General features: G+C 42.4%; 102 protein-coding genes. 44 read left to right on the top strand and 58 right to left on the bottom strand.

Annotated features, from left to right (window positions below):
* Positions 1-61 precede the first annotated feature (61 nt).
* Positions 62-517 carry an ISAs1 family transposase gene (locus N482_RS24300; protein WP_081227888.1) on the bottom strand — a complete coding sequence of 152 codons (456 nt, stop codon included), beginning with the start codon at positions 515-517 and terminating at the stop codon, positions 62-64.
* Positions 518-716: 199 nt separating this feature from the next.
* Here N482_RS24300 and N482_RS10975 point away from each other — a divergent pair, with 199 nt between their 5' ends.
* From N482_RS10975 to sdhD, 4 genes are all read left to right on the top strand, one after another.
* The gene (locus N482_RS10975) at positions 717-965 is read left to right on the top strand and encodes a hypothetical protein (RefSeq protein WP_063377081.1); all 249 of its coding nucleotides are present in this window, start codon (positions 717-719) and stop codon (positions 963-965) included.
* A 232-nt stretch (positions 966-1,197) separates the two neighbouring features.
* Positions 1,198-2,754: an AbgT family transporter gene (locus tag N482_RS10980; RefSeq protein WP_063377082.1), complete on the top strand. Its 1,557-nt coding sequence runs from the start codon at positions 1,198-1,200 to the stop codon at positions 2,752-2,754.
* Positions 2,755-2,939: 185 nt separating this feature from the next.
* Entirely contained in the window at positions 2,940-3,320 is a 381-nt protein-coding gene (gene sdhC / locus N482_RS10985) for a succinate dehydrogenase, cytochrome b556 subunit (protein ID WP_063377083.1), read from the top strand.
* Complete coding sequence (gene sdhD / locus N482_RS10990; RefSeq protein WP_063377084.1) at positions 3,311-3,649, top strand: succinate dehydrogenase, hydrophobic membrane anchor protein; 339 nt, start codon at positions 3,311-3,313, stop codon at positions 3,647-3,649. Before sdhC ends, sdhD begins: the two co-directional genes overlap by 10 nt.
* A gap of 11 nt (positions 3,650-3,660) precedes the next feature.
* Here the strand turns inward: sdhD and N482_RS24820 are convergent, their stop codons facing one another.
* Both N482_RS24820 and chrA read right to left on the bottom strand, forming a co-directional pair.
* On the bottom strand, positions 3,661-3,798 hold the full coding sequence (locus tag N482_RS24820; RefSeq protein ID WP_155730565.1) for a hypothetical protein: 138 nt from the start codon (positions 3,796-3,798) through the stop codon (positions 3,661-3,663).
* Between the two features lie 369 nt (positions 3,799-4,167).
* Positions 4,168-5,313 (bottom strand): chromate efflux transporter, encoded by a 1,146-nt coding sequence (chrA, locus tag N482_RS11000; RefSeq protein ID WP_063377086.1) that lies wholly within the window; start codon positions 5,311-5,313, stop codon positions 4,168-4,170.
* A gap of 112 nt (positions 5,314-5,425) precedes the next feature.
* Between chrA and N482_RS11005 the strand changes: the two genes are divergently transcribed.
* Positions 5,426-6,358, top strand: a complete 933-nt coding sequence (locus tag N482_RS11005; protein WP_063377087.1) for a LysR family transcriptional regulator — start codon at positions 5,426-5,428, stop codon at positions 6,356-6,358.
* A gap of 32 nt (positions 6,359-6,390) precedes the next feature.
* Here the strand turns inward: N482_RS11005 and N482_RS24305 are convergent, their stop codons facing one another.
* Together N482_RS24305 and N482_RS11015 are read right to left on the bottom strand one after the other, a co-directional pair.
* Complete coding sequence (locus N482_RS24305) at positions 6,391-7,143, bottom strand: spondin domain-containing protein (protein ID WP_081227890.1); 753 nt, start codon at positions 7,141-7,143, stop codon at positions 6,391-6,393.
* A 98-nt stretch (positions 7,144-7,241) separates the two neighbouring features.
* Positions 7,242-8,174 carry a LysR family transcriptional regulator gene (locus N482_RS11015; RefSeq protein WP_063377088.1) on the bottom strand — a complete coding sequence of 311 codons (933 nt, stop codon included), beginning with the start codon at positions 8,172-8,174 and terminating at the stop codon, positions 7,242-7,244.
* A gap of 112 nt (positions 8,175-8,286) precedes the next feature.
* Between N482_RS11015 and N482_RS11020 the strand changes: the two genes are divergently transcribed.
* From N482_RS11020 to nth, 3 genes are all read left to right on the top strand, one after another.
* On the top strand, positions 8,287-8,487 hold the full coding sequence (locus N482_RS11020; RefSeq protein ID WP_063377089.1) for a hypothetical protein: 201 nt from the start codon (positions 8,287-8,289) through the stop codon (positions 8,485-8,487).
* Positions 8,488-9,417, top strand: a complete 930-nt coding sequence (locus tag N482_RS11025) for a sodium-dependent bicarbonate transport family permease (RefSeq protein ID WP_063377090.1) — start codon at positions 8,488-8,490, stop codon at positions 9,415-9,417.
* 94 nt (positions 9,418-9,511) lie between these two features.
* Complete coding sequence (gene nth, locus N482_RS11030; protein ID WP_063377091.1) at positions 9,512-10,180, top strand: endonuclease III; 669 nt, start codon at positions 9,512-9,514, stop codon at positions 10,178-10,180.
* Between the two features lie 309 nt (positions 10,181-10,489).
* On the opposite strand, the gene N482_RS11035 is transcribed toward nth, so the two are convergent.
* Positions 10,490-11,194, bottom strand: coding sequence for a tellurite resistance TerB family protein (locus N482_RS11035; protein WP_063377092.1), 705 nt, complete (start codon positions 11,192-11,194; stop codon positions 10,490-10,492).
* A 202-nt stretch (positions 11,195-11,396) separates the two neighbouring features.
* Entirely contained in the window at positions 11,397-11,627 is a 231-nt protein-coding gene (locus N482_RS11040; RefSeq protein ID WP_063374763.1) for a helix-turn-helix domain-containing protein, read from the bottom strand.
* A gap of 265 nt (positions 11,628-11,892) precedes the next feature.
* Here N482_RS11040 and N482_RS11045 point away from each other — a divergent pair, with 265 nt between their 5' ends.
* Positions 11,893-12,462 (top strand): hypothetical protein, encoded by a 570-nt coding sequence (locus tag N482_RS11045; protein WP_063377093.1) that lies wholly within the window; start codon positions 11,893-11,895, stop codon positions 12,460-12,462.
* Positions 12,463-12,515: 53 nt separating this feature from the next.
* Here the strand turns inward: N482_RS11045 and N482_RS11050 are convergent, their stop codons facing one another.
* The gene (locus N482_RS11050) at positions 12,516-12,914 is read right to left on the bottom strand and encodes an ExbD/TolR family protein (protein WP_063377094.1); all 399 of its coding nucleotides are present in this window, start codon (positions 12,912-12,914) and stop codon (positions 12,516-12,518) included.
* Between the two features lie 293 nt (positions 12,915-13,207).
* On the opposite strand from N482_RS11050, the gene N482_RS11055 reads away from it, so the two are divergent.
* Positions 13,208-14,578, top strand: a complete 1,371-nt coding sequence (locus tag N482_RS11055; RefSeq protein ID WP_063377095.1) for a serine hydrolase domain-containing protein — start codon at positions 13,208-13,210, stop codon at positions 14,576-14,578.
* A gap of 54 nt (positions 14,579-14,632) precedes the next feature.
* On the opposite strand, the gene N482_RS11060 is transcribed toward N482_RS11055, so the two are convergent.
* Both N482_RS11060 and N482_RS11065 read right to left on the bottom strand, forming a co-directional pair.
* Positions 14,633-16,819, bottom strand: a complete 2,187-nt coding sequence (locus tag N482_RS11060; protein WP_063377096.1) for a DUF6359 domain-containing protein — start codon at positions 16,817-16,819, stop codon at positions 14,633-14,635.
* Between the two features lie 120 nt (positions 16,820-16,939).
* Entirely contained in the window at positions 16,940-19,081 is a 2,142-nt protein-coding gene (locus tag N482_RS11065; RefSeq protein WP_063377097.1) for a bifunctional 2',3'-cyclic-nucleotide 2'-phosphodiesterase/3'-nucleotidase, read from the bottom strand.
* Between the two features lie 320 nt (positions 19,082-19,401).
* On the opposite strand from N482_RS11065, the gene N482_RS11070 reads away from it, so the two are divergent.
* Positions 19,402-20,484: a hypothetical protein gene (locus N482_RS11070; RefSeq protein ID WP_063377098.1), complete on the top strand. Its 1,083-nt coding sequence runs from the start codon at positions 19,402-19,404 to the stop codon at positions 20,482-20,484.
* A gap of 29 nt (positions 20,485-20,513) precedes the next feature.
* Here the strand turns inward: N482_RS11070 and N482_RS11075 are convergent, their stop codons facing one another.
* Positions 20,514-21,608: a helix-turn-helix transcriptional regulator gene (locus N482_RS11075; protein ID WP_063377099.1), complete on the bottom strand. Its 1,095-nt coding sequence runs from the start codon at positions 21,606-21,608 to the stop codon at positions 20,514-20,516.
* A gap of 177 nt (positions 21,609-21,785) precedes the next feature.
* On the opposite strand from N482_RS11075, the gene N482_RS11080 reads away from it, so the two are divergent.
* On the top strand, positions 21,786-22,634 hold the full coding sequence (locus tag N482_RS11080) for a DUF2306 domain-containing protein (protein ID WP_063377100.1): 849 nt from the start codon (positions 21,786-21,788) through the stop codon (positions 22,632-22,634).
* A 48-nt stretch (positions 22,635-22,682) separates the two neighbouring features.
* Here the strand turns inward: N482_RS11080 and N482_RS11085 are convergent, their stop codons facing one another.
* Positions 22,683-23,378, bottom strand: coding sequence for a LipL32 family surface lipoprotein (locus N482_RS11085; protein ID WP_063377101.1), 696 nt, complete (start codon positions 23,376-23,378; stop codon positions 22,683-22,685).
* A gap of 135 nt (positions 23,379-23,513) precedes the next feature.
* Positions 23,514-23,855, bottom strand: coding sequence for a winged helix-turn-helix transcriptional regulator (locus N482_RS11090; protein WP_063377102.1), 342 nt, complete (start codon positions 23,853-23,855; stop codon positions 23,514-23,516).
* A gap of 105 nt (positions 23,856-23,960) precedes the next feature.
* Between N482_RS11090 and N482_RS11095 the strand changes: the two genes are divergently transcribed.
* From N482_RS11095 to N482_RS11120, 6 genes are all read left to right on the top strand, one after another.
* Positions 23,961-24,728 carry an SDR family NAD(P)-dependent oxidoreductase gene (locus N482_RS11095; RefSeq protein WP_063377103.1) on the top strand — a complete coding sequence of 256 codons (768 nt, stop codon included), beginning with the start codon at positions 23,961-23,963 and terminating at the stop codon, positions 24,726-24,728.
* A gap of 180 nt (positions 24,729-24,908) precedes the next feature.
* Complete coding sequence (locus tag N482_RS11100) at positions 24,909-26,024, top strand: saccharopine dehydrogenase family protein (protein ID WP_063377104.1); 1,116 nt, start codon at positions 24,909-24,911, stop codon at positions 26,022-26,024.
* The gene (locus N482_RS11105) at positions 26,021-26,497 is read left to right on the top strand and encodes a DUF2269 family protein (RefSeq protein WP_231100838.1); all 477 of its coding nucleotides are present in this window, start codon (positions 26,021-26,023) and stop codon (positions 26,495-26,497) included. The genes N482_RS11100 and N482_RS11105 overlap by 4 nt, the downstream gene beginning before the upstream one ends.
* A gap of 14 nt (positions 26,498-26,511) precedes the next feature.
* The gene (locus tag N482_RS11110) at positions 26,512-26,880 is read left to right on the top strand and encodes a DoxX-like family protein (RefSeq protein ID WP_063377105.1); all 369 of its coding nucleotides are present in this window, start codon (positions 26,512-26,514) and stop codon (positions 26,878-26,880) included.
* A 99-nt stretch (positions 26,881-26,979) separates the two neighbouring features.
* On the top strand, positions 26,980-27,981 hold the full coding sequence (locus N482_RS11115; RefSeq protein ID WP_063377106.1) for a tetratricopeptide repeat protein: 1,002 nt from the start codon (positions 26,980-26,982) through the stop codon (positions 27,979-27,981).
* Between the two features lie 510 nt (positions 27,982-28,491).
* Positions 28,492-28,881, top strand: coding sequence for a fibrinogen-like YCDxxxxGGGW domain-containing protein (locus tag N482_RS11120; RefSeq protein WP_063377107.1), 390 nt, complete (start codon positions 28,492-28,494; stop codon positions 28,879-28,881).
* A gap of 558 nt (positions 28,882-29,439) precedes the next feature.
* Here N482_RS11120 and N482_RS11125 read toward each other — a convergent pair.
* Positions 29,440-29,625 (bottom strand): hypothetical protein, encoded by a 186-nt coding sequence (locus tag N482_RS11125; RefSeq protein WP_063377108.1) that lies wholly within the window; start codon positions 29,623-29,625, stop codon positions 29,440-29,442.
* Positions 29,626-30,037: 412 nt separating this feature from the next.
* Between N482_RS11125 and N482_RS11130 the strand changes: the two genes are divergently transcribed.
* Entirely contained in the window at positions 30,038-32,101 is a 2,064-nt protein-coding gene (locus tag N482_RS11130) for a S9 family peptidase (protein WP_155730566.1), read from the top strand.
* A 38-nt stretch (positions 32,102-32,139) separates the two neighbouring features.
* Here the strand turns inward: N482_RS11130 and N482_RS11135 are convergent, their stop codons facing one another.
* From N482_RS11135 to N482_RS11160, 6 genes are all read right to left on the bottom strand, one after another.
* Positions 32,140-32,925, bottom strand: coding sequence for an ABC transporter permease (locus N482_RS11135; RefSeq protein ID WP_063377110.1), 786 nt, complete (start codon positions 32,923-32,925; stop codon positions 32,140-32,142).
* 163 nt (positions 32,926-33,088) lie between these two features.
* Positions 33,089-33,781: a hypothetical protein gene (locus tag N482_RS11140; RefSeq protein ID WP_155730567.1), complete on the bottom strand. Its 693-nt coding sequence runs from the start codon at positions 33,779-33,781 to the stop codon at positions 33,089-33,091.
* 118 nt (positions 33,782-33,899) lie between these two features.
* On the bottom strand, positions 33,900-34,052 hold the full coding sequence (locus tag N482_RS24825; RefSeq protein ID WP_155730568.1) for a hypothetical protein: 153 nt from the start codon (positions 34,050-34,052) through the stop codon (positions 33,900-33,902).
* Positions 34,053-34,217: 165 nt separating this feature from the next.
* Positions 34,218-34,985, bottom strand: a complete 768-nt coding sequence (locus tag N482_RS11145) for a lipoate--protein ligase family protein (RefSeq protein ID WP_081227891.1) — start codon at positions 34,983-34,985, stop codon at positions 34,218-34,220.
* A gap of 71 nt (positions 34,986-35,056) precedes the next feature.
* The gene (locus N482_RS11150; protein ID WP_063377112.1) at positions 35,057-35,974 is read right to left on the bottom strand and encodes a LysR family transcriptional regulator; all 918 of its coding nucleotides are present in this window, start codon (positions 35,972-35,974) and stop codon (positions 35,057-35,059) included.
* A 294-nt stretch (positions 35,975-36,268) separates the two neighbouring features.
* Positions 36,269-37,228, bottom strand: coding sequence for an alpha/beta fold hydrolase (locus N482_RS11160; protein ID WP_063377114.1), 960 nt, complete (start codon positions 37,226-37,228; stop codon positions 36,269-36,271).
* Between the two features lie 221 nt (positions 37,229-37,449).
* Here N482_RS11160 and N482_RS24310 point away from each other — a divergent pair, with 221 nt between their 5' ends.
* Both N482_RS24310 and N482_RS11165 read left to right on the top strand, forming a co-directional pair.
* The gene (locus tag N482_RS24310; protein ID WP_081227893.1) at positions 37,450-37,626 is read left to right on the top strand and encodes an alternative ribosome-rescue factor A; all 177 of its coding nucleotides are present in this window, start codon (positions 37,450-37,452) and stop codon (positions 37,624-37,626) included.
* Positions 37,627-37,711: 85 nt separating this feature from the next.
* The gene (locus N482_RS11165; RefSeq protein WP_063377115.1) at positions 37,712-38,146 is read left to right on the top strand and encodes a hypothetical protein; all 435 of its coding nucleotides are present in this window, start codon (positions 37,712-37,714) and stop codon (positions 38,144-38,146) included.
* A gap of 8 nt (positions 38,147-38,154) precedes the next feature.
* Here N482_RS11165 and N482_RS11170 read toward each other — a convergent pair whose 3' ends face one another.
* Positions 38,155-39,111 (bottom strand): bile acid:sodium symporter family protein, encoded by a 957-nt coding sequence (locus N482_RS11170; RefSeq protein ID WP_063377116.1) that lies wholly within the window; start codon positions 39,109-39,111, stop codon positions 38,155-38,157.
* 201 nt (positions 39,112-39,312) lie between these two features.
* On the opposite strand from N482_RS11170, the gene N482_RS11175 reads away from it, so the two are divergent.
* The gene (locus N482_RS11175; protein WP_063377117.1) at positions 39,313-40,722 is read left to right on the top strand and encodes an alanine/glycine:cation symporter family protein; all 1,410 of its coding nucleotides are present in this window, start codon (positions 39,313-39,315) and stop codon (positions 40,720-40,722) included.
* A 110-nt stretch (positions 40,723-40,832) separates the two neighbouring features.
* Complete coding sequence (locus N482_RS11180) at positions 40,833-41,249, top strand: hypothetical protein (protein WP_063377118.1); 417 nt, start codon at positions 40,833-40,835, stop codon at positions 41,247-41,249.
* A gap of 184 nt (positions 41,250-41,433) precedes the next feature.
* On the opposite strand, the gene N482_RS11185 is transcribed toward N482_RS11180, so the two are convergent.
* Complete coding sequence (locus N482_RS11185) at positions 41,434-42,480, bottom strand: PLP-dependent cysteine synthase family protein (protein ID WP_063377119.1); 1,047 nt, start codon at positions 42,478-42,480, stop codon at positions 41,434-41,436.
* 256 nt (positions 42,481-42,736) lie between these two features.
* Between N482_RS11185 and N482_RS11190 the strand changes: the two genes are divergently transcribed.
* A complete protein-coding gene (locus N482_RS11190; protein ID WP_063377120.1) occupies positions 42,737-44,518 on the top strand; it encodes an ABC transporter transmembrane domain-containing protein in 1,782 nt (593 codons plus the stop codon).
* 59 nt (positions 44,519-44,577) lie between these two features.
* Here N482_RS11190 and N482_RS11195 read toward each other — a convergent pair whose 3' ends face one another.
* Entirely contained in the window at positions 44,578-45,108 is a 531-nt protein-coding gene (locus tag N482_RS11195; protein ID WP_063377121.1) for a GrpB family protein, read from the bottom strand.
* Positions 45,109-45,293: 185 nt separating this feature from the next.
* Here N482_RS11195 and N482_RS11200 point away from each other — a divergent pair, with 185 nt between their 5' ends.
* Positions 45,294-45,764 (top strand): CreA family protein, encoded by a 471-nt coding sequence (locus tag N482_RS11200; RefSeq protein WP_063377122.1) that lies wholly within the window; start codon positions 45,294-45,296, stop codon positions 45,762-45,764.
* A 254-nt stretch (positions 45,765-46,018) separates the two neighbouring features.
* Here N482_RS11200 and N482_RS25630 read toward each other — a convergent pair whose 3' ends face one another.
* Positions 46,019-46,189 (bottom strand): hypothetical protein, encoded by a 171-nt coding sequence (locus N482_RS25630; protein WP_231100839.1) that lies wholly within the window; start codon positions 46,187-46,189, stop codon positions 46,019-46,021.
* Between the two features lie 101 nt (positions 46,190-46,290).
* Here N482_RS25630 and N482_RS25225 point away from each other — a divergent pair, with 101 nt between their 5' ends.
* Complete coding sequence (locus tag N482_RS25225; RefSeq protein ID WP_196765332.1) at positions 46,291-46,545, top strand: LysR family transcriptional regulator; 255 nt, start codon at positions 46,291-46,293, stop codon at positions 46,543-46,545.
* A 12-nt stretch (positions 46,546-46,557) separates the two neighbouring features.
* Positions 46,558-47,160 (top strand): LysR substrate-binding domain-containing protein, encoded by a 603-nt coding sequence (locus N482_RS11210; protein WP_196765333.1) that lies wholly within the window; start codon positions 46,558-46,560, stop codon positions 47,158-47,160.
* A gap of 37 nt (positions 47,161-47,197) precedes the next feature.
* On the opposite strand, the gene N482_RS11215 is transcribed toward N482_RS11210, so the two are convergent.
* Together N482_RS11215 and N482_RS11220 are read right to left on the bottom strand one after the other, a co-directional pair.
* Positions 47,198-49,294 carry an alpha-amylase family glycosyl hydrolase gene (locus N482_RS11215; RefSeq protein ID WP_063377123.1) on the bottom strand — a complete coding sequence of 699 codons (2,097 nt, stop codon included), beginning with the start codon at positions 49,292-49,294 and terminating at the stop codon, positions 47,198-47,200.
* Positions 49,295-49,441: 147 nt separating this feature from the next.
* Positions 49,442-50,956 (bottom strand): response regulator, encoded by a 1,515-nt coding sequence (locus N482_RS11220; protein ID WP_063377124.1) that lies wholly within the window; start codon positions 50,954-50,956, stop codon positions 49,442-49,444.
* 249 nt (positions 50,957-51,205) lie between these two features.
* Between N482_RS11220 and N482_RS11225 the strand changes: the two genes are divergently transcribed.
* The 3 genes from N482_RS11225 (at position 51,206) to N482_RS11235 (ending at position 59,595) form a co-directional block, all read left to right on the top strand.
* Positions 51,206-56,743: a two-component regulator propeller domain-containing protein gene (locus N482_RS11225; RefSeq protein ID WP_063377125.1), complete on the top strand. Its 5,538-nt coding sequence runs from the start codon at positions 51,206-51,208 to the stop codon at positions 56,741-56,743.
* A gap of 105 nt (positions 56,744-56,848) precedes the next feature.
* Positions 56,849-58,372, top strand: a complete 1,524-nt coding sequence (locus N482_RS11230; protein WP_063377126.1) for a winged helix-turn-helix domain-containing protein — start codon at positions 56,849-56,851, stop codon at positions 58,370-58,372.
* 98 nt (positions 58,373-58,470) lie between these two features.
* On the top strand, positions 58,471-59,595 hold the full coding sequence (locus tag N482_RS11235; RefSeq protein WP_063377127.1) for a hypothetical protein: 1,125 nt from the start codon (positions 58,471-58,473) through the stop codon (positions 59,593-59,595).
* Positions 59,596-59,723: 128 nt separating this feature from the next.
* Here the strand turns inward: N482_RS11235 and N482_RS11240 are convergent, their stop codons facing one another.
* The gene (locus N482_RS11240; RefSeq protein ID WP_063377128.1) at positions 59,724-60,962 is read right to left on the bottom strand and encodes a right-handed parallel beta-helix repeat-containing protein; all 1,239 of its coding nucleotides are present in this window, start codon (positions 60,960-60,962) and stop codon (positions 59,724-59,726) included.
* A gap of 177 nt (positions 60,963-61,139) precedes the next feature.
* Here N482_RS11240 and N482_RS11245 point away from each other — a divergent pair, with 177 nt between their 5' ends.
* Complete coding sequence (locus N482_RS11245) at positions 61,140-62,243, top strand: LamG-like jellyroll fold domain-containing protein (RefSeq protein WP_196765334.1); 1,104 nt, start codon at positions 61,140-61,142, stop codon at positions 62,241-62,243.
* Positions 62,244-62,282: 39 nt separating this feature from the next.
* On the opposite strand, the gene N482_RS11250 is transcribed toward N482_RS11245, so the two are convergent.
* Entirely contained in the window at positions 62,283-62,855 is a 573-nt protein-coding gene (locus N482_RS11250) for a hypothetical protein (protein ID WP_063377130.1), read from the bottom strand.
* Positions 62,856-62,974: 119 nt separating this feature from the next.
* Positions 62,975-65,023 carry a prolyl oligopeptidase family serine peptidase gene (locus tag N482_RS11255; RefSeq protein ID WP_063377131.1) on the bottom strand — a complete coding sequence of 683 codons (2,049 nt, stop codon included), beginning with the start codon at positions 65,021-65,023 and terminating at the stop codon, positions 62,975-62,977.
* Between the two features lie 393 nt (positions 65,024-65,416).
* Here N482_RS11255 and N482_RS24830 point away from each other — a divergent pair, with 393 nt between their 5' ends.
* The gene (locus N482_RS24830) at positions 65,417-65,560 is read left to right on the top strand and encodes a hypothetical protein (protein WP_155730569.1); all 144 of its coding nucleotides are present in this window, start codon (positions 65,417-65,419) and stop codon (positions 65,558-65,560) included.
* A gap of 104 nt (positions 65,561-65,664) precedes the next feature.
* Here the strand turns inward: N482_RS24830 and N482_RS11260 are convergent, their stop codons facing one another.
* Positions 65,665-66,111 (bottom strand): GNAT family N-acetyltransferase, encoded by a 447-nt coding sequence (locus N482_RS11260; RefSeq protein ID WP_063377132.1) that lies wholly within the window; start codon positions 66,109-66,111, stop codon positions 65,665-65,667.
* A gap of 17 nt (positions 66,112-66,128) precedes the next feature.
* The gene (locus N482_RS11265; RefSeq protein WP_063377133.1) at positions 66,129-66,743 is read right to left on the bottom strand and encodes a LysE family translocator; all 615 of its coding nucleotides are present in this window, start codon (positions 66,741-66,743) and stop codon (positions 66,129-66,131) included.
* Between the two features lie 96 nt (positions 66,744-66,839).
* Here N482_RS11265 and N482_RS11270 point away from each other — a divergent pair, with 96 nt between their 5' ends.
* Complete coding sequence (locus N482_RS11270) at positions 66,840-68,225, top strand: PLP-dependent aminotransferase family protein (protein ID WP_063377134.1); 1,386 nt, start codon at positions 66,840-66,842, stop codon at positions 68,223-68,225.
* A gap of 40 nt (positions 68,226-68,265) precedes the next feature.
* On the opposite strand, the gene N482_RS11275 is transcribed toward N482_RS11270, so the two are convergent.
* From N482_RS11275 to N482_RS11300, 6 genes are all read right to left on the bottom strand, one after another.
* The gene (locus N482_RS11275) at positions 68,266-68,622 is read right to left on the bottom strand and encodes a RidA family protein (RefSeq protein ID WP_063377135.1); all 357 of its coding nucleotides are present in this window, start codon (positions 68,620-68,622) and stop codon (positions 68,266-68,268) included.
* A 109-nt stretch (positions 68,623-68,731) separates the two neighbouring features.
* Positions 68,732-69,361, bottom strand: a complete 630-nt coding sequence (locus N482_RS11280) for a J domain-containing protein (protein WP_063377136.1) — start codon at positions 69,359-69,361, stop codon at positions 68,732-68,734.
* Positions 69,362-69,511: 150 nt separating this feature from the next.
* The gene (pbpC, locus tag N482_RS11285) at positions 69,512-71,701 is read right to left on the bottom strand and encodes a penicillin-binding protein 1C (RefSeq protein WP_231100840.1); all 2,190 of its coding nucleotides are present in this window, start codon (positions 71,699-71,701) and stop codon (positions 69,512-69,514) included.
* A gap of 69 nt (positions 71,702-71,770) precedes the next feature.
* On the bottom strand, positions 71,771-76,267 hold the full coding sequence (locus tag N482_RS11290) for an alpha-2-macroglobulin family protein (RefSeq protein ID WP_063377137.1): 4,497 nt from the start codon (positions 76,265-76,267) through the stop codon (positions 71,771-71,773).
* 184 nt (positions 76,268-76,451) lie between these two features.
* Positions 76,452-79,520, bottom strand: coding sequence for an efflux RND transporter permease subunit (locus N482_RS11295; RefSeq protein WP_063377138.1), 3,069 nt, complete (start codon positions 79,518-79,520; stop codon positions 76,452-76,454).
* A 2-nt stretch (positions 79,521-79,522) separates the two neighbouring features.
* Positions 79,523-80,584 carry an efflux RND transporter periplasmic adaptor subunit gene (locus N482_RS11300; protein ID WP_196765335.1) on the bottom strand — a complete coding sequence of 354 codons (1,062 nt, stop codon included), beginning with the start codon at positions 80,582-80,584 and terminating at the stop codon, positions 79,523-79,525.
* A 159-nt stretch (positions 80,585-80,743) separates the two neighbouring features.
* Between N482_RS11300 and N482_RS11305 the strand changes: the two genes are divergently transcribed.
* Positions 80,744-82,834, top strand: coding sequence for a winged helix-turn-helix domain-containing protein (locus tag N482_RS11305; RefSeq protein WP_063377140.1), 2,091 nt, complete (start codon positions 80,744-80,746; stop codon positions 82,832-82,834).
* Positions 82,835-82,840: 6 nt separating this feature from the next.
* On the opposite strand, the gene N482_RS11310 is transcribed toward N482_RS11305, so the two are convergent.
* The gene (locus N482_RS11310) at positions 82,841-83,716 is read right to left on the bottom strand and encodes an AraC family transcriptional regulator (RefSeq protein ID WP_063377141.1); all 876 of its coding nucleotides are present in this window, start codon (positions 83,714-83,716) and stop codon (positions 82,841-82,843) included.
* A 176-nt stretch (positions 83,717-83,892) separates the two neighbouring features.
* On the bottom strand, positions 83,893-84,846 hold the full coding sequence (locus tag N482_RS11315) for an alpha/beta hydrolase (RefSeq protein ID WP_063377142.1): 954 nt from the start codon (positions 84,844-84,846) through the stop codon (positions 83,893-83,895).
* Between the two features lie 186 nt (positions 84,847-85,032).
* Between N482_RS11315 and N482_RS11320 the strand changes: the two genes are divergently transcribed.
* Complete coding sequence (locus tag N482_RS11320) at positions 85,033-85,446, top strand: LysR family transcriptional regulator (protein WP_063377143.1); 414 nt, start codon at positions 85,033-85,035, stop codon at positions 85,444-85,446.
* Between the two features lie 3 nt (positions 85,447-85,449).
* On the top strand, positions 85,450-85,932 hold the full coding sequence (locus tag N482_RS11325) for a LysR family substrate-binding domain-containing protein (RefSeq protein WP_063377144.1): 483 nt from the start codon (positions 85,450-85,452) through the stop codon (positions 85,930-85,932).
* A gap of 29 nt (positions 85,933-85,961) precedes the next feature.
* On the opposite strand, the gene yacG is transcribed toward N482_RS11325, so the two are convergent.
* The 7 genes from yacG to nadC all read right to left on the bottom strand — a co-directional run bounded on the left by yacG (position 85,962) and on the right by nadC (position 92,463).
* A complete protein-coding gene (gene yacG, locus N482_RS11330; protein WP_063377145.1) occupies positions 85,962-86,201 on the bottom strand; it encodes a DNA gyrase inhibitor YacG in 240 nt (79 codons plus the stop codon).
* 75 nt (positions 86,202-86,276) lie between these two features.
* Positions 86,277-87,953 carry a type IV-A pilus assembly ATPase PilB gene (gene pilB / locus N482_RS11335; protein WP_063377146.1) on the bottom strand — a complete coding sequence of 559 codons (1,677 nt, stop codon included), beginning with the start codon at positions 87,951-87,953 and terminating at the stop codon, positions 86,277-86,279.
* 128 nt (positions 87,954-88,081) lie between these two features.
* Entirely contained in the window at positions 88,082-88,687 is a 606-nt protein-coding gene (coaE, locus tag N482_RS11340) for a dephospho-CoA kinase (protein ID WP_063377147.1), read from the bottom strand.
* Positions 88,688-88,689: 2 nt separating this feature from the next.
* Positions 88,690-89,571 (bottom strand): prepilin peptidase, encoded by an 882-nt coding sequence (locus N482_RS11345; RefSeq protein WP_063377148.1) that lies wholly within the window; start codon positions 89,569-89,571, stop codon positions 88,690-88,692.
* A 29-nt stretch (positions 89,572-89,600) separates the two neighbouring features.
* A complete protein-coding gene (locus N482_RS11350) occupies positions 89,601-90,836 on the bottom strand; it encodes a type II secretion system F family protein (RefSeq protein ID WP_063377149.1) in 1,236 nt (411 codons plus the stop codon).
* A 66-nt stretch (positions 90,837-90,902) separates the two neighbouring features.
* Complete coding sequence (locus N482_RS11355; protein ID WP_063377150.1) at positions 90,903-91,367, bottom strand: pilin; 465 nt, start codon at positions 91,365-91,367, stop codon at positions 90,903-90,905.
* A 256-nt stretch (positions 91,368-91,623) separates the two neighbouring features.
* Positions 91,624-92,463 (bottom strand): carboxylating nicotinate-nucleotide diphosphorylase, encoded by an 840-nt coding sequence (gene nadC, locus N482_RS11360; protein ID WP_063377151.1) that lies wholly within the window; start codon positions 92,461-92,463, stop codon positions 91,624-91,626.
* Between the two features lie 166 nt (positions 92,464-92,629).
* Here nadC and ampD point away from each other — a divergent pair, with 166 nt between their 5' ends.
* Both ampD and ampE read left to right on the top strand, forming a co-directional pair.
* On the top strand, positions 92,630-93,190 hold the full coding sequence (gene ampD, locus N482_RS11365; protein WP_063377152.1) for a 1,6-anhydro-N-acetylmuramyl-L-alanine amidase AmpD: 561 nt from the start codon (positions 92,630-92,632) through the stop codon (positions 93,188-93,190).
* A gap of 5 nt (positions 93,191-93,195) precedes the next feature.
* Positions 93,196-94,080 (top strand): beta-lactamase regulator AmpE, encoded by an 885-nt coding sequence (ampE, locus tag N482_RS11370; protein WP_063377153.1) that lies wholly within the window; start codon positions 93,196-93,198, stop codon positions 94,078-94,080.
* A gap of 37 nt (positions 94,081-94,117) precedes the next feature.
* Here ampE and N482_RS11375 read toward each other — a convergent pair whose 3' ends face one another.
* Positions 94,118-96,616 (bottom strand): PilZ domain-containing protein, encoded by a 2,499-nt coding sequence (locus N482_RS11375; protein WP_063377154.1) that lies wholly within the window; start codon positions 96,614-96,616, stop codon positions 94,118-94,120.
* A gap of 139 nt (positions 96,617-96,755) precedes the next feature.
* On the opposite strand from N482_RS11375, the gene radA reads away from it, so the two are divergent.
* On the top strand, positions 96,756-98,126 hold the full coding sequence (gene radA / locus N482_RS11380; RefSeq protein ID WP_063377155.1) for a DNA repair protein RadA: 1,371 nt from the start codon (positions 96,756-96,758) through the stop codon (positions 98,124-98,126).
* A gap of 9 nt (positions 98,127-98,135) precedes the next feature.
* Positions 98,136-99,062, top strand: a complete 927-nt coding sequence (locus N482_RS11385) for a hypothetical protein (RefSeq protein ID WP_063377156.1) — start codon at positions 98,136-98,138, stop codon at positions 99,060-99,062.
* 46 nt (positions 99,063-99,108) lie between these two features.
* Here N482_RS11385 and N482_RS11390 read toward each other — a convergent pair whose 3' ends face one another.
* Positions 99,109-100,443, bottom strand: coding sequence for a peptidoglycan DD-metalloendopeptidase family protein (locus N482_RS11390; RefSeq protein ID WP_063377157.1), 1,335 nt, complete (start codon positions 100,441-100,443; stop codon positions 99,109-99,111).
* A gap of 148 nt (positions 100,444-100,591) precedes the next feature.
* Between N482_RS11390 and tyrS the strand changes: the two genes are divergently transcribed.
* A complete protein-coding gene (gene tyrS / locus N482_RS11395) occupies positions 100,592-101,794 on the top strand; it encodes a tyrosine--tRNA ligase (RefSeq protein ID WP_063377158.1) in 1,203 nt (400 codons plus the stop codon).
* 34 nt (positions 101,795-101,828) lie between these two features.
* On the opposite strand, the gene N482_RS11400 is transcribed toward tyrS, so the two are convergent.
* From N482_RS11400 to folE2, 4 genes are all read right to left on the bottom strand, one after another.
* Complete coding sequence (locus N482_RS11400; protein WP_063377159.1) at positions 101,829-102,773, bottom strand: cobalamin biosynthesis protein CobD/CbiB; 945 nt, start codon at positions 102,771-102,773, stop codon at positions 101,829-101,831.
* On the bottom strand, positions 102,774-103,481 hold the full coding sequence (gene mtnN / locus N482_RS11405) for a 5'-methylthioadenosine/S-adenosylhomocysteine nucleosidase (protein WP_063377160.1): 708 nt from the start codon (positions 103,479-103,481) through the stop codon (positions 102,774-102,776). It abuts the gene before it with no gap.
* A gap of 141 nt (positions 103,482-103,622) precedes the next feature.
* Positions 103,623-104,213: a DUF2726 domain-containing protein gene (locus N482_RS11410; protein ID WP_063377161.1), complete on the bottom strand. Its 591-nt coding sequence runs from the start codon at positions 104,211-104,213 to the stop codon at positions 103,623-103,625.
* Positions 104,214-104,315: 102 nt separating this feature from the next.
* Positions 104,316-105,236 (bottom strand): GTP cyclohydrolase FolE2, encoded by a 921-nt coding sequence (gene folE2 / locus N482_RS11415; RefSeq protein ID WP_063377162.1) that lies wholly within the window; start codon positions 105,234-105,236, stop codon positions 104,316-104,318.
* A 260-nt stretch (positions 105,237-105,496) separates the two neighbouring features.
* On the opposite strand from folE2, the gene arcB reads away from it, so the two are divergent.
* Entirely contained in the window at positions 105,497-107,824 is a 2,328-nt protein-coding gene (gene arcB, locus N482_RS11420; RefSeq protein WP_063377163.1) for an aerobic respiration two-component sensor histidine kinase ArcB, read from the top strand.
* A gap of 7 nt (positions 107,825-107,831) precedes the next feature.
* Here arcB and arcA read toward each other — a convergent pair whose 3' ends face one another.
* The 5 genes from arcA to trmB form a co-directional block, all read right to left on the bottom strand.
* Positions 107,832-108,557 (bottom strand): two-component system response regulator ArcA, encoded by a 726-nt coding sequence (gene arcA / locus N482_RS11425; protein ID WP_063377164.1) that lies wholly within the window; start codon positions 108,555-108,557, stop codon positions 107,832-107,834.
* Positions 108,558-108,664: 107 nt separating this feature from the next.
* Complete coding sequence (locus N482_RS11430) at positions 108,665-109,192, bottom strand: YfiR family protein (protein ID WP_063377165.1); 528 nt, start codon at positions 109,190-109,192, stop codon at positions 108,665-108,667.
* Entirely contained in the window at positions 109,192-110,811 is a 1,620-nt protein-coding gene (locus N482_RS11435) for a sensor histidine kinase (protein WP_063377166.1), read from the bottom strand. Before N482_RS11435 ends, N482_RS11430 begins: the two co-directional genes overlap by 1 nt.
* Positions 110,812-110,957: 146 nt before the next feature.
* Positions 110,958-111,995 carry a methyltransferase gene (locus N482_RS11440; protein WP_063377167.1) on the bottom strand — a complete coding sequence of 346 codons (1,038 nt, stop codon included), beginning with the start codon at positions 111,993-111,995 and terminating at the stop codon, positions 110,958-110,960.
* A gap of 87 nt (positions 111,996-112,082) precedes the next feature.
* A complete protein-coding gene (trmB, locus tag N482_RS11445) occupies positions 112,083-112,808 on the bottom strand; it encodes a tRNA (guanosine(46)-N7)-methyltransferase TrmB (RefSeq protein ID WP_063377196.1) in 726 nt (241 codons plus the stop codon).
* Positions 112,809-112,934: 126 nt separating this feature from the next.
* Between trmB and mutY the strand changes: the two genes are divergently transcribed.
* Positions 112,935-113,993, top strand: coding sequence for an A/G-specific adenine glycosylase (mutY, locus tag N482_RS11450; RefSeq protein WP_063377168.1), 1,059 nt, complete (start codon positions 112,935-112,937; stop codon positions 113,991-113,993).
* A gap of 37 nt (positions 113,994-114,030) precedes the next feature.
* Positions 114,031-114,303: an oxidative damage protection protein gene (locus tag N482_RS11455; protein WP_046356858.1), complete on the top strand. Its 273-nt coding sequence runs from the start codon at positions 114,031-114,033 to the stop codon at positions 114,301-114,303.
* A 34-nt stretch (positions 114,304-114,337) separates the two neighbouring features.
* Here the strand turns inward: N482_RS11455 and ispB are convergent, their stop codons facing one another.
* On the bottom strand, positions 114,338-115,312 hold the full coding sequence (gene ispB, locus N482_RS11460) for an octaprenyl diphosphate synthase (protein WP_063377169.1): 975 nt from the start codon (positions 115,310-115,312) through the stop codon (positions 114,338-114,340).
* Positions 115,313-115,343: the final 31 nt, after the last annotated feature.

Raw genomic sequence — 115,343 nt, forward strand, 5'->3', positions numbered from 1 at the left:
GCGTCTATCGTAACGAAACAGCCTTTTATTTCTAACAGTGTCAAAATGCCTGGTAACGTATTCATTTAATTAGACTTTTATCAACGGGTGCTTGTCCTAAGACAACCGCATTTTCACACGTAAATACATTCACCATAAACAGTGCATCTCGTCTATCAGCTTGAGTAAACGAACCTTTTAATCGTCTCCCATCTAAGGCAATAACTTCACTATGAGTGAGCTTGCAACACGTTTTCATCCGAGATGAAAACGAATCTTGAAATTGTGCTATGTCTATGCGGCTCATTACTCGAGCAATGGTATCGTGGCGAGGAATGCCATTTTTAAACGGTACAAACTTTCTAAGCCAATCTAATCTATCGTGTCCAAAACCTTCAATATCTTCCCAATCTTGGCATCCTGAAGTGACAGCACTGACCGTTAATAATATGATATCAAAGAGCTTGTGGACTACTTTACCTTGTTGTCGAGGGTCATCAATTGATTCAAAGTACTTAAAAAGTTGTGGTTGAGAAATGAGGGTGTTACTTAAAAAAAGAGTATAAGATCATACTTTTAAGTCAAGGTAAAGTTTGCGATCTTGCCCTGACTTTTATCCTTGTAATGCTTCACCTCAATAGATTGCTAAACTTCTTCGCAATTGTTGACAGCTTTATTTATCCCCCATTTTAGAACTGGTATTCTATCCCCATTGCATACCCAAAGAGCCAAACAGTATGATTGACGACAAAGAAGAAATTAGCACCTTAGTAGAGTTAGAGTCACTTTTGACTTTAGTGGAAAATGGAGGATTGGGGTTGGAAAATGTAGCGGGCATTGCGCTTGCAATACATAATAGCAGTGGCAGGCCGTTTGTAGCGGTATTAGATGATAACCATCAGCTTTTGCTAGGGCGTTGGGTTACCCAGGAGGTTTTTGAAAATGGTAAAGACCTAGTAAGGGTTGGTCCTAAAAAGCACCATTAGTTTTTTCGCCTGTTGAGTTAAAAGCGCGGTTTCGTCGTTTTTAGCTCTGCTAATTTCAGTGATATTTGAAACTCATCGGTATCTTGCATTGTTATAGTATTTCATCTTGCCCTATTTTTACTCACCTCAAACCTTTCTCAATTGCCTATCTGATGGTTAAAATGACGTCTTTGTACTGATTTGACCGGTAGGTTGAAATAGTAAGAAGTTTATAAACATTAGGAAAATTCGCGTGTCGACAGCTGAAACGGTAAAACAGAATGAGAGTGGGGTTATCTCATTTATAGAAAAAGCCGGTAAGAAAATCCCTGATCCCATCATTATATTTATATGGTTCACCCTAGGTGCCTTTGCTTTAACGGCCTTCATCGGAGGCTTAACTTTTGAAACACAAGGAGCTGATGGGAACCCTGTGATCCATACGATTAAAAACATGACTGATCCTGCGCATGTAGTATGGTTTTTTGACAATGCCCTATTACAAAACTGGCTTGGATTTGGTAACGGTATACTCGGTGTGATCCTGATCGTTATGCTCGGTGTAGGGGTTGCTGAAAGCTCGGGCTTATTTAATGCGGTAATTAAGAAACTAGGAACTCGATTAAAAGACAAATACTTAGCACCAGCACTGATATTCTTGGGGATTATGAGCTCAATAGCGACAGATGCGGGTTATCTAATTTTAATCCCACTTGCCGGTTTACTCTATGCTGGGCTTGGCAAAAATCCATTGATTGGTATGGCTGCTGCATTTGCAGGGGTTTCTGCTGGGTTTAGTGCAAACTTACTCCCTGCAACACCAGTTGATGTTGTCATTGGTTTAAATGCACAGATCTTTGCTGAATCACAAGGCGTTCCGTTTACCGATGCGAATGGCAATGAATTAACGCCAGCAACTATGCATTATTACTTTATTTTTGTATCTACCTTTATGCTAGTCGGTATTGGCGCGTGGGTAACCAAAAAATTTGTAGAACCGCGACTGTCGAATATGTCCTACGAACTACCACAAGGCATGGACTTATCTGATTTTGCGGTTACAGAGCAAGAAAAGAAAGGTCTTAAAGCTGCATTGTGGGGGTTATTGCTATCATTGGGTTTGGTTTTATTACTCGCTATTGGGCCATTGGCTCCTTACGTTGATGAGTCTGGAAAAACTATCACACCTTACTTAAATAATGTCATTTTACTCATCACTTTAGTCTTCACGATCGTAGGTGCAGCGTTTGGTGTAGCAACAAGCAAGTTCAAAAGTCTACAGGATGTTGTACAAGCCATGGTCGCACAAATGAATACAATGGGTTATATCCTTGTATTGACATTCTTCTGTTACAACTTCTTAGGTATTTTGGGGTATTCAGGGTTAGGTACCTACATCACATATATTGGCGCGAGTGGTTTATCTGCGCTTGGTCTTCAACAATTTCCAATTCTACTGATTATTGGTTTTGTTATTACTACTGGATTGATAAACCTGTTTGTAGGCGGGTTAACATCAAAGTGGATGCTATTAGGACCTATTTTCGTCCCAATGTTATATCAGGTTAATCCAGCCATGACGCCAGATTTGGTTGCTGCGGCATATCGAGTAGCAGACTCATCTACTAATATCATTACGCCAATGATGACTTATGCAGGTGTTATTTTAGCGTTTATGCGCAAGTATAAGCCTGATCTAAGTTTTGGTGAGGTTATTGCTATGATGGTCCCATACTCAGTGGCATTTTTGATTTTCTGGACTTCACTTTTGGTTGGCTTTTTTGCCTTTAACATTCCGTTTGGCTTCTAATATCGAAGTATAAAAAGTGAAGGTAAACGCATCAATTAACTGCAAAAACGCCGCGTGACCTATGCGGCGTTACCTTTTTAAGCCCTTTTACTTTTTAAATCCAAGTTCACTTTATAGATGTGATAATTGTAAGTGGTAATGATTTGCGTTAGCATTTATTTAAATTAAACATCTAGGTATTCAACATGAGAAAAGAACGGCCAACTAATTTGGCAATTCAAACCATGGCATTACCCATTACTGCGTATGCTTCAATTTTGCACAGAGTAAGCGGCGTCATTGTGTGGGGCGCGGCTGTGGTTTTACTGCCATTGCTAATTTTTGCAATGCAATCAGCACAAAACTTCGACACGCTAAGTACTGTTTTTAATGAAATTTTTTTTGCGCAATTTGTAGTTTGGGGCTTGTTGACAGCGCTTGGCTATTATTGCTTGGGGACGCTTAAACATATTATTCAAGAGTTTGGATATTTCGAAGAGCTCGCCAGTGGCTGTATTATTTCTCGCGTTGCGATTGGTTTAGGTGTGTTACTGAGTATCGTTGTGGGAGTATTGATATGGCTATAATGAACATTGCGCGCTCGGGTACTAAACAGTGGGTTTTGCAGCGTATCAGTAACTCAATCATTGTGGCGTACAGCATATTGATTGTTGTGCTGTTGTTGTCTGAGCCTGTAAGCAGCCACCAAGCATTAGTGCATATGTTTACACCACTGTGGTTTAAAATTGTAACAACGCTCAGTGTGTGCGTGTTTGCTTTTAACGGGGTGATAGCCGGCTGGCAGATTGCCGGTGATTATGTTAAAGGCGGTGCCATCAACAAAGCCTTTAACTTAGTTTGTGTGTTGTTGAGCTTGTCTATGCTCTTAACCGTCACAAAACTCATCTGGCTATAATACAACAAATGTTAGTCGTACTGCTCTTCTTCTAGCGGGAAGAGCAGATCAAATAAAGGCGCGATTACACTCACTGCAATTAAAGCAGCAGATAAGGCCCAGAGATAGTTAAGCTCAGTATTTGTTTCAATTGCCCACGATACGCTCATACTAAGCCAAAACACATTAAACAGCATAATGTAAAAATTGGGCTTTAATGACTTGGCACAATGTTTACAGTGAACCGGTGCCCTATTTAGCAGTGGTGCTCGCTCACTCAATGTCAGCGGCTTATTACAACAAGGGCAAGGACGTGTGGCAAAATCTTTTAGCATAAACTAGACTGTAATGATAATTATTATCATTACAGTCTAGTTGTTTTATACTGCAATTGAAACCCTTAATTGACAGCGGACATACTTTTTATTGAACAAATGTTAGAAGTGCACTTATTGTATTTCTTGCTGGGTAATGTGGTGATGCTAATAAGGAAAGCTGCGCAGACTTCCGTGTCTTTGCTTGAATAATCTTAAAATAAATTAAATGAACCCCAATCCAAAGCCAGCGAGCATAAAGGTTAGGACAAGCCAGATTATAGGGAGCTTAAGCTGTTTCATTAGGAAAAATCCAACGAGTACAAGGGCGAGGTCCAGCGGTTGCAATACTGCGCTGATGAAGATCGGTTGATACAAAGCCGCAACCAATAGCCCAACAACCGCAGCGTTTACACCACTCAATGCGCCTGCAACCCGTGGCATTTTCGCCAGTGCTTGCCAGTTTTTTAGAACAGCTAAAAGGAGTAAGAAGCCTGGCAAGAATACGGCTAATGTCGCGACGAGGGCTCCAGTCAGTGGGTTACTGGGCATCAATTCGTAGCCGATGTAAGTTGCAAAGGTAAACATTGGACCCGGTACAGCTTGTGCTGCGGCATAGCCAGTTAAAAAAGCGTCTTGGCTAAGATTGTCGCCAACGATATTTTGCAGCAGTGGTAACACAACATGCCCACCACCAAACACTAAACTACCCGCTTGATAAAAATCGTTGAATAAACCAATGAGTGGTGAAAAAGAGGTGATGAAGGGCAAGCCCACCAGTAATACGGCAAACAAGACTAGAGGTACGTAACTTGGCTGAAAGCTTTGCGGTTCTGGTGTAGTGGTTGCTGGTTTTAGGTGTTGAGCGCCTACCATAGCCGCGAGGACTAGCACACCGATTTGAGTCATAATACTGGGGGCAGCAAGCAGCGCGATGGCGGTAACGACACATAATCCGGCTGTGAGTGTACCCTTACAAAAGTTTTTGTACATGCCCCAAGCAGCATCGGCAACGACGACAACGGCAAGTAGTTTCAGGCCGTGTACAACATTTTGAAATGCACTGGTATCGGTAACTTGGCTGGCAAGTACGGCAAGTCCTATCATGATGATCACTGAAGGCAGTGTAAAACCTAAAAAAGCCGCACACGCACCAGGTAATCCACCGCGTTTGTAGCCCAGTGCAAAACCTACTTGGCTGGACCCTGGACCCGGTAAAAACTGACTTAACGCGACAATTTGTCCGTATTCATTGTCATCTAACCATTTGAGTTTCTCAACAAAGGTTTGCCTAAAGTAACCTATGTGCGCAGCCGGTCCGCCAAAGCTTACCCAACCGAGCAAAAAAAATAGTTTGAATATTGAAAACATGATGAAGACTTTATTTTAAGTAATTTTTTAATCGTGCGTATAGGTTAAAAAATGGATTATAATTAATCAAATTAATAGTATTTATTAAAATTATGAATAAAATAGGATTGCGGTGAGTTTCTCAGATTTTCAGTGGCGAAACATAGATTTAAACTTGTTGGTAGCCTTTGCTTATTTATATCGGTATGAAAGTGTTAGCATTGCTGCAGAAAAAAGCTGTGTCAGTCAATCTGCGATGAGCCATAGTTTGGCACGTTTACGGCGCTTATTTGATGATGTGTTGTTTGAGCGTCAAGGGCATAAAATGGTCCCAACAGAGCATGCACATGTTCTCGCGCCAACGGTAAACCAAATACTTGACTCAGTAACCCATGATCTTTTAACGACTGCAACCTTTGAACCAAAGGAGTATCGGGGAGTTTGTCGGATTGGTTTAACTGATTATGCAGAAGTTATTTTTGCCCCGCTCATTTACGATGCAATTCGTCAACAGGCACCTTATGCTCAGGTGAGTTTTCTCAATGTTAATCGGAGCAACTACATCGCATTGGCAGAGCAAGAAAAGTTAGATGTCATCATCGGTAGCATGCCGGAGCTACATCATTCATTTCACCGAGCATGTCTTTATACGGAGCGCCACGTATGTGTAGCTGATCCCGAGATGATTGATGTTGAAAACGGGTTAAGTATTGAACAGTTTTCAAATATTGAGCATGCTTTGGTGAGCCCTGATGGCCAGCTTTCGACGCAAGTAGATAAAACGCTGAAAAATATTGGTTTATCTCGCAAAGTAACCGTCGCAACCCGTAACTTTTTAACCGTACAGTTTTTATTAAAGCAACGTCGTTTAATTGCGATTGTACCGCAGAAAATGGCCGAAATCGCATGTTATAACAATGGACTTAAGTACTTTTCACCACCTATAACAGTGGCTGATTTTGATATTTCTATGCTGTGGTTTAGTCGCAAAGAAAGAGAGGATAAAAACAACTGGCTACGACAATTGATACAAGACGCCATTACCTCACTGCCCAAAACGGAGTAAAGCCATGCTTATACACATGGCTTTACTCTCTGCTACTCCATCAGTTTGATCGTGATAAAGCCAATTGTGTCAGCACTTTGAAAATGGACCCCCTCCGCAAAATCGGTATCACTGCGGGCACTATTTAGTAAGGTGATTGTACCTTGTGGCTCGGTTGCTTGGTTTGCAGCAGAAAATGTTACGCCGCTGTCGCTGCCTGCATCATACACCTTTAGTTGGATTGTCTGTTCATTCAGCCACTGGCTATCATTAAATAATGAGAGACTGTTAATACCTATAAACCAATCAGGACTGGGGGCAACCATGGAGACTACGCTGAGCAATGGAAAGTCTTGACTGGCTTCAAAGGTCATACTCACACTCTGACTATTGCCGGATATGCCTGACTCGTCGATAAGATAATTTGAATAGCCCTGATTTTGAATATTGCTGATCTCTTCTTTCAGTGCGGCTTTAGATCCGGTTTCAGCCATACTCACAATACCGGCCGACGCGGACTCTCCGCGCTGAAATATACGCCCTTGGGCGTTATGCGTAAGCCCGATGACTGGTGAAAAGTGGGTGCCGCTAGGGTAGTTAGTCGGAAAAGTCTGTGCGTCCCAAGTGCGAGTAAATGTTAATTCATACGTGGCGTTATTTGATGCTGCTGGCGGCGTCGTTGGGGTTGTCGGTGTAGTAGTATTTTCGGAAGCCGTTGGTGTACTCGTGTCACTACTACTGCTACCTCCACAGCCAACTAACGTGAGTACAGCGCTGAGTGTTACTAATTTGAATACATCATTCATATCTAACCTCTAAAGGTAAGGGAGCCTGTGAAACACAGACCTAGCATAACGCAACTATCTTTCAAAATTTAGTATAAATTATACTCACTTTTTACAGGTTAAAGTTTTATCGCTTTTTGCATAATGTCTCTGCCCTCTGTTTCAACGTAGCTGAGAAATACGTTTGCAATGGGCGATTGCACTTTACGCTTGGTCCATGAAAACGACCATTTTGAACGAATTGGTAATGATTCTACGTTAATGACTTTTACGTCATGTATCTCACCAAAAGCGAGTGTATGTGAAGAGAGAATCGACACGCCAAGTTTTGATAAAACTGAGTGAATAATGGCTTCGTTACTGGCGATGGTCATTTTTATATTTGGTTTGACGTCCTGATTTTGAAAAAAGGCTTCCGTTGCGTAGCGCGTTCCTGAACCAGATTCACGAATTAAAAAATCTTCTTGGCAAAAGTCTGCGAGCGTTACACGTTGTTGTTTACTAAATGGATGAGAAGCTGGTGCAATTGCCACCAAATCGTTAGACATAAACTCAATGACTTCGAGGTCGAGACCTTCAGGAAGGTGACTGAAAACATAAAAATCATCTAAGCCTTGCTCTAGGCGTTCAATTACCTGTTGTCGATTTGCAACTGTAAATTGAATATCAATACCGGGATAACGCTCACAAAACGGGCCGAGTAAATGAGGTATAAAGTATTTTGCCGTGGTGACACTAGACAATCTCAATGTGCCTGACTTTAGCCCGCGCAGGTTTGACAAGTGCATGTCTAACTCTTCGCAGTGTTGCAATATTTGTTTGGCAGTTTCAACAGTAGCTAGACCTGCATCGGTGAACTTTAGCTGTTTGCCAATTTGTTGATAGAGAGGAAAGTCGATGGCTTCAGCAAGCTTTTTTAGCTGCATAGATACCGTGGGTTGAGTTAGAAAAAGCTTTTCTGCCGCAGCTTTTACACTGCCACCTTCATACAACGCGAGAAGGATTTCTAGTTGCCTAAATGTACCAATATGTGCGTGTAATCTGGATGCCATATGTATGCCTGTTTATATGATTAGATTATTATCTATGAATTGATTAGTTACTATCTATTTTTATCTATATTTTTATTTTTGTAAAATCCTCAAAAATAACGAGGAGAAGTGTATGACGCTTAAAAATCTGGCATTGCCTTTCATAACGAGTTTTTGTCTTTTAGCCTTTTCTTATTTCAGCGTGCAGATTGGTACCAGTGCTGTGGGTTTTACCGTTCTTGCTCTTTCTTTGTTAGTTGCAGCGGTTATACATAACTTCAAAGCTTCAACTGCTAGGCGATCTACATCTTATACAGCTGAGGTAAAGTCGTAAATGATAGACGCGGTAGTCGCATTTTTCGTGCTCGGTATTCTTGCTCAGTTACTGGGTGCCAAAGTCCCATTTACGGATGGGTTGTACAAATTTCTAAGCATGTTTTTGATGATAGCCATTGGCTTAAAGGGCGGGATAGCATTACAACAACATGTTAATTCTTCGTTATTACTCATGTCGGTTGCAGTCGTTGGGTTTGGTTTACTGTTACCGCTAGTCGCATACCCATTACTTAGATATTTTGGTCAATTGGACAAAGTTAATGCAGGTGCTATTGCTGCGCACTACGGCTCTGTAAGTGTAGCTACCTATGCAGTGGCTGTTGCATTGCTTGAGACCAGTAATATCGTGTATGAAGCGTACTTCCCTTTATTTGTTGTGTTACTTGAAATGCCGGCAATTGTGGTTGGCTTGGTGCTGGCTAAAGGCAACTTTAAAATTATCAATCGAGCGTTTGTTAAAAAAGAGCTGGTTGCAAATCAAAGCATTTTGTTAATGGTTGGCAGTTTAATAATTGGTTTTGCTGGTGGTGAAAGCGTACAAAAGCTGACGCCGTTTTTTGTTGAATTGTTCCCAGGCATTCTTGCCTTGTTTTTATTAAAAATGGGCTTGGTTGCCGGTGCACAATTAGGTGCGTTAAAAAAGAACAGCGTGTTTTTAATAAGCTTTGCAGTCCTTATGCCCATGATAGGAGGGCTGGCCGGTACTGGGTTGGCGCTACTATTAGGTTTTAGCGCAGGTGGTATTGCTTTAATGGCGGTCCTTGGCGCGAGTGCTTCGTACATCGCAGTGCCAGCTGCAATGAAAGAAGGTTTGCCAGAAGCGAATGCGGGTATGTCCATTACCGCTTCACTGGGTATAACGTTCCCGTTTAATGTGCTGATTAATGTCCCCTTCTTCATTGCGCTTGGGCAATTTGTTGGCGCATAGTCCACATTTTAATCTTTTATGTTTTTACTGACGTCCAATGGGCGTCAGTGTACATTATGCTGCATAGCATAAAGATATAAATAGGTAAGAAGCCGTGACGGAAAAGAATTTATTAAAAGCAGAGCGCGTCTCATATATTCTCGAAGAATTGCAAGCACGCTATCCAAACCCGCCTATACCACTCGACCATAACGACCCCTATACCTTATTGGTTGCCGTGCTGTTGTCTGCGCAGTGTACCGATGAGCGTGTGAATAAAGTGACGCCAGCTCTTTGGCAATTGGCCGATAACCCGTTTGATATGGCAAAACAATCTGTTGAAGATATTCAAAATATAATTCGCCCCTGCGGTTTATCGCCACAAAAATCTAAAGCTATTAAGACGCTTTCTGAAATTTTAGTAGCTGATTATGATGGTATTGTGCCAGAGGATATGGAAGCGCTTGAAACTTTGCCTGGGGTTGGGCATAAAACCGCGGGCGTTGTGATGGCACAGGCATTCGGTGTACCTTCATTTCCCGTTGATACGCATATTCACCGCCTAGCCCAGCGTTGGGGACTCACCAATGGCAGGAATGTGGGGCAAACGGAAAAGGATTTAAAACGTCTATTTCCTAAAGCGTGTTGGAATGATTTGCACTTGCAGATTATTTATTACGGGCGAGATTTTTGCACTGCAAGAGGGTGTGACGGTACGGTATGTCCTATTTGTACAACTTGCTATCCCAATCGCAAAAAGCCAAAGTTGGTTAAAAAGCCATAGTTGTTTGCTCAAGAGCTGTTTAGGGCATAGGGTCTAAAACAAATATGCCAAATGAGATGCAAGGTATTACAAGTTGAGCAACTGATCCCTTTTAAAAATTGGTTTGATGGTGAGCTGACTGGCAAAGTTCCCGCGTTTTGACGCGGTGGTTCCGCTTTTTACCCGAGTAATAAAAAGCACGTCGCACTATATTAAGTGGGTGAGCCAACCACACCGAGGCGTGTTTCTCTGATCACTTGGTTAAGTAAATGTGAGTAATAGAGAGCACGCCTTTTTCATCTGGTGTAGATTTGTCTGTTTAAGTAATTGCTAAATAGTATGCTGCAGGGCTGCAAGCTCTTGATGAATGGATTGTACCAGTTCCCTTGGTAAGCAAAGCTGGTGAGCAAGCGCCTGTAAATATTGCTGCGATACGCTTTGTTGTAAATCAATGGCACTGGCACTGGCTGTATATACTTCTATGCCTGTTTGTGCATCAGGAACTGCTTGGACAAGTTCGGTTAAACTCATAGGCTTTCTTAGCTCGTCAAACAGCATCGCTTTTTCAGTGACACTTAACGCCATAGTCTCGACTTGTGCAAATATTTTTTGTCGCTCTGTTTCGTCGATGTGGCCATCGGCATAGGCTGCCGCAATCATGGCACGCATTATAATTAACTGGCCAGAACCACCATCTTTTTCAGCAACTTCCTCAAAGCTTTGTTCGGGCATTTTGGCTGGTGCAAAGTCGAATGTGCTACTTGGTTTACTGCGCCCAGCTATGGCTTGGTCATAGGCTGCACTGTCTCTTTGTTGATTGGATGCCTGACTTTGTTCTGAATACTGTTTATATGCTTTCCACGCCAAGCCCCCTACGGCTGCCAATGCCCCATATTTTATGGCTTTTTTACCGGTTTTTTTCCCCTTTTTACTACCCAGCAACGAGGTCAATCCACCGCCAGCAACCCCACCTAAAAATCCATTTAATGCGCCAGATTTATTGAGGCTTCCTACGAGTTTTTGTAATTCTTTCATCGCTGTCTCCTTGTTTTTGGTTTTACTCAGAGTAGGTGAAATGAGATGCTTTGAAAACCACCATTTTGTTACAAATCGATTCAACCGCGGAATGGTTTCGCCGGCAAGTTTAGAGGTTGAGTGAAGAATATTGAGGCGCGTAGGCAAGTGTTCACATAATATTCATCACGATAAAATACGCCATGCTCCTATCCCATTACACTCATATTGGCGCGTCGCTAAGCAACTCTTTAATTGGAATTTGATAAAATAAAGCAAGCTGTCTTGCTGTGCGGTGGTAAACACGATATCCGCATTCTGCACGTTTTAAAGTGGCGATTGAAACACATAAAGCGCGCTCTTGACACGCACATGCGAGTTTCTCTTGGCTCAATCCTAAGTCCCGACGCAATTGTTTCAGTCTTTGACTGTTTAGCTGAACTCGGCCATCCATTTTTAACTCTCCTTACAAGGGGTAAGTAAGCCTAGCAATGACTCTAAAGCTTCGCCAATCACGCAAAATAAAAGTGTGTTTTTTAATGTGTACGGCACTGTCAGAAATGTTGCACAGTACGGCGTAAACCCGCACCAAGCATGATACCAAACTGATACTAACCTGATACCGATAAGTGCTGAGGAGGTGTCTACACTTGGAACCAAATTCAAGGCACGCTGATTACCAGTGTGCTGTTCACTTAAAGAGATAAAAGGAAAACGTTATGTCTCAAGCAAATCGTATGTTAGGTGGGTATGGTCCAGTGGTTTTAGCACAGGATTTTGATAAGGAATATATCAGCGCATTTGAGCATATCAATCAGCGAGAAGGTTTTGATATCAAGCCATTAGCAGGACAATCACAAGTCGTAAATGGCACAAACTATGCGTTTTACTGCTTTGTTTCACCTATTGTTGCACCAGGCATTCCGAAGGTTAACCGTCTAGAGCTGATTGTGATTAATCAGTTGGGGGATCAATACACTGAACTTAAGGATCATGTCTTTAGTGAACCTGTATTAGTGCCACCGATTGGTTCTTTTGATTCTGTTGCGCTTCGCAATGATTTTAGCGACGCAGAGCGTCAAACCGCAGAAAAAATTGAGTCTATGATTGGTGTTAAATATGACATTTTGGCAGCTCAGCAACAGGTTGTAGCAGGTCTGAACCTTGCGTTTTACACCCTTGTAGAACCGGTTACACCAAATGCTCAAGCATTTTTCGCTCGCCTTGATGTGTATGTCAATTTGCGTGGTGAAATTGAAAACGAAAACCTCGTACATATTCATCCATAATATGTGCGCCACGGTTTAGTTGACCCTAAACCGTGGCAGTCTAACTGCATTGCTTACAAGCTAGCCAAAGAAACTGGTGCGCTGGTTTGAGATTTTACGGCATCGAGTACCTGCACTAAGGTGTTGTGCTCACTTTGCGCATGGGCCTTCAACCCGATCAACGTGATGTGGCCTTTGGCTGCTACTCTGGCGATATTGATTGCGATTGTGTCCACATCGATTTGCCTTCCGTTTAGATAAATTTGATTCTTATCATCAATATTGATTTGTGGTGTCAGTGTCGGCGTGAGAGCTCGTGCGGCTTGATCTTGCTTACTTATATCCAATACAGGCTCTTTAGAAAAGCTCGCAGTAACGATAAAAAAGATAAGCAGAATAAAGACGATATCAAGCATCGGATTCATATCCACATTAGCACTAGGTTGCATCGTAAGTTGATGTTTTTTAATCATATGGGCACTCCTTAAGGATGGCTACGCGAATTTGTAGTTTTTGTATGGGTATAACGCAGCATGAACAAAAAAGGGGTGATTAAAATGCATTTAAATTGTAGAGAGCACGATTTTTGAATAGTGGATTTAGTATAAAAGTTCAAAACCAAACGTATTTCATACAAGTGTTTAGGCTTGTTACACAAGCACACAAATAGAAAGGGTTTGTAACAGTGTTGTACACTTTTTGACTGGGAAACTGAGGGGGGGCGTGATGGAATGATCTTAATATCAATTAAAGCAAGGAAAGAAAAATGAAAATGTCTCTTATTGCCGCAGTAGTATCAGCCACTATGTTGTTTGGTGCGCCTACGGTTTTTGCCAGCGATTCTAAGGCGCATAAAGCGCAATATCGTGCAGTACTTAAAAATGAACTTTCCAAGAAGCAGCCTGGTGCGGTCGCACTTATCAGTAAAGAAGGTGAGGTCATTTTTAAAAAGGCCATCGGCAGTGCAAACCTTGAATTAAATGTACCGCTTAAGGCTAAAAATGTTTTTAAAATAGGTTCCATTTCTAAGCAATTTACCGCCGCCGCAATCATGATTTTACAGGAGCGAGGTAAACTTTCAGTACACGATGATATCCATAAATATGTGCCGGATTTTCCAACCGAAGGGCACGTTATAACCATCGAGCAGCTGCTAACCCATACCTCAGGTCTTGCCAATTACACCGAAGACAGAGAATTGATGTTAAAAGAGATTCAGGCGCCTGCAACACTTGATGAGATCTTAGCTAGGTTTGCTGTTCACCCAATGAAGTTTCAACCCGGTGACGCGATGGCTTATTCAAATACCGGTTATGTGTTGCTAGGTAAAATTATCGAAGTAGCAAGTGATCAATCTTATGCGGACTTTATCGATGAACATATCTTTGACAAATTAGGTATGAAAAATAGCCACTATGCAGGTCGCCAAATTATCAAGCACCATGTATCAGGGTATGAACTGAGCGCCAAAGGGTATGTGAATGCCGGCTACATAGATATGATTTGGCCGCATGCAGCAGGCGCGTTGTCATCTAATGTATTCGATTTGAATATTTGGTACTCCGCGCTTGCGAACGGTGTATTGATCAGTGAGCAAAGCTATCAGCAGATGTTAGCACCGGTGACTTTGAACGATGGGAGCACATCAAATTATGGCTATGGTCTGGTTACGACCACCGTGGGAGAGTATCAGGCCATTGGTCATGCTGGTGGTATTCACGGATTTGTTTCGGATGCTGTGTATATTCCTGAGGAGTCGCTTTATGTTGCTGTACTTGCTAACTCAACAAATCGCAACCCACAGGTGTTGACGCAACGTCTGGCCGCAAAAGCGTTAGATTTGCAGAGCCCAAGCTATAAAGAAATCCAATTAACATCACAGCAGCTAAAAGCGTTTGAAGGCGCATATCAGTTTGAAAGTGGCGCTGTGCGTCGAATTGAATATCACGATGGAGATTTATATACACAAGAGGGGGATGGTTATATCGCTGAGCTATCGCCTGCTTCTTCAGATACGCTATTTTTCGACCAAAGCACCGCATATATGAAGTTTGTTACCAATGAACAAGGTGACATAGTCATGAACTTGTACGTGAATTTTTCTGAAACTCCACTTAAAGCAATAAAAAGTCGGTAACAGTTAACAGCCAAAAGGAACGAGGTTCCTTTTGGCTTTAGAAAGTATCACAGATTAATTTAACAGGGTTAAATTGCTCACATTGCGTACACCTGGGTGGCTCATATAGTCATTCTTAATTCCCTCGACACGAACGTGCTTACCAATCAGCTCAGGGTTAAGCAATGGACTAAACGTATCACGCTGAGATGACTCAAGTTTAATGTATAGCTTGTTACCAGCATTGTTTGGATCAGTTAACTCCAGCGCGTATTTGTTATTGATTGCAGCTGTGATTGTGCCGGTTACGACAACTGGTTGGCCGTTATTCATGGCCAATACATCAGACACAGATAGATCATTGCCTTGATCTGGGTTGCCATTACCATTGCCAGATGAAACGGTAATGCTAGACACTTGGCGAACGCCTGGTTGGTTCATGTAGTTATCTCGTACACCTTTGATAACTAACGTGGCATTTAATATATCAGGGTTTAGTTCTGGACTGAACTGCGCGCGCTGACTACTCTCAAGTTTAATATTGATCGTGAAACTAGGATCGTTCAAGTCTTCAAGTATTAGAGCGTAAATACTGTTTAGGCCTGATTTAACTCGCCCTGTAAGCTCGATTGATTCACCTTGCGCTGTTGCAAGTACTTGCTCAACGGACATATACGAAGGTGCAATTTGTAGATCTGTCACATAGCGGAGCCCAGGCTCACCCATGTAGCTATTGCGTGTACCTGTGACAATGATGTTTTGATTAAGAATTGCAGGGTTTAGCTGTGGGTTGAAGTCAGCTCTTTGGCTGCTCTCAAGCTTCACGTAAATGTGGGTTGTAGGGTTGCTGAGATCGCTCAACTCCAGTCCGTAGATCCCATTGATAGCCGCAGTTACTTTACCCACGACAACAACAGGGGTATTTTGTGCAGCAGCCAGTGCATCAGTCACTGAGATTGCATTGTCAGGTGTTGGAGTTGGGTCTGGGTCCGGATCTGGGTTAGTTTGGCCATCGCCATATGGCGCATTAAAAGAGTTGTTTTTATAAGTGTTCGTATCCCAAGCGTTGAAACCAGAGGCAGGGGTACCCCAAGGTTGACCATTATTAGGATCTGACATCTCCTGAGAGGCCATCGGAGTGGGTGTTACGAAGCCACTGTAGTGACCATTTTGACCGTCAAAATACTGATAGCTTTCTGGTGTCGCCAGCCAGTTAATAATATTCACGGCTAGTACGGAAGCATGGCCTGGGTCTGTCCATCCCGGATATGTTCTTTTGGTGTTACCATTGTCTTGGCGGCGATATTTAGGCGTTGCATCTTCAATCGGTGAAGAATCACCGATAAATGCTGCTTTTCCTGCGCCTGACTTTGCAATGGCGGCATAAGGACCTTCAGCTTTACCACCAAAATACAACCCTTGGTCTTTAGCATGACGCCATTTTACTGGCGAGTCTGTCTCAGAAAAATACACTAGGCCCTTAGCTTTTTGCGGGTCTACGATGGCTAACGTTGCGCCTGCGGCCATCAAAATAGGGTCTACACCTTGGGTGATCCCTTCAGTTTGCGAGCTAGGCTCCACACCACTTACACCCTGCTTGTAGTCAACACCATTAAAACGAAAACGAATACCGAAGTTCTCAACTAGCCAGCCAGCATTTGCTGCTTTTGGATTACGCCAATCACCATAGGCACCGCCCATGTTGTATTTGCTGAGATCTGAGCGGTTGTAGCCATTAAAAACTTCGGTGGCATCCCATGTATTGAGGTTACGGTCTGCATCGTAGTGATCGGCAATGAAGAAGATGCCCTTACCGCTTGCAATATATTGTTCTAGGGCAGCTTGCTCAGCAAGTGTGAATGGGCGATTGGTTTCAGCTAGTACGAATACATCTGAATCCTTAATCGCGTCATAAGTAATAATCGCCTCATTGGTATTGCTGCCATTAGTGCGATCATCGTAGAAACGAATACGGCCATCATTATTTAAATCTATACCACGGTATTCTTTAACGGTATAGCCCTCTTGAACTAGCGCATCAGCGAAATCTGAGAATGCGCCGTCGATTACCCAGTCAGCGTTACCTTCTACGCCGCCGTGTGAGACATCAAAGTAAACGCTCTTACCGTTATTATTGGCAGCAGATGGTACCTTTACTGGTGCTGTGTTATTCCAATCATATGCTGCGGCAAGTGCAAAGTTACTTTGAGCAAGCAGGCCTGCACCGAGCAACAATGATAAGGTCAGTTTGTTCACTGTCATTTTTCAATTCCCGTTGTAATGGTTTATTTTTGACTGCCAAATTCCTAGATAGCTGCCAATGGGTGGAATTGGTGTGCAAATTATGAGTTGCACACCAAAAATAGGTAGAGTCTAGTGTTATTAGTTTTGCGGTTGTGTCAGATTGAGCTTATAGAGCGCAAATCCGTCGTCGTTGGTTTCATTAAGCGGTTCGATATGTTCAAATTGCACACTGTATGCTTTGGCCTCATCACTGTTTGAGCTCGTGAATTGGATTTGTACATTATTGATTGGGGCAAATGTCCAGTTCATATCTGCTGATGGATCTAACCCGTTACCGTCATTTTGTTCACTTTGATAAGTGATATAATTGGCAACAACTTGGCGATTCTCATCTGGTGAGTCGACCACTATTTTTTCTGCGCCGATGCTTGGGAAGTTACCTCCACCAGAGGCGCGATAGTTATTGGTCACCACCAAAAACTGCTGATCTTCTGTAACTGGTTTTCCTTCATATTGTAAAGCGATGATACGTTGACCATCAGACACTTTTTCACCTTTGCTGGTGTAACGAGCAGGTTGAGTAATATCTATTTGATAAGTGACACCATCGATGACATCAAAGTTATAAGAAGGAAAGTCAGGGTTTATCAGAGACTGCATTTCTGCGCTTTGTGGGTCAATTTGATTAAATTGCCCAGCGGACATTTCTAACCACTCTTTCACCTGTGCACCGTTTAGCTTTAGCACTTTCAGAACGTTAGGATAAATATACAAGTCTGCAACATTTCGATATGCTATGTCACCTTTTGCGATGTAGGTGTAGTCGTCAGCACCTCCGCGACCAGCTCTAAATGGTGCGCCTGCGGATAATACGGGTAAGTCCGAAAGCTCTGTGCCTTGCACGATTCTCTGGGTGTACCAAGTTTGCGCATCGGTGACAATCTGAATGGAAGGGTCGTCATTAACGAGCGCAAAGAAGCTATTTACTTGACTAGTAACTTTGGCGAAAGGCTTGTTAACCCAAGTACGTGTTTCTTCATGGTCATCATGGGTAGCCGCTTCGATTGTGGCATCACTAGTCACCAAAGAAATAACATTTCTATCAGCGTCTTGTTCGAATATGGGTTTTAGAGTTGATTGAGAGTCAGTAACCTGCCAACCACCCTCTTTGTAAGTGAGCGTAAGATCTATGATACCTAAATGGTTACCCCAAAAACCTGGCATAACTGCGGCAACGCCATTGATGGTACCTTTTTCTAAATCAATGCCTTTATCTTCCATGCCTGCATAGCGTGAACTTGGAAAATTAGCGTGTGCGTGGCCGAACATAATGGCATCAATACCTTCAACTTTTGACAGGTGATAACTGGCATTCTCTTTTTTATCGGTATGTTCAGAGGTATCTAACCCTGAATGTGGAATAGCAACGATGATATCTGCGCCTTCTTCTTTCATTTTTGGCACATATTTATTAGCCATGGCAACGATGTCTTTCGCGATGACTTTATTTTCGAGATTAGCTTTATCCCACTGCATAATTTGAGGCGGTACAAATCCGATATAACCAACTTTAATTGTTTGCTCTTTACCCTCTATGTCTTTGAACGTTTTGTCTTGGATTAAATATGGGGCGAATAAAGGCACGTCATTGGTTTCGTCATCATCACCGTCATATTTGAATACATTGGCAGAAATATAAGGGAAGTTGGCATCATCAATGGCTTCGTGTAAAAACTCTAAGCCAAAGTTAAACTCGTGGTTTCCAATATTTGCCACGTCGTAGTCCAGCGTATTCATTGCTTTATAGATTGGGTGAACTTCACCATCCGCTAGGTTTTTGATTTTTGCAATATAATCACCAAGTGGGCTGCCTTGTATTAGATCGCCGTTATCTACCAATACCGAGTTTGTTGCTTCTTCACGCGCTGTGTGGATCAAAGCTGCTGTTTTGACCAAGCCCACCTTATCGTCTTGTTTATCAGAAAAGTAGTTAAAGTTAAGTATATTAGCGTGAAGATCTGTGGTCTCAAGCAAACGTAGTTGTAGCTCTGTACCGATCGCAGGGCTAGGCTCTGGTTCTGGTTCTGGTTCTGGTTCTGGTTCTGGTTCTGGTTCCGGCTCCGGCTCTGGTGGAGGCGTTGGTACTGGATCCGGTTTATCAGTTCCTTGTGTTGGCGCTGGTGGCTTTACTTCTACTTTATTGTCATCTGAATCAAAGCACCCGGACAGTAGTACTGATGTACCACATAAAATAGCCAGCGGCAGTAACTTGGTTTTCATAGTCCCTTCTCTTTTTTGATTTTTGAGCGACTACTATAGAAGGGAAAAAAGACAAATAAGCTAAGAAAAAATGGCAAGTTAGTTCCAAAAATATGACATTTTCTGAAGTGCTTATGAGCACTGGGGAGCGTGACAAAAAGGACACTATTTTATTTTTAATCTTGTCATTTATATAAATTTATTAATTTTAAATATGGGTGAAAATATGAATTTATTTATCTTTTTTTTGAGAGCTTGATGCTAAGCAGTGCAAAACATTGCTTTTGATTAAAACTTGGGTACATTTAATAGGTTGTAAGTCAGTATGTGCGGGTTAAGTTATGTCTTCATTTGAAGAGCGATTGAAACAAGTAGAAGAAAGGCTAAATAGGCAAGAGCTCTTGGCGGCGTCCTTGGGCAGCGTGATCGGGGCCGCTATTTCAATCGCTATTTGGTTTCAAGTTTATATGTTTAACCCCAAGCTAGGTGTATTGATGCTACCTGTTAGTGGGGTTGTCATTGGACTCTTCGTGCGCTTTTTTGGGCGAGGGTACCTCGAATGGTTTTCGACAATAGCTTGTATGGTTTATGCGATTACAACGTTGGTTGCATGGTATATGGAGATAATCATTGGCGGACACATTCCTTTAATTGTACTGGCGGGACTCTTTTTTGTCGGGGGAGGGGTGGCTAATTACTTTGCTAAATTAAGTATGCCAATTGTGTTGGAAGAAGCTTTTGAACGCCTAAAGTTGTCGGATAACTTTCCAGAAAAAGGTACTAATATCAAAGGTATTACTGCGGTAGTTTTTTCGAGTACTTTGGCCTTGGGTGTGACCTACGGTGTTACATTCATGTTTGTCATCTTTAATTATCAACTGCAAAGCGTGCAAGAAGCCTCTGTTGAACAGGGGCAGCAACAACGCATTGCACGTAAGGAGATTGAAGTGACAGAAGATGCGTTATCTCAATTCACAACGAGTCAAGCGCTACTCTACGCACATGCTTATTTTAGCGGTTATAAGTTTACTGAATTGGGGAGTTATACACGAGACTTCCCACGTTCAATGCACAAATCTCAAATGATTCTAGAGCATTTGATGAAGGCTCGTGGCGATAGACGTGCTCAATTTATTTTGGGCGTACTGTTACAGGGGAATAGAGGCGAGCGGCTTGTTAATTTGGCGGCTGAACAAGGCGATCATTATGCTGTCTTGTACAAGGCATTTTATGCAGGATGCAATGAAGACGCTAATACGGGGAATCAAATTTTAGATAATTTATATCCTGCCGTAAAAGAGTCTGCAATTAAGTCAGAAATAGAAAGTGTGCGCTCTTATGGCTATGAGCCAGTATGTGAGGAAATTGCGAAAGCGCATTTTCCGCATAGCTTCGTTCGAGGTTATATAGACCTATTAAGATAACCTTGAAGTGCGATAAGTACACTTTAGTTCTAAGTACATCGCTGGTGGAACAGGGAGCGTTGTCGATATTGGTTGGGTGTTGTGCCAGTATATGTTTTAAAAGCACGCGTAAAAGGTCCTACTGAAGCAAACCCACACTCCAAGCCAACCACCAAGACTGACCAATGATGTTTCTCTGGGTCGATTAATATCTGCTTAGCGCGCTCGACTCTGAGCGTATTTATCAGCTGATTAAAATTTTTTGCATGTAAATGGTTTTTTAGTGCTCTACTTATTTTGTATTCAGGCACATTCAATGCTCTGGCAATGTCAGCAACTTTAAGGTTGGTTTGCAAATAGTAGTTTTGCTCTATGAGCAGTGATTGGACTTGTTTACCAAGCTCGGTGTCATTCTCAAGGTGCATATTGTGCGATGTTTCATTGGACCTAGATTGTGAATTTGATTGTTCACTAACTGTTTTTTCGCGAGTCGCGTTGGTTTTATTGAAACGCCAAGATAAAAGAGGTTGAAGGCTGACCAAAACACATAAGGTAATGCCTGAAATGATACTGGCGAGGACTTCTGGGCTTGATGCGAAGATACCTTTCACACTTTTGCTAACCAGTACAGCACAACCAAAAGTCACCATAAACAAGACGCGTTGCTGTTGTTCAGCTTTTCTCACGTGTTTGAAGCCTCGTAAAGCCTCCCAAAACGAGAGAACTAAAATACACGAAGATAGCAAAATGGTTGCTTCGCGAAGCAGGTGGCTGAATATAGGAAGCCAAGCTGGGCTTATCGCCCATTGGTGTGTTGCAAACAGGTAGCCTTGCTGGATCATGATAAGCGCTGCAATGGTCAGTGCAACAGCAAGATGAAGTAAGCCAATCGGATTTTTTTCTCTAAATAAGGCACGTGAAAAGAGCCAAATACAATTACAAGTGGCGCAAGCAGCCATGCCAATCAGATATTGATAAGGCCCGATCGTATCACCTGTAAGCTGTTTTAATGCAACCATAGATACGGAGCCGCAAAAGATTGCAAATAGAATATGGGCACTGTGTTTATCACGTACGGTCAATTGCGCCAGTAATAAAGAGAGGCTAACAGCAAGCAGCGTGAAATGAACATAAACAGGTTGCATAGAGAATTCCGCACAAATTAGACCTGTTCTATGGTAGTGAAAAGCCTCCACTTGCTCAATTTAGCTTTGTAAGAAATCTTTACTAAAAAGAGTGTGCCGAATTTCAAATTCGGTGCGACGAATTGATTTTTTATTGGCACCTTAGCAATTAAATCAATAGATTATGAAGGGGCTAGTATGATTTCATTAACTGTAAACAAACTCAGAGGTTTATCTTTCAATGCAGATAATACCCTCAGCGGTGCAATTAAAACTTGGGTTGTTGTGGCTTTGGCTGGGCAGTGGGCTTTTGCAATGTATATTTTGAGTTTGTATGCTCTGCCTTTGATGTTAGGTGCGATTGAAAAGGCACAGGCGGTGTCTGCAACACAGGGGTTAAATAGCAATATCGATCTCAACTCAACGATGTTTTTTGCCCATGTGTTGCCAGCTATTCTGATGGCCATGAGTGGTTTATTTCAATTGATCCCAAATGTGAGGACGCGGTTTCCACGGTTTCATCGTTACAACGGGCGGATGTTTTTTACACTAGGGCTGGTAGGGGCATTTACTGGGTTGTATTTGACTTGGATAACTGGGCACAGGCTCAGCGATATTGGCTCAATAGGTGTGACAATAAATGGAATTTTGATCCCAATTGCGATTTACTTTGCTTGGCAAGCGGCTGTGAAAAAGCGCTTTACACAACACCAGCGCTTTGCCGTACATAGCTTTTTACTAGTCAATGGGGTGTGGACATTTCGTTTGTACCTGATGGGCTGGTACATAGTTAATCAAGGTATGAATGGCAATACGCAAACTTTAGATGGCCCTGCTGATATTGCGCTTTCATTTGCATCTTTCTTACTACCAATGGCAATCTATGAAGTTATTTTATGGGGCAAAAAACAACGCAAAGAAAGTATCAAGTGGGGCATTTCAGCGTTGGCTTGCTTTGGCACGATAATCACTGTCATTGGTGTGATTGCAGCTGGCATGATGATGTGGCTGCCTAGGATCAGCGATATTCTCAAAGCGTTATTCTAGCTTGCACATTTAATAAGGTGGCAATGTATCACTGCCACCAAGGTGTGCTTATAGTTTACCTGCGTTCACTAAGTTGTGTAGCTCTTCAAGCGAAGCTGCGATTTTCACACCAGGAATATTGGTGCCAATCGTTGCTTCAAATGAACCTTCAACCTGAGAGCGAAAAGACGTGAATGAAATACGGTATACGCCTCTCACTAGAGATTCTGTTGGGTTATTGAGGTTAGTGGTTTGTCTCAATAAAGAGTTGTAGTAAGACCCACTTGGATTTGCAGGTAACTCGCGTGTGTCGTCGTTGTAACCCAATGGTTGTAATACCTTACCACCTTGCACGATTTTACCGCTATCAATGATGTTCATACGGTCAAATACGATATAGGTATCAAAAAACTTGGCGTTGTTTTTTTCCATACCTAGCGCGAAATTGTTGTGTACAAAGTCTTTATCAGTAGGTTTAGTTTCAACCGGCGATTGCATTGAAATTCCAATTTCATCAACGGCAGCTGGTACCCAAGCGTACAAATAGTAAGTATCTTTACCTTTGTATTTGCCTTCAGGTTTTACACTTGCATCGACATAGCCATAGTAATTGACGTAATTTGCATAAGGTGCGCGTACTTCTAATGGGCCAACACCTTGAGAGATTGAACTTTTTAGGTGAGGGCCTGAAGAGGTGCTCATGCACGCAGTAAGAGTTGAGAGAGAAAGCACAGCTAAAACCTTTCCCGTAGTTTTAAGCGTCATTAAATGACTCCTTGTCATGATTAAAATTAAGGCAAGTCTAGCCGCAATTTATGTAATTGCAACATGTTTTAGGGGGGATTTTCTCTGATTTATAAAATGTTTAATAATTCATCTGGCGCAGCGTGGGTTATGTATTTAGTTAAGAGCATCAATGTGCTTTTGCAGTGTGTCTAATTGCATCAAAATAGCCAAAAATTGCTCACCTAACTCGGTTACTTGATATTCGACTCGAGGTGGCAACTCGTTAAAACTAACTTTTTTCAAAATCCCGAATTCCACATTACGCTTGAGGCATTGATTGAGCACCTTCGTGGTTAGTCCATCAACACAGCGCACCATTTCTCCAGGCCGATTGACTCCATCGTTGAGTAGTTGATATACGGTGAGTGACCATTTGCATCCATAAATGGTTTCGACCATTTTTGCACTTTGACTTGGTGCAATTTTTCGTGAAACTTTTTTTTCTTTTGTATTCATAATTATGTACCAAAAAGTACCTAGCTTACCAATTTGTACTTACTATTCAATAAGTTCTCTTACACCTAATATTATCACGAATCGACAAACACTTTAGGTTAACATATGAACTTTAAAAAATCAGGTCGCGCTTTAATTGTGGGTGGTTCCAGTGGCATGGGCTACGAAACAGCGAAAACTTTACTCAGCCACAATGTATCCGTCACGTTAATCGCAAACAACGAAGATAAACTAAAAAGTGCAGAGAAAACTTTAAAATCATTTGGTGATGTAACAAGCGTGCAGCTGGACCTCTACAACCGCCAAGCAGTTCAAGAATATGTCCAAAGCCTATTCCAGTGTCAGCTGGAAGTGAGCTATTTGGTAAACGCGGCAGGCTATTTCTCACCATTAGCATTTTTAGAGCACAGCGATGGAGATTTCGACCGTTACCATGAATTGAATCGAGCACTCTTTTTAATCACACAAGCGGTAGCTAAAAATATGGTCTCAGGCGGAGGCGGGAGTATTGTAAATATTGGTTCTATGTGGGCGAAACAGGCAATAAAAGCAACTCCCTCGTCGGCATATTCAATGGCGAAAGCCGGCTTACATGCGCTGACTCAACATTTAGCGATGGAGTTAGCTCCCCACAATATACGTGTCAATGCAGTCTCTCCTGCTGTTGTGAAAACACCCATCTATGGTGCTTTCATTGAACCTCATGAAATTGACTCAGCGTTAAATGGCTTCAATGATTTTCATCCGATAGGGCGCATAGGGGAGGCGCATGAAGTGGCTCAAACTATCGCTTATTTACTCAGTGATAGCACGCAATGGGTGACGGGCGCAAATTGGGATATTGACGGTGGCGTTATGGCTGGAAGAAATTAAAGTGCATCGGCCTTTGGTATTTTTATATCAAGGGCTACTTAACAATGACGTCCATTATTGGGGAAAGCGAATATGCGTGAGATTTAATAAATCTAAATCGAATAAAAGAGCTAGTAATTACATTGTATTTCAAGGATATTCTTAATTAGAAAAACGGAACTTGATGTAAGGAGCGGCGACGTGAAAACAGTGGTGATTCTAGGCGGCTATGGCAACTTTGGAAAAAGGGTTGCAGCAGCACTTGCTCAGGACGCAGAGGTTAACCTTGTCATAGCAGGGAGAAGCCAAGTTAACGCACAAGCGTGTGTAGACAAGTTAAAGTCTGCGGCCAAAGCGCAACTCAGTCTATGGCAGATAGATATCTTTGCCGCTAGTTTTAGTGAACAATTGCGCCAACGCGATCCATTTTTAGTGATTCATACAGGTGGACCTTTCCAAGGCCAAGGGCATAGTGTGCCTCAAGCTTGTATTGACGCTAACGCACATTACATAGATTTGGCTGATGACAGGCAGTTTGTTTGTGATATTCATCAGTTAGACACGCAGGCAAAAGCGCACAAAGTGCTCGCTGTCAGTGGTGCGAGCTCAGTACCAGGTTTATCTTCAGCTGTCATAGAGCATTACCAATCTCTGTTTAAAGAGATTAAATCCATTGATATTGCCATTGCATCAGGAAATAAAGCAGAGCGAGGATTGGCTACAATAGCGGCTATTCTGTCTTATACAGGGCACCCTTTCCAAGTATTTAAAGGAGGGCGGTGGCAGCCTGCTTATGGTTGGATGGACGCCAATATAAATGACTTTGGTGGTATTGCGAAAAAACGAGGCTTAGCCAATGTAGATGTCCCTGACTTGTTGATTTTTCCTGAGCGATATCGTGTGACTGATAGAGTCTCATTTCAAGCCGGATTAGAGTTGCCCTTATTACACTGGAGTATGGTTTTTATGGCGACATTGGCTAAGCGTGGTTTAGTCAAAAACTGGGCGCCTTACGCAAAGCTGATCAGTTCGATGAGCAATCTATTGCTGTCATTTGGCAGTGACATTGGCGCTATGGAAGTACGTATCTCAGGGTTAGCACAGGCGCGTAAAGATGTAATTTGGCGGCTGTATGCACCAGACGGCCAAGGGCCTTATATTCCCACATTGTCGGCCATTATCATTGCAAAAAAATTACTGGCAGGCGATATCAATAAGCGGGGAGCGACACCGTGTGTTGGGTTGTTTGAGTTAGCTGATTTTGATGCGTACTTTGAAGATTTGGGCATTTATGCGCAAGTAGAGGTAACGCCGTGATAGAACCCTATTTTTTTGCCAAACTAATTCACATATTGGCTGCGGTTGTCGTGACAGGAACCGGCGCAGGGATTGCTTTCTTTATGTTTATGGCAAACCGTTCTAACAACCCGCAAGCAATTTATATTACGACAAAGTTGGTTGTTTTGGGTGACTGGTTGTTTACAACCCCGGCGGTGATCACGCAAGTTGTCAGTGGCATGTACCTTATGCATTTACTCGGCTATTCATTTGATTCTGATTGGTTTTATGCAGTGGCTGGGTTATTTATCTTGATTGGGTTGTGCTGGTTACCCGTGCTTAAAATTCAGTATCGTTTACGCGACTTAGCGCAGCTTGATGCGAACAAAAACCAAGTATCGAAAGAGTTTAAATCTTTAATGCGGACATGGACACTATTAGGCATTCCAGCTTTCGCTGCAATTTTGATTATCTTTTGGCTGATGGTGTTTAAACCACTCTCAGTTGTTTAATTTGTGGGGTGTACATGAAGCCGCTTTATCACATGGCCTGTTATTCTTTGGCACTAGTGTGGATTTTTACTGGTTTAACCTCGATATTTTTTGCCCCTGAGGTTGGGTTTGATATTTTGGCACAAGCGCAGATAACCGGTATGCTTGCGCAAGTGGCGGTGTATGGTGGTGGTGGGCTTGATATCGTTTTGGGCTTGTGGCTGATGACGCGTTATGCACTTAAATATTGCTGTCTGATCCAAATCGTAACTATCTGTACCTACAGTATATTGTTGACATTTATCGATGCCTCATTTTGGCTGCACCCCTTTGGACCTGTGACAAAAAACTTGCCGATTGTGGTGTTAATTACTTGGCTATACCAAGTTGACAAGGAGGCTTAAGGGGTGAAGCAGTAGCTCAGAGTATTCTCATAAGCGGGTTTTGAATAATATGTGATTGCTATCTATAGTGTAATGGAGGTCATTTGTTGGAGAGGTAGTGTGCGATTAGCTGGGTTTATTTTGTTGCTTGGGCTAATTTGTAACAGTGCAACTGCCACCACAATTGATGAAAAAATTAAAGAAGCGGAAGACTACCTACGTATCGATCCATCTCGTTCGCTTACTATTCTTAATGCCATTCCACATATCCATGCAATGACAAACGCGCAACAAGTTCGGTGGCATATAGCTGCAATGCGGGCAGCCGTGCCGACTGGCAATAACAAACTGCTAATAGACTCTTTAGAGGTGGTATTTCACCATCACAAGCACCCTTATTTTATCGACAAATTGGTGTCTATTACGAGCGGTGCCGGTATTTGGCTACGTAAACACGATTACCTTCAGGACGCGCAACTAAGTTTTGAGTGTTCGTACAAACATGCCATAAATGAAAGGCAAAGGTTGACACTAACCAACAGCTTAGCTTTGTTGGCTCGGCAGCTAAATGATCTGGAAAAAGCAAAAGCGCTATATGTGAAAGCTAAAAAGATGGCGCGCTTAGCTGATAGAAAAAACCTGCTCGCTATTATCGAAAACAACCAAGGTATGATAGCCCTTGAAGAAGGTAACATTACATTGGCTGAGCAGCACTTTAGAGCTGCTCTTGCTGGGTATCAAAATGTGGATAAACGTTCTGGGCAAATATCCGCAGGGGTTAATTTATTGTTTGTGTTTGTGATTCAGCAGCAATGGATTAATTTTCAAAGATTATACCGACCAACAGAAATACTGGCGCAGGCCTTTCCTAATACGGCCAAGCAATCGCTATTACTGTGGCTAAACACGCGCTTTAGACATATGCAAGGTGATCCGCTTAGCGAACAAGAAAATAAGATGCTTTTATCTGCATATGACCAACTTGATGACGAGAGGGTTAGAGCGCTTGTAACACAACATCTTGCCGGTGCCATGGATGTGGAATTACCAAAAAGAATTACGTCAAAACCAGTTCGATTTAATCGACCTTGGTTTGAAAAAGTGAAGCAATGCGATTGGTAGTACTGCATTGTTTATCACTAAATTAAAAATTATAAGTGTATTATGTTAATGAATTTATAGGAGTTTATGTCATTGTTGTCGTCTTTGGAAATGATAAAAAGGACTATCATGAACCAATTAACCGCGCTAATTTTAGCAACGCTCTCAACGTCAACCCGCGCTTCTGACACCCAATAGGAACTGCTCACCGATACTCAGTCAAATGATGTACTGGATTCGAGTACTTCGCAATTACATAAGCTGACTTTAACAACATATGTCAATCAGTTTAATGCAGTTGATAATGTCCCCCCCGATACGACAGTTATTCACGGTGAATTTGAGCTTCCCAATACCTTTGAGCTGGGCTCGGGAGTTGCACAGCGTATTCAATTTACAATCGCTAATGAAGGCAGTCGAGTATACTTTTTAGGCCAAGGAAGCGCGCAACAAGGATACCGAGGTACTTGGTATGGTCCAAATAACGACGCTGGTGATTTTAGGCTCGACACTAAATCGGCTGAAGTATCTATGCTGGTAAACTGTGCGCAAATTCAAAGTGAAACCCCTGAAGCATTATCCGGTGTTTATACCATAGATCCAGACAGTGCGGGTGCCCATGAGCAATTTGAAGCCTATTGCGATATGGAAACAGACGAGGGTGGCTGGATTCTCATTGGTACTTATAGTAAATCAGAGCCTGGCGGAAAACAGTACGGTAGCGATTACTCCCCCCAACCTGATACAACGCCAACTAACCCAGCTGCTAGAGGAGTGTATCAAGGTTCTTTGGGAGGTTTCAGGGATATTAGGGAACAGGTTGCATGTGATTTTGCTAGTTGCAGAAATGCATATCAAACAGCGATGAGTGAAGCTGAGTTAGAAATGGTGCGTTACACATGGGGCTATTTAGATCAGTAAGAAAAGCAGAAAAATACACCTTTGCCAGATTGTCGCGCAACATATCAAGCAACAGGTACTAAGTTTACACACTGTTTGTTTAATATTGATAGAAACAGCACTAATATCGTCGGTTGGCAGCGTGATATTCATGCGGTAAAACACTCATGTTGGCTTGCGCACGGTGTATATAGACTCACTTCAACTGGTTCATCACGATGCAGTTACTTAGCTCGGGCAAACGGAACACGCTGGGGGTTATTGTGAGCTCGATAAATTGCAAACCTAGGTGCGGCCAATTGGTTTAATTACATTCGTTGATAGTGAATGGCAAAGCACTGCATTACAGTTGCTTTTGCCATTTCTAGATAACGTGTACGCTTTGATCTTTCGAGTTCAGTTTGCATGCTATTTCTCATCTAAAAATGCAGCATGGGTGATTTGTAAACCAAATAGATCCAATAAATACACGCCTTGTATATTGGCAATCACAAATTGAACTGAAGTTAATGCCGTACAGCGTGCACCGACATTACGAAGCGTGATACGTCTACAATGGTTGATAGAACTTATCTAAATCTACTGTCTACACCCTCTATGCGGAGTCGTAATACAGGGTCCATTGGTCCAGCATGGCATTTGCCCTGAGTGACACCAGTAATCTTTTGATGCGATAGCACCTCCGCCAACTTGGTTTGTTACCTCGTTATTGAGTGCCTTATTATTAAGCTGCTTAATGCCTTTTTTGTTTAACCTTAACTTCACTTGGAACTCCTTTTTGGTTGTTTTTTGTTCACTACCAGCTTTTCAAAATATGATAACGCTGTCAATTGTAAAGTAAGGTATAGCACTCATGACAAATGATATTGGATCCTTCCACTGTGTTGTGATGGTGATTATTTAACTTATTGTATTTGTGTGAAGAAATTGGTTTCAAACTACCGAAGCATATTGATTAATACGCAAAGCTGGGGGGGAGAACTATGAGCGCAGAACTGAACTAATAAATAATAAATTGCGATATTACAGGCAGTTGGTCGCATTAAGCTTTTATTTGTACAGTTTATTGAGGCATCTTTATGCCCATGAGCATAAAAAGGTGTGTACAGTTGTGTACTCAAGGTGACGCGTTTAGGGCGTTAATTGCGTTGACTATTACAATTCCACGAGTATGGATATGAGAAAATACAAAAACTTAAAAGTTGCAGTCTGTATGGCGAATTTGCTTACAGCTACGTCACTTATGGCAAACAGCAGTCAAAGATCGACGAATGATATTTGGCAATACGAAGATGTCTTTAATATCGAATATGCGGCTTCGCCCGAGGTGCATCCAAGTGGCTATAAAGTACTATATGAACGTCGTGCAATGGATATTATGTCTGATAGTGTTCGTTCTAACTTATGGGAGTTGGACTTAAAAAATAAAACACACAGCCCATTGTTATCCGGCAACAAGCAGTATCGAAGTGCACGATATTCACAAGATGGTACGCGTGTGGCTTATTTAACAAATGCCGAAGGTGATAATCAACTTTATGTGCGTTGGCTAGAGAGCGGCAATACAGCTCGAATTACGAATGTGACACAAGGTGTTCGCAATCTGAGTTGGTCACCGGATGGCAAATGGATTGCCTTTACGATGTTTAAGCCCAAAGCCCATAGCGGTATTTTTAAAGAGATGCCAAAAAAACCAAAAGGCGCACAGTGGGCAGGCAATGCGACCTATATTGATACGAAGCTGTACCGTAGAGATGGTGGTGGTTTTATTAAACATGGTTATGAACATATTTATGTGGTGCCATCTGAAGGCGGCACACCACGTCAATTAACGACGGGTGATTTTCATCACCGATCTCAGATGACATGGAGTGAAGACGGTAAGTCTATCTACTTTAGTGCGGACCGACATAAAGATTGGCAGGACAGGCCTAGAGAGTCGAATATATTCCGCATAGAAGTTGCGACTCAAAATGTTACTCAAATTACCAGCGAGATTGGTCCCGAGCATAGACCTAAGATCAATTACCAACGAAACAAAATCGCCTACCTTGGCTTTAAAGATAAAAAGCGTTCAAGCCAAAATTTTGATATTTACATGGTGGACTTAGATGGCAAAGATCCTGTTAACTTAACTGGATCTTTGGACCGCCCTATCAAATCTCATCAATGGGATAAAAAAGGTCGCGGTTTATATTTTAGCTACGACGATCACGGTCAGCAGTATATTGGCCATGTTACTTTGAAAGGAAAAGTGACGGAAAAAATTGCTTCGTTAGGGGGGCAATCTTTAGGTAGACCCTATACATCAGGCGACTTTGCTGTTGCAGGTAATGGCCGTCTAGTGGTCACCGCAGCCAATACACAGCGACCCGCTGATCTGGCTTTGGTAGACAAGAGACGCAGTGTTTCCATGCTCACGGAGCTTAATGAAGATCTCCTTGGCCATAAAAAGAGTGCGCAGGTAAAAGCAATAACGGTGAAGTCCTCTGTAGATGGGCGAGATATAGAGGCATGGTATGCGTTACCGCCAAATTTTGATAGCAGTAAGAAATACCCTTTGATTTTAGAGATCCACGGAGGTCCACATACCGCATATGGTCCAAACTTCAGTACTGAGGTACAACTCATGGCGGCCAAAGGTTATGTGGTAGTGTGGTCAAATCCAAGAGGAAGTACGTCATATGGTGAGGAGTTTGCCAATTTAATTCATCATGATTATCCATCAAAAGATTACAATGATTTAATGGATGTTGTTGATGGTATGGTGGCTAAAAAGTTCATTGATGACAATAATCTATTTGTGACTGGTGGTTCTGGAGGTGGGGTATTAACAGCTTGGATAATCGGTAATACGGACAGGTTTAAGGCTGCGGTTGTAGCAAAGCCTGTTATCAACTGGATCAGTTTTGTATTGACCGCCGATGCATATAATTTTTATGCAAAATACTGGATTCCGGGGATGCCCTGGGAAAAGACTGAACACTTGTGGAAACGTTCTCCATTGTCTTTGGTTGGTAATGTAAAAACGCCAACGATGCTGCTGACAGGTGAGTTGGATTATCGTACACCAATGAGTGAAACAGAGCAGTACTACCAAGCTTTGCAATTACGTAATATTGATACGGCGATGGTGCGTATCCCTAAAGCGGGTCATGGCATAGCGGCAAAACCAAGCAACCTTATTCAAAAGATTGGTAATATTATGGCGTGGTTCGAAAAGTATAGAGACCCATCATAAACCACTTCAACGGAGCGATAAGGCTCCGTTAATTGCTTTTAGGCCATAGTGACCTGTGGCCTACCTTCATGTGTTAGTGTTCTTCTAATGACCAAATACAAACAAAGCGACGTCGCCATGCTCATCATCACAAAAATGGCAATCATGATCATCAACTGATATTTGATGGCGACCATAGGAGATGCGCCTCCTAGTATTTGACCTGTCATCATACCCGGTATTGTTACCAACCCAGTGGTTGCCATTGTTGCTAACATGGGTGCTAAAGCGTGTTGTAGGGCATGTTGAACAAAAGGGCGCGTGGCTTCTGATGGAGAAGCCCCCAAAGACAAAGCCGCTTGATATTCTGGCCAGCGCTCTTTCAAAGAAGAAAAGAAGCTTTGTAAGCAGACGATATTGCTGGTCAGACTGTTGCCAAGCAGCATGCCTGCTAGCGGGATAGCGTACTGTGCGTGGTAATATGGTTCTGGCTTAATAACTGCCGTAATTAATATCATCAGCAGTGGAAATAATCCAGCGGCGAGGCTCATTGCGACCGGAAAAAACAGGGCTCTGAGAGGCAGCTTTGTTTTACTGACAATTGCTGAAGTCCCCACCACAACCATGATAATTAGCCAACCAAGATTAATCCAAATGTTATTCAATTGGAATAAAAAATCTAAGTATAAGCCTATCATAATCAGTTGCAGTGTCATGCGGCCTAAACCCACTAATGCGTCTTTGGCAAGACCTAACCGATAATGAAAGTTTATATAAAAAGGAATGAGTAATGTGAGGCTAAAAACGGCTAATTGCCACCATTGAATATCTATAACGCTTTGCATAATCGAAACTATCTTATTCTGTCCAACATGGGTTAATTAATTATTATTGACGCTGTGACTAAGCTAGCACTGGAGCATGACACTTTTATTGAAAAAAACAGTATGACAGGGTGACTAGTTGGCAGAGAAGGCAGGCGCTATCAAAGCTGCCCTCTCATTCAATTTATAATTGTTTTGTGCCCAAAAATTGGTAGTTGGAAAAGGTTGTCTGTGAGGTTTCTTCAATATCAACAAAGAAAGAGAAAGTCCCATTCATCTCCATATAGGTGTTTTTAGGTAAAACACTGTTGTTAATTGTCTGAAATTGCATGCTTAATTTAAAATGGCTGATATCTGCGAGTGCTATAGGGCTAAACGCCTCAGTATTAATGATGTTTACCTCTTCAATATTGGCTGTTGATTTATTAATTTTGACCGTTCCTATCAGTTTTCCTATCGCATCTTTACCAAGATCAGCAAGTTGGACGGGATAGGAAAATGTGATGGTTTGATCCGTCTCTTTATCTAATAATAGCGCCTTTGGGTTTATAAGCTCAGTAAGTTTGATGCTATATCCTTCATGTTCGCGGTGAGATGCAAAATTTTTTGCTTCTTTTTTAGTTGGTCTAATCCCATTAAGTTTAAGTAATTGCCAGCGTTCTCCACGTGGATTGTGTGGGACATACTGCGCGTAAACTTCGGTTTTTTCGCCTTCCTCAATTTCATTGTTGTGATAGGTGAAAGCCCACTTACTGCGTTCAGTTGCTTGGAATTTTGCAATTGCCTTTTCTACAAACTGTTGATATGTATCCTCAAGCGCCAACGTTGAGAAAGAAACAAATAAGCAGGTATATAATGCGTGTTTTATTGTCATCACAAGTGCTCCTTTTTATTTGAGTATTGGAACTAAGGCGTGAAATAGACGTGAAATGCCTAGTGATTAAAAGCCCATCTAAGAGTACTAAACAGGCTTTTTACATAGCTATGGGTGACTACTAGCAGGTTAGCCAAAGGCAAGCATCTATACCACCGGTTGAGATAGTTACAGGGTACTTATCCGCTGCGATTTGTCTTGTTAGCTGGTTAGGGAGACGCTGTTGATCAGAGTTTAGTGTTTTTAGTGCATTCGCTTTTAACTTCAACTTCATGATATTTTAATTGTTTTATTAGAAATATGTTGTTCACATTGATATCCGTACAACTCACCAATCAGACATCAGCAATATTGCTGTGAAGTTAAAAATTAGTATGTTTATTCTTAGTTTCTCAACGCCGTTGTGGTATGAAACTATCATTTTAGGCTATGTATTCAGTTATTTACTTCTGAAATCTTCAATGTTGAGCAGCAGTTCCTGTCGCAACACTTGGGTTAGCTTCCCCGCTGTATGTGAACCAGAGAGATGCCTGTCGACGCTCGTTGAGGCGGCTGGATCATACCGGTTGTCTGCCCCCGATAGCCTATAAAACTGATTAACAACCGCAGTTGTGTGTTGTGGGTCCGCTTCAACCATAATCATAGCTTGGGCAAGAACCCCCCGGTGCAGTCCATCATTATTGGCGGGTGATAATGCAATGCGTTGGGCGGTACCAGTGACTTTTAATGATTCTATATTTAAATTAAAGCGCCCATCACAGTAGGCTCCGGGTGTTTCGCCATATTCACTCTGTATGCCCAGACTATTGAGTGCGCTACGAATCGGTTCACACAAGGCAATGTAAATCTCATCCACATTGAGTGCTTGGGATTTAGTCTGCGCAAATATCAATGAGAAGTTTAAGATCCCTGGGCCGTGGGGGACAGCGGTACCACCACTGTCTCTAACTGCAACCGGCCAATCGAGTTGCGATAGTGTTTGGCATGCTTGTGCAAAAAAAGGGAGCTTGGCTTCTTTGCGGCTTACAATCAACGATTGAGGGCACTCCCATAACCGAATTGTTGCGGGCTGTTCTCCTTTGGCAACTTGTTTCAATAAGGCCGTATCCTGTGCAAGCGCATGGTCTGTATTTTGCGCAATTGGCTCATTGAGCACGTTCCAATGATGAGATTGATATAGACGTTTTGCGAGTTCTTTCTCTGTCATGAGGTATTACTTCCATTGGTTAACGTGTTACGCAACGTGATTTAGAGTAGACGTAAAAGCTTATTGTGTATTTAACCTTTATCTGCCAGTGCTAATTGCGATGTTGGCATCATCATACTCTGGTATCTAAGTTCACCTAAAAATGCCCTTGCTGCGGGCCCTAGGCTGTCTCCATCGACAAAGGTAAGATGCAATTGGGCTTTACGTGTGCGTCCGGTTTGTAAATCTAATGGAATTAGTTCTCCTTTATTTAGTGCTTGTTCTATGAGCGGTACGGGCAGCCAAGCAAAACCGAAGCCTTGTTTAATCATGTCAATAGATGTACGCATATGGCTTACAGTCCAACGCTGTGAAGCTTGCAACCAACCAGAATCATGACTTTTAGCGACAGCAGAGTCTCGTACGACTATTTGGCGGTGTGACTTAAGATCTTCTAGGGTGAGGTGCCGCGAGGTTTGATGCAGTGCATGCTCCGGACTGGCTACGGCGATAAAGTCAATCTGACACAACTCTTCGCTAAACAGCCCTTCTAGCGTGAATGCTGAAACAGCAATGTCTACAAGCGCGTTTTCGAGTTGCTCATTGGCGCCGTTGAGCACGGATTCAACCAATTCAATACGTAAAAATGGAAACTCACTCGAGACTTTATCAAGGACTTGATACAGCATATGCGAGGGAAATATTTCATCAATGGCAATGCGTAATTTTGTTTCTACCCCTTCGGCGAGGTTGGTACCGATTGTTTCGACTTTGGATGCTTCGTTTAGCAGGTATTCAACTCGGCGCAGCATTAATTCACCGGCTTCAGTTAATACTGTTTTTCGCCCTTCAATACGGAATAGTTTTACGCCTAATGCGGTTTCAATTTTATTAACTGAATTATGAATACTGGATTGGCTTTTGTGGATTTGCTGAGAAGCTTGATTGAAACCACCAAAATCAACAACCGCTTTAAACATTCTCCATTGCTCTAAGGTAACTTTGAGCATGATAATTCCTACCTTTTAATGTCTGATAAGCACGATAAAAATAAACTAATTAGAATGGTACACTATCATAAGCATAATCTTCATTCTCTATTTGAGAATAACACTGGGACAATACCGAGGTTAAATGGTCTGTATATCTTCGCGCTGAATTTTCAGCCTATTTTTTATTCATTTATAGTACGGGCGGTTGCGTTAAAGTTTAAGCTCCCAAGCATTGGAGCTCATCGGTTATAGGTGGGCTTTTCCTCTCGTTTTGGCGTGGTACTTGGTGGTTGAAAATAATCACTGTACATATTATAGCAACGGTCCTTTCCCCCAATCTGGCGTTTGTGCTTTTTGCGCTAACTTTTTAGCACGTTTTGCTTCACTTTTTTGGACATGCTTAGAGATCCATTTTATCAATTTGGGCGTGAGTTCAGGTGGAAAATTGTGACCCATTCCAGGTACGATTTTGAGTTTGGATTTGCGGATCTGCTGGGCTGTTTTTTCACCTTCCTGACTGGGTATTATGGGGTCTGCCGCACCGTGGATCACCAAAGTTGGAGCCTTAACCTTTGTCATAAGGTTTTGCCGGCTGCCGCTTGCAGCCATGGCGGCGAGCTGTCTTTGAAAACCATGGGGGTTATAGGCTCTATCTACAGTTTCAATTGCTTGGCGTTTTAGTGTGCGTTCATCCTGGGGGTATCCGGGGCTGCCAATCAATTGGTTGAGACGAATATTGTAGTTGATGGCGGCATCTCGATTGGCTGCACTTGGCCGCAACGGAGCTAACTGAACAAATACTTTTAAGTTTGAGTGTGTGAGCTTCAATGCAGAAGAGGTGGACATAATAGACGTTAAACTCAACACTTTTTTTTTCTGTTTGGCTGCAATGAGTTGCGCTATCATTCCGCCCATCGATGCGCCAACTAAATGGGCACGCTTAACTTTAAGTGCTTTCATGAGGGCTAGTGTATCTTCTGCCATTTCCTCTAGTGTATAAGGCGCTTTGGCACGGATAGGTAAACGCGTACTCAGCCATGATTTTATCAAGCTTGGTTTGCCATACTGTTCTAGCTGAGTTGATAGCCCTGCATCGCGATTGTCGAAACGTATTACTCTAAATCCAGCATCCGCCAAACCATAAAATAACTCGTCAGGCCATAGTGTCATTTGAGCACCAAGCCCCATAATCAAGATAATTGCAGGGGCCTTATTGTCACCTTCATCTTGATAGTTTATTGAAATACCGTCGTGAATTGAGACTGATGACATAGTTACACTTAAAGTCAGTCAACTTACTTAAAGCATTTTAGGCATAAAAGTTACAAAATGCCTGCACCTTTGAAAAAATGACTCCTGTATACATAATTTCTTTCATAAATTGGGCGTGCTCTAAACTGGCATTTCGGTTTCAACAGGATATTGCTTGCGCAGTGGGTAGTGAGCATGAATAATAATACAGCACATATAAATCAATTAAATATGGAAACATAATGAGTAAAAAAACACCGCATGCGCATCAGCGCGGAGAGATAAAAGACAATGCATTTAAGGCATTGGTAACCAGTCCAATGTTCAAGAGCAAAGTAGAAAAAGCGAAAAAAGGCAAAGGCAGCTTTCGTAGAAAAGCGAAACATCAGGGCCAAGAGCCTTATTTTATGGCAGCGTAAGTACGTTTGCGGCGAGCCATAAAATAAGCCTCTTGAACTCTCCTATTAACTCGTAAGATGACTGACTAATTAGAAGGGAATTATCATGTATCGTAAGTATGTGCTTACTGTTGTTTTGGCGCTATTCTACCTGAGTGGGTGCCAATCAACCACATTTACGTATAACCCCGAAAACCATGCCAAGAACAGTTTAGCAGAAGTGCTTTTAGAGCAGGGGCCTCGGCGCTATGCGAACGACTATTTGGCTGAAATAGAGTATGTCTGGAATGAACAGGGTAAAGAACTAAGCGGACGATTATCCTATGTCAGCGCAACGTTTTCGACGATGAAAATGCAGCCTGGTGTTTATCGTATTCAAGCTAAATGTGCCAATGCGAAATACTCGGGCAGTGTAGAAGGGATCTTCAATTTTCAAGCACATGGTCAATATCGCATTTATTGCAAACAGAAGAAAGACCGCAATACACTCGGATTTGCAGTCTCCACTCATGTCTCTTTAATACTTGAAACGCTCAAGTAACAATTTGGCTAATTTGATAATTGTTCACTTTGAACGTGTGCGTGTGGCGTGTCACCAGCTGGTGGGCGTCTGCACCAAAAGCTTGCCAAAATAGAGCCGCTGATATTGTGCCAAATAGAAAATAAAGTCCCAGCTAACGCAGCTCCAGGCGCAAAAAACTTCATGGCTAAGGCTACTGCTAGACCCGAATTCTGCAACCCGACTTCAAAAGCTATTGTTCGACAAACGCGCTCTTGGCAGCCACACCAACGAGCGACCCAATAGCCAGATAATAGGCCAATACTGTTGTGTAGGATGACCGCAAGTAGAATGATGGGACCAAGTGAACTGATCTGAGATTTGTTCAGGGCCACAATAACTGCGATGATAAAAATGATAGTGAGCATTGAGATAAGCGGTAATACGGGTTGAATCGTTTTTATTGTCTTTCCAAAAATCATATTTATTGCGAGCCCAAGCATTACTGGCGCGAGTACAATTTTAACCAAGTTGAGCATCATCGCCATCACTGGAATGTCGACCAGTTGCCCCGCGTAGAAAGAAATTAAGAAAGGGGTTAAAACCACGCCCAATAAGGTGCTGATAGCGGTCATAGAAATCGAGAGTGCGACATCCCCTTTTGCTAAAAAGCACATTACGTTGCTGGCTGTGCCACCTGCAACACACCCAACTAAGATCATGCCAATGCTGAGGGTCGTATCGAGTTGCAAAGCATAAATAATTCCTATCGCAACGAGTGGCATGATTAAGTATTGCAATGAGACTCCCAAAGCGACGGCCTTGAGTGACTTGGCAACACGGCTGAAATCACGCAACGTCAGTGTTAAGCCCATACTTAACATTATCAGGCTCAGAAGTGGAATAATTACGGATTTAAACTGCGAGAAGCCCTCAGGTGTTGTATATGCGATAGCACTTAACAATAAAGCCCACAGCGGGAATAGCTGAATAATACGATTTAACATGAAATATCCACTAGGTTGATTAGACGCACCATTAAAGCCCAACAATGTGTAGTGAGTGTGGCTGCATTGGATAAAAGGTAAATTTGTACAATGTTTGCACTGTTTGATATGTTAACAACCAGTTACTTCAAGTCAAGCGTACTAAATACGTGCTGCGCGTAATCAACTCTAGTAACCAATGCGCTGATCAAGGTAGGTATTATGAGTGAGTATATTGTCGGGCCTATGAATAATCTTTTGTGGGGGAATGGTCAACTCCTTATTTACGTTTTGTTGTTTGCTGGCGTTTGGTTCAGCGTGAAGCTGCGCTTTATCCAATTGCGTAACTTTACGCATATGTTCAAATTACTTAAACAAGATGGTCAGTCAGATCCACGAGGGATTAGCTCATTTCAAGCTTTGTGTACGGGGTTAAGTGCGCGTGTCGGGACAGGTAATTTGGCGGGCGTGGTTATGGCCATCTCTTTGGGGGGGAGTGGTGCGGTATTTTGGATGTGGGTTATCGCGCTACTTGGAATGGCAACTGGGTTTGCTGAAAGTGTTCTGGGCCAATTATATAAGGTGCGAGACAGCCATCAGGAGTTTCGTGGTGGTCCAGCCTATTACATTCGGTCGGGGCTAAATAATAAATGGTTAGCAGTGCTGTTTTCGCTCTGCTTATTTTTGGGTTATGGCGCCAGCTTTAGCGCTATGCAGGCAAACACGATTGCCGAAGCGTTGAATAACACCTTTGCAATCTCAACCAATATCAGTGGTCTGGCAATTGCAGCTGTTGCGGGCGTGATTGTGTTGGGAGGCTTCAAACGCATTGCACGGTTTGCCGAGTTAGTAGTTCCTTGGATGGGGTTGGCATTTGTTGCTACAGCGGTGATTATTGCGGCGATGAATATCACGGAAATTCCCGCACTTGTTATCGACATTGTAATGTCGGCATTTGGTTTGACGGAGGCATCCGCGGGTGCACTGGGGGGGGCCATTAAGAGTGGTATACAGCGTGGCATGTATTCAAATGAGGCTGGAGCTGGGAGCGTACCTCATGCAGCAGCTGGGGCTGCCCCAAAGCCTAATCACCCTGTGGCACAAGGTTATATTCAAATGCTGGGTGTATTTTTGGACACCATTGTATTGTGCAGTTGTACAGCTTTAGTTGTTTTACTAGCAGGGGTTGGACCTACAGGTGAAATCGCAGGAATAGGCGTTACTCAATATGCGATGTCAGTGCACTTTGGAGAGTATGGCGATGATTTTATTGCTGCTGCAATCACATTGTTTGCATTTACCTCTGTGGTCGCCAATTATGCATATGCTGAAAGTAACTTACATTTCTTTCATTTAGACAATAAATGGGGAAAAGGAGGTTATACCCTCATTTATCTATGTATGGTTGTTTGGGGAGCGAATGCAAGCTTGAAAGAGGCTTGGAACCTTGCTGATATGTCACTGGGATTGATGACGCTGGTTAATATATATGCGATTGTGCAGTTAACGCCAACGATAGTGAACCTGATGCACGATTACGCAGATAAAAAGCGTGCAGGTGGTGCGATGGAGTTTCGTCGCAGTGAAGTTAAAATGCAAGGGCAGGTTGCTGAAAATGTGTGGAAAAACTAAATGTAAAATTGGTTTAAACGTTACTTTTCTAAACAGGATGGCACTTTGTCCAACACCAGTCAGATTTACTTAGCTTTGCCACGGCTCTATTGGGGCAGAGTAAAGCTGCGGTGCTACAAGTTTTACTAAATGACGCTTTGGACAATCCTTTTATCACTGTAAGTTACCATTTGGGTCGAAGGCGTACAGATCCGTTGACTGCCGAGTTTGACAGTATCTTGCTGGTGAATATTGATAAGCTGCTTACCTCCAATCGTTGGGAAGTTCGTGCAGAAAATCAATGGCATAAAGGGGTCTGCACTTGTGTATTTGGTAAAGAAAAGTTGCTTGATGTGCTAAACACGCGATCTATTTTCTACACCAACCAAGAGCAAAGAGAGGTTCTATCATATTTAAGCTTGAACAGCCTGACGAGTTTAAATAAACCTATTTATCGTCATATCATTGCCCTCATGTTGAAAAACCATGCACGTCAATTTTCAAAAAGTAGCTTTCAGAGCAAATATTTTCAGAGGTTAAGTTATTGAAAGTACTTAGGGATAGTTACTTTGAAACGATGACAAGCTTGCAATGTAAACAGTGGGATGAGCCGGCTAGAGAATTGACTAAAAACGCGGATTCTCGAGTGTATAGCAGCCAATCGTGTAGGCCGCTATACCGACAAGTAAATCGCACAAAGTATGACATTCTTAAGATCATTTTGATGGTTCGTTAAGCACTAAACCAATCATTTAATTTTCCTTGGTAAGGTGCAATATCACCAATGTGTTCCCTAACCCATTCTGGGTTGTAGTAGGTGTTCAGGTAGCGGTTGCCGCTGTCGCAGATGAGCGTGACAATCGCCCCGCCTCGGTTGTCATTTTTCATTTTTTCCGCGGCACAAAGCGCTCCCCATAGGTTTGTTCCTGTAGAAGGACCAGCTTTTCGACCGGTAAACTCTTCTAGCCAGAGCATCGCTGCAATACTCGCAGCGTCTGGTACTTGCATCATATGGTCGATGACATCAGGTTGAAATGACTTCTCTACTTTTGGGCGGCCAATTCCCTCGATACGGCTTGATCTTCCGGTGCAAACTGTCTCATTTTTTTGTGTGTAGCCTTCGTAAAATGCCGAAAATTCAGGGTCAACAACCATCAGCTCTGTTTCGTAGCCTTTATATAAAATATAACGGCCAAGTGTAGCTGACGTACCGCCTGTTCCAGCTCCCATAACGACGAGGTCGGGTACTGGGTGCGGCTCATGCTTCATTTGATTAAAAATACTTTCAGCAATATTGTTATTACCGCGCCAATCAGTGGCTCGCTCTGCGTACATAAATTGGTCCATAAAGTAACCGTTGAGCTTTTCTGCTAGTTCTACGGCTGCGTCATGCATATCTGTGGCACACTCTACAAAGTGGCACTGTCCACCATAAAATTGAATTTGTTCAATTTTGCTTTGTGCTGTCGAGACGGGCATTACCGCAACAAAAGGAACTCCTATCATTTGCGCAAAATACGCTTCCGATACAGCTGTACTGCCTGAAGATGCCTCAATTACAGGCGTGCCTTCTTTTATTTTGCCATTGCAAAGCGCATACAAAAAAAGCGAACGAGCAAGTCGGTGTTTTAAACTGCCGGTAGGGTGAGTACTTTCGTCTTTGAGATATAAGTAAATATCGTTGAACTGGGGAATTGGAAATTTAAACAAATGTGTATCTGCAGAACGGTTTTGATCTGCTTCTATCTTGGCAATGCTTTTCTTTACCCAGCTTTTCATTCTATATCACTCCTACCCACGTTGGCTTAAACATTCATTGTAGCTTAACTAGTTTATATTCTTTTTGGTTATAACTTATTCTAACATTTATATTGTGTGTAATTTAAGCTTTATTTCAATGAGCGTTTTGTCAGTACTTATTTGAATGACAGTTTTTTTAATAGTTGAGCTGTGGCAAACTTAGGACACAATAACCCGTTGTCGACGCCACTAGCCCCATCGACAGCCCACTCGTTTTGAAGTTAAGGAGTAGACAATGAGTGTCCCAAATACCCAATCAACGCGGGCTTATACTAGCTTGTTACCTATCTTTTCATTTATAAAACCCTATAAGTGGGTTGCTGCATTAGCTCTTTTGGCGTTGGTGGTAACAGCTGGTCTTAACTTATCGATCGGTCAGGCCGTGAAGTTTGTTATCGACAGTGGTTTTATCGCTGGATCCAAAGAAGAGTTAACTGAAGCAATAAGTGGGCTTATCCTACTGATTTCATTGGTTGCGGTTGGAACATTTAGTCGATTTTATTTGATTAGTTGGTTAGGAGAGCGTGTAAGTGCTGATATTCGGCAGGCTGTTTTTAATCAAATCGTTCACTTACATCCCAGTTACTTTGAAGAAAACCGCAGCGGTGAACTGATGTCTCGCCTGACCACTGATACGACTTTGCTTCAGTCCATTGTTGGATCCGTTTTATCTATGGCGCTAAGAAGTTCGTTAGTGTTAATTGGGGGCCTTGTAATGTTATTGGTGACCAATTTAAAGCTAACATTGATAGTCGTTGCATGTGTGCCAGTGATATTGGTGCCCATCATGATATTTGGAAAGCGCGTGCGTAAATTGGCTGAAAATAGCCAAAGTGCCATTGCGGATATCAGTACTTATGCAGGTGAAGTAATTCAAAATATTAAAGTAGTGCAAAGTTACACCCATGAGGAAAGAGAAAAAGGGGCATTTGGGGGGGAAGTTGAAAAGGCCTTCAGTGTTGCCAAGCAAAGAATAAAACAGCGAGCGCTTTTAATTGCTGCCGTTATTCTTCTAACATTTAGTGCCATCAGTGCCATGCTATGGGTAGGTGGCATGGATGTATTGGAAGGCCGCATGAGTGGCGGTGAGCTTGGTGCATTTGTATTTTATGCCATTATGGTTGCAATGTCGGTAGCAACCATAGCCGAAGTTTACGGTGAATTACAGCGCGCTGCGGGGGCGACAAGCCGCCTTATTGAGATATTACAAATCAAAAGTGCGATTAAAGATGCTGCTGTACCAATCGAGATGAAAGAAGGTGAGCGTACAGCGATTGCTTTCAATAATGTAGGCTTTAATTACCCCTCAAGACCTGATTCTGCTGCTCTTCAAGCAATAAACTTAAGAATAGAATCGGGTAAAGTTGTGGCGTTGGTAGGTCCTTCTGGTGCAGGTAAAACGACGCTGTTTGAGCTGTTACAACGGTTTTATGACCCTCAAATAGGTGAGATCCAGCGCAATGGTGAAAACATTAAATCGCTCTCCTTGGCTGATCTTCGACAAAGCATGGGTATGGTTCCGCAGCAACCTGTGCTGTTTAGCTCGGATGTTTGGCACAATATTCGTTACGGCAATCCTGATGCATCTGATGAGCAAGTAATTGAAGCTGCAAAAAGAGCGCATGCTCATGAATTTATCGAGCAGTTACCTGAAGGGTATGACAGCTTTTTAGGAGAGCAAGGTGTGAGGTTATCAGGAGGTCAAAAACAGCGTATTGCTATCGCACGCGCTATATTGAAAGACCCTGAATTATTGTTACTAGATGAAGCGACCAGCGCACTAGATGCTCAGAGTGAGTTTCATGTTCAAGCTGCTTTAAATGAATTAATGCACACACGAACGACCTTGATTATTGCACACCGCCTTGCCACAGTGACACATGCAGATATGATCGTGGTGATGGATAAAGGGCGGATTGTGGCCACGGGGACGCATCACTCATTATTAGAAGAATCACCTCTCTATCAAAGGCTATGCGAATTGCAATTTGAAAAAGCCAAATCGGGAGCGGTGTAAATGATTTAGGCTGTCATTTATCGTTGAAGTTAAATGACAGCTGGCACATCAAGATGTCGTTAAGTCTGCGGTGAAATACGGCTCAGTAAGTCTTTAACAAAAGGGGATTTGGCTTTGCCATAATCGTCTTGATGATGCTTTCCTGCCGCCAGTACCGCTTTTTTTTGCGCTTCGTAGGCTGCTCTGTCTTGCGGGTTTGCAAGCATATGTTCTTTGTAAGTAAGTTGCTTTTGGTGCTCTTTACTTTTTAGCTCAATGACATGGGCATGAATATTAAACTTCTCTCCGTTAAATAGAGCGCCTATGTCTTTGCGTGGGCGAGTATCAGGAAAAGGGTTGTCGCTATGTTGTGGCGCAAAACCAAAACTTTCAAGATAGGCTATAGCCTGCTCTCTTTGCCCTTGCTGATAAAGGATGGAAATATCAATAATGCCTTTGCCGGCCACTTTAAATGAGGATGAACCAAAATGGATAAATTCGAAACGTGGATCAGCCAACTGAGCAATCACCGCTTTTGCGACATCAAGGTATACTGAACGCCACGCATTAAAATTGGCTGGCACTAATTCATAGGAACAAAACTGAATCATGGTTAGGTTCTTAACTGATTAATCAGTATCAATTTTGCACTGCTAAAGCGCAAATAACAAGTTTTTATAGGCAAAGTTGAGTCATTAATTGCATCTTTATTCAATAATGCAAAGTAGTGTTCACTAATTTATGTTTTAATCTAAGCGACACTAGGAAAAAGCAGTACTACATAAGAGGGACTGATATGAAAAAACAAACACTGTACGCAATCGCGTTGTTGCTGTTGGCTGGCTGCTCTGACAGTGAAGTTGGTGATGTATCTTTGGGGTTATTTACACTTAAAGATATTAAATTAGACTCGATGGTAGACCCTGTTGTGATGGGCGTCACCTGCCATGTTGCCAGTGTTGAAGCTGATTTAAGCTTGTCTGATCCGAGCGATAGTTCTATCTCGTGTCGCCAAACTGGTGAGATAACCGCGCAAATGATCGCGCAAATAGACAAGTCTAAGTCTGGTCAAGTGGTTTTCAAAAAATCCAAAAGTATCTTTTTAAAGTCAATGAAAGTACGCCGGATCTATGATGCGAAAAGTCAGACTTTGATGTATTTGTCTTACAGTACAAAAGAAACATCAGGCAGTTTCAAACACAGCTTGTCAACAGTGCCTTTGTGGGGAACCAGCGCTTATATAAAACCATCTGAAAAGTCACAATAGTCATGCTGACGGGCCGACTTTTTGCTCAATCGGCCTTTTGTTCATGCTGCTTATTTTTCGCCTTGTACTTCAAACTCGTCAAATATCAGACGCGCTTGTCCATCTTCTTCTACGATCCAGTGTTCTTTGTGAACAACGCCATAGGCCTTATTCATGGTCCATTTAGACGTTAATAGGTAGCCACCATTTGGTGATTCTTGCCATTCGACATCGGTATAGTCAACACGACTAAATCCCTGTGAAATAATATTTTGTCAAAATTGTTGAATTTGTTCTCGGCCAGTGAATGTTCCAAAAGGACGAGCATGCATGACAGCGTCATGGCAATACTGGGCCGCGCAGCCGTGGGCATCTTGATTGTTAAATGCATTTTGCCATGCTGCGATACCCGCTTTGCAGCGAGTGAGTGCTTGTGATTCAGTCATGTTGTTTGTCCGTTCAGTTGCGTTTGTCATAGCTTAGAAAATTTATTAACGTATAAAAACAGAGTAAATAGAATTCATTGTTTAATTTTAAGAGACAATAAATGAATAAACTACGTCATATGTCTTTGTTTGCACACATTGTGGAGAGTGGCTCTATTACGGCTGCGGCACAATCTTTAGACTTGTCTAAATCCGTGGTAAGTCAGCACCTTAAGTCATTAGAGCAGGATTTAGGTGTGACTTTATTAAAGCGTACGACTCGAAGGCAGAGCCTCACTTTCGCCGGAAAAGCTTTCTATGAGCAATGTAAGGTTCTAAATCAAACTGCACAGCATGCTTGGCATGAAGCCCAGTAATTTACTCAAATAGTGAAAGGTAAAGTCAGAATAACAGCGCCAAATGCATTGATGTCTACACTGGTTGCTCCTGCAATTGCTGCTGTCTGCATTGAGCACCCAGAGCTTGAGCCAGAACTCATTGCTGACGATAAGCAACTAGACTTGCTTGAAAAGCGCATCGACTTAGCGATTCGAGTGGGGCATTCAAAAGACAGTGATGCAAAGCAGCGTAAGATAGGTGAATTTAAAGATGTGCTCTGTGGCCTACCCTGCGTAGTAAAAGATCATAAGCTAGAAGAAGCTAGGTATATTGCTAACCTTTGGCAAGGGACTGTGATAGAGCATGCATTCATTGACGCGCAAGGAGATATAAAGCAATTTTCTACAAATGCTAGTTGTGTTGTGAATTCATTTGATACGAGCTTTGCACTGATCACGAGTGGCGTAGGGATTGGTCTTGTACCCGAGTTTAAATTGATCGAGCAAGACAGCGGACTAGTGCCTGTATTTCCTGAGTATCAGCTTGCGAGTAACCCTGTTTTTGCGTTGTATACTTTTGGTAATCAAATACCTTTGAGCATAAAAGTGTGTTTACAAGCAATCGAGGCTAAGCTGAGTCAAGCTATGGTATAGGTAGGGCACATTATATGCCCTGTATTTATCAGAAACTTTATTGTTCTTGCGAGTAAAGGGTGTAATCACTTTGTGTAACGTACACCGCATAACCACGACTGGGTGCGCTAAAGTAACCTCTACCATCTTCATAAATCGTCACTTTATCACTTGGGTCAAATGCATTGACGAGCGCTTGCCCTGCTAAGTTGGTAAAGCCGTTGCCGTGGGTGGTTACCCAAAGCCCTTTTTGTTGTGTATCGTGATTGTTGAGCACCACAATGGCACCTTGTTTTGTGCCTTTACCGCCACGTCTTGCGACATACACATGCTGCACATCCCCATATGGGTTACCTGATTGAGACAAAACACTGAGTGCACCATCTGTGTATGTATTGCGAACAAACATGAGTCGATTGATGTCTTGCTGCAATGAAAGAGGGGCTGTTATAGCCAAACTTGGATCGTGGTAATCATGTTGCTTGATACCGTAGTAATGCGAGTAAAAAACAGTGGGTTTGCCTTCATGGGTTAAAATATAGGCATAGGCCATTTTAAAGTCTTTGTGCACCCATTTATCGTGCTCTTTACCTGTGTCATGGTTTTCAACAAAGGTAACAACAGCTGTGCTTGCTAATTGATTGCCTGCTTGGTTACGTACTAAACCCGCATGATTGAGTGTACGCATATCAAAGCTCTGATTTTGATTACTCATTTGCGTCAAAGTCGATTTGAGTGGAAAGTCAAAGACACCAATGTCAGCACCTTGTGCATTGACGGTATTTACCCACGCTTTGATACTGCTATCTCCTCCCCAATACTCGGCGACTACAAAGGGTTGTTTACCACCTTCTTTTGGTAGACTATTAACCCACTTGGCGGCAAATTCAGGTTGAAATCCACGCACAAAATCAAGACGAAACCCATCAAATTTATGCTCGTTTTTGAGCCACTTTCCCCAATCAATAAGCTTTTGCTGTACGCGTAGGGAAAAGGTATTGCTGTCGTTTCCGAACATTTTGGTATTAGTAATGATGTTATCGCTGCCTAGACTGCCAAGCCAATCATGCTCATCAACAGGGTGAAAATCGGCGTATTGCCAACCATTGTCTGAACTTGGGTAGTTGCCATATTGATTGCGCTCTGGGGGCATGATTTTGGTATTGGTGTAGGCCTGCAAGTGTGTAGCTGTGATTTCTTTTGCTGGTGCCTCAGGGGTTATTTGCTGCCAAATTTCAACTGGAAAAAAGCCGTTACTTTGCGCGCCATCAGTCCAATGATTACTGCTATTGAGCGTGCCTTGCTTGGCACTAAGTTTAATGAACAGGTCCTTTTGGGTTGGTACATCCAACCAGTACTCATCGATATCTTGCTTATCAATAATTTGGCCGCGCATAGCCGTGTTTAGACCTGAAAAAGCGTTGTTGCCGGGTCTTATTGCTGCAAATTGACCATCATTCGGCTCTTGCTCTACATAGAGGTGGCTTGATATTTGCGCGTCTCTAGCTTCAGCTATTGTGAGCTGATATCCGCGTTGACTGATGTCTTGAGCCCATGGCATGGTCGAACCATAGCCTTGAATTTTAAGATAAACTCGCCCTTGTACACCTTTTATCTGCCAGCTAATTTCATTACTTGGGTAAGCCACATGGAGATGGTTATGTGCTTTATGCATAGCATAAGCTTTAACGGCAGGGTTAGGTTCGCTGTCTTGCTCATTGGTATAGATGTGGTTGAGTACGACGTCAGCGTATACTTGGACATTATTTTGCTGCAATTTGGTTATCATATTGGTCAATTCTTGCTGGCTACCAAAACGTGTTTCTACTGTGCCTTTTTGAAGGTAGCTGCCTAAATCATAATGGTCATAGATGCCATAACCCATGTCGATAATCCCCCAATTGCCTTTTGAAGGCGGCGGGATCCAAATACTGGAGAATCCAGCTTGAGAGAGGGCTGGTGCTTTGTTGGCTAGGTTGTCCCACCAAATACCATTTTTGTTTTTTTCATCGACGGGGACATCCCAAAAAAAGCCTTGTAGCATGACATCGTTAGTCGCATAGCTTGTGGCTGATAGACCCACAGACATGCACATAGCTAAAACATAGCTGCGTGCAAATTTGGTAGTATTCAAATTACTCTTTAAGGTATACATGGCTGTTCCTTGCAAACTAATATCGCGTGTTTTTTAAACACAGGGGTCTGCTAAGGTAGCATTATTGTAAATTTTTTGTTTTGAATACGTATGCAAAAATCGATTGCTGAGGTCTATATGCTAAGCCTTCAAGCACGAATATCAAAACTACCCCTGTGGCATACTGATAAACACTTCTGTACCCATCTCATCGTCACTGCGATATTCAATAAAGCCATTTTGTTTTTCAATAAACTTTTTCGCCGTATAGGTGCCGAGTCCAGATCTATCTCCCTTACCGTGTGTGACAAATTTTTCGAAAAATTGACTACGAATAGGGGGAGGGATTAGGTCTGAGTTTTGAATACTCAGCGTGTGTAACTGCGCTTCGCTGCGAGCACTTATACTCACCGCTTTTTGCTTCGTTGAAGCTTCCAATGCGTTTTGAATCAGCTGTGTTAGTACCGTGAACAATAATTGAGCGTCTCCTTTCACTTTGAGCTCTGGTGATAGGTTGTTTGTAATCAGGATCTGCTCTTTGGAAATAATGTGGCTCAGACCAAGCAATACCTTTTCTGCCAACTCATAGAGGGGAACAGAAGTTATTGATAGTGTGTATTCATCACGCTCAATTTTTTGCAGTGCTTGCATGTTATCGACATGTAACTGCAATTGCTGACAGTGCTGTTGAATGTGGTCTAGGTATTGCTGTGCTTTCTCAGGTTCATTTAGGTGCACTGATAGCTTATCACTGGCACTTTTAATGTCTCGTATTGGCGCGATAATTTGATGCTGGCTCATGCTTTCAAACTGATCTTGCAGTTTGGCATTTTCCATCATGGTATCGATTTGGTTTCGCATTAATCGGTTTGATTCTATCGAGCGGCAATGGGCTTTGACACGAGAGCGCACAATGGAAGGGTTGGCTGGCTTGGTAATATAGTCGACCGCACCGAGTTCTAAGCCTTTCACTATGTGTTCCGTTTGCTCTAGGGCTGATAAAAAAATCACTGTGATATGCTGCGTTTGAGGGTCAGATTTTAACCGCTTACAAACCTCGATACCGTCCATATCAGGCATCATTATATCCAATAGGACGAGATCGGGCTGAGGTTCCATCGCGCAAATTTGCAGTGCTTTCTTGCCGTTTAATGCCGCTTTAACCTTATAGTCTTTGCGCAAAATATCACTGATCACTTTAATGTTGTCTGCGACATCATCCACAACTAGCACTTGGGTAATATGTTCTTGTTGTGTTTGCTCTGATGGGGTTTGCTTGATCGCTCTAACAGGCTTACTCAGTGCTCTTTGCAGACGAGATAGGAGTATTTGGCTAGAAAAAGGTTTCACGATGTATTCTGACACGCCGCTTTGGATCGCCTGCATCACGTTGCTTTGATCTATGGTTGCGGATGTCATGACAAATGGAATGAGGGCTGTACGCGGGTTGCTGCGAACCCATTGTAATAGGGAGATACCGTCAAGTTTTGGTAATTGCCATTCAGAGATAATGAGTTGCACATCATGGTAAGTGAGCTTTTCTCGGGCATCTACACCATTTGAACTTTGAATAACGGTCACATTGCCAAGTTTTTTTGCTGTACTTGCAATCATAGAACGGATTGTCTCATGGGGTTCTACAATGAGTACGGTGATGATTTGGCTACTGTCACTATTGGTCATTGGATCCTCCGCGTCGATTCCGTTTAAAAAAAGATTAAACGCTAATTAGCTGCCTTTGCGCACGCGACTTCATAACTGAGTGATAGTTAGACAAAAATTAACTGTTCTTATTTTGCACATGTTCTTCAAAAGTGTCTAATAATTATGCGTACAGATTTAAAAATTAGATATTAAATTATCCTAATTGTCAGCGTGACGTTGCTAGGAGAACCAAACGGTGAGAATTAAAACCCAATCAAGGAGTAAGATATGAAGCCTTTGCGGCTGCTATTCGTCATTGTAATTACGTTTGTATTGATGGTCAGTAATCAGAGCTGGGCGCAACTCAAAGTTGAAAGTATCTCCGCTTATAACGGCTTGGCAAACCCACAAATTTACGCAGTATCCAAAGACCCTCAGGGGTTTATGTGGTTTGGTAGTGCCGATGGCGTTAAACGTTACGATGGATACGAGTTTATTAGCTTCAATCACGATCCTGACGAACCAAATTCGCTCTCTGCCAATAGTGTAGGTGCGCTGCTATTCGATAAACAGGGGCAATTATGGGCTGGAACTTGGGGTGGTGGGCTCAATTTGTTTGTGCGTGAAAAACAGCATTTTATACATTTCAAACATGACTCGAATGACCCTCATTCTCTGGGCGCAAACAAAGTGCAGTCACTCTTTGAAAGTCGCGATGGCACTCTATGGGTGGGCACCAATGGCGGCGGTTTGAATCGATTACGTGAAGATGGTCAAAGTTTTGAGCGCTTTGTACATATTGACAATGATCCGAGCAGCTTGGGGAATAATCGAATTTGGAGTATTAGTGAAGATCTTAATGGAGGAATATGGGTTGGAACTTCTAATGGTTTATATCGATTAGATCGAATTACCGGCAAGTTTCAAGGATTTAGTGTAGCGCCAAATTCTTTAGATCATGCTGAAGTTAGACAAGTATCTGTTGATGAACGTGGGCAAATATGGGTTGCTACCAGAACTAGTTTTGGCCTGTTTAACCCCAAAATTAAAGAATATAAAACGTATGATTTACCGTCAGGGACGTTACCGAGTGTAACACGTTTAATGTACTTTAACGGCGATATATTGCTCGCGTCCTTTGCCGGTATTTATCGCTTTTCACCTAAACTCTCTCAATTTGTACCAGTGATCCCGAATGGCAAGCTGACGCTGCTACAAAATCGAGATGTTCGTCAGGTATTGATAGACGACAGTGGATTGTTGTGGGCTGCGACGCGCTATTCAGGGGTACAGAAGGTCTTTCCAAACCCTGCTGCATTTATTTCTTGGCAAGATTATTTGCAAGAAGAGCTGCTTTCAGGGCTTTTTAATCAAGTATTAACAGCTGAAAAGGCCAGCCAAGGTGGTGTTTGGCTAGGAACAGGTCGTGGCTTAGTTCATTTTGATGGTAATAATGAGTTTATTCCGTTTGCAGATGCGAAAACCTTACAGGGCAACTATCGTTTGCGCGTACACAGTATGGCGCGAGACGAACAGGGCCAATTGTATGCGGGTACTAGCTTTGGACTGTATAAAGTGGATGAATTGAACAAGCAATTAGAGCGAGTCTCGCTTTCTTGGTTACAGGACTCAAGCCGCTCCGTAGAGCATGTGAGTTTTGACAATGAAGGGTATATGTGGCTGGTGTTGTCTGGTCGAGATGGCATGATCCGCTGGCAAGTTGGTACAGATGATAAACGCAGCTACATTGTGCAACAAGATTTGGAGTTTGTGTTTCATGACAGTGAAGGTCAGGTATGGGCTGGTACTGACGGTGAGGGGGTATTTCGCGTCAACCCGAAAAGTGGTCAGTTTGAGCAATACACGGCATATGGCGATAAAGTTGGCCCAAATGGAAATTATGTGACCCATGCTATGCAGCAGGGTGGCTATGTTTGGCTGGCAACCAACCGCGGAGTAACACGCTTTGAATTGGCAACAAAGGAGTTTAAGCAATACGTAAATACGACATCTCAAGTGAATTTTGCAGTCAAGTCGATTGTCGCTGATGAAGAAGGCTTTTTATGGTTTGCAAGCGCAAGTGGGGTGTTTAAGTTTGACCCGACGTACGGTATTTTTCACCAGTTTACGACCAATGATGGGTTGATTAACCATCACTTTTTAGCACGTTCTTTTGTTAAGTTTGAAGACAGAATTCTATTTGGCAGCATTGATGGGATCACCGGCTTTAACCCGAAGTCTGTACAGGTCAATACCAGTGCACCTCCGGTTGCGTTTACTCAAGCATTTATTGATGGTAATCCGATCGACATTCAAAGTGGTCAGGTTGAACTCAATTACAATGATAAAAACTTATCTATCCACTTTGCTGCTTTGGATTATCAGGCCACGGGTGACAATCGTTATCGAACTTGGCTGGTTGGGTATCATGATGGTTGGAGCGCTACTACACCTTCTCATACGGTCAATTATCGTGAGTTGCCACCAGGGGAGTACCAACTCAAAGTGCAGGGCAGCAATAACCATGGGGTATGGAACCAAACAGGGATAGAGTTATCTATTATCAGTGTTCCAGCGTGGTATCAAACACTGTGGTTCAGAATTTCTTTACCTGTGTGTGCTGTGTTGCTGTTGTTATTGTTTTTTTTGTGGCGAGTACGACAATTACGTGAAAACAGCTTGGATCTGGAGCGAAAAATTGCCCGCAGAACTCGTGATATTGTGGTTTTGGGAGAAGTGGGTAAAGAAGTCGCTGCCACCTATGACATGCATGCCATCAGTGAAACCATTTATAACCATTTAAGTACCATATTACATTGTGAGTTCTTTGCTGTTGGCGTGTTTTATGAAGATAAGCAATATATTGATTACATATACGCCATGCAGCAAGGAGAGCTATACGAGGCGCTAGAAAGCCATACCAAAGTCGTTAGCAGTGCAGATGTATATTGCGTGGCTAACGGTGAAGAGTTTTATGCTGCGACTGACGAAAGTTGGCAGCAAATGAATTTAAAAGCATGCAATAATTTATATGGTGAGCAAACCAAATCTGTTTTTTGCGCACCTTTAATTGTAGAAGGGAAAATCCTCGGGGTTTTTACTGTGCAGTCCAACAAACCAAGAGCATACAAAGAAGTGCACCTGAATGTACTTCGCACCGTGGCAAATCATGTAGCAGTAGCGCTAGCTAATTCACTGTCGTACAGTGAATTAAAAGAGGCAGAGCAGCGTCTAGAGTTAGCTATGCAAGGCGCAAATGCAGGTACATGGGAATGGGACTGCCAAAGCGATAAACTGGTTACTAATACCATTTGGTCGACCATGTTAGGGTATCAAGAAGGGGAGCTTGAACAACAATATGGAGAGACTATCAGCAGATGGCGCAGCCTTTTACACCCAGATGATTTGGCGCGGGTTGAAAATGCATTACAGGCGCACCTAAGCAAACAGTCAGAGACTTATCGTTGTGAATTTAGAATGAGAACGTCGGATGACGACTGGAAGTGGATACTCAGCATGGGCCGCAGTGTCAATGTAAATCAAGATAGTCGACGAAAAGAAATGTTTGGTATTCACATGGACATCTCTGATGCTAAAGAGCTAGAAACGGCACTAAAGCAAGCAAAAGAGCGAGCTGAGAGTGCTACACAAGCAAAGTCTGACTTTCTTTCAAATATGTCCCATGAAATCCGCACTCCGATGAATGCCATCATCGGTATGAGCTATTTAGCGTTGGAAACTGAGCTGGACCATAAACAGCGTAATTATGTTGAGAAAATCCATCGCAGTGCTGAGTCTCTGTTGGGGATAATCAACGATATATTAGACTTTTCAAAAATCGAAGCTGGTAAGCTGGACATTGAACATGTGGAGTTTTGTTTAGAAGAAACGCTCGGCAGTTGTTTGGACGTTATTTCGGTGAAAGCCAAAGAAAAAGGGTTGGAGTTGTGCGCGCATATTGATGCGGATATACCCGCTTATTTAATTGGCGACCCTTTGCGGATTTCTCAAGTTTTACTTAATTTAGGCAGTAATGCTGTGAAGTTTACAGAGCAAGGTGGAGAGGTCTTGCTAGACGTTAGATTAGAGAGCCAGTTTGATGGTGATATTACCCTTAAATTCGCAGTCATCGACTCTGGCATTGGCATGACGCCAGAGCAGCAAGCAAAGCTCTTTAGTTCATTTTCGCAGGCGGATACATCGACTACTCGAAAATATGGCGGCACAGGCCTTGGTTTGGCGATCAGCAAAAAGCTCGTAGAGCTAATGCAAGGTGATATTCACTGTCAGAGCGCACCCAGTGTAGGCAGTACTTTCAGTTTCACACTGGTGGTGAACGATGCGTTAAAAGCGCCTGTCGCTTATTCTGAACTCGGTATTAAAAATGCGCTCATTATCGATGATAACTCAAGCTCAAGTCGCAATTTAAAGTCGTGCTTAGGGCGCTTAAATATTGATTCTGAATGCGTGATGTCTTCACAGGCTGATTCAATAAGCAAGCATGTAGCTGAACAAGACGTGGTGTTTATCGACGCGCGGATTGAAAATGAATTGGGGCTATTGAAACAGTTAAGGGCTGGTGGAGATAACACAGCCTGCATTGTCATGCCACTTTATGAAACGCAACCAGTGGAGTCTTATTTACAAGTATTCAATCGGGCAACCTATTTACAAAAGCCATTTTTACCGTGCGCTGTAGACGATAGCTTACAACGCGTGCTTGGATTGCAGAAAAATACTAATCAGGATGCAGACAAGCAGGAGGCGACCATCGGCTCGTTAGCTGGTGCGCACCTGTTGTTGGTGGAAGACAACGACCTTAACCAAGAGTTGGCTATTGCCCTATTAACGAGTCATGGTATTTCGGTAGAAGTCGCCGAGCATGGTGCTCAAGCGCTGGAAAAACTATCCGCTGGCAGCTTTGATGGTGTGCTAATGGATTGCCAAATGCCAGTGATGGATGGCTACACTGCGACGAGAAAAATAAGAGAGCAAATGCAGTATGCGTCTTTACCAATTATTGCCATGACAGCCAGCGTAATGATGGATAATCAAGAGGCTGCGTTAGCTTGCGGTATGAATGACATTATCGGTAAACCGCTTAATGTGGAAAAAATGTTCACTACGTTGCAAAAATGGATAGTTGTAAGTGATAACGATAAATCTTCTAACCCATATTCACAAACAGCAAATGAAGATGAGGATTATCCAAATATTGCTGGAATTGACGTGGTGGTGGCAAAGTCAATATCGCAAGGAGATGTTGCCCTATTCACACGCTTGTTAAAACGTTTTGCTGATAAACATCAGCACTTTAGTGAACATTTTGAGCAAGCCTTACTGGAAGCGAACGAAGATCCCGATGCTCCGATGCGCTGTGCACACACCTTAAAAGGTACTGCGGGTAACATTGGGGCAACAGAGGTCCAGAAAGTTGCTGGTGCGCTAGAAAGTGCGTGTGCCCAAGGAGAGCCTGTCGAAGCGATTATTGTGAAGGTGAAAAATCAATTGATGCCTTTAGTTGCTGGTATTAATCGCGCTTTAGAAGAACTATCGGCCAGCGAAGTTATACCCTCAAACAGTCTGCATGCACAGCTATCTGAATTAGAGATCAGCGAAAAGTTAGCACAGCTAACCACACTGCTTGCAGATTACGATACCGACGCAATCGACCTTGTCGGTGAGTTATTGCCCGTTTATAAAGGGACCGTATTTTTTGACTCGTTTAATAAATTGAATCACTTAATTGATGACTATGATTTTGATGCTGCAAATGACTTATTGGCAGAGCTAAAGCCACAACTGTTGGTGCAAGAGCAGGTCTAAACCACGTCACGCAGCTTAGAAAATTTATAGTGTGATATTAGACGTGTTAAGTGACTCGTATTAGTATGGTGTGTTTCTAACATCGGTGTAAAAAGTGAGTCAGGTGTGCAAAAGCAGTTTATCAGCTTAGGGTTTCGAGTTGATGGTCGAACATTCAGTGTAGCAAATGCGGCAGGTGAACGTCTGAAGATTAGACCCAAAACTTGCCAGTTACTGCTGGTGTTAATGGAGTACCACCAGCAAATTTTAAGTAAAGACCATCTTTTAGCGCAGGTTTGGCCAAATGTTGTTGTAGATGAGCAAGTTGTATTTCAATCTATAAAAGAAATACGCCAATTATTTCACCCTCATGAAGTGATTAAAACGCTGCCAACCCAAGGTTATCAGTGGATTGCACCTGTGAGAACTAAATCAAAGATCAATATAACGACCAAGCTGGCTGCTGTGCTCGCCACTAGCTTGTTGCTGAGCAGTGTTATTTACTTAGCGATAGGCGACTCTCAAAGAGCTCCTGCCACGACATCTCAGGCTCAATCGCAACTTCATGGCTCAGTAGTTATATTACCCACTCAGAACTTAATTGCAGGCAATGACCACGATTGGGTTCGGCTTGGGTTTATGGATCAATTGATTCAACGATTGCCCAGTGAGGGATCATTTGGCGTATTACAAACTGATTATGTACTTGAAGTGATAAATCGTGCGGGGTTGAGTTTATCTAGCGCATCTTTGCATAGCGTTAATGTTGAGGAGCAGTTGCTAGAAGCGGGTATGTTTAGTGAACGTGAGATACAGCAAATATTCACCGTTTCTGGTGCTCAACTGGTTGTTACATCAAGATTAATGGGAACTCCTCATGACTATCAGCTGAGTTATAAGTTGTACTGGCCACAAAAAACCATGCAGGGTGTGATATTTGGCACAGAAACGCATGTACTTTTGGATGAGTTATCAGTACGTTTAAAGCGCTTAGTTGGTAGCGAGGTTGTACTTGACTCCCAATATTATCACACTGATTTTTATGACGAGATGATGGGGCGAGCGTTAGAGTTAAAATTGCAAGGTGAGTATGAGTCAGCGATTAGCTTACTTGAGGCTTTGACTGTGCAAGCTCCACAAAATATGACAGCGCACCGAGTGTTGATTGAACTACTGCTTTCTCAGTCACAATACGGGCAAGCTCAAAGCCTGCTTGAAAAAAGCCTACCAATTGCAAAGTCACTGAACAATCATCACGAGTTAATAAGACTCCGCTATCTGCATGCTTTGCATGCAGCCTTAGACAAGGACTTCACTCTGGCAGTATCACGATTGGATAAGGTGATTGAATTAGCTAAACACCATCGCGACTGGCTATATCTTGCTTACAGTAAAGATTTAAAAGGTCACGTTGCAATACAAAATGCGCAGTTTGACACCGCTCAAGCGTTGTATCACGAAGCGAAGTCTTATCATCAAATTCTGCGTTGTCCAGTGGGAGAGGCAACCTCATGGCTAAATTTGGCCAAGCTTGCCAAGCAAAGAAATGCAAAGACGCTTTACACAGAATCACTCGACAAGGCGAGGCGCATTGCACAGGCACGGGCATTGAAAAATATCATAAATGAAATTAATAATATTGAAAAATAAGTAATATTTTCAATTGTTTTAGATAATTTCAGGAAGTTTTATTGGCCGTTTCTGATTGATAGGTGAGACAACAACAGCTCAATTTATAGGAGTTGTATATGTCGAGTTTTCAGTCCCGTTCATTTATTGGCGTGATTCTGTTTTGTGCACTGCTGATTATGCTAGTGACATCCTTAATTATGTTCTCAAAACAACATAATGCCCTCATTGCGCTGATGCATACGTTAGTTGGCTTATTAATGTTACTGATTTTAGTGTGGCATTTAATCAAAAACATTCGCCCATTGAAGCAGTATCTTAACCCTTTTGAAAAACATTCAGGGCGGTTTTCTTTGGCATGGCCTTTAGCACTATGTGTGGTGGGTTATGTAGGGCTCGCCCCCGTCTTTCAATTACCTCCAGCTATTGAAGTGTATCGGTTTGGTCAAACTTTGAAAGCGGCTGATAAGGCTGAGGGCGATGCAGAAATCAAATATGTGCAAAGAGAAGTGAAAGACTCAAAAAATACAGGCCAACGTATTACGATTGAGCTTAAAAAAGGCCCGTACTTTCTATGGCCACAATATGCACTGTGGGTCGAAAGCCTTTCAGGGGAGTTTATACAACCACTGTATGTGACTGAAAAGCTAGCAACGAATCAATTTACCAATAAGGTGACTAAAAAAGATCCTGATCAAGTCTTTAATACGCATTTACTGACTGGAGAAGGGCCAAATGCGTGGGATGTTTTAGAAGGAGAAGAGGAGCCAGCAAGCAAAAATAAGCGTATGCGCCCCGAGTCGCTACCCGTATTTTTGCACCAATTGAGTATGCGTGCCGAAAATGGTGTGCTAGTGCCAGATAATGATTCATTGACCATAGATGGTTTCAGTGGCGCCACAATGACAGACAATTTTATCTATACAACACAGTTGCAAGCACCACTGAAAGGCCTTCATCGCGTCCGGTTAGAAGTAAATCACTCTTTTGATTTCAACGAATATTATTCAAGCGATCGGTTTATGGATGATACGATATATTCTGGCGATGGCTATAGTGCACAGCCCTCGGTAATTTACGAGGCCATTATCGATTTTGGTGCACAGCACAATAAAGTGTTGGAAGTGATGACGTTAGTGGGGCACGGTCATCACTCAGGAAGAGATGGCAATATATACGCTGATGTAAGTAAGTTAACTTCTGCTTTGGAATTGGTTGATAGAGTGATTGTAAGTGTTAACTAACTTTATTAAGTTTGACCGTCAGATATAAAAAGCCGGGCGTGCCAAAAGGTCAGGTATGTTGGCAAGGATGACTAATGCACGCCCAGCTAAACTTTTTATTAGGCAATCAGCCTGTATACAAAGGCCACTTATTTATCTCTCGTATCATAAGCAGACTGCGTCACGTAGTGATGATTGTTAAGCTCATGCCTTAAAACTTGATCGTTTAGATAACTGATGGTTTTCGGCCTTCCCGCCGCGTCAAGTGAACCATCATTTTCAAAGCTGTTTTCAATGAGTTTGTGTGCTGAAGCTGTGTTGACCGCATATAACTTAATCGCATAACTTTGCGGATGTACTATAAGGTTACTTTTGTAAGAGTGTGGTACTCCGCCCGAAACACTTGAATCATGTTGTGCACGATTACGCGCAAATATGCCATTTTCACCAGGGTAGATAATATGATTGTTGAGTACGTTGATATCATCCCCTTCCATCATCATGCCGTTACCACCACTGCGATATATTAGGTTATCCTTTACTTCGACGTTATCACCACCAATTTGAATTCCCGTATTTTGCCAATGGGGATCGAATGGGCTTACACCGGTGCGATAAATCGTATTGCGTGCAATATGGGCATTTTGCTTGATGGAATTTACTTGTATGCCATCTGCAGCAATGTGCTCTAGGCGATTATCGTAAATATGGATATCTTCAATCTTATGTGGATAAACAGTGGTCAGTGCGTTATCACACATGAGGTTACGCGAATAGCCGGTGTAACCGATATACATACCTTCGCCACTTTCAGTATCGTGGATATAATTATTGTGGATACGAAGCCCTGTCATGGTGAAGTTTTCAGCCCATGTATTTGGGTCGCAAGTCGGATCTGTTTTAACTAACATGCCCGCAAATCTTGCACGATAGATTTCAATGTGGTCCACCTCAATTTGCTCGCTCAAAGAGCCAATACCCAAAGTACCTCCTAATCTCAGACCATACAGTGACTCACCATCAACTGGCATTGAGGTAATTCTCAGCCAGCGGCTGTTTTCTACGGCAATGCTGTACTCGTATGGAGAGAAGGTTACCACGGCATTTTGGTTACGCAGTGTAACGGGGGCATGAGCACTTCCTTGCACATTTCTGAGTCTTAATGGGCCACGATCACCTGCTTCTAAGCACAGCGTGTCACCAGCTTTAATGGTCATTTTATTTCCATCTACTAGGTGTTGTGTCGTGCTAATGTAGTGATCGCATTGTAAATTTATTGGGTCTTTAAAGTTTTTATTTTGATTTTTTTCTGTTGCAAAAACAGTAGTTATTGTGAGTAAATTAATGATAACCATTGCAGGTTTATGTGCTCTAAAAGAATTCGCCATTGGACACTCCATTATCAAATGTTTGAATGTATTGTTGTTTCAAAGTGGATAAGAAATTGATTGTATGGTGTTCATGGAACGTAAAAAACACTAGAAAAACAGGGTAAATAAAGAGTAAAATCATTTTTACCGGAAATGGGGATTCGTTACCCTTTGATGTATATGGATAAATTTTTTATGGAAGAAAAGGGTTTGAGTTTAGACAATTGTAAAGGCTTATGGTTTGGAACTGTTTATGCAGATTTGAACACTAAAAGTTTAATTAAAGATGGTGAACAGCAGCCACTGTCTGAGCTATCATTTACCTTACTGCTTGCATTAGTTGAACATCAAAACACACCGCTCACCGCTGAGCAGTTACAAGATATTGTTTGGCAAGGAGTAATAACAGGCAATGAAAATGTAAAGCAGCGTATCAGTATTTTGCGCAAGGCATTTCAAGCTTTAGATGATCAAGAGCAGATTAAAAACATTCGTGGTAAAGGCTACTTGTTGGCACAGCCCGTCAAATTAGATTACATCAAAAGTGAAATTAATTGGCAGCCACTTTTTATGTGCGCAGCAATGCTGCTGGTAGTTCTATTTTTATGGTCTCTTTGGCCTACAACACAGAGTAAGGTTTTAAAAAGTGAGCAGTCTCAGCTTTCCGTTTTTCAAGGAGAGGTGATAAGCCTTGCTAACAAAAAGGCAAATTTGGCATTTTGCTTAGACGGCTTTGATGACTATGTAGAAGTGTTTGACGATAATCTAGATGTGCATAAAGGTGATTTTTCATTGTCAACGTGGGTAAAGACTGCTTCGCTTGGCCAACATATTATTGTCGATAAACGTTTTGAAGACCAAGTGTCAGATGTACAGGGCTATGTTTTTTACATAGACGATGGCTATTTGGCACTGCAATTGGCGGATGGTGATGGCAGCTGGTATTGTCAGGAGCCCGATTCTTCGTGCACATTTTATGACTCTAAAGCTTTTGTTGCAGATGACCAATGGCATCACGTGGCGGTAAGTATTGACAGAGATCGCAACAAAGGGATTCGATTCTATTTAGATGGACAGTTCAATAGCGCCTTCGATCCTACTGGTCGGCAGGGCTCTTTAAGCAACGAAATGCCACTGCGAATTGGAAGCCGATCTTCATTTAAAACCGGTTTATTTAAAGGTGCGATTGGAGAAATACAATTCTATCATCGTGTACTCACGCCCTCAGAAATAAAGCGCACTCATCAAAAGGGAAATGTGCGTAGTTGCAGCGGTTCTGGAAATAAAGGCGGTATTTAAGTTTGTATTAGTCAGTGAAGGGCCGATTCACTGTCTGCCCTAGGCGTTTTTGTCTCTCTTTTTCCGCTCTTCTAAAATCATGTCGATCATTTTCGTACGGATTTCAGCTTCTTGGGATTGCAACTCTCTAAGTTGTTGCTCCAAAATCTCAACTTGTTCCTCCACTTGGGTATTTTTGTAGAACTTGCCGCCTAAGTGCGTTGATTGTTCTTCATCTGGTAAGTCAGGCGTTTCTTGGAGCTGCTCAGTATGCAGTACCAATGTTTTTTGTATGGGGGCTTTTTTGAGCTCATTAATTTCTTTTTGTAATTCACGGATCTGTTCTTGGATCAAGGCGACCACTTTTTCTAAGTCTTCATACTGGCTTTTAAAATTTGGATTACGCTCTTTGTAACCTTCGGCCTCTTGGTCCAGTTTTTTGGTAATGATTGGGGGCTTTTCTTGCTCCTGCTGTTCTTGGTGCTCTTGAAGTTTAGCGTCAATTTTTCGCAGTTGTTCATTTGATATGTCATTTGGGCGATAGGAGGCGACTTTATCAGGCGTGCTTTCATCACTTTGCGCCATTGAATTAGGTTTAGTGATAAATGTGTGATGTAGAATTTTCGATAGCATAATGACTCCTTGTCAGTGTGCGAAGTGTACTTATGCTTATCGGCCAAGGATGTGTGTTATTTAGTCCGGTTGGTATAAAAGGATTAAATAAGGGGCAATTTGCCCCTTATTTAAGTGTATTAATTAGCTTTTGGCTTTTTGTACATTTCAAACCAAGCGAGTGTATGCTCAATCTTAGAGATCATGCGCGATGGCCTGCCTGCGATACCATGAGGCGCATCAGGTACACGAATAAGTACGGTATCGACCTTACGTAGTTTCAGTGCTTGGTAGAATTGCTCAGATTCAGACATAGGTGTACGTCGGTCTAACTCGCCCGTCATGATTAATGATGGTGTTGTTACATTACCTACCAGAGATAGTGGTGAGCGCTGCCAATAGTGAGCGAAATTCTCCCAAGGAAGCCCTGGGAATTGGTTGCGAATTTGACCAATGTAGCTATCTGCGGTAAGTACTTTACTGATCCAGTTTATGACTGGTTTAGTAATCGCGGCTGCATTAAATCGGTCCGTTAAGCCAATGGCGTAAGCCGTGGCAATACCACCAGCAGAACCCCCTGCGATAAACAGATTTTGCTCATCAATAAAGCCTTTTTTAATTAGCGTATCAACTGCTGAGTTGTGATCTGCAAAATCTTCTTTGGAGCTATATTTACCATCGAGTAATAGCGCGAAACGTTCACCATAACTAGTTGAACCACGATAGTTAACGTATACAACGACGTAACCTTCAGCAGCGTAACGTTGTAATTCAGCGCTAAAGTGAGGACCATATGCCAAGTGAGGGCCGCCATGGATTTCGACCATTAATGGGTATTGCTTAGCTTTATCGAAATTCGGTGGGGTGATATACCAACCTTGAATATGTTCACCATCAAACTCTGATTTGTAATTGAGTTCATGCACTTGGCCCAGTGTTTTAGTTGCAAGCAGATCTTGGTTTAACTGTGTCAGTGTCGCTTTTTTACCCTTGTAGAAATAGCCCACATCGGCAGGTGAATGGCTATGCCCCTGAGTAAAGGCTATTGCCCCATTATTGGCCATGGTAAAATTACCACTGACGTAAGGGCGACCTAGTGTTGTTCCAGACACATCATCAAGCAAGGATTTGATTTTGCCACGAGATGAGACTTTAGCTAAAACTCGCTTACCATGGTTGTCATATTGAATGACAAAGTCGCCTTTACCAGACCATTGATAGTCGGCAATGGAACGGTCAAGGTCTTGTGTCAGCGTTGTGCGCTTATTGGTTTTGATAGAAAGCAGATTCAACTTCCCATTTACATATGGTACAGGTGCGTTTCCTCGGCTGATAAAAGCCAGTTTATCGCCTTTATTAGAATATGTTGGGTTATATTCACGACCTGGATAATCAGTAAGTTGAGTCAACATCATATCTTTGAGATTGACTTTATATAGGTCCGATTCGGTGGTTCTGTATTCCCATTCAGGGTGATGATCGGATGAGAAAACAAGGTTCTGATTGTCAGGAGCCCATGCCAGAGGGCCGTAGTGTTGAAAATCACCCTGGGTTACTTGTTTTGGCGTACCGCCATTTGCTGGGATAACGAATACATGGCGAAAAGCCGGTTCAATAAAGCCTTTGCCATCTGCTTGATAGCGCGCTTTATCAATGACTTTAACGGGTTCTGACCACTGTGCACCCTTTGGTTTACTCGGCAGCTTTACTGACTTGGCAAACTTAGACTTACCTTGTGGCACATTCATCGTAAATGCGATTTGCTGGCCGTCGGGAGACCAAGTGATATTGTTAACGGCTTTGGGCAGTTGCGTTAAAACGGCGAGCTTGTCTTGTTTGACCCAGTATACGTGAAGTTGTCGAGAACCACTGCGATTGCTAGTAAATGCTATTTTACTGCCATCTGGCGACCAGCGGGGTTGGCTGTAAGTATATTGATCAGAAAATAACGGGTAATGCTCCTCCGATTGCACGTTATAGAGCCACAGCGCCCGTTTCGGAGTGTCCTTCATAATATCGTAGCTATTGCGCTCATAGACAACCTTTTTGCCATCGGGGCTGATCTGAGTACTGGCTGCATACTCTAATTGAAATATATCTTCAGACTTCAGGATAGAGTCGGCATAGCTGGCGACTGATGTGAGCCCAAACAAAATGCCCATAGCGGCGAGAGTCAGTGTTGTTTTCATAATAGTTTTAAATTTATTAATATTGTTACCACATTAAAAGTGAACAGCTAGAGAGACAAGCGTTATGAGATAGGCACACTCTGTACAGGGTGAATGGGAGGGTATCTAATTGATCTGCGTCAAATGGATGTGTTATTGGGTTGTTGATAAGAATAAAGTAGTTATTTTTTGAGTTTATACCTTGATACTGAAACATTGCAGCATGGATGTGTGTTACAAAGACTCAGAGTAGATTGATTGTTTTTATTTATACATTTTTCTGCTTTTTATTTGTTCAAACATATGTTTTATATAAGTTTTTAAAATAACTAATTGTTGCTTTTTGTTTTTTATGGGGTATTTTATTTCCTGTCATTGAGATGGCAAACCATGAATTTAAATAAGGAAATAAAGATGAAGTTAACATTAAAATCAAAAAAACTAGCCAACCTATCAAACAAGCAGGTGACAGACTCTGCAACAGCAAAAGTCGCTGGTGGAGCTGTTATCACCGGATGTTACTTTCCTTGCAAGCCCCAAACGCATACAGGCAAGTAATGAGTTCTAAACAAATGAATAGCTCCCTAAGCTAGTTATTCTATTTCTGCCCTTTAGCTGGTTGATTCACCAACCAGCTATAAAGATTGAGTATAGGCTTAGGTTTAGGCTAGATGGCGGGTGGGTGTATTTCTTTGAAAGGTGATGGCCGTTTGATTGTAGCGTTCCATCATAAACTCTGGCTGTTTAACACACTCAAAACCAAATTGCTCATATAACCCATGGGCATCATGGGTAGCTAGGCTAAAACGCCGAAGCCCTTGCAGCTTTGGGTGGGTTACTACGGCATCAATTAGCTTTTTACCATGCCCCACACCTCTATAAGGCTCTAAAACAAAGACATCCAACAGGTTTGCAAAGGTCGCATAGTCGCTTACAACTCTGGCAAAAGCGATAAGCTTCCCGTTATCAATCAGGGCAAAACAAAGCGAGTTTTCCAGTGCTGTACGTAACTTTTCGCAACAGATCCCTTTATTCCAATAACTTCTTTGAGATAGAAATTGGTGAACCTCATTGAATTGTTGCTTGCTGAGTTGATTGGTAAGTTTCATTCGTGACCTCGCAGTGATTAGCTAATGTGGATTAAAGGTAGGCAAACCAGTAATAGTGAAGCCATTGCATAGTTAAAATACTGCTGATGCTTGGGGTTTTGCAGTCTCTGGCTAATGACTTTGCCAAAATAAATCCAGCTAAAGCCACTGAATAAAGCGATGACATTAAACATCAGCACGCCAAGTATTGCTGATGGCCAATATAGCTCTCCAGGCAATGTTAAAGCTGTGCTCAGAGACAGTAGTGTCGCAATACACTTGGGGTTTATCAGCTGAAAAATTGCAGCTTCGACAAATGACATTGGTCTACTTTGGTCTTGGCTGGTGCTATTAGTCGAGCGGCTCTGACAAATTTTATATGCCAAATATAGGATGTAACCACTCGCAAGTAATTTGAATAACATATGTACATTGGAGTTGCTGGCGAGTAGTTGACCAAGTCCAATTAACATCACAATATGGATCAAAGTCATGCCGGCTCGAATTCCTGCAATATGTGGGACTGTTTTTCTGATCCCAAAATTTGCGCCCGAGTAAGTCAGTAAGATGTTATTGGGCCCTGGGGTGATTGATGCTGCAAAGCTAAACATGACTAAAGCAGGTATAAGGGCAATCAGTTCGGTAGCATGCATTGTAGTCCTCCCATATTGTATTGATACAATTGTTGCTATTTGCTCTATGAGCTATTAATGTCATAAATACAATTAGTCATCAATTTATTTATTGTTATGAATACAATTTGGCATCCAGACAGTGAAGCGTTTAAAAACCTTGCCCAAAACCAGCCAAAATATATGGCATTGGCTGAGTTAATCGAAGCGGCCATAGAGGCAAAAAAACTGATATTTGAACAGCGTTTACCAGCTCAAAGAACGCTTGCAGACGAATTGGGTATTACCCATGGCACCGTAACCCGTGCCTATGTGCTACTGGAGCAGCGAGGATTAGTTAGCGCTAAGCTTGGTGCAGGGACATATGTATCAAAGCGCAGCAGTAGCGCGGCAATACATGGGGTGAGTGATCTAGCTTCCAGCGTGCAACCATCAATGGGGCAAGACATGGTAATGGCGTCGGTGATGAAATCGTTATCACACAGTGTGGCCGATCTCGATGAAGTCATGACATACAAAATTAATGGTCTGGACCGTCATCAGCGTTTTTATCGGGAGTGGCTTAAACAAAAAGGCTTTGAATGTGAGCAACATGATCTTGTCTTTACTCAGGGCGCTCAACAGGGAATTTTTGCCTGCTTATCCGCTTTGTGTGAACCACAAGACTTAGTGTTACACGAATCACTTACTTACCCTGGCTTTTTAAAAGCATGCGAAAGCCTTCACCTACAATATCAAGGTGTACCAGTGCAAGAAGATGGCATTGACCTGCAAGCGCTAGAAAGTCTGTGTCAAAAGCACCCTGTAAAGGCCATCTATATTACGCCAAATTGTCAGAACCCGACTAATATTCGGTATAGCGATGAAAAGCTTTCTTTGCTACTGGCGATGAGTCGTAAATATCACTTTTTTATCCTTGAGGATGACGTGAATTACTGTCTCCCTGAAAATTGGCGCTTGCCTTTGTGGCAACAAGCATCCGATCGCGTTTTTTATATTGCGAGTTTTTCAAAGTATTTCAGTGGCGGACTGAGAGTTGGATATGTGCTTGCGCCACTTTTATGGCAGCAGCAAGTCATCAATGCCATTCATGCTCAGTGCTGGTCAGTATCTATGATGAACTTTGAACTACTTATGCGTGCGCTGCAGGGCAAAGAGTATGAATACGTACAAAATAAACTTGCTGAGGAGTTGAGGTGCCGTCAGAGAACACTTCAAAGCCTACTGGAGCGGTTTGATTTTCATGCTCGCTTTGCTGGCCTTAATGTATGTTTAATGTTGCCCGATGAGTTAAACATGCATTATATGACTGCCCACCTAAAAGGTCATAGCGTCTTGGTGCGTAGCTTGGATGTGTTTAGTTCTAGGCGTGAGCCGACGGCCTTAAATGGAATTCGTTTCACTCTAGGTGGGCCGTCATGCCGGGCTGAGTTTGACCTAGCAATGACGCGTTTACAGGCCGCTCTGTCTCAATTGTCTGAGCGTGGAGATGTCGTTATTTAAAGTGAGTGCGTGCTATATACAACACGCACTAAAAAGGTTTCTAGCCCTTTTTAACCGCGGCAGTAACAGATACTTCAACCAGTAATTCAGGTCTTGCCATTGCTGCCTCTACGCATGCTCTTGCTGGTGCATGGCCTTCAGGTATCCACGCATCCCAAACTTCATTCATTTGTGCAAAGTATTTCATATCGCTTATATAAACTGTGGCACTCAAAATATGGTATTTATCACTGTTGGCTTCCGCTAATAGCGCGTCTACTTTATCCAGCATGGTTTGGGTTTGTTCTTTGATACCTTGAGTGGCGTCTTTGCATACTTGTCCACACAAATAAATGGTGTCGTTGTGCACAACAATACGGCTCATACGCTGGTTGGTATGTTTGCGAGTGATAGTCATGATGTTTCCTTAGTTTTGCGCCATAAACAATGGCTGATATGACAAGTTGGCATACTCTATCATATCTAGCCATGTCAGACGCAGGCAATGGTAACCAAGGCTGTGAACACTATACAGAGATCATTAACAAACCGATGGCGCAGACAATCGTCAGTCCAATAAAAATATTGGCTAAGTTACCCGTATCGGCGATGGGTTCTGGTACGAAATCAGGTTCAGGTATATGTTGTTGTGTCATACGATAGTAAAAATTGTCGCCGTAGCGCGCTTTAAAATCGTCTCGGGTGGACCATTCAAGTTGCTCAGTTAAATAAATTAGGATCTCACTGGATATCAACTGTTTATCATCTTCGCAGTTTTTTTGATAATGCAATACCTGATCAAAGATGAGGGCGCTGAGATCGTCCCTAAGCGCATGTTCTTGGCCCGCAGGGTGGTCTACTAAAAGCTGCCAAGCAGTCAATTGATTTCGACGTAGTGCATTACCCAATAGCTGCGACAACTCCTCGCTAAACTCTTGGTAAAGTGGGTGCGCTTGGCTAGCTTCGGCAGGCATAAATGGTTGCTTCAGTGTTTGTATTGCATCCTCATATGCTTGCTTGAGCAAAGCGGTTTGTTCTTCACGTACTTGATCGGGTTCAGATGCGAGTTCTGCAAGTTTCTGTTGATAGGCCGATTCAATTTGTTGTTGATCTGAAGTCGGTGCAAGTTCTAATATTTTCCAAGGATCAATTGACACAGTTACATTCACCTTTTTTCATTCTTGAGCTTAAACGCTATGCTAACAACCAAGAGTTTAGCAGAACCGCAGCGAATATCTAAACCTGCTGTGGTGGATTTTGTATTTGTTTTAGGAAATTAAAATACAATTGAACTCTTTGTTACATACCTAGGGATGAATAAAGATCGTTTGCTTGTCACAGTCTGTATTGATACACGCGGACACCACCGTTTCTCCAAGGTAATTATTCAGGTGCAATTGAGGGTTGGTAATGGGTTTGTGATTTATAAACCATTGGATCTTCTGAATACTAGATGAAGTGAGCGGCAAAATATCTACTTGTGAACGGTAGTAATGTTGACCGCTTTTTAGCGATGTAATCGTCGCAGGAGTGGAAGCTTGATTTAGCAGCATGCTAGGTTGCATGGCTTTTTCTGACACCAGCCACTGGGCGAGTTTAATGGGCCATTGAGACGAAAGTGTAAAGTTGCCATAGAGGTCCATACTCGGTGGTGTCATACCATTAATAGTTAGAGCTAGGTGCTGCTCTTTACAGTCTCTGTGGGGCACTTGTGCCAAGGCTCTGCCACTGGGCCAGCAGATTAAAGTCTGATGGACAGCAGCAGGTTTTGCGAGAGTGCTTTGATCTTCAGGCAATAGATCAAAGGCATCAAACATTATCGGTGCAGCTTGTGTGGCACCCAAATATCCGAGCATCGGACTGGCATCAGGTCGACCAACCCAGATTGCAACGGTATAGTCAGGGCTTACGCCGACAGACCAAAAGTCACGATAACCGTAGCTTGTGCCTGTTTTCCATGCAATTTTTCTTCGAGTTGAAGGGATCACGCGATCTGGTGCACTTTGTGAACTGAGCATTTGAAACAAAATCCAGCTACTTTCTGGGCTCAGGATTGCACTTGTTGCGGGGTCTAGCTGGTTGCCTAACGGAAGCTGAACTTTGTCTATTTTAAGCGTACGCAGCGTGGTCACTTCTCCACGACTGGCCAATGCTCGATACAGTTTTGCCAGAGTCATTAGATTGGTACCTGTGCCACCGAGACCTACTGCTAAGTTTGCATCTTGATGTGAGAGGTGAATATTGGCAGTTGCCAATTTATCTTCAAAGCGTTGTGGTGTAATACGATTGAGAAGTTGTATTGCAGGTACATTGAGAGATTTTTGTAACGCTTGCTCCGCGGTTACCGGACCACTGAAGTAGCCATTCAGATTCTGGGGTTTATAGCCATTAAAGTTACTAGGCAGGTCGCTCAATAAGCTCTTGCTGTGGATCAGTCCCATATCTAATGCTTGTCCGTAAATAAAGGGTTTTAACGTAGAGCCAGGAGAGCGAATAGCACGAGCCATATCAACATGGGCAAAACGGCTAAGGTCACTAAAATTAACAGAGCCTTGATACGCGATTATCTCTGCGCTGCGGTTTTGTACGATTACCGCTGCGGCTGAGGCCTTACGGGGTAATTGACTGCCGATGCGCTTCATCAATGTGTTGAGACGGCTTTGTAATTCAAAATCGATAGTTGTGGTGATGGTATGGTTTTTTGGGTGTTGGCTTTTTAAATAGCGACTTAACAAAGGTGCCAAAGGGGGTTGATCATGCGTAAATAACCGGATGGGCTCGTCAACCAATAAGTCCAGTTGTACGGTATTGATTAAGCTACCACCTTTCAACCTTGCTAACACTTTGTTACGCATCGCTTTAGCCTTATCTTTATAGCGGTCTGGGCGGTAGCGAGAAGGTTGCTGAGGGAGTACAACTAGTAACGCCGCTTCATTCTTGTTAAGCAATTTAGGGTGTTTGCCAAAGTACTTTATTGAAGCGGCTGCAACACCCTCAATATTTCCGCCAAATGGCGCTAAATTGAGGTAAAAGTCGAGAATTTCGTCTTTAGAGTAATACCACTCGAGTTGCACTGAGCGGGCTATTTGATGCAGTTTCCCTGTGATGGTTCTGTCATGAGGGTCAATCAATCTTGCAACTTGCATGGTGAGGGTTGAACCGCCCGATATGATTTTGCCATGTATGATCCATTGTCCAGCAGCCCTAAAGAGTGAAAAAGGGTTTACGCCATAGTGATAGTAAAACCAACGATCTTCATAATGCAGCAAGGCTTTAATATAAAAGCTGTTTACGTCTTTTGACTCGATGTGATAACGATGTACGCCTTTTACGTCACCAAATGCACGTAGGGTCACATGGTCATTGGCTGTAATGCGCGTTGCTGGCCCGTATGGGTAGATTGGAGGAAGTGGATTAGCCATAAGCCAAGCAATGCCCACCATAATCAGCATTGATAGGGTGAATAAGATAGCGATGAGAACTTTTTTGATGGTCATTGCATTATGACTAATTTAATCAGCAGATAGCCGTGGTAATGCTATCTGCATTGTGGATGTTAAACAATACTAGCGCTCTATGGAGAGTGTAGAGGGATATTGCGTATAAAGCACATGCTTTTGTGGACGATACATAGACTCCATAAAGCTGGGTGGATTGCTATATACGCCTGGGACCTCAGCTCTGAGTAGGTAGGCAAGCTGCTGTTTTCCTTTACGAATATCCATAGCAGCGACATATCGATCACTGCGATATTCTTGATGTTCAGTATTGGCCAGAATGACACCGTCAGGCAGCAGCTGTTCAATGTTTAACTCCTGAAGTAGTGCCGGGTTTTCAAGTACAAATCCAGCAGGGATCCGGTCAACCAGTAGTGCATCATGAATGCGTTCTTTGCTGTGAACATCTAGTACTACCATAACGCGATCGCCAACTTTTAACGTGAGGTTGTCATCCATGGGTTTGCCATCGAGGGTGAACCAACGTCGTAACAAGTGTTTCATGTTGATGGTATTAAATGGGTTCACTTGATTTGCAATGTTGCCTTCATAAGTAACATAACCTTTAGCTAACTGCTGAATATACAGACTTTTGTTGCCTGTATTCGTGATAGTTGTATCTGGCTTTAACGCCTGTTCCAGCAGCCCAGTATGCATGAGCTGGTCCTGATTAATTTGCACATTCAGCGTTTGCTGGTTATGTTTCGTGGCCGCGACTGCGCCGCGCAGCAGTGCAGCTCGTTCTTGCGTACTTAGCCATGATTGCTTTGTTACTTGCTCTGGAAGTTGCCCAAGTAGGGTGCTTCGTAGTTTCTGTGCCTGACCACTTAAGTCTTGCAGTTGAGCGATATCATTCAGGGCTAACGTAGCCAAGGCATGGTCTCGGATATCACTGCCATAGTCATAAAAATAGAGCTGACCTCTTGTTTGCTGATTGTATTGATTGAGTAGTGTTGCACTTTGGGCACTTGCGCCAGTATTAGCATATGCTGCAGCAAGATGCAGCAAACTAAGTTGAGATGGATGGTTGTTAAGATGCAATGCTTCGAGATCACTGTAACTTAATGTGCCCAAACGACTAGAAAAGTAAGCGGCATAGCTTTTTGCAGCTGTAGCTTCATCTTGACTGTTAGTCAGCCTATCCACAAAGTCACCTCGCGCATACCTCAATACGCGATATTGGCCGTCTTTGAGCATGCTTTGGGGCACTACCTCTGGATAGTTTTTATCAATATGGGTGAGCAAATCGGTTACATAGACAGTTAACCACGGTTTTTCGACGCTATAGCTGCCCCATAGCCCAAAACCTCCGGTTGTTTTTTGCATTGTTTTTAGGCGCTTAACTGCTGCGCTTAAGAAGTCCTCATTGCTGTTGAGCTTAGCGGTTTGGCTTAGAGCGTTTTGTTGGAAGCTTTTAAGGTGTGGGTGTTTGAGCGCGAATGGCCAAGCTTTACTGGTGGTTTGTTCGGCGCAGCCATACGGATAAGAGCGTAATCCTCTCGCAAATTCGGCAATGTTAAGTATCGGGACATGACTTATTAATAGCTTGCCTTCTTTGCCTGCGATCATATTGAGTCCTGACCAACTATCTTGGTTAACCGTTAAGGACTTGCCGGGTTCAAGCGTATGATTGCTGACGTTAGTTGCCCATGGTTCTAAATATTTGATTGGCACGCGCCAGCTTCTATTGACCTCTATATCCTGACCTTGCACTGTTAAAGTGAACGTGACGATTTTATCAGGGCTGGTTTTAGAGACCGTAAGAGATTGCGCATGACTCCAGCGCTTACCATATTCAAGCTCAATGTGTTGTTCAGTTTGGTTTAGTAATTGAACACCTGTATCTGCCTGTAGGTTGACACTTAGTTGCTTGGTTTCACCGCTGATATTGTGTAAATCAATGGCAACACTAGAGATGTCTCCGGGGACTAAAAAGCGCGGGACGCTGAGCTCTGCAACCAATGGCATACGAATGACTTGATCTTGGACTAATTGGCCTACTTGCGCATCATTGAACGCGGTTACGATTAGCTGTGCTTCACCGTTGTAGTCTGGAAGGGTGAGTTCAATCAGTGCCTCTCCATTAACGACTTTCACGGGTTTAGACATCAACTGGATGGTTTTGCTTTCAACCAAGTCGTCATTACGGTTGGAGTTATTACTGTTGTTATCGCTACCAAATCTTGATTGCGCGAATGGATTGGGCCGAGGGTCATATTGTCGAGAGTATAAATCTATAATATCTCCGCTGTAGCGGCGCTGTGCAAACAGAAAGTCGTGGGGACTTTGTGGTGAAAAACGGCTCAGGTTGACGATCCCTTTGTCAACCATTGAAGCTGTCACCCAAGTCGTTTTCTCTGTAGTGATGCCAGATGCTTTAACAGGGATGGAAATAGTCTGTAAAGGCTCGATGCTCTCCGGTAGAGTGGCTGTGAGCTTAATTTTACGATTAGCCCTATCTAGCTTGAGCGGTGAAATACCCAAATAGCGTTTGGGTGCATTCTGTTGTTGGCCAAATACGCTTGCCGTAACATATAAATCATGACGGTTTAAGGCAGGAAAAATCGGTACGGAAACCTCAGACTGACCTTGTTTTACAGCGAGCTTTTTTGACCATAATACTTTGTCAGCTTCAAGTGTAAGTAAAAGTTCTCCGTCGATTGGGGAGTCAAAGGTGATTAGCGCATGTTCCCCAGCAAAGTAAACTGTCTTATCTAGTGAAAGCTGCAAATATTCCGGTTTTACAGGGGATTGTCGATAGCCATGATACCAGCCAGCGTAAAAGTGGTGCACGGTTTTGGTCCCGCTATTTAAATCCATCGCTTCGAGCTTATAATCCCCCCAACTGACTGGCAGTTCGACCCGTGTAGTTGTGGCATTTAAATCGACGACTATTTGCCGCTCTTGTCGCCACTGATCTTGTTTTTCTCTCGTCCAGCCGATACCTTCTTCATACATCCAATAATGTTGGCCTTGGTCATAATGCAAAGTTAATTGCACGCTACCGGCTTCAAGCCTTTGACCATCAGGACTTAACAAGGCTACGTCAAACGCGGCATCTGAACGGTATTTAAAGGTTTTAGTTAATGGCTTAAGTGCGGGAAGTGGTGTGTCTTTCCAACTAGTAAATGTGGCACTGCGCTGCACAGCTGCGCCCCCTGACTCCTGCAATGCGAAAAACACTTTGGTGCTAATAGGGCTTTTAATGTTTCGCGCACTTGGCGTTGAGATTGCGACCGATGCTGTACCTTCCTCAGACATATGCTTCTTAGGTAGGGATTTGTAACGGCTAGATAAGTAAAAGTCTTGTCCGACGATAAAGTCTTTATAAGGGCCAGTAAAATGGCGCACAGGGCGATGGGAAATGTCAGTAGTAAATATATTACCAGCGGCTGGACTACCAAACAGATATTTACCTGTGAGGTTAATATGGTTTTTTTTACCTGCATATACAAAAGTAGATATGGGTGATACTTGTAAGTCCATACGCTCAGGTACAAACTCTTCAAGTTGAAAATGAAATTCACCGATGGATTGATTTGCGCTTGGATCTAATTGAACACCCACGCTATATCGCCCCGTAGGCCAATCACTTGCAGTAATAAGTTGCTTTTGAAATATACCCGCATCACTGATAGTCAAAGTCTCCTTAATGACTTCATCTTGATACGGGTTTTTCACTGTAAGCGTCAGCGTCTCGCTTTCATATGCGAAACCATCGTGATCACGTAATAGTACGTTGACCGGCAGGCCATCTCCTGGTCTAACTAAATCCCGATTGCTATAGATATAGGCCTCTACTTCTTGGTAAGGTCGCCCTCCAAGTGCATAAGCAGATAGATCTAAAGGGACTTCCCGCAAAGGCAGTAATGCGACTTCAGGTGTCGTGCCGTTTTGGTCATGTTCCACGAGTACGATATCGTTTTGTTCTGCTGCAAAAGCTAAATGGAGATTACCATTTTTATCAGTACGACCTTGTCTATGCAGTTTGTGATTGCGATAAATGCTCACTTTTGCATTGGTGACACTACTGCCATCCTTTAAGCGGTTGACACTGAAAAATGCATTGTTTTTCTGAATGCGAGCTTGTATGCCCAGCTCAGTTAGGAGCATGTGTTTGACTTTAATATCGTCAAATGTACCAGCGGCTTTCACCGTTACTATGTACCAGCCCGATGCTAAGTGCTTTGGTATAGGCAGTTTAGCGCTGTGAGTTGTTTCAGGGTTGTGATCTGGCAGGGTGTATCTGTCAGCAAATACGCTATCAAAGCTGTAACTTAAGCGATCTAGAGAGCTAGGGTAAATGGCGTCATTCAGATAGTGTCTACTTAAAAAGTCATGGGGGCTGGTCAGGTGAAGAATTTCGACATCGACCTCTTTGGTATTTTTGTAGCTGATAGGTAATGCTTGACCACTGCCTTTTGGCACAAGAGGACCTGAACCTACTATTGCGACATGTGGTGTTTGGCGAGTTTTATTTTCGGCTTTGAGTGTCGTGTGCCAGCCGAGCAGTATGAACAAACAAAAGCATAGCAAACCATATGTTTGCACATTCCTTATGTTCATGATTTCCCCTATATTCTGACTGCGTTTTGAACAATTTTAAGTGATTCAAATGAATGTGAGGTGATTATCCAACTATTCCCACCTAAGAGTAAATACTTAGAGGAAATCTAGTAAAAAACAAATGGCACTGCTCCGATAAGAACAGGCCATTGATTGGATAGGTAAAGGGTATCAAGAAAATAACCTATAACGCTTTAGCGGTGAGTGCTTCTTGAAGGGGGGCACTGTAATACATGCGCAGTGAGAGAAGTGCGGCCATAAATGGAATACTGAGAAGCGCGCTAAATGTCATACCGCCGACAATAACGGCTGCTAAACCTCGGTAGATTTCTGCGCCTTCACCTGGCAACAGCATAAGCGGTAGCATGCCAAATATACTGGTACCCGTACTCATAAATATAGGGCGTTTGCGTACGGCAATTGCATGCATGATTGCAGCCTGTTGGGGTTTTCCGTGCAGCAGTGCATAGTCGTATTGGTTAATGAGTAAAATAGCATTATTGATGACCAGTCCCATTAAAATAATAAACCCAATCATGGTGATGATGTCGAGTGGTTGGTTGGTGAATAACCCCATGAGTCGTAGGCACACTATTCCACCTAATATGGCAAGAGGCATGCTTAATAAGACGGCGCAAGTTTGTCGCCAATTGCGCAAGTTCAAGCGAAGTAGGACGCACAAAATGAACAAGGACAATAGGAACATGTGGCTAAACTCTGTAATGAATGTATCCAATTGATCCGCGCTGCCACGCCAAGAGGTAATAACTTGATCATATTCTTGTTGTGAAAGAAAGGTATTGGATTCTAGTTTAATTGCTGCGACAAACTCACTTTGACTCATATTTGTAGGAGGTGTGAGGCTTAATGTCACAACGCTACGTTGATTGACTCGATGAAGCCTTGATGGCGCAACAGAAAATTGAGCATCGGTAAGCTCTGAAAGCGGTCTAAGTCCAATGCCAGGAATATTCACCTCTCTCCCTAGTAGTGTTTGTAGGTCTCCTGATTTATGTATCTTTAAGTAAAAAGGCAGGTTTTGCCCTTGGTTATTAAATCGCCCTAAATAAACGCCCTGCGTTAGCGCTTCCAAGTACGTTTTTAAATCGTTTAAATTTAAGTTATAGCGCAACAGTGCTGAGTGATTAGGCATGAAGTCAATTCTGGCAACATTGTTGGTTAGCTCGCTCACGGGCCTTATTTGTGCACCAATAAATTTGCTTTGAAGGTGATTGAGCAAGTGTTTACCTGCAGATTGCAGCAGGGCACGATCTGCTCCGTGTAAGTCTAAGTAACTGAGACCTGCATTTGGTAGGGCGAGTCGCAGTAAGTCTTCTTGTACCACAGTTACATGGGTTCCTGGTAAGTCATGCACGACCGACGTTTTGAGCCATTGACTAAATGTTTCATAGTGCCACTCCTTGGGGGGATAAAAATAGAGTAGGCAGAAGCCTTGCCAGCAAAGCAATCCTGATAAATCGTAATTAGGGGCTTGGCCAAGCCTTTTCTGCTGTGCTATCCGGGATAAGATAGGTTTTGCAATGTGTAATTCTGTCGCTTCGGGAGAAAGCGGGTCTTGGAAGCTGATGTATGCATGAACAGCGCGATTTTTTGCGGTAGGTAGCAAATTCATTTGCGGTGTGAGTAGCCAAACAACAAGGCATGCCAATGGTACCAGTGTGATTATAATGCCCAGTGCAACTGGGCGAGACTGAGTAATAGACTGGAAGAAAGGGTGAACTTTGCTGGTGGTATGGTTTTGCGATGTGGTTTTATTCAGCAGTAGTCTTGCCATTACAGGTAGTAAGCACAAAGCGCTCAGTAAAGAAACCAGTAGTGCGCCTGAAATTGTGAAGGCAAGATCTTTAAAAAGCTGCGCCTCAGGACTGCGCATAAGCAATATTGGAACAAATATCACGATACTTGAGAGTGTGGATGAGATGATAGCGCCTTTAACCTCTTTTACGCCAGAGGCTATGGCTTGACTAAGGGGCACTCCCTGACGGCGTTGTTGTTCTATGCTGTCGACTGCCACAATACTGGCATCTAGCAGTAGGCCAATTGAAAGCGCCATACCTGCGAGGCTTATGACGTTTAAGCTATAGTCAAATAGTGACATGAGTAAAACAACGGCAGCAAGACACACGGGAATTGAGACAAAAATCAGCGCAACGAAGCGATGTTGCCTGATAAAAAAATAAAGGACCAAACTCGATAAAACTATCCCTAGAAGCAGCGATAAGTAGACTTGTGATATGGCACTTTTTACGGCCTTAGAATCGTCGCGGCTGAGCAATAATTCCATATTGAGTGAGGCAAGAGGCCCCTGGTTAAGTTGTGCAATGACTTTTTTGGTTTGTTCTAAAGTTGCCAGTACATTGATATCAGGTGAAGACCGAAAATAAATATAAAAGGCGCGTTTGCCATTCACCGAAGAGAACAGCCACTCTCGCTCCGTCTGCTGTTCAATGGTTGCAATGTCACCAAGTCTGATGAAACTCGGCTCATGGTAAGCAATAGGAAGAGACATAAGTTCAGAGAAGCTTTTCTGCCCTGAAAAGTGAAGAGCATAACGTCTATCGCCGAGGTACATATAGTCTCCAGAACCATCGCTTAAGGTATTTAGCTGGTGTTGGATTTGTGTAATATCTAAACCGTAATGTTTAATCTTGTCGTGTTGTAATGTGATGTCTACTCGTTGTTGAGTGGGGTTGTTGCTGGTTACGACACTTTGCACACCAGTGATTTTACTGAGTGCTGGTTTTAAATGGTTTTCATAGGCTTGAATTAAGGCTTGCTGCGTAGTTGGAGAGTGGCTGACTAACATCATTGAAGCAAGTGAGGCACTACTTCCTGATGCAAAATTTGTCACAGTCGGTGCTGGGACTTCACTTGGCCAACCTGGGACTTGATTAATGCGATTTAGGGTTTCAATATACGCATCATCCATATCACTATCAGGCTGAAAAGACAGGTTTATGTTGGCATTGCTGGCGGTCACAGTGGTAGACATTAGGGTGCTACTAGGAATGCCATTAAGTACCTCTTCGAGCGGAGAAACTAAAACTTGCTGCACTTCCTCCACACCCTTGCCAGGCCATGTAACATTGATACTAATCTCTGGCCTCTTTATTGGAGGAAGTAAGGCACTGTCTAAATGATTGACGACTAAAGTGGCGAGTACGCAAATTAATGTCGCGATTGATAAAACCACCTTGTTTCTTAGTGTCATAGTTGGTAGCTGTTGTGCCATATTTACTCTCCTTGCGCTAATAACGTAGGAGAAGGAGTAAGGCGGACTTGCGTGCCTTCGGCCAAATTAGATTGACCCAAAACTACGACTTGTTCACCAACTTGCAAAGGGCTTTGCACAATGAAGTCATGTGCTTGATTTTGCATCACCTCAACGGTAACTTTTTCAACCAGCTGCTGTTTGTTCACGCGCCAAACATAGGCTTTATCTCGTTCAAAAATGACAGCTTGGACTGGTAGCTTTGTCAACTTTGAGCGTTGAGACTGCCAGTGCACATTGATGAGTTTGCCGATTGGTAGGGAATGTTTTTGCGGTACTTGAAACCAAACTGATTGTGTCTGGTGGCGTTGGTTAACACTTCGAGCATGGCGTTTGATTTCTAGAGGCTCGGATTGAAAGAAGAACAGCGCAGCTTGATATATGTCGTTGTCAACTCGAAATTTAGTGAGTGGTAGCTCACAATGTAGTTCTTTATCATCGGTCGCAGTGAAACTCAGTATCGCATCTCCTCTAGCCACAAAGCTGCCTAGATTACTGTGGAGTTGAGTGATTTCACCATCTGTTGGCGCGTAGTGCTTGAGCGCTGAAATCTGTTTTTCCACAGTCGAAATGCTATTTAGGGTGGCAGCAACAGAGTGTTTAGCAAGTTCCAAAGAGAGCGCATGTTCATTGACTGCGGAAGCAGATACGTGCTTTTTGTCCAAAGCAATTAAACGTTGGTACTCTTGCTCATGGTAAGTAAGGTTCGCCTTATGTTGTATTAGCTCATATTGCATGGCATTAAGGGATTGACGTAAATAAAAACCATCTTGCTGAGCTAACAAGTCACCAGCGTTGACATAACTACCTGCGCTCACTAGATAATTTAGTTTTGCTTGGCTTTCACTGGCAACAGTATACTCGTGAGGGACTGATACTTGGCAGGACAGTCGACCTTGAATGCCATCGTGCCATGGAGAAACTTGGGTTGTTTTGACTAAATGGGCCTGAGGAGTGGCCATGGAATACACGCTGTAAAGTAAGCAAAATACGACTAAGAAGTACTGTAACTTTGAGCGTTTCATACAAGCTGATAGTGAAGTCATTGTAATTATAATATCCGGATTGTAAAACACATAAGAGTGAGCTTGCCAACGTCGATACGTGACTTACATGGAATTGTTATGAACTTATGTGTAGACTGATAAAGTCACATTTAGTCATTCAGCTAGAGAAAAAATAATATGATAAATCAAAGGATTGAAGATTCGTCCAAAAAAGTGCAATTAGCTGACAACCGAGTTTGCTTTAACTCTGGGCGTGTAGATAATGGTAAAGGGGAGCAGCGCTTGGAGCCTCTGCCTTTGGCTTTTCTCAATTATTTGATTTCTCGCTCGGGCGAAGTCGTAACTCGCCAAGAGCTGTTGGAGCATGTATGGTGTAACCGCCAAGTGACAGACGATGCCATTAGAAGAGTTGTAAAAAAGGTTCGTGTTGCACTCGGTGATGATGCCAAAGAGCCCAAGTTTATCAAAACGATTCCCTTGCAAGGCTACCAGTTTGTTGGTGATGTGACTGTCCAATGTGAACAGTCGGCGCAACGAGAGAGCAAAAAAAGCAGCTGGTGGATAATTTGTTGTACAGTTTTAGTGACTGTTATGAGTGCCACATTATTTGTATTAAGTAATGAAGAGCCTGAGTATTTTGGTGCCGTTATTACCCCGTTGACAGAAATATCGGGATCAGAAATGGGAGGAGAATACAATGCTCAGACAGATACTCTTGTGTTTATGTATCGAGGCAGTAATAGAGAGCCTTTCTCTTTATATGCGAAAGATCTGAGTCGCGACCTTTTATACCGTTTAAGTGGAGATGACGGTGCCTACCACACCATATCCATGTCGCCGGATGGCAGCCAAGTATTATACCAAAGGGATAAAGGCGATGGTTATCAAGTCTTTATTGCTGATTATGAGAATGGAACACTACGCCGCCAACGTCGATTAGACATTCTTCAAAAAAAATTAGCGCTACAAGGGTGGTCCGCTGATGGTAAAGAGATCTTGTATCACGCTTATGTGGCGGGGGAAAGCTCGCACCATAAAGCCAGTAGTAAAGCCATATTTAGTTACAGTTTAGAGAGCAATACGAGCAGACAAATCACTTTTCCACTGTCGAAAGGACGAGGCGATGTGCTGGCTCGACTATCTGTTGATGGGCAGTATTTAGCCGTAGTCCGGAATCAGCAACTACGTCAATATCGGTTGCTTGTGTTTGCGCAGCATGATGGCAAGTTATTACATGAGACGTTATTGGGGTTTGAAGCATCCAATTTAGTGTGGAGTCAGGAACAACCCAACTCATTGCTGCTGAGCAGCTTCAAAGGACAGCTTGCTAGGTTTGATGTTGATAGTGGAATACTGACTGTATCTGAACACATTACGCCAGGTTTAAATGATGTCTTTGGTGAATGTGGTAAGGATTGCTTGCTTATGCGCCGTCACGGCATGAATTATCGAGATATCGTGTCGATGCCGAACCCATTTGTTACCTTATCTGCTCCCCCAGCTAAGCTAAAAATTGCCAGTGAACAAGTTGAGTGGTCTCCTATTTATAGTCATGACGGCAGCGCTATCTTCTATTTGAGTCGCGATAAAAAATATAGCTATTTATATCGCCTAGTGCATGAAGGCCCGAATGCCGGTGAAAAAACATTGTTACATCGTTTTGATACATTAGATGCGATTAATGGCTTGCAGGCTAGCTCGAACGGTAATTATTTGCTCGGTCGAAGAGAAGAGCGGTTGTTTATGTACGACATTGTTAACCAGCAGTTTAGGTGGCTGACGGGAGATGACGAACAAATTGTGTATGCCAATTGGAGTGCAAATAGTGACTATATTTACTTTTCTCGGGTCGAGCAACATAGCTACAGGTTACTGCGCTACAGCTTTGCAACAGGCTTAACGGAGCGAATACAAGACAATACCTTGGCGCGTATTGAAGATGAATTAGGACGCGTATTTATCTTAAAAGATGATTTTTGGTTAACCCAACAGCAAGCAGGTGGAACAGAACGTGCGCTGGTGCAATTACGCAGGCTTCCAGAGCTTACTGTCATAGTACGGAATAATACGCTTTATTGGGCAGATAAGCAGAGTTTAACGGTGCATTTAAATCAGCTGGATCTACACACGATGGAACGGAGGTCTTTTGCCTTGAGTCGCAATGAGTGGACGTTTAATTTTGATCTCCACCCCAAACTTGCCTCAGTGATCTATTCAAAAGAGCTGTTGGCTGCCAGCGATCTTGTGCAAGTCGCTGGCCGAGAATAAAACCAATCAGGATTTAACTAAAAAGTTGATTTGAGTAAGTAAATCTTGAGGTGCGGTGTCTTTTATATCGTTGAAGTACTCTTCAAAAGGTGGAAAATCGGCAAGTTCAAACTGGCTCTGCGGTAACCATTGTCCGTAAAGCCAATTGTAGGGCTTTTCGAGTTCAGTGTAGTCGCCTTTGAATAAAATGCTGACTGTATCACCCTCAGGTATGGTGATCTGTTCAAACGCGTGATCTTCAGGTAATTGCTTTGGATCTACAGAGATACAAGCCATAGATCTTAGCGCATCTTGTGCAACTGAGTCTGGATCATCAAAATAGATCCCAAAGAAACGTGTTTGTTGATCAATCAGCTGTGCTTTGCCTGCCATTAAAGACAGCTTTTCAAAAGCTTGCCCTATTTGCATATAGTCGCCTTTATGTGAGATACCGATTAATGCCAATGATGTAATGTGTTGCTGCTTGACTGGATACATAGTGAAATATTCCTTGTTGGATTTTGGATACAACACAGTGACATTTTGCTGCGTGTCAGCGCGAGATTGACGATACTGTTGAGGTGTTTCGCCATAGTGTTTACGAAAAGCTCGATTGAATGCTTCAACGCTACCGTAACGTACTTTCTTCGCAATTTGATGCTGGTTTAAGTCACTGCGTACCAGATATGTCGCCGCTTTCAACATACGCGTTCGTCTCACAGTGAGGTTAATCGTTTCACCTGTGTATTCACGGTAAATTCGATGAAAATGATAAGCTGACATATAGGCAATATCTGCCAAGGTATTTACATCTAGCTCTTGGTCAATATGTTCATAAATATAGTCAATGACCTTGAGTAAACGATGCTCGTACTGATTTTGCGTGCTTATCTTATGCTTCATAACGATTCGAGATCCGCGTTTGAAAAATACCTTTATAGGTTTTTATGTTGCTGGCGACAAGCCTAAAATAGCGTAGGGCGGATTGATAATGTTTGCGAATTTTCGGCCAAAGGTATTTTATCGGCAAGCGCTGGGGAGTAGTGGTACCTTATCTTATTGATACCACTCAGTGATGGTTATAAGTGTTTGGCAAAAAATGGCAGCATATGATGCTCAAGTCTCGCCAAGGCTTTGTCATTGTGACCGCCAGGGAAAACTTCAAACGAAATCGCAAGTTGCTGCTGCTGTGCTTTTTGCTTCAAGGCTAATACCCCTTCAGTAATCCAAATATAGTCATCTTTATCACCGACTTCGATGTGAATTGAACGCAACTGTTCAATGATCTCAGGTGTGGTGTAAAGGGAGATAAGCTCGCCAAAACCGCGGTACCAAAGAGGCATTTGATTTGCGTCTTGTCCAAAGTGAATATCGAAAGGTTGCTTTTCAGTACCCGCAAATGCGCCTGCATATGCCATCAGATAGGCGCTGTAACTATTGTCTTGACCATTATTCCAAATTTCTCGCCCTTGAAAGAAAGTAAATTCTTCTTTCATCACAGTCTCAGGGTCGGTGCTAGTGGCTAGTTTTTGTTTGAACTTTTGATAGCGTGAAATGGCAGCCTCAGATGTCAGGTACGATTTAGCCATGCCTTTTTCATCAAACATACCAGGGCTCAGTGCGTATACGTGGCTAAATATGTCAGGGTTTTTTGCGGCAAATCTTAGGGCACCAGTACCACCCATAGAGAATCCAGCTATACCACGGTGTTTAGCTGCTGCCTTCGTGCGGTAGGTGGCGTCTACCCAAGGAACGACCTCGTCGAGTACATAGTCACGGAAGTTACCATGAACTTTTGAATTAACGTAAAAACTGCCGCGAAGTGGTGTATTACCTTCCAGCATCACAACGATCATCTCCATTGCGTTGCCGCTGCGTTTATGGTTCTCCACCATTTTTTCTATGTGTGAGCTATAACGAATTGGCCAACTGTACGCGCCAAGAAAGTACAAAACCGGGTAGCGTTTTTTACTAGTGTGGTAGTCATCTGGCAAATAAATATGAATGTCTCGCGTTGTCTTGGTACCAATCAAGCTATTTGCTAGGGCCTTTGACTTAAAAGGGTGCTTAACTATCTATGCGTAAAGTTGACCACTCGTTAAGAGCATTAGTGTAAGGAACAGGTATTTCATTGTTGTTCTCCTGCTGATTTAGCTTGCGCTAAACTTACAATGGGCCTAACTTAAGGACAAATATTAAAAACTGTTTATTTATATGTGATGAATTTAAATTGGTTAGATATAAAAAAGTTGAACTACGTTGTTGCTGTAGCTGAAGAGCTGAGTTTTAGCCGAGCAGCACTGCGATTACATATGTCTCAACCTCCATTGAGTCAACAAATTGGTTTAATTGAGAACAATCTCGGGATGGCGTTATTTGAACGGTCTACACGGGCCCGGGCCGTGACCTTAACGGTATTTGGCAAGCTATTTGTCGAAAAAGCAAAGCGAGTACTCGCAGCTCATGCGGAGTTAGGGGAATGTGTAAGTGCAAGCCAAAAAGGCACAGAACTGCCGTTAAAAATAGGGTGTATTAGTCTCGCTTTTGAAGCCCTAATGTCGGATGGAATGGCGATGTTACAAGCACAACAGCCGTATTTGGAGCTTGTTATTGAAGAGGGGAGTAGCTCGTAGTTAATGACACAATGTGACGCTAAGCAACTGCATGGTGCAATAATACGGGCTCATGCGCCTGATTTACCACGCTCATCTTTACGTCATTTAAAAAGTGAAAAGTACGTATTAGCATGTCCAAAACAATGGCAGTTAAGCACCACGAGTGCATCAATTCAGATCTTGAATGGGCGACCCTTTATTCATTATCCGAAGCAAGTTCAGCCGAAATTACACGAAGCTATTGAACAGGTCTTTACTGACGTACAGGCACAGATGAATGTGGTTCAAGAAGTAAAAACGAAATCCACTACGTTGTCTCTGGTTGCAGCAGGTCTTGGAGCCGCTATTGTACCTCAGTCAATGCGCAGCAAATACCATCAACAGGTAGATTTTATTGAGATAGAAGAACACTTACCCAGTGTTGATTACTATTTGTATAGTGCTGACTGGCAAGCACACTGTGGATTAGATGCACTTTATGGGGTGTTATGCAACACCCCATAAAGCCTGTAAACAGAGGGCAATAAATTGGTCTATTTGAAGAAGTCGCCTTCATTTTTGGCTAGCATAGCTTCTATGTCTTCTATCAGAGCCTGTGGATCAGGTTGCGCCAAGTCCGAGCTTTGAATTTGAGCGGATATTTTATTGTTCTCTTCTGACCACTCGCCGAGGTCGATGAGTTGACAGCGCTTGGAACAAAAGGGGCGATGTGGGCTTTGCACTGACCAGATCACGTCTTTTTGGCATGTTGGACATTTTACAGCTGTAGGCATGGTAAATTACTCATCTTTCAATACAGCCTATAGTTTACTGTTTTGCTTTAAACTATACCAGTTAAGTACATTGGCTTAAAAATTGGTTACGCGGTTGATTTCAGCAAGGGAAGTAACACCTGATGCCGCTTTTTTCAAACCAGATTTACGCAGGTTTTCGAACCCGAGCTTTCCAGCAAGTTCTGCGATCTCCAATGAGTTAGCGCCAGCCATAATTTTCTGCGAAATTTCTGGGGTAATTTTCACCACTTCATAGACACCAACTCGGCCTTTGTAGCCATCAGTGCAGTGGTCACAGCCTTTTGGTGCAAACAACGTCAGCTCTTTAATTTGTTCTTCGTTAAAGCCTTGGCGCAACAGCTCTTCTTTTGGCAGTGTTTCAGGCTCTTTGCATTTAGGGCATAGCCTTCTTGCAAGACGCTGAGCAATGATCAAACTCACTGAGCTGGCCACATTATAAGCTGGTACACCCATATTGAGGAGTCGTGTGAGTGTTTCAGGTGCAGAGTTGGTATGAAGTGTACTGAGAACTAAGTGACCTGTTTGTGCTGCTTTAATGGATATTTCAGCGGTTTCTAAGTCTCGGATCTCACCGACCATGACGACATCGGGATCTTGTCGTAAAAATGCCTTAAGTGCATTTGCGAATGTCATATCCGCTTTGGTATTAATCTGTACTTGGTTAATACCTTCAAGGTTGATTTCTACAGGGTCTTCTGCGGTACTGATATTTCGTTCTGGTTTGTTAAGAATATTGAGGCCTGTATAAAGTGAGACCGTTTTACCAGAGCCGGTTGGGCCAGTTACTAAGACCATTCCTTGTGGTTGCGCAAGCGCATTCATGTAAAGGTCTTTTTGTTCTGGCTCGTAACCCAATACATCGATCCCTAACTTGGCGGCGGAGGAGTCGAGAATACGCATTACGATTTTTTCGCCCCAAATCGTCGGCAGCGTACTGACACGAAAATCGATACTTTTACGCTCAGAAATTTTAAGTTTGATTCGACCATCTTGAGGTTTACGTTTCTCTGCAATGTCTAAGTGTGACATGACTTTGATACGTGCGGATAAACGACTGGCAAGCGCATTAGGTGGGCTGGCCATCTCATGTAAAATACCGTCAATACGAAAACGCACCCGATACTTTTTCTCATAAGGTTCAAAGTGTAAGTCTGATGCACCCTTTTTAATTGCATCCATCAATATTTTGTTGATGTAAACAATGATCGGTGCGTCGTCTTTTTCTTCATCTTGTTGTTGGGCTTGGGGTTCGTCCTCAACATCAAGACTCGCGAATTCCTTAAACTCTTCTTCACTTAAAGATAGCCCCGAACTATCATCGAAGAGCTGATCGATTTTTTGTTCAAGTAGTTTATGGTCTACAACAACAATCTCACATTGCAACCCTGTGCTAAATTCAAAGTTCTCAAATGCACCGTAATCAGTTGGATCGGATGTGGCGATGAAGAGTTTACGGTCTTTTTTAACTAATGGAAGTAAATAGTGTTGCCTGATTAGCTTTTCTTTTATCAGGCCTTTGGGAACATGTTGGACATCAAACCCATTGAGATCAAAATAGGGAACGCGAAACAGATCAAGGCATTGTTCAGCAAGTTCTTGGCCACTCATTCCACTGCACAAGCAGATCAACTCTGCGGTTGTGGTAGCTTCAGTATGCTTTGCCTTTATTTGATCTGGAGTAATTCTACCTAAGGTAATGAATTTTCTCAGTAACGGAGAGTGATGTTCCATAACGTCCTTTAATACTTCAACAACTTACACAAATGTAGCAAACAATTAGTCAAACTGCTTAATTTTGCTTAAATGAACATTCTATATATCGTTCTAATGAATAATACCTAATTTTAGAGATAATAGGTTTAATATTTTTTGGCAGCTTGTAAAAATATTTGATGTAGCGATAGCAATTCGCTCTGTAAGTCGGCCAATTCTTTGTCGTTGTTGACAATATAGTCCGCAAGTCGGCATTTTTCTTCCCGACCCATTTGCGCGGCAATGATATTTTGCACTTGCGCTTGAGAGACATTATCACGGGCTTTTGTTCTGGCAATCTGAACAGATTCTGGAACGTCAATGAGCAGTGTTTTTTGACAATAGGATTGTAGCCCATTTTCAAATAATAATGGGGCGCATAAGATGCAGTAACTACTTTTGGCCGCGTTAAGTTGAGAGAGTATTTTTTCACGAATTAATGGGTGAAGTAACTTGTTGAGCCAGCTTTTTTGTTTCTCGTCATTAAAAATAATTTCCCTGAGCTTAGCTCGATTGAGCTGTCCATCAGATGTGAGTATATCAGAATCAAAATGCGCCGTGATTGCATTGAGCCCCGGCGTATTTGGCTGGACAACTTCTCTAGCAACAATATCAGCGTCTACGACCTCAATACCTAGCGTTTGAAAAAAATTAGTAGCGGCTGTTTTCCCGGAGCCTATTCCACCTGTAAGGCCAAGTATCCATCTAGACAAAACTACACTCCTAAAAAGTTAAAATACCAGTCTTTTAAAGCTGTGCCATAAAATAATGTTATCCAGCCAGCAATAGCCAAGTAGGGACCAAATGGTATGGGCGTGGCTTTGTCTTTGCCCTGAATCGTAAGCTGTATACTCCCGATTATGGCGCCCACTAAACTAGAAAGTAACACAACGGTGATAATAGACTGCCAACCAAGTAGGGCACCAAAAATTGCCAGTAATTTAAAGTCACCAAAGCCCATGCCTTCTTTGCCAGTTAAAAGCTTGAACAGCCAGTACACGCTCCATAAACTCATATATCCAACCGCCGCACCAATAATGGCATCCACTGGTGCAATAGTCAGCCCCATTGCGGCAGCTAACAGTGCGAGCCAAAGTAAGGGTAACGTAATTTGGTCAGGTAAAAGCATTTTGTCAATGTCGATAAAGATAAGTGTTATCAATGCCCAAGTTAGAACTATGTAGAGCAGAGCTTGTGGCGTAGCATCAAAATGCCATGCAACCCACAGTGAGCTTACAGCAGTGAGCATTTCAATTAGAGGATAGCGAGCAGAAATTGCTTTACTACAATATGCGCAGCGGCCTTTGAGTAGCAACCAGCTCAAAACTGGAATGTTATGTTGCGCTTTGATTTGTGTATTACATGATGGGCAAGTAGAACGCGGCGTCACTAGATTGAAAGTAGGCCCTGATTCAGTTTGTTCATTTTCTTCGTTACCAAGTATTATTTTGCATTCTTTACGCCACTCTGCGTCCATCATTTTTGGTAGTCGATAAATCACAACGTTGAGAAAGCTGCCAATACATAGGCTCACTAATCCCACGGTCAGAAGAAAAAACCATGATTGTTGTTGCATTAAATGCCAAACATCTTGCATATGTGTGCTCTTGTTATTATTTGCTGAGGTTAAATGACAGAACCAAGTTGGAAAATTGGCAAATACATGGCGATGATCAAGCCACCAACAAGCACACCTAACACGGCCATAATGATTGGCTCTAATAAGGTAGACAGGCCGTCAACGGCATCGTCGACTTCCTGTTCGTAAATGCTTGCCACTTTACTGAGCATGCTATCAAGTGCGCCAGACTCTTCACCAATAGCAACCATTTGCACGACCATATCGGGGAAGATTTTTGAATTTCGCATTGCCCAATTCATCTGATTACCAGAACTGACTTCGCCTTTGATATCTAAAATAGCATTTTTATATATGATATTGCCGGAAGCGCCAGCTGCTGAATCGAGTGCATCAACAAGTGGAACACCAGCTGCAAATGTGGTCGAAAGTGTGCGAGCATATCTTGCAACCGCAGCTTTTCGCAGTATTTCGCCTATCACGGGGAACTGTAATAAAAGCCTATCATTTGTGTGTCTGACAGACTCATTTCTAATGAGCATTTCTTTATAGGTGTATATGCCTGCTCCAATAGCGATAAGCATTATCCACCAGTATTCCTGCATAAATTCTGAAATACTAATGACAAAGCGAGTAAAAGCAGGAAGTTCAGCGCCGAATCCGGTGAAGATGTCTTCAAACTGTGGTACAACGAAAATCAGTAAAATGGAAGTTACAATAAGTGCGACGGTTATAACAGCAATAGGGTAAAACATCGCCTTTTTGATTTTTGATTTGAGTGCTTCTGCCTTTTCTTTGTACAGAGCGACACGGTCAAAAATTCTATCCAGAGCACCCGATTGTTCTCCTGATTCGACTAAATCACAATACAACTCATCGAAATATCGAGGGTGCGCACGCAAACTTTTAGCCAGCGGTTGTCCAGCTTTGACTTCATCGGCAATAGTACCAATTAGCTTACTAACGCTTTTATTTTTTGCACCTGATGCAATCATATCAAGCGACTGAACCAGTGAAACACCAGCTGTAAGCATGGTTGCGATTTGCCTAGTGGCAATTGAAATATCTTTTGGAGTAATTTTTTGCACGCTTTTAAAGCCAAACAGCGGCTTAGGTTTGCGTTTAACCTTAGAAGGCGTGATACCTTGTTTGCGGAGCTGGGCTTTGACCAAGGCAACACTGGTGCCTGTCATTTCACCCTCGAGTCGCTTACCTCGAGCGCTGACGCCAACCCAAACAAAAGTATCTATTTTATTCGTACTGTCTTTAGAAGAAAGAGCCATAGAGTATATTCACGTAAAAAGAAACTGGGTCGAACCCAGTTTCTTTTATTATGTGTTGTCAGTATCTTATGGTGTACCAGAAACTGAAGCTGTGCATGTACTTGGTAACCAGTTAATTTGATTTGAATTAACTGTTGCAGCACACGTCCACGAGTGTACAGCAAATGCATCAGTGAAGTTCGTTGCTGTTGCAGCAGTGTTTGCTGCGCTATTAGGTGTAAGTGTCATAACGATACCAGCAAGGTCATTTTGACCAGTGATCGTCATCAAACCTTTTGCATCAATAGCTAATGTAGATACAAGGTCTGTTGCGCTGAAACCTTCAGCACAATTTGTTGGCGCACTGCCTAATTGTGCCCTTTCTTCAACACATGCTTTTGGCATACTTGAAGCTGCTAGCATTTCAGAAGTTTTCGCACGGTTAATATAGTCTGTGTAAGCTGGAAGCGCTACGGCTGCCAAAATACCGATGATTGCAATCACAATCATTAATTCAATAAGGGTAAAACCACCCTGTTGTCTTTGCGTCATGATGTGTCTCCTAGGGGATATTAAGCCCGATGTTAGTTAACACTTACATCAGGGATTTATTAAACCAAATCAACTTTAGAGAAATTACTGCTAATTTAGCAGCGCTAACAATTATTCACAATTTTAACCAAAACTACAGTCAAAATAATTGTTCTAAATCATTAATTTAATTCTTTTTTATTAAATCTTGTTTGTAAATAAATGTCAATGTATTAAATGTACATTTAGTTACAATTTAATTACAACCAAAAATATACTATTCAAAGCGCATCGACAAATCGATACTTTGTACATGCTTGGTTAGGGCTCCACTAGAAATATAGTCGACACCCGCCTGTGCGTATTGCTCCAAAATTTCTAAAGTCATATTACCCGACACTTCGAGTTTAGCTCTACCAGAGGTTAGTTTAACGGCGTTTTGAATGTCCTCAACGGTAAAATTATCCAACATAATGATGTCACTGCCCGCATCTAATGCCTGTTGTAGCTCATTTAAGTTTTCTACTTCAACTTCGACAGGCTTATCTGGGTGGTTAGTTTTTGCTTGTGTTACAGCGTTTTCAATGCCACCACATGCTGCAATGTGGTTCTCCTTAATTAAAAAAGCATCAAAGAGGCCTATGCGATGATTTTTACCGCCACCGCAAGAAACTGCGTATTTTTGCAACGCTCTTAAGCCTGGGATGGTCTTTCTTGTATCGAGTAATTGCGTACTGCTGTCTTTCAGTGCTTGTACATAGTGTGCGGTTGTTGTCGCTGTACCAGACAAGGTTTGCACGAAGTTCAGCGCTGTTCGCTCCGCGGTTAAAATAGCGCGAGCTGAGCCTTTAGCTTCAAAAATACGCGAGTTTGCACTGAGGTTATCTCCGTCGTTAGCTAATACGGTAACTTCAACGCTGGGATCGACTTGACGAAAAACTTCAAGAATTAAATCTTTACCGCAAAATACACAATCCTCTCTGGTTATGACGTACGCATTCGCAGTTTGTTGTTGGGGAATTAATGCTGCGGTGATGTCCCCTGCGGAAGCCGATTGATAGTTTAAGTCTTCGTCAAGCGCTTGTTTTACGAGTTGAGAGATAAGTTGTGGTTGCATAGCTAGATTCAATCTTTATTTGTTATAAGCTAAATTCTACTTCGATTAATGCAATGAAACAATTTTCTTTGTGCAGTAGGTTGAAGTTGACGACATAAAATTGCCATAGTGCTTGAGATGAAATCTTGTTAAGGTAGTCAAGGTGTAGTGACTATTTAATTTTTTTATGCAAAATCAATATCCATGGCTACCATTTGCGGACCATAGGTCGTCACCCCATTTTGATGAACGCCCTAACGAAGATGATGTAGATTTACTCGTGATCCATAATATTTCTCTGCCTGCAGGGGTATTTGGTACACACTACGTCGACGATTTATTTATGGGTAATATAGACTGCCAAGCGCATCCAACATTTTCGTCTCTAGATGGGTTACGCGTATCGGCGCACTGTTTTATCCGTAGAAATGGTCAAGTAATTCAATATGTTCCGTTTTCTAAAAGAGCATGGCATGCTGGTGTCTCAAGCTTTTCTGGTCGTGGGCAGTGTAATGATTTTAGTATCGGTATTGAAATGGAAGGGACTGACACCACACCTTACACTGATGCGCAATATGAAGCATTAGTTGCGGTTAGCAAAGCCATATTAGCGCAATATCCAGACATTACACCGGACAGAATTGTCGGACATTGTGATATTGCTCCGGGGCGAAAAACGGACCCTGGTGATATATTTGATTGGCAGCGCTATTTCAACATGTTATTGCAAAAATCAACGATCGAGTAAGAATAATGATATTAATCTCAATACTAGTGGCACTTATCATTGAGCGACTGGGTGCCCGTTCAGAGTACTGGCAAATTGACTATTACCTAGCTCATTACCAAAAATGGTCTCAACAAAAGATTTCAAGAAACTGGCTTGATAGATCTAATATTGGTGTAATGGTTTGGATGGTTATACCCGCTATTTTGGTGGCTTTGCTTTACAGTTTTTCTGATTTTGTTATCTGGGAGCTAGCTTTAAATGTGTGTGTACTTTTGGTCTGTTTTGGCTGCGCAAAGTACAGAAAGTCATATAAAGCGTATTTGAACGCACTTGCTCGCGGCGATAACGAAGCGGCTACGTTATATGCATTTCAAATGGGCCAAACTAGAACTGAAGATGAGCCTCGTGGTGAAACCTTTGGCCAAACACTGGCGTGGATTAATTTCACACATTATTGTGCAGTCATGTTTTGGTTTGTGGCTTTGGGTGCACCTGGTGCGGTTCTGTACGCAACCACTCGCACGATGGTTGAGCTTTTAAAAGACAAAACTAACGATGAGCCACCAGAAAATCAGCGATTGTGTGTACAAATGCTGGGTAAACACAATGAGCGTTTGAGTTTCTTTTTCCATGCGTTAAATTGGTTCCCTGCAAGATTAGCTGGATTCGGATATTTAATTATTGGTAATTTTTCAAAAGGGACGGGAAGTTGGCTAAAGTACCTGCTAGATTTTAAAACCTGCAACCGCAAAGTAGTGGTTGAAACTGCTTTGGCGGCTGAACAGATAGAACAACAATACTTTGGCTGCACTTACGAAGCTGCGTGTATGATGCGACTAGTGAAGCGTAATGTGCTGTTCTATCTCTTCATCGTTGCCGCATTGACGCTCTTTGCCGGATTAAGTTAAAACGGGAAATAATAACGGAAAAATACTGAGTGGCGCGTTAATGAATTTGCCCAAGCCACTCAGATTTTCTTTGCTTCATACGTTCTATAAGGTGATTGTCGATACCTAAAACAGGTAAAACGACATCGGTGACATCAACCACATCACACACACCCGCGACGGACCAAAGTGCCTCTTCCAAGCCTTTAGCCTTATGTAGTGCATAATGACTGACATAGCGCAATTCATTAGAGAGGTGATCCATGTCTGGTCTGCCCGTTTTAGATACGTACAAATGACAAATAAATAAAATGCCATTCTTAAGTGCTTTTTTCGCAAATAAGAATATCGGTTCGACAGGATCCCCAAAAGGAATACATTGTGACTTGATCCCACCATTTGCTTCGTCTGCTTTTTTACCATCGTAATGAATAAACAAAGTAAAGCGTAAGGGTTTGTCTTGACGTGACTTTGCTCGTAAATTCTCAGTCAGGATGTCCTCAATATAGTTGCTGGGGAACAAACTGCCTGGGAAGAGTAGCTCTTGGTTATTTTGCTGGACAATTTTCGGCAGTAACAAAGAATGCAGCGGTGAAGGATACAAACCGTGACCGACAGCACCTACTTCTAAGTGAGACGCTTTTTTATGCAAGTAAAGCGGCAGCTGACACATACTCTTGGTTACCATATTTCTCAGAGCAGTTGATAAGCCGGGAATTTTTGGGGCTTCTTCACTAGGTTGCAATTTATCTTTGTTATTTTCAATCAGCGCAGTAAAAAATTCGATGGCGGTGTGTGGCACGTTAGTAAACTGTTTTACTTTGAGGTTGATGATGGTCTTAGATTTACTGACTGCCATGACCTCGTATTTTAGGTCGGACAATTGATGTTGTTTCGTAATCTTTTGCAAATCTGGTAATTCTACCGTCACCAGAACGCCTTTTGTGATATCAATAGGCTGCTCTAGTTCCAGTTGTAGCCCCATAACCGAAAAGTCACGCGTGTTTCCTGTAAAAGATTGCTGCTCCCCTAAGTTAAGCGTGATCCCAGTGCGATATAAAAAGCGTTTGTGGGCTCGTAGATTTACGTATTCCAATGCAACCTTTTCAAGTGGTGGTGGCGTTTTGGCTTTACCATGACCAAACTCCTTGAGACGATTAATACTTTCCTGAGAATAATCTAACTTATTACAGTGTGTGCGAAGCTCCTGCGTCGTGATCTCAGTTAACACCATAAGGTGGTGCACAGGTTCAATGAGCCCCTGTGCTCGAGGTGGTGGTCGCTTATTTAATTTTTCGACATTTTTCCCTACGCTTTTAGGCAGGGACAAAGGGATAAATGCGTCTTCATGATGACTTGGCATCAACTGGACTTTAAAGACTCGCCAACTTTCTTTTTCGCTGCCAAAACCTAAAAACAAACTTTTTAATTCTGGTTTTTGTTTCAATTCGTAGTCAAAAGCCGAATAAAAATAAATTTTGCCGGCATTAGAATGTGTAAAGGTATAACAATAAGCTTCTTTGACTGGGGTTGTTTGTGTTAGTAGGGTTTGTAGTCGTTTATTGTTGAAGACACTGTATAAGCAAGAGGTTTTTCTTTCATCTTCGAAGTAGTAATGGATGAATGCGTTATTTTCATTGGTAAGCACCATACTAGGTAATAACAAATTATTGATGCGGCTGAAAAAAACAAATAGTGAACTTACCCGTGGCAAATAATATTGTTCATAGCCTTTGCAAACCACAGCATCTAAGGTGTTGTCTAAGTTTACTTTGTAGCGCCGTTTGTTGCCATGAATAAAGCTTTCAAGAAATTCATCAAACCCAGAATTGTTTTCGACAAATGTACGTTTGAGCCGCACATAATTGTAGTCGCTATTGGTTTCTTCTATCGCGACGACTTCATATTGTATGCCTTCTTTTAGTCCTAGCTCGAAGTCTTGTTCAAGACCAACCAACCTCAAGGTGAGCAAGTTACGCGGAAAAACTGTGTAATTTTTCGATAACTTTATTTTTGCACCACTTAAAGAGATGTCAGATGTACTGGCTTGAACCGTGGTCCCGCTTTTCAGTTCGACGGTAATCTTGATCGAGTAGTTCATGCGCTCTTCGATTCTGCTTTCATAAGAGGCAAAACGAATTAATTGCGCTGCATGGTCGTATGTCGCTTCAGGTTCAACATCAACTTGCTCCTGAGCCTGTTTTTGCATGACTTTAAAATTGTTCTCGGTATGCATCACAGCTTCGTATACGGCCATTGTATACGCGCCATGCTGGGCAACTTCCCGTTCGAATACGTCGATAGCGACGTCATCCATAAAGTGTTGCTTACCTTCATGCTCATAGGGTTTAACTTCGCCAGATACTTGGCCGCGCAGATCAATAAATCTGGCAACGGGCTGAGATAGACGTGTCATCTCCATTTTTAGAAGGAATTGGTCAGGTTTACTTAATTGGGCAGTCTTTTGCTTGAAGATAAAATCAAAATTGGGATCGCCTAAGTCTTCCTTGAGGATATTTATAAGATCTTGATGTAGTTCTAGTTTATCTTCACTCATAGCATTTCATGTTGCGTCTGCGGACAGTCTCTCGTTGTTATTATTTCAGCCTTCGCCAATTTTATGTCAGTATAGCTACATATTTAACTTGTAGCTTAATGGGTTTTTCCTTTTAAGCAATAACTATGCCTTGATTTTTATGGGAAAAAAGAAAACCGCATTTGTATGTAGTGATTGTGGAGCGGAATTTGCTCGTTGGCAAGGGCAATGTTCTGAATGTAAAGCTTGGAACACTGTAACAGAGTTTCGTGTACCTTCCGTGAAAGCGGCTCCTCGTAGTGCTGGTACCACTGGTTATGCTGGTGTCGTAGAAGCAAAAATCCAAACTTTAGATGAAGTTAACCTTGAATCTTTACCTCGGTTCTCTACCGGTTTTAAAGAGTTTGACCGCGTTTTAGGCGGGGGGGTTGTTCCTGGAAGTGCTATTTTAATCGGTGGTGAGCCAGGAGCGGGTAAGAGTACTTTGCTGTTACAAACTATGTGTTTGTTAGCGCAATCTATGCCAATCCTATACGTGACAGGTGAGGAATCATTACAACAAGTTGCTATGCGCGCCAAGCGCTTAGGGTTGCCAACGGATAAACTGAAAACGCTGGCAGAAACCAATGTTGAGACAATTTGTCAATTAGCACTGCGTGAAAAGCCTGCCATCATGGTTATTGACTCGATACAAGTCATGCATATGACCGATGTTCAATCTGCCCCAGGAAGTGTTTCTCAAGTGCGTGAAAGCGCGGCTTATTTGACGCGATTCGCTAAACAAAACCAAGTGGCGATAATGATGGTCGGTCACGTTACAAAAGACGGTACATTGGCCGGCCCTAAAGTACTAGAACACTGTATTGATTGCTCTATTTTGTTAGAAGGCAGCAGTGATAGCCGCTTTAGAACATTGCGGGGCAACAAAAACCGTTTTGGAGCGGTCAATGAACTTGGCGTGTTTGCCATGACAGGACAAGGGTTAAAAGAAGTAAGCAACCCCTCTGCAATTTTCTTAAACCGAGGGGAAGAACAGACACCTGGCTCTTTGGTCATGGTGATCTGGGAGGGAACTCGTCCTTTGCTAGTCGAAGTTCAGGCTCTGGTCGATTACTCTCAATTGGCCAATCCAAGGCGCGTAACTGTAGGACTAGAACAAAACCGCCTAGCTATGCTACTTGCAGTATTACACCGCCATGGAGGCTTGCAAGTTGCCGATCAAGATGTTTTCGTTAACGTTGTTGGCGGCGTCAAGGTCAACGAAACAAGTGCTGACTTGGCCTTGATCACCGCGCTGGTATCTAGTTTTAAGAACTATGCCTTAGATAAGCAGTTAGTAGTATTTGGTGAGGTCGGTTTAGGTGGAGAGATACGGCCTGTTCCAAGCGGTCAAGAGCGCTTACGCGAGGCTGCAAAACATGGCTTTAAACGCGCAATCGTGCCAGTTGCAAATAAACCTAAAGAAGTCATCGAAGGTATGGAAGTCATTGGGGTTTCTAGCCTGAGCGATGCACTACAAGTTCTATTTTAAGGAAGTACTATGAATAAAGTGGCTATAACAGCCGTTGCTATTGCCGTGTGTGGCGCAGTCGGTGCAAATTGGTATGCAAATACCCGTGCAGATGAGGTAATTGCACACCAGATGCAACAATTCTCGGAGCAAACGGGGTTTAATGTTAATTACGAAAATGTCGACTATAGCTTGCTCAGCAATACTGTGGTCATAAAAAACGTTTCTTTCATGAATAAGGAAACAAAATTACCACTTATTGATATCTCGAGCCTTTCGATTGCGGGTTATGAGTCAGATAAAATCAGTCCATACACAGAGCTCGTCATAAATGGCTTATCTTTTTCTAGTGACTGGCAAAAAGCGCCAGAGAATACTGCGGCCTTGCCGGATAGCATTGTAAAAGCACAATATGATTTGGTTACTTCTATGAGCTTTGATGAAAGTAATGGGGACAGTGAGGTCAAGTTCTCAGCATCAGCGCACAATATTCTAGATCTTGTTATCGACTTTAATATGACCAATAGCCAAGGCCTCATGAATCTACAGCGTGAAATTGACAAGATGCATGAAAAGGGTGAGATGGATCTGGAAGCAGAGCTTCAAATGCAAAGTAAAATGATGAGTGCGATGCAGGCTGTACAGCCGAAAGCGTTTTCATTTTCACTGAACAGTGACGGTGAGCTAAAAACTGTGGTCGATGAACTTCTACAAAAGAATGGCTTAGACCACACTCAGCTACAATCGATGCTATCAGCCCAGCTAGATGCAGTACCTGCTAGTGAGGTAAACAAGCAGGCCGTAAAAGACTTTATTGCTGGTTTAAATTCATTTGAAATAAGCATGGCATTTCCTGAACAGACAAGCATGATGCAGCTTGCTATGCAGTTGCAACCATTGGCGGCCGATCCTCAGGCATTAGAGCAGTTTTTGAATTTAAAAATGGCTGGAAACTAAAATTAAAAAGGCGAGGAAATCCTCGCCTTTTTAATTAATGAAGTTGTTATTTGTCATTCAACGCAAGCATCAGCTCTCGTTTACGCTCCAAACGTACAGCCATCTTTTCTGCAAGCGGTTTAAACTTGGCAAGCTCAGCTTTAGGTAGTGGTAGTGACTTAGGTAACTGCACCGTTTTAGGATTGCGGTGTTGTCCATTTACTAAGAATTCATAGTGCAGGTGAGGCCCAGTCACTCGACCGGTTGCACCTACAGTACCAATCTTTTGCCCTTGTTTAACTCTTTGTCCAGTTTTTACATGCTTCTTATGTAGGTGCAAATACTTGGTTGTATATTGACCACCATGTTCAATGAACACATAATTACCATTTAACCTATTGTAACCTGCTTTGGTTACTTTACCATTGCCCGCAGCAACTACAGGTGTGCCTACTTTTGCTGCGTAATCAATGCCCCGGTGTGGACGAACCTGTTTTGTTACAGGGTGTAGCCTGCGAGGGTTAAAATTAGAGCTGATATATTTAAAGTTCACAGGCGCCCGCAAGAAGGCTTTTTTCATACTGCGCCCTTCTGGCGTATAAAATTCGCCATTGGTATGCCGAATTGCTGTATAGGTGTCACCTTGGTTTATAAACTCGGCAGCAATAATTTTGCCATTACCAATTTCTTCACCATCTACAAAGTGAGTTTCATACACTAAGGTAAACGAATCGCCTTCTCTGATATCATTAGCGAAATCTACATCCCAGCCAAAAATATTTGCAACGTTCATAATCTGTCTCTGCGTTAAGCCAGCTGAGATACCTGCCGTCCAGAACGAAGATCTAATTTTGCCACCTGAGGTTTTCTCTCTGGTTTCAATTTCTTTACTGGTTATTTGCGTTTCGTAGTGATTGTCGTCTTTTCGAGTGACATACAAGGTATCCGTTTTGGATAGCACATACTTTAATTGCGCCAAATTACCTTGTTCATCACTCGCAAAACTTAACACTTCACCAGGGTGGATTTTGGTGAGTTTGCGTGTTTCTGCATTTGTGTTTACTAGACTATGCAGAGTCTGTGCGGAGTAACCTGCGCGCTTGAATAAGAGCGCTAGACTATCTCCGGACCTAACTTTATGATCAACATAGTTAAAGTGAACAACGTCAGTTTCTTCTTCTGAGTGCGTATGTTCTTCGCTTAATTCGGTGATTTGTTCTTGTTGTTCTTCCACCTTAACGGGAAGCTCATAGCGTTTGCCTACTTCTAGCGCATCATCTTTGTGATCTCTAGATGCAGTGGCCTTCTCTGAAGGTATCAAGGCTATCCCAACCATTGCAGCTAATAGCCCAGCAATGAGCATTTTGTGTTTTTTGGGTAGCTTCTTTACTGCAGGTACCATAACGTGCCTTTTTCGCTGTCAAGAATTTTTATGGATAATAGTGCAGCATATACGTAATAAAGCGTTAATACCAGTATTTTGTGCATTTAAACTCCGTGAAATATAGGCTAGAATCGAGCGATAAACTGAATTTTTTGTTGGAGTGATAATGGCGGACATTGAAACTGCATTTGCTGAGATTAGGCGCGGTGCAGAAGACATATTGATTGAAGATGAATTGAAAGAAAAACTGAAGTCAGGGAAAAAGCTGCGTATTAAGGCTGGATTTGATCCAACAGCGCCTGATTTGCATTTAGGCCACACAGTTCTAATTAATAAATTAAAAACTTTCCAAGATTTAGGCCATGAGGTCATTTTCTTGATTGGTGATTTCACCGGTATGATCGGTGACCCAACTGGAAAAAATGTAACGCGTAAGCCATTAACGCGAGAAGATGTGCTAGCGAATGCTGAAACTTATAAAGAGCAAGTGTTTAAAATCTTAGATCCGGAGAAAACAACTGTTGCGTTTAATTCTCAGTGGATGGAAAAATTAAGCAGTGCAGACATGATTAAGCTTGCATCGCGTCAAACTGTGGCTCGTATGCTGGAGCGTGATGATTTTAAAAAGCGTTATGCTGGCGGACAAGCAATTGCTATTCACGAATTCTTGTATCCATTAGTACAGGGTTGGGATTCAGTCGCACTTGAAGCTGATGTTGAGCTAGGTGGTACTGATCAGCGCTTTAACCTATTGATGGGGCGTGAATTACAAAAAGAAGAGGGGCAAAAACCTCAAACTGTATTAATGATGCCGCTGTTAGAAGGAACAGATGGTGTTCAGAAGATGTCAAAGTCACTGGGCAACTACATAGGTATTACTGATGCGCCAACAGAAATGTTCGGTAAAGTAATGTCTATTTCTGACGATCTTATGTGGCGTTACTATGAGCTTCTCAGTGCTAAGTCTCTGACCGAAATAGACGCTTTAAAAGAAGAAGTGGCAGGTGGTCGCAACCCTCGCGATATCAAAATAGACTTTGCTAAAGAAATGATAGCACGCTTCCATAGTGAAGATGACGCGCAAGCTGCCCATCAAGATTTTATCAAGCGTTTCCAAAAAAATGCGCTTCCAGATGACATCCCTGAAGTCGCTATCGAGATTGAGGGTGAAACGACCTTTATCGCAAATTTATTAAAAGAAGCAGGCTTGGTTGCAAGTACATCTGAAGCGATGCGCATGATTAAGCAGGGAGCTGTTAAGCTAAATGGCGAAGAAAAGGTAACTGATACTAAGCTAGAAATTGCTAAGGGCAGCACGGAGATTTACCAAGTTGGTAAACGTAAGTTTGCTAAAGTAACAGTTAATTAAGCTGCTTCTAGGCCAAGTGAAATACTTACTCGGCCTAGATTAAATTAATCCCCGCCCAAATTAACCCAGTTAATCCCAACCAAAACCACCGCATTGTGCCTTGTAGTTTGAGCATGTGTTCAATATCTTCTACTGTCGGTTGTCGATCGCTACCAATACGAATGTTTTCGAAGCGTTGACCGTGATAAAACCGTGGCCCAGCGAGTTGCACATTTAGATTTGCCGAAAACAATGAGACGATCCAGCCAGAGTGTTTATTGCTATAATGTTGCGCGTAATGCTTGAGATAATGCTGTGTTTTCGAGAAGTTTTGTGTCAGTGACATCGTAATCACAAAGGCGCGCAGAGGCAGCCATTCCAAAATATAAATAGCACGCTGCACTGGGGCTAGAAATGGGTGGTTTGGGCTCAATTGCTGTCTCCAGCTGTGATCACACAGCATCATGAGCTTATAAGCAAGTGCCAAATATGGACCACCGACCAAATAAAATATAAGCACTAGGTAAAACTGCCTTACTGAACTAAGTGCCAAAGAGTCTAAGCAGGCTTTAATAATGCCTATTTCCGATAAAGATTGTGTATCTCTTGCCACCATAGAGCCTAAGAGTTGCTTTGCTGAACCTTTTTGGTTCACTGTTAATAGCTTTGCAATTCTATGTGCGCGTTTTTCAAAGTGCGTATCTAGACATAAATATAAAATCAGCCCGCCAAACCATTGTGGGTAAAATGAGATAAATGACAAGGCAAATAATAATGCCATTATAGTGAAAACCGGCAATGTAAAAGCCAGTGTGCCGGAGAGAGTGTGGTGGCTTTTAGCAATGTTATCCCTGACTACACGCTTAGCTAGATTACGGGCGAGCAGAGTGAAAAGCGTGTTTGGATGGTAAAGGTTTGATAGCCTAAAGGAAAAAGCACAAAAAACAGCCAAGTAAAATATCAGCAAGCCCTCTTGGGCTTGCAATATTTGTAACGCCACTTACAGAGTAACCTGCTGAAGCTTTTCTAGTAGTGCTACTACTAGCTTAGATGAGTTGACTGATGCAACCTCTAAATATTCCTCAAAAGATTGAGGAGATTCTTTGCCTGCGATATCAGACATAGAGCGGATCACGACAAATGGTGTTTCTAGCACATGACAAGCCTGTGCGATTGCCGCACCTTCCATTTCTACAGCTAACATGTTGGGGAAGTCTTGGCGTGTTTTTTCTATGCGGACAGGATCACACATAAACGAGTCACCTGTACAGATTTGGCCTACCATAGTTTGTATGCCTTCAACTGCATGAATACTTTCTTTTGACGCTTTAATAAGCGCAGGGTTTGCAGCAAACCCCGCAGGCATTTGTGGTACTTGACCTATTTCGTAACCAAATGCGGTTACGTCAACATCGTGATGGCGTACTTCGTCAGAAATAACAATATCACCCACATTTAGAGAAGGTTCAAAGCCACCTGCTGAGCCTGTATTAACAACGCAATCAGGGGCAAAGTTATCAATTAACAGTGTTGTGGCTACTGTCGCTGCAACTTTGCCAATACCTGACTGAACTAATGTCACTTCATGGCCGCCTAATTGGCCAGTGTAGAAAGTAAAACCACCTTTTTTGAGCGTCTGGGGAGATTGCATTGTGTCACGTAAAATAGTGACTTCTTGCTCCATCGCACCGATAATGCCAATTTTCATAATTTGTCTCTTACGGATTCATTTAATGCTCATTATATACATTCTTAATTTGAAAGCATTATTTGGAAGTGCAAAATTTAGGAGTGTAATACCGTGAGCATAGCTGCCTGACTGAGCAGGCAACTAACTTGTGGATGAGAATCAAATTTCAGCAAGCTGTGTGCTTGCTGCTTTGGCTTGAGAGGGTGACAGTACAGCTGGTTTGTAATTGCGCTTGCGTACAGGTTTTGTCTGCTCCGGCTTTTGACCAAGTTTGAACAAGATCGCAGCGCGTACCTCTGGGCTTTTATAACCAGATTTAATTTTCATGCGAATATGTGGAATACCGGCCGATTCTAGCGCCCCACTGACAAACCAATCTTTTTGTGCTTTGTGCCCATTCTTATTGGCATTGTTGACCAGATCAACAGCGGCAACAATATTCATCGTACTTTTGTCGACTAATACATAGTCGAGTTGTTTATTTTGCGCCTTGGTGATGGCCGAGCGGCGAGCTTTTTTAGATAAACCCGGTTTACACTCGATGACGTCTACTAATTTTACTCGGCTCACTATTTTAAATTTATCGCCAACTGCGCGTTCTAAAAGCTGTAAGAATGACGCTTCTACGGTTGAGAATACAGAATCTTTGCGATTAAACGGATAGGGGTTTCCGCCCGCGTCGGTATACTTTGAAATTACAATTGAGGCAACAACTACGAGCGCTAAAATAGCTAACAGTGTAAGTTCCATAAATCACTCCACGACAACAATTTGACTTTGTATTTAATAAGCAAAGAGTGTGCCGAAAAGTGATTTTTAGGTTTGCGAAGGCTGAAAACCTTCGCGAAAGGGTTAGGCTTGATAGCCTCCTTGAACACCTTTAACCGCATAGGCTACAGCATCATGAGCATGCAGTGATTCGTAGTGATTAATTTTCACATAAAAATCGAGGTAGTTTTGTGCATTAAAGAGTGCTTTTAATTTTCTTGCTGCATCTTCACAGAACATCAAGTTTTGGCCATTCAATCTAGCGAACTCTTGTTCGTCTTCTCTTTTAACCGCTGTTTGCACAGGCGTTTTTAGTTCCTGTTCGACCAAATCAACAAGACCAAGTATATCGAACTCAGTCGTATCTTGTGGTAACCGAACCTTGATATTAGCGATTGAGCGCTGTGAGTGTGGCGTTGCAACAATGCCCTCTGTAGTACCTAGCCAATTGATGACAGTTTCATGATCTAATTGCTGACCTGCAAACTTTTCGTCAAATGCATTTTGAATGAGTTGTCTAGCAAGGGCGGCAGAGCAAGGGCAAGTTGAAGAGTAAGTAACGTCAATTGCCAACTCCATTTTGATTTGGTTGTCTCTTAATACGGCAGAGATCGTGACAGGATAGTTCTTCCAGCCTTGCTTGCCACTTAATAAAGAAGCACGTCGTAGTGGCAATTCAAAAGCGATAACGACTTTTGCAGCCTGACTCAAATCTTTGTGCGTTGTCAAAAATTGGTCAAGTAACGCAGTTAGAGTAACGGGAGTTAGGGTTTGCTCGCAAGACAACTTATCCAAAGCCAAAAATAATCGTGACATATGGATGCCTTTGGCATCGGCTTTGTTTAAGCTAACAAAAGTGTCTGCTTTTGCTGTAACGGGGATGTCATTTAATCCTTTGCTGCTCAGTTGGAGTGGTAATTCTATGTTTCCCATTCCGACCCAGTCTAAAGTTCCCGTTTTTAGCGCATCTGCACAGTGCGCAATGTCTGGCATTGAAGTTGGCATTTAAACTCTCTTTAATCACGACCTAAAACGCTCGCATATTACACTAAAACAAGACGCTTTGCTGTTGATATTCTGATTTTGCATAAAGAAAATATAGGCTACTGTGCAATATTTGATACATTATCACATAAACTTTAAGCAAGATGATAAGTGTGTAAGAGACAGTAGTTTTAGATTATTCAACAAAGTTACAGTGTTAGGCTGCTCGCATATGTGTTCAGCTAAGGTATAATGGCTGCGTTAACAAGGTGACTATTATTATGCTTGATTCTTCATTTGGGTCTTGGGCTCGAATTCTTTCCAATTTGGTTCGTAAATACGGAGAACGTAAAGCCGGTGCAATTGCATATGCATTGGTACTTATCGCTTCACTCGTTTTATCCTGTATGTTTTTCTACGTTGCATTGGGCTCTGTGAGCTTAGTGAATGTGTTATCGGTTGTGGTGTTCGCGGCATTGACATCGCCGTTACTGATATCCGTTGCAGTTTTTGCAATTCGTCAATTGGAAAGCTCGAAAGAATATTTAGAGTCTGCGACTCAACAAGAAAAACTGTTAAACCAGACCCTAAAAGATAATATCAATCGTCTAAATAACGAAATAGATGAAAGAAAAATGGCATTGCATGCCAAGCATCGAGCTATTGCTGAACTACGTAATGAGATCACCGAACGTCGCAAAGCTGAACAGGAACTCGCCCAACAGAGCATGTTATTGCGTTCGATTGTAGACTCTTCGCCAGATTTATTTTATTACCGTGATGAACATGGCGTGTTTGCAGGCTGTAACAAGAAGTTTGAACAAGTAATAGGCATTGAGAGTGCTGGGCTCATCGGTAAAACCGCCGATGAAATTTTTGCTGAACATTTGGTACCAAAAGTGTTGGAAACGGATGAGCAGGTAAGCGCAACGCAGCAAACTATCTCACTCGATGTTGAGTACCCTGTGAAAGACGAAAATCGATGGTTTGAAATGCGAAAGCTGCCCTTCATTAATAATGAAGGGGAATACATTGGTTTATTGGCATTTGGCCGTGACATTACCAGCCGCAAAGAGGCTGAGCAGGCGCTTGAAACAGCCTATAAGGACAAGGGGAAATTTATTGCCACGTTGAGCCATGAATTGCGCACGCCCTTAAATGGTATTGTTGGTCTCACTCGAATGTTACTTGATACAGAGTTGACACAGCAGCAAAAAAGTTGGTGTAACACTGTATTTTCAAGTGCGGAGACGCTAGGCAATATATTCAATGACATCATAGATCTCGATAAAATTGATAGAGAACAGCTGGATATTGCTACAGACAGCATTAATGTATCTGACTTTATCAATGATGTTGTTAACTTCTCAGACTTAATTGCCGGACAAAAAGGGCTAGAGTTTAAAATAAAACGCACAGGTGTATTAGATATATACGCTCTGCTAGATCCAACTAGGTTGCGTCAGGTGCTTTGGAACCTGATAAACAATGCCGTGAAGTTTACACATAGGGGTAACGTAACTTTAGACTGTCGCCGTGAAAACAGAGAAGACGGCCCTTGGTTGACAATGAGTATTATCGATACTGGAGTTGGGATCTCCGCTGAACAGCAAGATAAAATCTTTGATATGTATTACAAAGCACCGGACGCCGAGGGTAATAATGCGATAGGTTCTGGTATTGGACTCGCGGTGACTAAAGCGCTTGTCCAGGCCATGAAAGGAAGTATTGAAGTCAAAAGTGAAGTAGGCCAAGGCAGTCGTTTTGATGTGGAAATCCCCTTAGAGTTATGCAGTGCACCGAATCAGCAAAGTTATGCTGGCCGTGGGCTTTATATTCTCTTGGTTGAAGATGTGCCATTGAATGCTGAGATTGCCACTAATTTGCTTGAACAACGAGGTCATGAAGTTATTTGGGCTGAAACTGGAGAAGACGCCTTGTCATTAGTGCAAACTGAAGATGACCTTGATTTGATTTTGTTGGATATGCAACTGCCTGATCTCAATGGTGATGAAGTCGCTAGACAAATAAGGGATGACAGCCACTTCGATGCACTGCCAATTGTTGCGCTTACTGCAAACGTACGAAGTGCTGAGCAGGAGCTACAAGGTATAAGTATCCAAGGTGCGCTTGCAAAGCCGATCAACACAACGAAGTTAGATAAAATGTTGGCTGAATTGTTTGGCATTGACAATGCCAAAGAGGAAGTGGGAGCGTGCAGTAACGATACCATCGAAGTACTAGAAATCGAGCGAGCTTTACTAGACATAGAAACGATTACCGATTTTGTATCTTCAATGGGGGTCAGCACCTTTAAAAGAAGCTGTGAATTGTTCGGTAAACTAAACCCAACGTATTGTGATGAGCTAAAAGCTGCTAACAGCGAAGATGATGAACAAGAGTATGGTTCGGTTGCGCATAAGTTAAAGGGGGCTGCTGGCTCTGTAGGCCTAAAGCTGGTGCAGCAACATGCTAAGGTAATGGAAACTCAATCTGCTGAATCGAATAGAGAAGAACGTGAAGTGTGGATAGTTGAGCTAGAAGAATTAATAAGAGAAGGGCAAGAAGCCCTTCACTCATTAATTGCAAAACTCGCTGAAAACTCGTAGCGAAAGATTACTGCTGAGTGTTATCGATTTTGCCAATGAAACGGTAACCTTCACCATGAATTGTGCTGATAAGCTCTGGTGTATTACTGTCAGTTTCAAAATGCTTACGAATACGGCGAATCGTAACATCTACCGTACGGTCGTTAGCGCGCAGCTCACGTCCAGTCATATGTTTAATAAGCTGCTCACGGCTAAAGATACGACCTGGAGAGTCTAGCATTAGGCGCAGTGCTCTGTACTCACCTTTCGGTAAGCGCTTTGATTCACCTGTTGGAGATGTCAAACAGCGTCTGTTTTCATCTAGCTCCCAACCATTAAATGTGATTACACCGTTGCTGTCGATAGTCGACTCTTCAGGTGTAGAACCGGTACGTGAAATAAGGTTACGTACACGGATAGTCAGCTCACGAGGGTTGAATGGTTTAGTGACGTAGTCATCTGCACCGATTTCTAATCCCAAAATTCTATCGACATCGTTGTCACGACCCGTTAAGAAAATTAGGCCGACATTTTTTTTCTGGCGTAACTCACGAGCCAAAATTAAGCCGTTTCTACCTGGTAGGTTTATATCCATGATTACACAGTTGACATCGTCATTTACTGTCAATTTTTCATGCATATCATCGCCATCAATGGCTTCAATTACCTTGTGACCTTCGGCTTCAAATAAACTAACGAGGTTCAGTCGAGTTACGTCTTCATCCTCAACAATTAGAATGACTGGCGTTTGCATTATTAATTAACCTTTTCGGAATGTTTTATTTACAAAAACTTCGGTGTTATATAATAAAACCGAATGTTAACGATTATAGGAGTATATTCAATTGTTAACAAGTAAAATCAGTCAGGATAGAACTTAGAAACAGCGAGCAGTCGAGAGAGCACTTTGAAATTATGTTGTGCAACTTCTTGTCTGTTAATATATAACCGAATTTTACTCCCTTCTTGAACCAAGGAAGCAATCCCACCCCCTTCCAAAAATTCGATACTTTCACCCACAGTTACCATGTTTAAAGCAATTGTATCGGTCCAAGCAGATAGTATATCATCTTCCTTTGTTTCATCAATGTATGTGATATCACAGCGCTTAGAAAGTTCCCTAAATGGGTCGGAAATATCAATTTTTATTATTTCGATAGGCTTACCGCGTATTTTTAACTTGTTATTTCTATTTAGGATTGCGCCGGGTCCATGATTTAAATCATAAAAGCAAAAACGAGTCGTTTTTTTATTTTTTTGTTCCGGAAAATCGATCAATTTTGCCATTTGATATAAAAAAGCTGAGCGTATTTCATGAGTAGACTTTGCGTCAACTTTTAAACTACAAAAAATAAAAATAAATGCAGCTATTAGGTACATTATTTTCATTAAATTACCCCTTTTAGAGGCAGGACTATAATGAATTTTGTTCCTGTTTTATTTTCTTCGGAAAGGGTAATCGATCCTCCAAGCGCTTGAGTAATTAAGTTGTAAACTAAGTGCATACCCAAACCACTACCGCCTTCGCCTCGCTTAGTTGTCACAAAAGGGTCAAATATCCGTTTTTTAATGGCCGTGGAAACGCCCACACCATTATCCATGTAAATAACCTCAAGCGATTGGTTTCGTAGCTCTACAGTGACGGAAATTTGGTTATCCTTTAAATCCAAGAAACCATGTATTAGCGAGTTGGATAAAAGTTGTTCAAAGACTTGCTGCAATAATCCTGCTTTGGTTCTAATCGTGAGTTGCTCTGAGCATGTTAACTGCCATGTGACATTTTTTAGGTCTATTTCAGCGCGCATACTGCTGACAATCGCACTGAATAACTTGTTAATGTTAACTTCAGAGCTCACTTCTATATCTTGGCTTACAGCGACTTTCTTGAAGCTTGAAATCAATTCAGCGGCACGGTTTAAATTACGATAGATAAGATCTAGGTTCTCAATACCGTCGTGAATAAATCGCTCAAGCTGCTTTGAAGTAAGCGTCTTTTGTTCAAATGCAGCATTAATATCTGCTAGTTTGTCTCTCAATAGGGTTGAACCGGTTACGCCAAGCCCAATAGGTGTATTTACTTCATGTGCAACACCTGCAACCATCTGACCCAGTGATGCCATCTTTTCATTTTCGACAATTTGATTCTGGTATTGATGCATACGCTCAAGCGTATTTAGCAGTTCTTGGTTTGCTTCTCTTAGCGCAATGGTGCGTTGGTTCACCTTTTCTTCAAGGTTTTGGTTGAGCTGTTTAATTTCCAGTTTGTCGGCTTGGTGCCGAGCGAGCTGATTTTGGGTCCGTGCGAGCATAATATTGAGATTGTTAGCCAACATATTGACTTCTTCAATATCACTTTTAGTGGCCCGTGCGGAGTAGTTGTGGTTTTTTGATACGTCTTGTAATAACAACGATAGTGAATCAATAGGGTTAGCAATGCGTTTTTGAATTGCGCGAGCGACCAATAAAACGAGCAACAGTACAAATAGTGTTAGCGCAATGTCGACGAGGATCTTTTGATTAATGTACTGCGATAAACGCTCCAATCCTCCACGCACATAAACATAGCCTTCTATTTTACCCTCATACTCAACAGGGATGATGAGCTCTACGTAATCGGCTGATATCTTGGGCGCTTTGAGCGACTCTATGTCGTTCACTTTCAATGGTACAGGAGGGGTTTTGCTCGCGTTGTAACTGGTGAAGAAAACCGGCTTATTGGTGACATCATCAATAGCATAGATATGAATGTTTTTAACTAGGTCGACCTTGTTAAACGACTTTAAGCGTTTTTCTTCGGTTTTTCTATCATCAAAAATGAGTGTTATCTGAGCATTAAACGCAATTATTTCAGCAATCATTTCTAGCTTATTTACGATGAGCTTTTTTTGCTCTTTCACATCTAAGTAAGTGGAAATAGAAATGGATAGAGAGAGCGACAGTGCGGTCACTAGCATAACAGCACTGATTAGAACCTTTCTTATACTTGTTTTTGTTGCGTGTTTTCCCATTGTGAGCTCATAGTTGGACCTCTTAACAGCTGATCTTAGTTTAGCAGCTTAGTTAAGTAAGTTAACAAAAAAGCGGACAATAACGTAGAACAAGTTAATGGCCTGGTTCTTTAGTACTACTTTGATGTATGTCAGAGCTCATTTTTTCATGTTTTTTCTGCACGGTACATTGCGAACTTAGTATTCTTAATTACCGTACTGCAAGTGTCAAAATGTTGCTCAATAATTGGAGGGTACTTTAAAAAGCTGTTGGCAACGATTTGAAGACTGGCTCGTTTATTCATTATATGCTTGGCATTTTTTATAAATGCCTCTGAGATACTGTAATCGGTGCTCAAGCCGGTATGAAATGGTGGGTTACTAACAATCGCATCATATTTTTCAGTGACCTCAGATAGACCGTTGCTTAAAATAAATGTGCCGGTATGGCCATTTAATTTTAAGGTTTGCTCAGAGGCATATAGTGCTAGCGCACTGACATCGAGACAATGCATTGAGAGGCTTGGTTGCCTATTAAGTAAAAACGTAGCGATGATACCTGCACCACAACCAAAGTCCAAGGTTTGCCCCTTTTTCGGCAACTCAATGTTGTTAAGAAGCAGTTCGGTACCAATATCGAGTTTTCCGTGATTAAACACACCGGGGACGCTTACAGCGTTAAATTGTTGCTCTGCGGCCTTAACGCTAAACTGCTGATGATAGTTTGTAATATCAAATTGGCGTTCAGGAGCCAATTTATTAAACTCATACAAGATACAATGTTTAGCACTATCTAGTTTAAAGCTTGCCTCAGCATAAGCTTTGAGTTGTTTTTCTACCGACTTTACACCACCTTTATTTTCGCCAACTACCAATAAGCGAGTATCGGTTGACGCAATAGCGCGAATGTTTGATAGCATCATTAGCGCTTCTGGCTTAGATTTTGGGTAGTAATACACAATTAAATCTAGTTGCTCTAATTCAGGTAAACTGTGGCCTACAAAGCTAGATACTGAATTTAGCTTTTGTGCAGCTTGGTGGTCGGCAAAGTTATAGCTAAAAGCGTTTATTTTTGCGTCTGGGGTGATTTCGACCAGTTGAGATAAAAAACCATCATCACCGTGATTTATCACAAGTATATTCTTGCCTGTAAGTTCTTCTTCGTTACGGAGTAGAAGAAGGCTAGGGTTTGATAGTTTTTGCATAGTGGATCTCGAAATTATGAACTGGCCTGAATAAGTTCTTGGTTTAAAGGTTAATGTTTGGGGCCACCTAGGCCCCAAAAAATGTAATTAAGCATTACGCTCAAACATTAGATCCCAAACGCCATGTCCTAGTCTGTGACCTCTTTGCTCGAACTTGGTTAGCGGTCGGAATTCTGGTCTAGGCACGTAGTCATTCGTTTTTGACTGATTAGAATAGCCTTCAGCTTGCTGCATTACTTCTAGCATATGTTCAGCGTAATTTTCCCAGTCAGTTGCCATATGGAATACACCGCCGATTTTCAGCTTGGCGCGAATTTTTTGTGCAAACTCTGATTGTACGATACGACGTTTGTGATGGCGTTTTTTGTGCCAAGGATCAGGGAAAAATAGTTGCAATTTACTTAAGCTACCATCAGCAATACAGTCGGCTAATACTTCAACTGCGTCGTGCTCGAACACACGAAGGTTTGTTATACCTTGTTCATCAACTTCCATTAAACAGGCGCCGACTCCAGGTCGATGGACTTCAATACCTATAAAGTTTTGCTGTGGGTTGTTTTTAGCCATTTCAACAAGTGATTTACCCATGCCAAAGCCAATTTCTACAACTACGTCATTGTCGTTGCCGAATACTTCATTGAAGTTGAGTAAGCCTTGGCTATGTTCAAGTCCAAGTGTTGGCCAGCACTTTTCAAGAGCCGCTGCTTGACCTTTAGTTAAGCGACCTTCACGTTTTACAAAGCTGCGCACTTTACGGATATATTTACCATCTTGCTCAGCCTGCTCTAGGGCTTGTTTACTCGATTCGTTCATTGTCATCATCTGCGGTGTAAAAATTGGGCGCATATTATCCCTGTTCGCGCCGATAAGTACAAGAGCTTGACGTTTTTAAAAAGCTTCTTACACTGGCGGCTTGAAGCAAGAAGATTGAGTATGAAGATGTCTGTTGACCGTCAAGATGCAAATTGGTTTGCAACGCAAGTTGTAGATTGGTACCACGTCCATGGGAGAAAAACGCTTCCATGGCAGATAGATAAAACGCCGTACAAAGTGTGGATTTCTGAAGTTATGCTTCAGCAAACGCAAGTGGTGACAGTGATACCTTATTTTGAGCGTTTTATGTCACGCTTCCCAACCGTTATTGACTTAGCCAATGCTGATGAAGATGAGGTACTCCACCATTGGACTGGGCTTGGTTACTACGCTAGGGCGAGAAACCTGCATAAAGCGGCTAAGCTGATTCGTGATAAGTACGCCGGAGCGTTTCCTGAAACTTTTGAAGAAGTCGTAGATCTTCCAGGGGTAGGGCGTTCAACAGCTGGCGCGATTCTATCGTTAGCACTTGGTCAGCATCATGCAATATTAGATGGCAACGTTAAACGTGTTTTGGCGCGGTTTTTCATGGTTGAAGGCTGGTATGGGGTTAAAAAAGTCGAGAATTACTTATGGGAACTAACCAATGCGGTGACCCCTTCTGGTAATGTTCGTGAGTTTAATCAAGCGATGATGGATTTGGGCGCTAGCCTTTGTTCGAGGTCGAAGTTTCAATGTGAGCTCTGTCCGTTAGTACAAAAATGCCTTGCTCATAAAAATAATTTAGTGAAATCTTTCCCAAATCCAAAACCGAAAAAAGAAAAGCCCAAAAAAAGCGCATATCACTTGATGATAAAAACAAATGATAAGGTTTTGATGGAAAAGCGTCCAAGTACTGGCATTTGGGGGGGGCTATTTGGTTTTTTCGAGTTTACTGAGCTAGCTGATTTAGAAGCATTCTTAGTTCAGCAAGGGCTGCCAACAAAAGTCCGAACGCTAGACTCATTTGTTCATATATTCACGCATTTTGAATTAACAATTCATCCAGTATGTTTGGACTTGACTGAGATTCCAGATTGCGTGCATGACAATCAACTACTTTGGTATGACGTTAATGAACCACCCGAAGTTGGATTGGCCGCACCAACGAAAAAGTTAGTTAAAGTATTAAGAGCGATAGGGTAAACTTGCCCTAATAAACAGACAGAATATAGGTGATAAAATGGCACGTACGGTTTTTTGTCAAAAGCTAAACAAAGAAGCGCCAGGATTAGACTTTCAGCTTTACCCGGGTGAAGTGGGCGAGCGCATATTCAATAATATTTCAAAAGAAGCTTGGCAGCAGTGGCAGCATAAGCAAACAATGCTAATCAATGAAAAACATTTAAATATGATGGATCCAGATCATAGGCAGCTGCTTGAAGAGCAGATGGTCGGCTTTTTATTTGAAAATAAAGAAGTTGAGATTGAAGGCTACAGACCGCCAGAGAAATAAAAAAAAGCTGCCTCGGCAGCTTTTTTTGTTTTTATTAATACTCTCTGTCCACGGATAGCTTTGCTAATGCAATAAGCGCTGTTTTGAATTCTGACTCTGCGAGGCACTCTAGCTGAGCGATTGCTTTGTCTGATTCTTGCTGTGCTTTTTCCATGGTTTGCTTAAGTGCTTGAGTTTCATTTAAAGTTACTAAAATATCAGCTAAGTGGTCGATACCATTTCCTGATTCAATGGCTGCTCTGATCTGACTCACTTGTTGTTCTGTACCCGATTTCATCGCGTAGATTAGCGGGAGTGTTGGTTTCCCTTCTGCCAAGTCGTCACCAATATTTTTACCTAGTAACTCAGCATTTGCGCTGTAATCAAGCACATCATCAACTAATTGGAAAGCAGTACCTAAATGCATGCCATATAGCTTCAAGGCTTCTTTGATATGTTCTGGCTGATTTGAAACAACCGCAGGTAGCAACGTAGTGGCTTCAAACAACTTGGCCGTTTTACTATATATCACCTGCATATAGCTTTCTTCTGTGGTGTCTGGGTCATTGCAATTCATTAATTGCAATACTTCACCTTCAGCAATGATATTAGTTGCATCAGCAAGTATTTGCATGACCTCCATATTGTTGAGGCCAACCATAAGCTGAAATGAGCGGGTGTATATAAAATCACCAACCAGAACGCTGGCTGCATTACCAAATTCTGCGTTTGCGGTAGGCTCACCACGTCTTAAATTAGACTCATCAACTACGTCGTCGTGCAGTAATGTTGCTGTGTGAATAAACTCAATGATAGTAGCCAAAGTGATGTGCTTATTTTGTTGCTCTGCTTCCAGTGCTTTAGCAGCAAGTAAGGTCAACATTGGTCGAACACGCTTGCCACCACTGTTAACAATGTAAAGACCCAATTGGTTTACTAACGCAACATCAGATTGCATTTGCTCAAAAATAAGTTGATTCACAGAGAGCATATCCTGCTCAATCAATGATTGGATAGCCTTAATATCCATAGTATACCGTGCTAAAGCCTCAATTAGAGAT

Origin of the sequence: Pseudoalteromonas luteoviolacea NCIMB 1942 (genome assembly GCF_001625595.1) — a bacterium.
Taxonomy (GTDB): domain Bacteria; phylum Pseudomonadota; class Gammaproteobacteria; order Enterobacterales; family Alteromonadaceae; genus Pseudoalteromonas; species Pseudoalteromonas luteoviolacea_A.

What these genes read in the sequence shown, in the direction of transcription:
- N482_RS11345 (WP_063377148.1), bottom strand. Translation starts at nt 89,571, where the DNA reads ATGCAAGATGTTTGGCATTTAATGCAACAACAATCATGGTTTTTTCTT.
- arcA (WP_063377164.1), bottom strand. Translation starts at nt 108,557, where the DNA reads ATGCAAACGCCAGTCATTCTAATTGTTGAGGATGAAGACGTAACTCGA.
- radA (WP_063377155.1), top strand. Translation starts at nt 96,756, where the DNA reads ATGGGAAAAAAGAAAACCGCATTTGTATGTAGTGATTGTGGAGCGGAA.
- N482_RS11215 (WP_063377123.1), bottom strand. Translation starts at nt 49,294, where the DNA reads ATGTATACCTTAAAGAGTAATTTGAATACTACCAAATTTGCACGCAGC.
- pbpC (WP_231100840.1), bottom strand. Translation starts at nt 71,701, where the DNA reads ATGACCATCAAAAAAGTTCTCATCGCTATCTTATTCACCCTATCAATG.
- N482_RS11015 (WP_063377088.1), bottom strand. Translation starts at nt 8,174, where the DNA reads ATGGCATCCAGATTACACGCACATATTGGTACATTTAGGCAACTAGAA.
- chrA (WP_063377086.1), bottom strand. Translation starts at nt 5,313, where the DNA reads ATGTTTTCAATATTCAAACTATTTTTTTTGCTCGGTTGGGTAAGCTTT.
- N482_RS11275 (WP_063377135.1), bottom strand. Translation starts at nt 68,622, where the DNA reads ATGACTATCACTCGCAAACATACCAACCAGCGTATGAGCCGTATTGTT.
- N482_RS11035 (WP_063377092.1), bottom strand. Translation starts at nt 11,194, where the DNA reads ATGAAAGAATTACAAAAACTCGTAGGAAGCCTCAATAAATCTGGCGCA.
- N482_RS11245 (WP_196765334.1), top strand. Translation starts at nt 61,140, where the DNA reads ATGGAAGAAAAGGGTTTGAGTTTAGACAATTGTAAAGGCTTATGGTTT.
- N482_RS24830 (WP_155730569.1), top strand. Translation starts at nt 65,417, where the DNA reads ATGAAGTTAACATTAAAATCAAAAAAACTAGCCAACCTATCAAACAAG.
- N482_RS11305 (WP_063377140.1), top strand. Translation starts at nt 80,744, where the DNA reads ATGATAAATCAAAGGATTGAAGATTCGTCCAAAAAAGTGCAATTAGCT.
- N482_RS11080 (WP_063377100.1), top strand. Translation starts at nt 21,786, where the DNA reads ATGATTTCATTAACTGTAAACAAACTCAGAGGTTTATCTTTCAATGCA.
- N482_RS11175 (WP_063377117.1), top strand. Translation starts at nt 39,313, where the DNA reads ATGAGTGAGTATATTGTCGGGCCTATGAATAATCTTTTGTGGGGGAAT.
- N482_RS11110 (WP_063377105.1), top strand. Translation starts at nt 26,512, where the DNA reads ATGAAGCCGCTTTATCACATGGCCTGTTATTCTTTGGCACTAGTGTGG.
- ampD (WP_063377152.1), top strand. Translation starts at nt 92,630, where the DNA reads ATGCAAAATCAATATCCATGGCTACCATTTGCGGACCATAGGTCGTCA.
- N482_RS11265 (WP_063377133.1), bottom strand. Translation starts at nt 66,743, where the DNA reads ATGCATGCTACCGAACTGATTGCCCTTATACCTGCTTTAGTCATGTTT.
- N482_RS11310 (WP_063377141.1), bottom strand. Translation starts at nt 83,716, where the DNA reads ATGAAGCATAAGATAAGCACGCAAAATCAGTACGAGCATCGTTTACTC.
- N482_RS11025 (WP_063377090.1), top strand. Translation starts at nt 8,488, where the DNA reads ATGATAGACGCGGTAGTCGCATTTTTCGTGCTCGGTATTCTTGCTCAG.
- N482_RS11065 (WP_063377097.1), bottom strand. Translation starts at nt 19,081, where the DNA reads ATGAAAACCAAGTTACTGCCGCTGGCTATTTTATGTGGTACATCAGTA.
- N482_RS11090 (WP_063377102.1), bottom strand. Translation starts at nt 23,855, where the DNA reads ATGAATACAAAAGAAAAAAAAGTTTCACGAAAAATTGCACCAAGTCAA.
- N482_RS11160 (WP_063377114.1), bottom strand. Translation starts at nt 37,228, where the DNA reads ATGTCATCAGTCTCAATTCACGACGGTATTTCAATAAACTATCAAGAT.
- N482_RS11220 (WP_063377124.1), bottom strand. Translation starts at nt 50,956, where the DNA reads ATGACCAATAGTGACAGTAGCCAAATCATCACCGTACTCATTGTAGAA.
- N482_RS11055 (WP_063377095.1), top strand. Translation starts at nt 13,208, where the DNA reads ATGAAAATGTCTCTTATTGCCGCAGTAGTATCAGCCACTATGTTGTTT.
- N482_RS11240 (WP_063377128.1), bottom strand. Translation starts at nt 60,962, where the DNA reads ATGGCGAATTCTTTTAGAGCACATAAACCTGCAATGGTTATCATTAAT.
- N482_RS11060 (WP_063377096.1), bottom strand. Translation starts at nt 16,819, where the DNA reads ATGACAGTGAACAAACTGACCTTATCATTGTTGCTCGGTGCAGGCCTG.
- N482_RS11260 (WP_063377132.1), bottom strand. Translation starts at nt 66,111, where the DNA reads ATGAAACTTACCAATCAACTCAGCAAGCAACAATTCAATGAGGTTCAC.
- N482_RS11350 (WP_063377149.1), bottom strand. Translation starts at nt 90,836, where the DNA reads ATGGCTCTTTCTTCTAAAGACAGTACGAATAAAATAGATACTTTTGTT.
- N482_RS24310 (WP_081227893.1), top strand. Translation starts at nt 37,450, where the DNA reads ATGAGTAAAAAAACACCGCATGCGCATCAGCGCGGAGAGATAAAAGAC.
- N482_RS11085 (WP_063377101.1), bottom strand. Translation starts at nt 23,378, where the DNA reads ATGACGCTTAAAACTACGGGAAAGGTTTTAGCTGTGCTTTCTCTCTCA.
- mutY (WP_063377168.1), top strand. Translation starts at nt 112,935, where the DNA reads ATGTCTGTTGACCGTCAAGATGCAAATTGGTTTGCAACGCAAGTTGTA.
- N482_RS25630 (WP_231100839.1), bottom strand. Translation starts at nt 46,189, where the DNA reads ATGACTGAATCACAAGCACTCACTCGCTGCAAAGCGGGTATCGCAGCA.
- N482_RS11430 (WP_063377165.1), bottom strand. Translation starts at nt 109,192, where the DNA reads ATGAAAATAATGTACCTAATAGCTGCATTTATTTTTATTTTTTGTAGT.
- N482_RS11040 (WP_063374763.1), bottom strand. Translation starts at nt 11,627, where the DNA reads ATGGATGGCCGAGTTCAGCTAAACAGTCAAAGACTGAAACAATTGCGT.
- N482_RS11355 (WP_063377150.1), bottom strand. Translation starts at nt 91,367, where the DNA reads ATGACGCAAAGACAACAGGGTGGTTTTACCCTTATTGAATTAATGATT.
- N482_RS11385 (WP_063377156.1), top strand. Translation starts at nt 98,136, where the DNA reads ATGAATAAAGTGGCTATAACAGCCGTTGCTATTGCCGTGTGTGGCGCA.
- N482_RS11435 (WP_063377166.1), bottom strand. Translation starts at nt 110,811, where the DNA reads ATGGGAAAACACGCAACAAAAACAAGTATAAGAAAGGTTCTAATCAGT.
- N482_RS11390 (WP_063377157.1), bottom strand. Translation starts at nt 100,443, where the DNA reads ATGGTACCTGCAGTAAAGAAGCTACCCAAAAAACACAAAATGCTCATT.
- N482_RS11250 (WP_063377130.1), bottom strand. Translation starts at nt 62,855, where the DNA reads ATGCTATCGAAAATTCTACATCACACATTTATCACTAAACCTAATTCA.
- N482_RS11165 (WP_063377115.1), top strand. Translation starts at nt 37,712, where the DNA reads ATGTATCGTAAGTATGTGCTTACTGTTGTTTTGGCGCTATTCTACCTG.
- sdhC (WP_063377083.1), top strand. Translation starts at nt 2,940, where the DNA reads ATGAGAAAAGAACGGCCAACTAATTTGGCAATTCAAACCATGGCATTA.
- N482_RS11235 (WP_063377127.1), top strand. Translation starts at nt 58,471, where the DNA reads ATGTCGAGTTTTCAGTCCCGTTCATTTATTGGCGTGATTCTGTTTTGT.
- N482_RS24305 (WP_081227890.1), bottom strand. Translation starts at nt 7,143, where the DNA reads ATGAATGATGTATTCAAATTAGTAACACTCAGCGCTGTACTCACGTTA.
- N482_RS11200 (WP_063377122.1), top strand. Translation starts at nt 45,294, where the DNA reads ATGAAAAAACAAACACTGTACGCAATCGCGTTGTTGCTGTTGGCTGGC.
- N482_RS11455 (WP_046356858.1), top strand. Translation starts at nt 114,031, where the DNA reads ATGGCACGTACGGTTTTTTGTCAAAAGCTAAACAAAGAAGCGCCAGGA.
- pilB (WP_063377146.1), bottom strand. Translation starts at nt 87,953, where the DNA reads ATGGAACATCACTCTCCGTTACTGAGAAAATTCATTACCTTAGGTAGA.
- N482_RS11145 (WP_081227891.1), bottom strand. Translation starts at nt 34,985, where the DNA reads ATGACAGAGAAAGAACTCGCAAAACGTCTATATCAATCTCATCATTGG.
- tyrS (WP_063377158.1), top strand. Translation starts at nt 100,592, where the DNA reads ATGGCGGACATTGAAACTGCATTTGCTGAGATTAGGCGCGGTGCAGAA.
- N482_RS25225 (WP_196765332.1), top strand. Translation starts at nt 46,291, where the DNA reads ATGAATAAACTACGTCATATGTCTTTGTTTGCACACATTGTGGAGAGT.
- N482_RS11135 (WP_063377110.1), bottom strand. Translation starts at nt 32,925, where the DNA reads ATGCAAAGCGTTATAGATATTCAATGGTGGCAATTAGCCGTTTTTAGC.
- N482_RS11255 (WP_063377131.1), bottom strand. Translation starts at nt 65,023, where the DNA reads ATGAAAACAACACTGACTCTCGCCGCTATGGGCATTTTGTTTGGGCTC.
- N482_RS11050 (WP_063377094.1), bottom strand. Translation starts at nt 12,914, where the DNA reads ATGATTAAAAAACATCAACTTACGATGCAACCTAGTGCTAATGTGGAT.
- N482_RS11290 (WP_063377137.1), bottom strand. Translation starts at nt 76,267, where the DNA reads ATGAACATAAGGAATGTGCAAACATATGGTTTGCTATGCTTTTGTTTG.
- N482_RS11150 (WP_063377112.1), bottom strand. Translation starts at nt 35,974, where the DNA reads ATGCTCAAAGTTACCTTAGAGCAATGGAGAATGTTTAAAGCGGTTGTT.
- N482_RS11320 (WP_063377143.1), top strand. Translation starts at nt 85,033, where the DNA reads ATGAATTTAAATTGGTTAGATATAAAAAAGTTGAACTACGTTGTTGCT.
- N482_RS11270 (WP_063377134.1), top strand. Translation starts at nt 66,840, where the DNA reads ATGAATACAATTTGGCATCCAGACAGTGAAGCGTTTAAAAACCTTGCC.
- N482_RS11130 (WP_155730566.1), top strand. Translation starts at nt 30,038, where the DNA reads ATGAGAAAATACAAAAACTTAAAAGTTGCAGTCTGTATGGCGAATTTG.
- nadC (WP_063377151.1), bottom strand. Translation starts at nt 92,463, where the DNA reads ATGCAACCACAACTTATCTCTCAACTCGTAAAACAAGCGCTTGACGAA.
- N482_RS10975 (WP_063377081.1), top strand. Translation starts at nt 717, where the DNA reads ATGATTGACGACAAAGAAGAAATTAGCACCTTAGTAGAGTTAGAGTCA.
- N482_RS11225 (WP_063377125.1), top strand. Translation starts at nt 51,206, where the DNA reads ATGAAGCCTTTGCGGCTGCTATTCGTCATTGTAATTACGTTTGTATTG.
- N482_RS11185 (WP_063377119.1), bottom strand. Translation starts at nt 42,480, where the DNA reads ATGAAAAGCTGGGTAAAGAAAAGCATTGCCAAGATAGAAGCAGATCAA.
- N482_RS11300 (WP_196765335.1), bottom strand. Translation starts at nt 80,584, where the DNA reads ATGAAACGCTCAAAGTTACAGTACTTCTTAGTCGTATTTTGCTTACTT.
- N482_RS11045 (WP_063377093.1), top strand. Translation starts at nt 11,893, where the DNA reads ATGTCTCAAGCAAATCGTATGTTAGGTGGGTATGGTCCAGTGGTTTTA.
- trmB (WP_063377196.1), bottom strand. Translation starts at nt 112,808, where the DNA reads ATGAACGAATCGAGTAAACAAGCCCTAGAGCAGGCTGAGCAAGATGGT.
- N482_RS24825 (WP_155730568.1), bottom strand. Translation starts at nt 34,052, where the DNA reads ATGAAGTTGAAGTTAAAAGCGAATGCACTAAAAACACTAAACTCTGAT.
- ampE (WP_063377153.1), top strand. Translation starts at nt 93,196, where the DNA reads ATGATATTAATCTCAATACTAGTGGCACTTATCATTGAGCGACTGGGT.
- N482_RS11075 (WP_063377099.1), bottom strand. Translation starts at nt 21,608, where the DNA reads ATGCAACCTGTTTATGTTCATTTCACGCTGCTTGCTGTTAGCCTCTCT.
- N482_RS11190 (WP_063377120.1), top strand. Translation starts at nt 42,737, where the DNA reads ATGAGTGTCCCAAATACCCAATCAACGCGGGCTTATACTAGCTTGTTA.
- N482_RS11375 (WP_063377154.1), bottom strand. Translation starts at nt 96,616, where the DNA reads ATGAGTGAAGATAAACTAGAACTACATCAAGATCTTATAAATATCCTC.
- N482_RS11020 (WP_063377089.1), top strand. Translation starts at nt 8,287, where the DNA reads ATGACGCTTAAAAATCTGGCATTGCCTTTCATAACGAGTTTTTGTCTT.
- ispB (WP_063377169.1), bottom strand. Translation starts at nt 115,312, where the DNA reads ATGGATATTAAGGCTATCCAATCATTGATTGAGCAGGATATGCTCTCT.
- arcB (WP_063377163.1), top strand. Translation starts at nt 105,497, where the DNA reads ATGCTTGATTCTTCATTTGGGTCTTGGGCTCGAATTCTTTCCAATTTG.
- N482_RS24820 (WP_155730565.1), bottom strand. Translation starts at nt 3,798, where the DNA reads ATGAGCGTATCGTGGGCAATTGAAACAAATACTGAGCTTAACTATCTC.
- N482_RS11295 (WP_063377138.1), bottom strand. Translation starts at nt 79,520, where the DNA reads ATGGCACAACAGCTACCAACTATGACACTAAGAAACAAGGTGGTTTTA.
- N482_RS11410 (WP_063377161.1), bottom strand. Translation starts at nt 104,213, where the DNA reads ATGGAACTTACACTGTTAGCTATTTTAGCGCTCGTAGTTGTTGCCTCA.
- N482_RS11195 (WP_063377121.1), bottom strand. Translation starts at nt 45,108, where the DNA reads ATGATTCAGTTTTGTTCCTATGAATTAGTGCCAGCCAATTTTAATGCG.
- N482_RS11440 (WP_063377167.1), bottom strand. Translation starts at nt 111,995, where the DNA reads ATGCAAAAACTATCAAACCCTAGCCTTCTTCTACTCCGTAACGAAGAA.
- N482_RS11325 (WP_063377144.1), top strand. Translation starts at nt 85,450, where the DNA reads ATGACACAATGTGACGCTAAGCAACTGCATGGTGCAATAATACGGGCT.
- N482_RS11095 (WP_063377103.1), top strand. Translation starts at nt 23,961, where the DNA reads ATGAACTTTAAAAAATCAGGTCGCGCTTTAATTGTGGGTGGTTCCAGT.
- yacG (WP_063377145.1), bottom strand. Translation starts at nt 86,201, where the DNA reads ATGCCTACAGCTGTAAAATGTCCAACATGCCAAAAAGACGTGATCTGG.
- sdhD (WP_063377084.1), top strand. Translation starts at nt 3,311, where the DNA reads ATGGCTATAATGAACATTGCGCGCTCGGGTACTAAACAGTGGGTTTTG.
- N482_RS11170 (WP_063377116.1), bottom strand. Translation starts at nt 39,111, where the DNA reads ATGTTAAATCGTATTATTCAGCTATTCCCGCTGTGGGCTTTATTGTTA.
- folE2 (WP_063377162.1), bottom strand. Translation starts at nt 105,236, where the DNA reads ATGCCAACTTCAATGCCAGACATTGCGCACTGTGCAGATGCGCTAAAA.
- mtnN (WP_063377160.1), bottom strand. Translation starts at nt 103,481, where the DNA reads ATGAAAATTGGCATTATCGGTGCGATGGAGCAAGAAGTCACTATTTTA.
- N482_RS11070 (WP_063377098.1), top strand. Translation starts at nt 19,402, where the DNA reads ATGTCTTCATTTGAAGAGCGATTGAAACAAGTAGAAGAAAGGCTAAAT.
- N482_RS11120 (WP_063377107.1), top strand. Translation starts at nt 28,492, where the DNA reads ATGCTGGTAAACTGTGCGCAAATTCAAAGTGAAACCCCTGAAGCATTA.